Source organism: Paraburkholderia sp. WS6 (assembly GCF_030464835.1).
Lineage (GTDB): Bacteria > Pseudomonadota > Gammaproteobacteria > Burkholderiales > Burkholderiaceae > Paraburkholderia > Paraburkholderia madseniana.
The window spans coordinates 114,399-229,741 of record NZ_JALQCK010000005.1; the positions used below are offsets into that span (position 1 = coordinate 114,399).

98 protein-coding genes, 4 tRNA genes and 2 pseudogenes (2 of these 104 cut by a window edge) are annotated in these 115,343 nt (G+C 62.8%); 71 read left to right on the top strand and 33 right to left on the bottom strand.

Annotated elements, in window-relative coordinates; translation table 11 throughout:
- The 4 genes from lysS to M0D64_RS08360 form a co-directional block, all read right to left on the bottom strand.
- On the bottom strand, positions 1–1,413 hold the 5' portion of the coding sequence (lysS, locus tag M0D64_RS08345) for a lysine--tRNA ligase (protein ID WP_154565481.1). The gene continues 129 nt to the left of window position 1, outside the view; 1,413 of the gene's 1,542 nt are visible here — the first part of the coding sequence; it begins with the start codon at positions 1,411–1,413; the stop codon falls past the left edge of the window.
- Between the two features lie 132 nt (positions 1,414–1,545).
- Positions 1,546–2,650 (bottom strand): peptide chain release factor 2 gene (gene prfB / locus M0D64_RS08350; protein WP_154565459.1). Its coding sequence is split into 2 segments (ribosomal slippage): positions 1,546–2,568 and positions 2,570–2,650, totalling 1,104 coding nucleotides; the frame shifts between segments, so codons are not numbered across the junction.
- Between the two features lie 228 nt (positions 2,651–2,878).
- The gene (recJ, locus tag M0D64_RS08355; RefSeq protein ID WP_266257296.1) at positions 2,879–4,585 is read right to left on the bottom strand and encodes a single-stranded-DNA-specific exonuclease RecJ; all 1,707 of its coding nucleotides are present in this window, start codon (positions 4,583–4,585) and stop codon (positions 2,879–2,881) included.
- Positions 4,586–4,613: 28 nt separating this feature from the next.
- Entirely contained in the window at positions 4,614–5,771 is a 1,158-nt protein-coding gene (locus tag M0D64_RS08360) for a regulator (protein WP_266257297.1), read from the bottom strand.
- Positions 5,772–5,890: 119 nt separating this feature from the next.
- On the opposite strand from M0D64_RS08360, the gene M0D64_RS08365 reads away from it, so the two are divergent.
- The 10 genes from M0D64_RS08365 (at position 5,891) to ftsB (ending at position 18,074) form a co-directional block, all read left to right on the top strand.
- Positions 5,891–6,136 carry a hypothetical protein gene (locus tag M0D64_RS08365; protein WP_266257298.1) on the top strand — a complete coding sequence of 82 codons (246 nt, stop codon included), beginning with the start codon at positions 5,891–5,893 and terminating at the stop codon, positions 6,134–6,136.
- 415 nt (positions 6,137–6,551) lie between these two features.
- Positions 6,552–7,805 carry a lipoprotein-releasing ABC transporter permease subunit gene (locus M0D64_RS08370; RefSeq protein WP_266257299.1) on the top strand — a complete coding sequence of 418 codons (1,254 nt, stop codon included), beginning with the start codon at positions 6,552–6,554 and terminating at the stop codon, positions 7,803–7,805.
- A complete protein-coding gene (gene lolD, locus M0D64_RS08375) occupies positions 7,798–8,541 on the top strand; it encodes a lipoprotein-releasing ABC transporter ATP-binding protein LolD (RefSeq protein ID WP_154565464.1) in 744 nt (247 codons plus the stop codon). Before M0D64_RS08370 ends, lolD begins: the two co-directional genes overlap by 8 nt.
- Positions 8,542–8,597: 56 nt before the next feature.
- A complete protein-coding gene (locus tag M0D64_RS08380) occupies positions 8,598–9,386 on the top strand; it encodes a TatD family hydrolase (protein ID WP_171925472.1) in 789 nt (262 codons plus the stop codon).
- Positions 9,387–9,507: 121 nt separating this feature from the next.
- Positions 9,508–12,408: a DNA internalization-related competence protein ComEC/Rec2 gene (locus M0D64_RS08385; RefSeq protein WP_266257300.1), complete on the top strand. Its 2,901-nt coding sequence runs from the start codon at positions 9,508–9,510 to the stop codon at positions 12,406–12,408.
- A 107-nt stretch (positions 12,409–12,515) separates the two neighbouring features.
- Positions 12,516–13,319: an alpha/beta fold hydrolase gene (locus M0D64_RS08390; protein WP_266257301.1), complete on the top strand. Its 804-nt coding sequence runs from the start codon at positions 12,516–12,518 to the stop codon at positions 13,317–13,319.
- A gap of 152 nt (positions 13,320–13,471) precedes the next feature.
- Positions 13,472–15,145: a CTP synthase gene (locus M0D64_RS08395; protein WP_266257302.1), complete on the top strand. Its 1,674-nt coding sequence runs from the start codon at positions 13,472–13,474 to the stop codon at positions 15,143–15,145.
- Positions 15,142–15,996 (top strand): 3-deoxy-8-phosphooctulonate synthase, encoded by an 855-nt coding sequence (kdsA, locus tag M0D64_RS08400; RefSeq protein ID WP_097389693.1) that lies wholly within the window; start codon positions 15,142–15,144, stop codon positions 15,994–15,996. The genes M0D64_RS08395 and kdsA overlap by 4 nt, the downstream gene beginning before the upstream one ends.
- A gap of 254 nt (positions 15,997–16,250) precedes the next feature.
- Positions 16,251–17,534 carry a phosphopyruvate hydratase gene (gene eno, locus M0D64_RS08405; protein WP_054038196.1) on the top strand — a complete coding sequence of 428 codons (1,284 nt, stop codon included), beginning with the start codon at positions 16,251–16,253 and terminating at the stop codon, positions 17,532–17,534.
- Between the two features lie 108 nt (positions 17,535–17,642).
- Positions 17,643–18,074: a cell division protein FtsB gene (ftsB, locus tag M0D64_RS08410; protein WP_154565471.1), complete on the top strand. Its 432-nt coding sequence runs from the start codon at positions 17,643–17,645 to the stop codon at positions 18,072–18,074.
- Positions 18,075–18,270: 196 nt separating this feature from the next.
- Here the strand turns inward: ftsB and M0D64_RS08415 are convergent, their stop codons facing one another.
- From M0D64_RS08415 to M0D64_RS08425, 3 genes are all read right to left on the bottom strand, one after another.
- Entirely contained in the window at positions 18,271–18,651 is a 381-nt protein-coding gene (locus M0D64_RS08415) for a hypothetical protein (RefSeq protein WP_266257303.1), read from the bottom strand.
- Positions 18,652–18,819: 168 nt separating this feature from the next.
- Positions 18,820–19,770 carry an Hsp33 family molecular chaperone HslO gene (hslO, locus tag M0D64_RS08420; protein ID WP_266237060.1) on the bottom strand — a complete coding sequence of 317 codons (951 nt, stop codon included), beginning with the start codon at positions 19,768–19,770 and terminating at the stop codon, positions 18,820–18,822.
- 63 nt (positions 19,771–19,833) lie between these two features.
- Positions 19,834–20,358 carry a gamma carbonic anhydrase family protein gene (locus tag M0D64_RS08425; RefSeq protein WP_168435912.1) on the bottom strand — a complete coding sequence of 175 codons (525 nt, stop codon included), beginning with the start codon at positions 20,356–20,358 and terminating at the stop codon, positions 19,834–19,836.
- 350 nt (positions 20,359–20,708) lie between these two features.
- On the opposite strand from M0D64_RS08425, the gene M0D64_RS08430 reads away from it, so the two are divergent.
- From M0D64_RS08430 to M0D64_RS08475, 10 genes are all read left to right on the top strand, one after another.
- Entirely contained in the window at positions 20,709–21,593 is an 885-nt protein-coding gene (locus tag M0D64_RS08430; protein ID WP_233468712.1) for a ferritin-like domain-containing protein, read from the top strand.
- Between the two features lie 85 nt (positions 21,594–21,678).
- Positions 21,679–22,563 carry an alpha/beta fold hydrolase gene (locus M0D64_RS08435; RefSeq protein ID WP_266257304.1) on the top strand — a complete coding sequence of 295 codons (885 nt, stop codon included), beginning with the start codon at positions 21,679–21,681 and terminating at the stop codon, positions 22,561–22,563.
- A gap of 103 nt (positions 22,564–22,666) precedes the next feature.
- Positions 22,667–23,497, top strand: a complete 831-nt coding sequence (locus M0D64_RS08440) for a 3',5'-nucleoside bisphosphate phosphatase (protein WP_266257305.1) — start codon at positions 22,667–22,669, stop codon at positions 23,495–23,497.
- Between the two features lie 142 nt (positions 23,498–23,639).
- Entirely contained in the window at positions 23,640–24,275 is a 636-nt protein-coding gene (locus M0D64_RS08445) for an L-threonylcarbamoyladenylate synthase (RefSeq protein WP_266237056.1), read from the top strand.
- A gap of 47 nt (positions 24,276–24,322) precedes the next feature.
- Positions 24,323–24,985 (top strand): site-2 protease family protein, encoded by a 663-nt coding sequence (locus M0D64_RS08450; protein WP_093633535.1) that lies wholly within the window; start codon positions 24,323–24,325, stop codon positions 24,983–24,985.
- A gap of 6 nt (positions 24,986–24,991) precedes the next feature.
- Positions 24,992–26,194 (top strand): tryptophan--tRNA ligase, encoded by a 1,203-nt coding sequence (locus tag M0D64_RS08455; protein ID WP_154565476.1) that lies wholly within the window; start codon positions 24,992–24,994, stop codon positions 26,192–26,194.
- Positions 26,195–26,210: 16 nt separating this feature from the next.
- On the top strand, positions 26,211–26,822 hold the full coding sequence (locus tag M0D64_RS08460) for a bifunctional 2-polyprenyl-6-hydroxyphenol methylase/3-demethylubiquinol 3-O-methyltransferase UbiG (RefSeq protein WP_266257306.1): 612 nt from the start codon (positions 26,211–26,213) through the stop codon (positions 26,820–26,822).
- Between the two features lie 43 nt (positions 26,823–26,865).
- Complete coding sequence (gene dapA / locus M0D64_RS08465) at positions 26,866–27,780, top strand: 4-hydroxy-tetrahydrodipicolinate synthase (RefSeq protein WP_171925479.1); 915 nt, start codon at positions 26,866–26,868, stop codon at positions 27,778–27,780.
- A 129-nt stretch (positions 27,781–27,909) separates the two neighbouring features.
- Complete coding sequence (gene bamC / locus M0D64_RS08470; RefSeq protein WP_266257307.1) at positions 27,910–29,049, top strand: outer membrane protein assembly factor BamC; 1,140 nt, start codon at positions 27,910–27,912, stop codon at positions 29,047–29,049.
- A 7-nt stretch (positions 29,050–29,056) separates the two neighbouring features.
- The gene (locus tag M0D64_RS08475; protein ID WP_266257308.1) at positions 29,057–29,830 is read left to right on the top strand and encodes an MBL fold metallo-hydrolase; all 774 of its coding nucleotides are present in this window, start codon (positions 29,057–29,059) and stop codon (positions 29,828–29,830) included.
- A gap of 151 nt (positions 29,831–29,981) precedes the next feature.
- Here M0D64_RS08475 and M0D64_RS08480 read toward each other — a convergent pair whose 3' ends face one another.
- Positions 29,982–30,680 carry a Bax inhibitor-1/YccA family protein gene (locus M0D64_RS08480; protein WP_054038214.1) on the bottom strand — a complete coding sequence of 233 codons (699 nt, stop codon included), beginning with the start codon at positions 30,678–30,680 and terminating at the stop codon, positions 29,982–29,984.
- A 311-nt stretch (positions 30,681–30,991) separates the two neighbouring features.
- Here M0D64_RS08480 and ndk point away from each other — a divergent pair, with 311 nt between their 5' ends.
- The 17 genes from ndk (at position 30,992) to M0D64_RS08565 (ending at position 50,528) form a co-directional block, all read left to right on the top strand.
- A complete protein-coding gene (gene ndk, locus M0D64_RS08485) occupies positions 30,992–31,417 on the top strand; it encodes a nucleoside-diphosphate kinase (protein WP_012433533.1) in 426 nt (141 codons plus the stop codon).
- A gap of 214 nt (positions 31,418–31,631) precedes the next feature.
- Complete coding sequence (gene rlmN / locus M0D64_RS08490) at positions 31,632–32,783, top strand: 23S rRNA (adenine(2503)-C(2))-methyltransferase RlmN (protein ID WP_266257309.1); 1,152 nt, start codon at positions 31,632–31,634, stop codon at positions 32,781–32,783.
- A 217-nt stretch (positions 32,784–33,000) separates the two neighbouring features.
- On the top strand, positions 33,001–34,140 hold the full coding sequence (locus M0D64_RS08495) for a helix-turn-helix domain-containing protein (RefSeq protein ID WP_266257310.1): 1,140 nt from the start codon (positions 33,001–33,003) through the stop codon (positions 34,138–34,140).
- Between the two features lie 86 nt (positions 34,141–34,226).
- Positions 34,227–35,543 (top strand): flavodoxin-dependent (E)-4-hydroxy-3-methylbut-2-enyl-diphosphate synthase, encoded by a 1,317-nt coding sequence (gene ispG / locus M0D64_RS08500; RefSeq protein WP_097389675.1) that lies wholly within the window; start codon positions 34,227–34,229, stop codon positions 35,541–35,543.
- Between the two features lie 20 nt (positions 35,544–35,563).
- A complete protein-coding gene (gene hisS / locus M0D64_RS08505; RefSeq protein WP_266257311.1) occupies positions 35,564–36,904 on the top strand; it encodes a histidine--tRNA ligase in 1,341 nt (446 codons plus the stop codon).
- A gap of 66 nt (positions 36,905–36,970) precedes the next feature.
- Positions 36,971–37,600 (top strand): tetratricopeptide repeat protein, encoded by a 630-nt coding sequence (locus M0D64_RS08510; RefSeq protein ID WP_171925483.1) that lies wholly within the window; start codon positions 36,971–36,973, stop codon positions 37,598–37,600.
- A gap of 75 nt (positions 37,601–37,675) precedes the next feature.
- On the top strand, positions 37,676–38,821 hold the full coding sequence (bamB, locus tag M0D64_RS08515) for an outer membrane protein assembly factor BamB (RefSeq protein ID WP_171925484.1): 1,146 nt from the start codon (positions 37,676–37,678) through the stop codon (positions 38,819–38,821).
- Between the two features lie 436 nt (positions 38,822–39,257).
- Positions 39,258–40,595 (top strand): ribosome biogenesis GTPase Der, encoded by a 1,338-nt coding sequence (der, locus tag M0D64_RS08520; protein WP_093633525.1) that lies wholly within the window; start codon positions 39,258–39,260, stop codon positions 40,593–40,595.
- A 153-nt stretch (positions 40,596–40,748) separates the two neighbouring features.
- Entirely contained in the window at positions 40,749–40,985 is a 237-nt protein-coding gene (gene hfq, locus M0D64_RS08525; RefSeq protein WP_006051315.1) for an RNA chaperone Hfq, read from the top strand.
- Positions 40,986–41,043: 58 nt separating this feature from the next.
- The gene (gene hflX, locus M0D64_RS08530; RefSeq protein ID WP_128576780.1) at positions 41,044–42,231 is read left to right on the top strand and encodes a GTPase HflX; all 1,188 of its coding nucleotides are present in this window, start codon (positions 41,044–41,046) and stop codon (positions 42,229–42,231) included.
- A gap of 49 nt (positions 42,232–42,280) precedes the next feature.
- Complete coding sequence (gene hflK, locus M0D64_RS08535; protein ID WP_168435890.1) at positions 42,281–43,651, top strand: FtsH protease activity modulator HflK; 1,371 nt, start codon at positions 42,281–42,283, stop codon at positions 43,649–43,651.
- Positions 43,652–43,663: 12 nt separating this feature from the next.
- Positions 43,664–44,566 (top strand): protease modulator HflC, encoded by a 903-nt coding sequence (hflC, locus tag M0D64_RS08540; protein ID WP_266257312.1) that lies wholly within the window; start codon positions 43,664–43,666, stop codon positions 44,564–44,566.
- 44 nt (positions 44,567–44,610) lie between these two features.
- A complete protein-coding gene (locus M0D64_RS08545) occupies positions 44,611–44,802 on the top strand; it encodes a DUF2065 domain-containing protein (protein ID WP_054041860.1) in 192 nt (63 codons plus the stop codon).
- Between the two features lie 241 nt (positions 44,803–45,043).
- Entirely contained in the window at positions 45,044–46,195 is a 1,152-nt protein-coding gene (locus tag M0D64_RS08550) for an ATP phosphoribosyltransferase regulatory subunit (protein WP_266257313.1), read from the top strand.
- 202 nt (positions 46,196–46,397) lie between these two features.
- Positions 46,398–47,744: an adenylosuccinate synthase gene (locus M0D64_RS08555; protein ID WP_054041858.1), complete on the top strand. Its 1,347-nt coding sequence runs from the start codon at positions 46,398–46,400 to the stop codon at positions 47,742–47,744.
- Positions 47,745–47,747: 3 nt separating this feature from the next.
- Positions 47,748–48,338, top strand: a complete 591-nt coding sequence (locus tag M0D64_RS08560; RefSeq protein ID WP_054041857.1) for a phosphoribosyltransferase — start codon at positions 47,748–47,750, stop codon at positions 48,336–48,338.
- Between the two features lie 303 nt (positions 48,339–48,641).
- Complete coding sequence (locus M0D64_RS08565; RefSeq protein ID WP_266257314.1) at positions 48,642–50,528, top strand: potassium transporter Kup; 1,887 nt, start codon at positions 48,642–48,644, stop codon at positions 50,526–50,528.
- A gap of 151 nt (positions 50,529–50,679) precedes the next feature.
- Here M0D64_RS08565 and M0D64_RS08570 read toward each other — a convergent pair whose 3' ends face one another.
- A complete protein-coding gene (locus M0D64_RS08570) occupies positions 50,680–53,034 on the bottom strand; it encodes a Tex family protein (RefSeq protein WP_266257315.1) in 2,355 nt (784 codons plus the stop codon).
- A 379-nt stretch (positions 53,035–53,413) separates the two neighbouring features.
- Here M0D64_RS08570 and M0D64_RS08575 point away from each other — a divergent pair, with 379 nt between their 5' ends.
- The 3 genes from M0D64_RS08575 to M0D64_RS08585 all read left to right on the top strand — a co-directional run bounded on the left by M0D64_RS08575 (position 53,414) and on the right by M0D64_RS08585 (position 56,982).
- Positions 53,414–54,316, top strand: a complete 903-nt coding sequence (locus M0D64_RS08575) for a hypothetical protein (protein ID WP_266257379.1) — start codon at positions 53,414–53,416, stop codon at positions 54,314–54,316.
- Positions 54,317–54,444: 128 nt separating this feature from the next.
- Positions 54,445–54,663, top strand: a complete 219-nt coding sequence (locus M0D64_RS08580; protein ID WP_093633515.1) for a DUF465 domain-containing protein — start codon at positions 54,445–54,447, stop codon at positions 54,661–54,663.
- Between the two features lie 63 nt (positions 54,664–54,726).
- Positions 54,727–56,982: an ATP-dependent DNA helicase gene (locus M0D64_RS08585; protein WP_266257316.1), complete on the top strand. Its 2,256-nt coding sequence runs from the start codon at positions 54,727–54,729 to the stop codon at positions 56,980–56,982.
- 151 nt (positions 56,983–57,133) lie between these two features.
- On the opposite strand, the gene M0D64_RS08590 is transcribed toward M0D64_RS08585, so the two are convergent.
- A complete protein-coding gene (locus M0D64_RS08590; protein WP_054041874.1) occupies positions 57,134–57,397 on the bottom strand; it encodes a hypothetical protein in 264 nt (87 codons plus the stop codon).
- A gap of 231 nt (positions 57,398–57,628) precedes the next feature.
- Positions 57,629–58,879 (bottom strand): cupin domain-containing protein, encoded by a 1,251-nt coding sequence (locus M0D64_RS08595; protein ID WP_266257317.1) that lies wholly within the window; start codon positions 58,877–58,879, stop codon positions 57,629–57,631.
- Between the two features lie 32 nt (positions 58,880–58,911).
- Here M0D64_RS08595 and M0D64_RS08600 point away from each other — a divergent pair, with 32 nt between their 5' ends.
- Positions 58,912–59,454, top strand: a complete 543-nt coding sequence (locus M0D64_RS08600) for a peptidylprolyl isomerase (RefSeq protein ID WP_154565123.1) — start codon at positions 58,912–58,914, stop codon at positions 59,452–59,454.
- On the opposite strand, the gene M0D64_RS08605 is transcribed toward M0D64_RS08600, so the two are convergent.
- From M0D64_RS08605 to M0D64_RS08620, 4 genes are all read right to left on the bottom strand, one after another.
- Positions 59,434–60,789, bottom strand: coding sequence for a hypothetical protein (locus M0D64_RS08605; RefSeq protein WP_266257318.1), 1,356 nt, complete (start codon positions 60,787–60,789; stop codon positions 59,434–59,436). The genes M0D64_RS08600 and M0D64_RS08605 overlap by 21 nt on opposite strands.
- Complete coding sequence (gene mutS / locus M0D64_RS08610; RefSeq protein ID WP_266257319.1) at positions 60,776–63,463, bottom strand: DNA mismatch repair protein MutS; 2,688 nt, start codon at positions 63,461–63,463, stop codon at positions 60,776–60,778. Before mutS ends, M0D64_RS08605 begins: the two co-directional genes overlap by 14 nt.
- A gap of 154 nt (positions 63,464–63,617) precedes the next feature.
- On the bottom strand, positions 63,618–64,916 hold the full coding sequence (lplT, locus tag M0D64_RS08615) for a lysophospholipid transporter LplT (protein ID WP_266257320.1): 1,299 nt from the start codon (positions 64,914–64,916) through the stop codon (positions 63,618–63,620).
- Positions 64,917–65,155: 239 nt separating this feature from the next.
- Positions 65,156–65,959 carry an inositol monophosphatase family protein gene (locus M0D64_RS08620; RefSeq protein ID WP_154565115.1) on the bottom strand — a complete coding sequence of 268 codons (804 nt, stop codon included), beginning with the start codon at positions 65,957–65,959 and terminating at the stop codon, positions 65,156–65,158.
- A 67-nt stretch (positions 65,960–66,026) separates the two neighbouring features.
- Here M0D64_RS08620 and M0D64_RS08625 point away from each other — a divergent pair, with 67 nt between their 5' ends.
- From M0D64_RS08625 to cysE, 3 genes are all read left to right on the top strand, one after another.
- Positions 66,027–66,179, top strand: coding sequence for a hypothetical protein (locus M0D64_RS08625; protein ID WP_167378324.1), 153 nt, complete (start codon positions 66,027–66,029; stop codon positions 66,177–66,179).
- Between the two features lie 144 nt (positions 66,180–66,323).
- Complete coding sequence (locus tag M0D64_RS08630; RefSeq protein WP_168435889.1) at positions 66,324–67,160, top strand: RNA methyltransferase; 837 nt, start codon at positions 66,324–66,326, stop codon at positions 67,158–67,160.
- Positions 67,161–67,342: 182 nt separating this feature from the next.
- On the top strand, positions 67,343–68,185 hold the full coding sequence (gene cysE, locus M0D64_RS08635) for a serine O-acetyltransferase (protein WP_266257321.1): 843 nt from the start codon (positions 67,343–67,345) through the stop codon (positions 68,183–68,185).
- Here cysE and M0D64_RS08640 read toward each other — a convergent pair whose 3' ends face one another.
- The 4 genes from M0D64_RS08640 to M0D64_RS08655 form a co-directional block, all read right to left on the bottom strand.
- Positions 68,186–68,983, bottom strand: a complete 798-nt coding sequence (locus tag M0D64_RS08640; protein WP_154565109.1) for a UDP-2,3-diacylglucosamine diphosphatase — start codon at positions 68,981–68,983, stop codon at positions 68,186–68,188.
- Positions 68,984–69,030: 47 nt separating this feature from the next.
- Positions 69,031–69,525: a peptidylprolyl isomerase gene (locus M0D64_RS08645; protein ID WP_054041841.1), complete on the bottom strand. Its 495-nt coding sequence runs from the start codon at positions 69,523–69,525 to the stop codon at positions 69,031–69,033.
- 139 nt (positions 69,526–69,664) lie between these two features.
- On the bottom strand, positions 69,665–70,246 hold the full coding sequence (locus M0D64_RS08650) for a peptidylprolyl isomerase (protein ID WP_097389655.1): 582 nt from the start codon (positions 70,244–70,246) through the stop codon (positions 69,665–69,667).
- Between the two features lie 49 nt (positions 70,247–70,295).
- Positions 70,296–71,027 (bottom strand): tetratricopeptide repeat protein, encoded by a 732-nt coding sequence (locus M0D64_RS08655; protein ID WP_266257322.1) that lies wholly within the window; start codon positions 71,025–71,027, stop codon positions 70,296–70,298.
- Positions 71,028–71,274: 247 nt separating this feature from the next.
- Here M0D64_RS08655 and cysS point away from each other — a divergent pair, with 247 nt between their 5' ends.
- From cysS to M0D64_RS08685, 6 genes are all read left to right on the top strand, one after another.
- Positions 71,275–72,672, top strand: a complete 1,398-nt coding sequence (gene cysS, locus M0D64_RS08660; protein ID WP_266257323.1) for a cysteine--tRNA ligase — start codon at positions 71,275–71,277, stop codon at positions 72,670–72,672.
- Between the two features lie 47 nt (positions 72,673–72,719).
- The gene (locus M0D64_RS08665; protein WP_266257324.1) at positions 72,720–73,796 is read left to right on the top strand and encodes a DNA-3-methyladenine glycosylase; all 1,077 of its coding nucleotides are present in this window, start codon (positions 72,720–72,722) and stop codon (positions 73,794–73,796) included.
- Between the two features lie 124 nt (positions 73,797–73,920).
- The gene (locus M0D64_RS08670) at positions 73,921–74,892 is read left to right on the top strand and encodes an acetyl-CoA carboxylase carboxyltransferase subunit alpha (protein WP_007181378.1); all 972 of its coding nucleotides are present in this window, start codon (positions 73,921–73,923) and stop codon (positions 74,890–74,892) included.
- A gap of 48 nt (positions 74,893–74,940) precedes the next feature.
- Positions 74,941–76,437 (top strand): tRNA lysidine(34) synthetase TilS, encoded by a 1,497-nt coding sequence (gene tilS, locus M0D64_RS08675; protein WP_266257325.1) that lies wholly within the window; start codon positions 74,941–74,943, stop codon positions 76,435–76,437.
- Between the two features lie 375 nt (positions 76,438–76,812).
- Entirely contained in the window at positions 76,813–78,063 is a 1,251-nt protein-coding gene (locus M0D64_RS08680) for an aspartate kinase (RefSeq protein WP_097389650.1), read from the top strand.
- Between the two features lie 208 nt (positions 78,064–78,271).
- A tRNA-Ser gene (locus M0D64_RS08685) sits at positions 78,272–78,365 on the top strand.
- Between the two features lie 220 nt (positions 78,366–78,585).
- Here M0D64_RS08685 and M0D64_RS08690 read toward each other — a convergent pair.
- Positions 78,586–79,026, bottom strand: a complete 441-nt coding sequence (locus M0D64_RS08690) for a TolC family protein (protein WP_266257326.1) — start codon at positions 79,024–79,026, stop codon at positions 78,586–78,588.
- 13 nt (positions 79,027–79,039) lie between these two features.
- Between M0D64_RS08690 and M0D64_RS08695 the strand changes: the two genes are divergently transcribed.
- Positions 79,040–79,645: an IclR family transcriptional regulator gene (locus M0D64_RS08695; protein ID WP_266257327.1), complete on the top strand. Its 606-nt coding sequence runs from the start codon at positions 79,040–79,042 to the stop codon at positions 79,643–79,645.
- Positions 79,646–79,740: 95 nt separating this feature from the next.
- Here M0D64_RS08695 and M0D64_RS08700 read toward each other — a convergent pair whose 3' ends face one another.
- The 6 genes from M0D64_RS08700 to M0D64_RS08725 form a co-directional block, all read right to left on the bottom strand.
- Positions 79,741–80,577, bottom strand: coding sequence for an Nramp family divalent metal transporter (locus M0D64_RS08700; protein WP_266257328.1), 837 nt, complete (start codon positions 80,575–80,577; stop codon positions 79,741–79,743).
- A gap of 80 nt (positions 80,578–80,657) precedes the next feature.
- Complete coding sequence (locus M0D64_RS08705; protein WP_266257329.1) at positions 80,658–81,746, bottom strand: porin; 1,089 nt, start codon at positions 81,744–81,746, stop codon at positions 80,658–80,660.
- A 71-nt stretch (positions 81,747–81,817) separates the two neighbouring features.
- Positions 81,818–83,161: an MFS transporter gene (locus tag M0D64_RS08710; RefSeq protein ID WP_266257330.1), complete on the bottom strand. Its 1,344-nt coding sequence runs from the start codon at positions 83,159–83,161 to the stop codon at positions 81,818–81,820.
- Positions 83,162–83,357: 196 nt separating this feature from the next.
- The gene (locus M0D64_RS08715) at positions 83,358–84,350 is read right to left on the bottom strand and encodes an amidohydrolase family protein (RefSeq protein WP_266257331.1); all 993 of its coding nucleotides are present in this window, start codon (positions 84,348–84,350) and stop codon (positions 83,358–83,360) included.
- A gap of 33 nt (positions 84,351–84,383) precedes the next feature.
- Positions 84,384–85,313 carry an MBL fold metallo-hydrolase gene (locus M0D64_RS08720; protein WP_266257332.1) on the bottom strand — a complete coding sequence of 310 codons (930 nt, stop codon included), beginning with the start codon at positions 85,311–85,313 and terminating at the stop codon, positions 84,384–84,386.
- A 70-nt stretch (positions 85,314–85,383) separates the two neighbouring features.
- Entirely contained in the window at positions 85,384–86,832 is a 1,449-nt protein-coding gene (locus tag M0D64_RS08725; protein WP_266257333.1) for an aldehyde dehydrogenase, read from the bottom strand.
- Between the two features lie 213 nt (positions 86,833–87,045).
- Here M0D64_RS08725 and M0D64_RS08730 point away from each other — a divergent pair, with 213 nt between their 5' ends.
- A complete protein-coding gene (locus M0D64_RS08730; protein WP_266257334.1) occupies positions 87,046–87,831 on the top strand; it encodes a coniferyl-alcohol dehydrogenase in 786 nt (261 codons plus the stop codon).
- On the opposite strand, the gene M0D64_RS08735 is transcribed toward M0D64_RS08730, so the two are convergent.
- Positions 87,810–88,796 carry an AraC family transcriptional regulator gene (locus M0D64_RS08735; RefSeq protein WP_266257335.1) on the bottom strand — a complete coding sequence of 329 codons (987 nt, stop codon included), beginning with the start codon at positions 88,794–88,796 and terminating at the stop codon, positions 87,810–87,812. The genes M0D64_RS08730 and M0D64_RS08735 overlap by 22 nt on opposite strands.
- A 208-nt stretch (positions 88,797–89,004) precedes the next feature.
- Between M0D64_RS08735 and M0D64_RS08740 the strand changes: the two genes are divergently transcribed.
- The 6 genes and pseudogenes from M0D64_RS08740 to M0D64_RS08765 all read left to right on the top strand — a co-directional run bounded on the left by M0D64_RS08740 (position 89,005) and on the right by M0D64_RS08765 (position 95,456).
- A complete protein-coding gene (locus M0D64_RS08740; RefSeq protein WP_266257336.1) occupies positions 89,005–89,748 on the top strand; it encodes an SDR family oxidoreductase in 744 nt (247 codons plus the stop codon).
- A 30-nt stretch (positions 89,749–89,778) separates the two neighbouring features.
- Positions 89,779–90,393 (top strand): hypothetical protein, encoded by a 615-nt coding sequence (locus M0D64_RS08745; RefSeq protein WP_266257337.1) that lies wholly within the window; start codon positions 89,779–89,781, stop codon positions 90,391–90,393.
- A 16-nt stretch (positions 90,394–90,409) separates the two neighbouring features.
- A pseudogene (locus M0D64_RS08750) lies at positions 90,410–91,257 on the top strand (SDR family NAD(P)-dependent oxidoreductase).
- A 196-nt stretch (positions 91,258–91,453) separates the two neighbouring features.
- Positions 91,454–91,909, top strand: a complete 456-nt coding sequence (locus M0D64_RS08755) for a (2Fe-2S)-binding protein (RefSeq protein WP_266257338.1) — start codon at positions 91,454–91,456, stop codon at positions 91,907–91,909.
- A gap of 1 nt (position 91,910) precedes the next feature.
- Complete coding sequence (locus tag M0D64_RS08760) at positions 91,911–94,145, top strand: xanthine dehydrogenase family protein molybdopterin-binding subunit (protein WP_266257339.1); 2,235 nt, start codon at positions 91,911–91,913, stop codon at positions 94,143–94,145.
- 5 nt (positions 94,146–94,150) lie between these two features.
- A pseudogene (locus M0D64_RS08765) lies at positions 94,151–95,456 on the top strand (cytochrome c).
- Between the two features lie 5 nt (positions 95,457–95,461).
- On the opposite strand, the gene M0D64_RS08770 reads toward M0D64_RS08765, so the two are convergent.
- The 3 genes from M0D64_RS08770 to M0D64_RS08780 all read right to left on the bottom strand — a co-directional run bounded on the left by M0D64_RS08770 (position 95,462) and on the right by M0D64_RS08780 (position 100,442).
- Positions 95,462–96,649, bottom strand: coding sequence for a porin (locus M0D64_RS08770; protein WP_266257341.1), 1,188 nt, complete (start codon positions 96,647–96,649; stop codon positions 95,462–95,464).
- Positions 96,650–96,712: 63 nt separating this feature from the next.
- A complete protein-coding gene (locus tag M0D64_RS08775) occupies positions 96,713–99,136 on the bottom strand; it encodes a glycoside hydrolase family 31 protein (RefSeq protein ID WP_266257342.1) in 2,424 nt (807 codons plus the stop codon).
- Between the two features lie 19 nt (positions 99,137–99,155).
- The gene (locus tag M0D64_RS08780) at positions 99,156–100,442 is read right to left on the bottom strand and encodes an MFS transporter (protein ID WP_171925498.1); all 1,287 of its coding nucleotides are present in this window, start codon (positions 100,440–100,442) and stop codon (positions 99,156–99,158) included.
- A gap of 846 nt (positions 100,443–101,288) precedes the next feature.
- Here M0D64_RS08780 and M0D64_RS08785 point away from each other — a divergent pair.
- The 6 genes from M0D64_RS08785 to M0D64_RS08810 all read left to right on the top strand — a co-directional run bounded on the left by M0D64_RS08785 (position 101,289) and on the right by M0D64_RS08810 (position 108,509).
- Entirely contained in the window at positions 101,289–101,636 is a 348-nt protein-coding gene (locus tag M0D64_RS08785) for a hypothetical protein (protein ID WP_171925499.1), read from the top strand.
- A 288-nt stretch (positions 101,637–101,924) separates the two neighbouring features.
- Positions 101,925–103,889: an extracellular solute-binding protein gene (locus M0D64_RS08790; protein WP_266257343.1), complete on the top strand. Its 1,965-nt coding sequence runs from the start codon at positions 101,925–101,927 to the stop codon at positions 103,887–103,889.
- Between the two features lie 42 nt (positions 103,890–103,931).
- Entirely contained in the window at positions 103,932–104,969 is a 1,038-nt protein-coding gene (locus M0D64_RS08795; protein WP_266257344.1) for a microcin C ABC transporter permease YejB, read from the top strand.
- Complete coding sequence (locus M0D64_RS08800) at positions 104,969–106,075, top strand: ABC transporter permease (protein ID WP_266257345.1); 1,107 nt, start codon at positions 104,969–104,971, stop codon at positions 106,073–106,075. The genes M0D64_RS08795 and M0D64_RS08800 overlap by 1 nt, the downstream gene beginning before the upstream one ends.
- A 5-nt stretch (positions 106,076–106,080) precedes the next feature.
- The gene (locus M0D64_RS08805) at positions 106,081–107,706 is read left to right on the top strand and encodes an ABC transporter ATP-binding protein (RefSeq protein WP_266257380.1); all 1,626 of its coding nucleotides are present in this window, start codon (positions 106,081–106,083) and stop codon (positions 107,704–107,706) included.
- A gap of 137 nt (positions 107,707–107,843) precedes the next feature.
- Positions 107,844–108,509, top strand: a complete 666-nt coding sequence (locus M0D64_RS08810) for a C40 family peptidase (protein WP_266257346.1) — start codon at positions 107,844–107,846, stop codon at positions 108,507–108,509.
- Positions 108,510–108,705: 196 nt separating this feature from the next.
- Here M0D64_RS08810 and M0D64_RS08815 read toward each other — a convergent pair whose 3' ends face one another.
- Positions 108,706–109,656, bottom strand: a complete 951-nt coding sequence (locus M0D64_RS08815; RefSeq protein WP_171925500.1) for a patatin-like phospholipase family protein — start codon at positions 109,654–109,656, stop codon at positions 108,706–108,708.
- 415 nt (positions 109,657–110,071) lie between these two features.
- Between M0D64_RS08815 and gltX the strand changes: the two genes are divergently transcribed.
- From gltX to M0D64_RS08840, 5 genes are all read left to right on the top strand, one after another.
- Entirely contained in the window at positions 110,072–111,481 is a 1,410-nt protein-coding gene (gene gltX / locus M0D64_RS08820; RefSeq protein WP_266257347.1) for a glutamate--tRNA ligase, read from the top strand.
- 122 nt (positions 111,482–111,603) lie between these two features.
- Positions 111,604–111,679, top strand: a tRNA-Ala gene (locus tag M0D64_RS08825).
- A gap of 154 nt (positions 111,680–111,833) precedes the next feature.
- Positions 111,834–111,909 (top strand) — tRNA-Glu (locus M0D64_RS08830).
- Positions 111,910–111,991: 82 nt separating this feature from the next.
- A tRNA-Asp gene (locus M0D64_RS08835) sits at positions 111,992–112,068 on the top strand.
- Between the two features lie 153 nt (positions 112,069–112,221).
- Complete coding sequence (locus M0D64_RS08840) at positions 112,222–112,686, top strand: GNAT family N-acetyltransferase (RefSeq protein WP_054041032.1); 465 nt, start codon at positions 112,222–112,224, stop codon at positions 112,684–112,686.
- A gap of 39 nt (positions 112,687–112,725) precedes the next feature.
- Here M0D64_RS08840 and M0D64_RS08845 read toward each other — a convergent pair whose 3' ends face one another.
- On the bottom strand, positions 112,726–113,595 hold the full coding sequence (locus tag M0D64_RS08845; protein ID WP_171925502.1) for a helix-turn-helix domain-containing protein: 870 nt from the start codon (positions 113,593–113,595) through the stop codon (positions 112,726–112,728).
- A 418-nt stretch (positions 113,596–114,013) separates the two neighbouring features.
- On the opposite strand from M0D64_RS08845, the gene rraA reads away from it, so the two are divergent.
- Together rraA and M0D64_RS08855 are read left to right on the top strand one after the other, a co-directional pair.
- Complete coding sequence (gene rraA / locus M0D64_RS08850; RefSeq protein WP_154565824.1) at positions 114,014–114,508, top strand: ribonuclease E activity regulator RraA; 495 nt, start codon at positions 114,014–114,016, stop codon at positions 114,506–114,508.
- Between the two features lie 54 nt (positions 114,509–114,562).
- A complete protein-coding gene (locus M0D64_RS08855) occupies positions 114,563–114,964 on the top strand; it encodes a gamma-glutamylcyclotransferase (RefSeq protein ID WP_154565825.1) in 402 nt (133 codons plus the stop codon).
- A 246-nt stretch (positions 114,965–115,210) separates the two neighbouring features.
- Here M0D64_RS08855 and aceB read toward each other — a convergent pair whose 3' ends face one another.
- On the bottom strand, positions 115,211–115,343 hold the 3' end of the coding sequence (aceB, locus tag M0D64_RS08860) for a malate synthase A (protein WP_266257348.1). The gene runs 1,478 nt beyond the window's last position; only the last 133 of its 1,611 coding nucleotides appear in the window; the start codon falls outside the window, past its right edge — the gene reads right to left on this strand; the stop codon is at positions 115,211–115,213.

Consider the following 115,343-nt stretch of genomic DNA (forward strand, 5'->3'; position numbering starts at 1 on the left):
GCGGATGTAGTCGGCGTCGTAGAACATCGCTTCTTCGTCGCCGGCGTCTTTCTGGTCAACCTGCTTCTTGAAGCGGGCGGCCTGGTCTTCCGGATCGTTCAGCTCCGAGAAACCGTTGGCGATTTCACGGCCCGTGATGAACAGCTCGAAACGCTCGGTGATGCCGTTGAACTTGTCCGACGCGCGCGCCAACGGCGACACTTCGATCGGGTAGTCGATGATGAAAGTCGGCTCCCACAATTGCGCTTCAGCGGTCTCTTCGAACAGCGCCAGTTGCAAGGCGCCGACGCCGGCGTTCAGGAACTGCGGCTGCGACGCATCCACGCCGAACTTCTTCAGTTCCGTGCGCAGGAATGCGTCGTCGCCGAGTTGTGCGTCCGTGTACTGCGGCGCGTACTTCTGGATCGCCTGGCTGATCGTCAAACGATGGAAAGGCTTGGCCAGATCCAGTTCACGACCCTGGTAGCTGATCGTCGCGCTACCGAGCGCATCGACCGCCGCCTGGCGGATCAGCTGCTCGGTGAAGTCCATGATCCACTTGTAATCGGTGTACGCCGCGTAGAACTCGATCATCGTGAATTCCGGATTGTGGCGGACCGACACGCCCTCATTGCGGAAGTTACGGTTGATCTCGAACACACGCTCGAAGCCGCCGACCACGAGGCGCTTCAGATACAGTTCCGGCGCGATGCGCAGGAACATTTGCATATCGAGCGCGTTGTGGTGCGTTTTGAACGGCTTGGCCGCCGCGCCGCCTGGAATCGGGTGCAGCATCGGCGTTTCGACTTCCATGAAGTCGGCGTCCGACATGAACTTGCGGATCGACGAAATTGCCTTGGTGCGCGCGACGAAGGTCTTGCGCGTTTCCGGCGTGACGATCAGGTCGACGTAGCGCTGGCGGTACTTCATTTCCTGGTCGGCGAGACCATGGAACTTGTCCGGCAGCGGACGCAGCGACTTCGACAGCAAACGTAGTTCGGTGCAACGCACCGAGAGTTCGCCCTTGTTGGTGCGGAACAGCACGCCGCGTGCCGCGACGATGTCACCCATGTCCCACTTCTTGAAGGCGTCGTACGTTTCCTGACCGACGTCGGCGGGCGTAATGAAGAACTGGATCTGACCCGAACCGTCGCGCACGGTTGCAAAGCTCGCCTTGCCCATCACGCGCTTGAGCATCATGCGGCCGGCGATCGCGACTTCGAGCGGATTGACTTCGAGCGCTTCCTTGTCGGTTTCGGCGTATTTCGATTGCAGATCTTCGGCGTGATGCGTGGGGCGGAAATCGTTCGGATAGGCGACGCCTTGCTCACGCAGTTCGCGCAGCTTTTCGCGGCGTTCGGCCATGATCTTGTTGTCGTCTACCTCGGGCGTGACATTAGGCTGGGCCGCATTCGGCTGGGTCGGTTCGGTCATGATGGTTTGGTATTCGGTGGCCCGCACCAGGATGGTCCGCATGCGGGTGGCCAGTCAGTAAAAACCTCAGGCGCTATAACAAAGGTGCAAAGATACGGCGCGACGATGTCAGGCATGCCGCGCCGGTTGCGCTTAGACGCCCTGTTTCAGGCTGGCGCTGATGAACGGATCGAGGTCGCCGTCGAGCACGCTCTTGGTATTGCTGATTTCGACGTTGGTACGCAGATCCTTGATACGGCTGTTGTCCAGCACGTACGAGCGGATCTGGTGACCCCAGCCCACATCGGTCTTGCCGGCTTCGAGCTTGTCCTGCTCGGCCTGACGCTTGCGGATTTCCGCTTCGTACAGGCGCGATTTCAGCATGGCCATGGCTTCGGCGCGGTTGCGGTGCTGTGAACGATCGTTCTGGCACTGCACGACGATGCCCGACGGCATGTGCGTAATCCGCACGGCCGAATCGGTCTTGTTGATGTGCTGACCGCCCGCACCGGACGCGCGGTACGTGTCGATGCGCAGATCGGCCGGATTGATGTCGACTTCGATCGAATCGTCGATTTCCGGATACACGAACACCGACGAGAACGATGTATGGCGGCCACCCGACGAATCGAACGGCGACTTGCGCACGAGGCGGTGCACGCCGGTTTCGGTGCGCAAAAAGCCATAGGCGTATTCGCCTTCGATCTTGATCGTGGCGTTCTTGATGCCCGCGACGTCGCCTTCGGTCTGTTCCAGCACTTCGGTCTTGAAGCCCTTGCGCTCGCAGTAGCGCAGGTACTGGCGCAGCAGCATGGACGCCCAGTCGCACGCTTCGGTACCGCCGGCGCCGGCTTGAATGTCGAGGAAGGCGTTGTTCGGGTCGGCCGGATTCGCGAACATCCGGCGGAATTCCATGTCGGCGACGCGCTGCTCGAGCCCTTGGGCATCCGTTTCGCACGAGATGAGGGTTTCCTCGTCGTCTTCTTCGCGGGCCATTTCGAACAGGTCCTGCGCGTCGCGCAGGTCGTTGTCGAGCGACGTAAGCTTGCCGACGACGTCGTCGAGCAGTTTCTTTTCCCGGCCGAGGGCCTGGGCGTGCTTCGAGTCGTTCCAGACGTCCGGGTCTTCGAGTTCCCGGTTGACTTCGATCAGACGCAGTGCTTTGTCGTCGTAGTCAAAGATACCCCCGTAGCGAGTCTGCGCGCGTGCGCAGGTCCGCCAGAGAGGCTTCGATCGCGTTGAGACGTTCCGCTTCCATGTCGATCTTTTATAGCTTCGTAAAAAGGGGAAATTATAGCCGATCGGCGCCCCGCGCCGGAGGCTTGTGAGCGATCCGGCGCGGGTTTGGGGTTGATTTTGCGGTGATTTTCGGTGCTTTCGAGCGATGCCGGGCAAGCTGCGGTACACGCGGCCATGGGTAGCCGGCGCAAGCATTGCGCGCAAATTTCGCGGCGTGGACCCGAGGCGGCGACGGCCCGTGCGCGCTTCAGCTCGCCGCGTGCTCGACGATCAATTGCACCCGCGATACGCCATTCCACGTGTCGCTGGCGAGCCGGTAGGCGACGGTGGTGCGCGCGGGCAGCGTGTCCGTATGGTTGAACCAGATCGCGTTGAAACGCTGGCGGCCGCGCACCAACTGCAGTTTCAGATGCTTGTCTTTCACCAGCGCCTGCGAGGCGATGTCGAACTCGCCGGAAAACACTGGCGCCGGGAAGCCTTGGCCCCATACGGCGGCGTCGAGCATTTCGACGAATTGCGGCGTGAAATAGGCGTCTTCGAGTTCGCCGTCGGTTTCGACCGTGCGCGAAAGCGCCTCTTCGGAGAGCCATTCGCGGCCCACTGCCTCGAACGCGGCGGTGAAGCGCGGCACGTCGGCGGCGGCCATCGTCAGACCCGCTGCCATCGCGTGGCCGCCGAATTTGACGATCAGGCCCGGCTCGCGCTTCGAGATCAGATCGAGCGCGTCACGCAGATGGAAACCCGAGATCGAACGGCCCGAGCCTTTGACGAGCTGGCCGCTGTCGTCGGCGAGCGCGAACGTGAACGACGGCCGGTGGAATTTCTCCTTCAACCGTCCGGCGACGATGCCGATCACGCCCTGGTGCCAACTCGGATTGAACAGCGTGATGGTGGTCGCGCCCTCAGGATTGATCGCCGAGAGGTCTTCGAGCGCCTGCTGCTGCATGCCGGCTTCGATTTCGCGGCGCTCGCGGTTCATCGTGTCGAGCTGCTGCGCGAGATCCCATGCGCGGCCGATGTCGTCGGTGGTCAGGCATTCGATGCCGAGCGACATGTCCGACAGGCGGCCGGCCGCGTTCAGGCGCGGCCCGAGCGCGAAACCGAGGTCGAAGCCCGACGCACTGCGGGCGTCGCGCGCGGCGGCTCGAAAGAGGGCGGCGATGCCCGGTTGCATCTTGCCTTTGCGAATCCGCTGCAGGCCTTGCGCGACCAGCACGCGGTTATTGCCGTCGAGCCTGACCACGTCGGCCACCGTGCCGAGCGCGACCAGATCGAGCAGGCCGTCCAGCCGCGGCTCGGGGAAATCGTCGTTGAAGGCGCCGCGGCGGCGCAATTCCGCGCGCAATGCCAGCAGCACATAAAACATCACGCCGACGCCCGCGATGCACTTGCTCGGGAACGTGCAGCCCGGCTGGTTCGGATTGACGATCGCGCGGGCCGCCGGCAGTTCGTCGCCGGGAAGGTGGTGATCGGTGACCAGCACGTCGATGCCGAGCGCGTTCGCCGCTTCCACACCATCGACGCTGGCGATGCCGTTATCGACCGTAATCAGCAGTTCCGGCTTGCCCGACGCGCTGCGGGCGGCCAGTGCGACGATCTCGGGCGTGAGGCCATAGCCGTATTCGAAGCGGTTCGGCACCAGATATTCGATCTGGCCACCGAACATGCGCAGGCCGCGTACCGCGACCGCGCAGGCGGTGGCGCCGTCGCAGTCGTAGTCGGCGACCACCAGCATGCGGCGTTTGTTCTGGATCGCGTCGGCGAGCAGCACGGCGGCGTCTTCGCAGCCTTTGAGCCCGGCGGGCGGCACGAGCCGCGCGAGACCGGTTTCGATTTCATCGGGCATGCACACGCCACGCGCGGCGTACAGGCGCGCGAGCACCGGATGCAGGCCGTGGCGGGTGAGGACTTCGGCGTCGACGGGTGACGAGGCGCGCGTAACGATTCGAGTCATTCGGAAAGGCCGTGGATCATTCGATAGGTCATTCGATAAACAGCGACGCGAACACGCGCCGTCGCCAGAATTTGCGCAGATCGCCGCGCGTGACCGTGAGCGTCACCGAACCGGTGTCGCCGCACAGCGTCAGGGCGAGTTCGTTTAACTGGCCGGATTGCAGCGCCTGGAGTGCAGGCTCGAACCAGTCGGTTTGCAATGCGGCGAACGCGTCGTTCCAGCGCGCCCAGTCCTGCTCGATGTAGGGCGCGGAGAAAGGATCGAGTTCGACCAGCGTGGCGGCGTTGGCATTTGCGTTAGCGGACGCGCCACCCGACGTGTCACTCGACGAGTTGCCCGAGGTGCCGTTCGCCGCAGTAGCGGCCTGGAACGCCGCAAACGACGCCGGCGGCGCCGCGGTCTGGACGCCCGAAGTCATGGCAAGGCCACGCGTCGCCGCCGCGTCGGAGAACACTCGCGCGAACGGGCTCCTGACCGGCTGCGCCGCGCCTTGTGCGTGAAACCAGATCGAGTTGACAGCCGGCAGGCCGCGCGCCTCGCGCGCTTCATTGACGGGATGTTCGAACCACGCCATCTGCACTTCGTTCTGCAGCTTCATCCAGGCGCGTGAACGGTCGCCGGAATGGGCCTCGTGCGGCAGCCAGATTTCGATGTTGCGGCCGCTCGCGCGCAACGGCGACGCCCCGGCCAGCGTGCCGAAGCCGTCGCCTGACAGGTACCAGCGTGCGGGCTTCGGCGCTTCGATACGCACGCCGAGTTCCTCGATCAACGGCCGGGCGACCGCCAGCAGCACGCTGGCTTCGTCGTCGGACAGTTCGAGCGAGGCCGGATCGATCAGCACCAGATGGTCGTGCGCGATGCGCACGTGCACCGGTTGTACGCAGGCCCACGTCGCAGTGCCGGGCTCGCCACCGTCGGCGCGCAGCATGTACGGGGCAAGCGGCGCTTCGTCCGCGGCCGCCGCGCCGCTCGGCAGCGCGCCGAACTGGCGCGCCACCCAGCGCTCGTGCGGCAGCGTGCGCTGAAAATCTTCACCGATCACCCGTTCGACCAGCGTCGCGCGGGCGATCAGCCGGTCGAGAGCCGGACTCTGGATGTCGTGCAGGGCGGTGGAGGCGTCCGCTGCGGCGGGCAGCGCGAAGGGCAGGAGAAGATGAAGACGGTTGGCGTGCATGATGCTGCGCATTGTAGGGCAAAGAGTGCGAGTATTCAGACCATATCGGCGGATTCGGGCACCCCATCCGAGCCTTGCCGAAGGCAGCAGCCGCGCGCGGCGGCACCGCGCCCATGACGAGGGAGACCGACATGTCGCGTGAACTGAAAACCGAGCAGGAACTGCTTGCATTGGTCGTGCAGGCGCTCGACGCCAATCCGGCCACGGCCGGCTGGATCCCGACCGGTTTCCACGAGACCGTCGAGGACGAGGACGGCTGCAACTGGGATATCACCCATCTGCATCGCGACCGTAAGGATGCGGAAGTGCGCGACGTTGCAGCCAGCGAGGCGGCCGGGATCATCAACGATCTGCGCCGCCGCTACAACCTGAGTTAGGGCGAGTGTCTGCGCAAGACGGCGGGCGGGCAGCGTTGCGCCGTGAGGCCGCCGCTCAAGGCCGTTGGCAGGTGGTTTGCCTCCGTCACGCGTCCGGCGCCCAAAGGCGCCGGCAGGCCGCTGCGTCTGCCGTGAGCCCAGCGTGCAAGGCCTTTGCGCGGGTTCGCGGCATTGTATGGCAAACTTCGCGCTTGATTGACGGTAGTGGCGGCAGGGACGGAGCGATGGCTTCGGTGGCGGGGGAGGACCTGGCGCACAGGAGCGCACCGGAACGTCATACCGGAACCATCCGGGTTGCCGCGACACCAATGATCACGACGCTCGGGCCGCATGACAGGCGCGACAGCCGCAAGCTGCCGCCGCCATGCGCGGCACAAGGCCCGCGAGCAGACGAAGAACGCAGAAAAGGATTCGCTTGAAATTTCCCTACGAATGGCAGATTGGCTGGCGCTACACCCGCGCCGGCAAACGCACGACCGGTAACGGCTTCATTTCCTTCATCGCGCTCGTGTCGATGTCGGGCATCGCGCTCGGCGTCGCGGCGCTGATCGTCGTGTTGTCCGTGATGAACGGTTTCCAGAAAGAGGTGCGGGACCGGATGCTGTCGGTGCTGGCGCACGTCGAAATCTTTTCGCCGACTGGTTCGATGCCCAACTGGCAATTGACCGCCCAGGAAGCGCGCCAGAACAAGGAAGTGATCGGCGCCGCGCCGTATGTCGAAGCACAGGCGCTGCTCACGCGTCAGGACGCGGTGAGCGGCGTGGCGCTGCGCGGCGTCGAGCCGACGCTCGAACCTGAAGTGTCCGACATCGGCAAGGAGATGAAGGGCGGCAAGCTGACCGACCTCGTGCCGGGCGACTTCGGCATCGTGCTGGGCGCGGACCTCGCCACCAATCTCGGCGTGACGGTCAACGACAAGATCACGCTGGTCGCGCCCGAAGGCACCATCACGCCCGCCGGCATGCTGCCACGGCTGAAACAGTTCACGGTGGTGGGCATCTTCGAGTCGGGACATTACGAGTACGACAGCACGCTCGCGCTGATCAACATCAAGGACGCGCAGGCGCTGTTCCGGCTATCCGCGCCGACCGGCGTGCGGCTGCGCCTGACCGACATGCAGCGGGCGCCGGAGGTCGCGCATCAACTGGCGCGCAGCCTGTCCGGCGATTTGTATATTCGCGACTGGACCCAGCAGAACAAGACCTGGTTCTCGGCGGTGCAGATCGAAAAACGCATGATGTTCATCATCCTCACGCTGATCATCGCGGTCGCGGCGTTCAATCTGGTGTCGTCGCTGGTGATGACGGTGACCAACAAGCAGGCCGACATCGCGATTCTGCGCACGCTCGGGGCGCAGCCTGGCTCGATCATGAAGATTTTCGTGGTGCAGGGCGTGACGATCGGCTTTATCGGCACGGCGACCGGGGTCGCGCTCGGCTGCCTGATTGCGTGGAGCATTCCGTGGCTCGTGCCGATGATCGAGCATCTGCTCGGCGTGCAGTTCCTGCCGCCGTCCGTGTATTTCATCAGCGAACTGCCGTCTGAACTGATTCCCGCCGACGTGGCGCGGATCGGCATCATCGCATTCGTGATGTCGGCGCTGGCGACCCTTTATCCGAGCTGGCGTGGTGCGAAAGTCCGTCCTGCGGAGGCACTGCGCTATGAATGACCGTTCCACTAGCGTATCCATGGCCCCTGAAGACACCGCGCTGCATCCCTATGTGCTCGAAGCGACCGGCATTTCGAAGTCGTTCGTGCAGGGCGGCCTCAATGTGCAGGTCCTCAACAACGCGCAACTGAATGTCCGGCGCGGCGAAAAGCTGGCGATTGTCGGCGCGTCGGGATCCGGCAAGAGCACGCTGCTGCATGTGCTCGGCGGCCTCGACGATCCGAGTGCCGGTCATGTTTCGGTAATGGGCAAGCCCTTTACGAAGCTCTCCGAGCGCGAACGCAACGATCTGCGTAATCGCGCGCTCGGTTTCGTGTATCAGTTCCACCATCTGCTGCCCGAATTCACCGCGCTCGACAACGTCGCCATGCCGCTGCGGATTCGCCGCATGACGACCGAGGCCGCGCGGCGCGAAGCGCTCGCGGTGCTGGAGCGCGTCGGCATGGGGCATCGGGCGAAGCATCGTCCGGGTGAACTGTCGGGCGGCGAGCGTCAACGTGTCGCGATCGCGCGGGCGCTGGTGACGAAGCCCGCTTGCGTACTCGCCGACGAACCCACCGGCAATCTGGACGGCGGCACCGCCGACACCGTGTTCAACCTGATGCTCGAACTGTCGCAAACGCTCGACACCAGCTTCGTGATCGTCACGCATGATCCGGAACTGGCCGGACGTTGCGACCGGATCATGCGATTGCGCGACGGCGTGTTGCACGAAGAGCCGCCGGTGCCGGTTTAAGCACCGCGCGGAACGTGAGCGATGCTCCGCCACCTCTGTCACTAGCGAGGCGCGCCATGTGGATCGATACGCACTGCCATCTCGACGCTTCGGAATTCAACGCCGACCGCGCCGAAGTCGCCGATGCGGCGCGTCAAGCCGGCGTAGGGCGTATCGTGATTCCCGCGATCGGCCGCGAGAACTTCACGACGGTGCGTGAACTCGCGCACCGCATCGACGGTGGCGCGTATGCGCTGGGCATCCATCCGCTCTTCACGCCGGGTGCTGAGGAGCGCGATCTCGACCTGCTGCGCATGGAAATCGAGGCGAGTCTCGACGATCCGCTGTTCGTTGGCATCGGCGAGATTGGCCTCGATTATTTCGTCGAAGGTCTCGACGATGCGCGCCAGCAGTTCTTCTACAACGGTCAACTTCAACTGGCGCGCGAATTCGATCTGCCGGTGATTTGCCACGTGCGCAAATCGCAGGATCAGGTGATCAAAGGGCTGCGGCGGCATCAGATTCATCGCGGCATCGCACACGCTTTCAACGGTAGTTTCCAGCAGGCTCAGGCGTATATCGACCAGGGCATGCACCTCGGTTTCGGTGGCAATCTGACCTTCGAGCGGGCGCGGCAAATCCGCCGTCTTGCTGAGCAATTGCCGTTCGACGCGCTGGTCGTCGAGACCGACGCGCCGGACATCGCCCCTTCCTGGATGTACAAACAGCGCAACTCGCCGGATCAGATTCCGGCCATCGGCGCGGGGCTCGCGCAACTGCGCGGCATGACCGCCGACGAAGCCGCCCTAGGCACAACGGCTAACGCGCTCGCCGCGCTGCCGCGGCTCGCACTTTCCTCTGCATAATTGAACGCGATGGTTTGAGTGATTCGCGCCGGGCGGAACACATGCCTGGCGGGCTTGCTGACGTCTGCTCGCTGTGCGTTGCGCCGTCCGGCGATGGCTGGGCGGAAGGGGCGGAGGGTGGATGCGGGCATGGTGGTGCGGGTTTGCGTTGGGCGTGATCTGGCTGCAGCGGCAGGCGGTGTTGCCGGATGGGGGTGGATGGTGCGCGCTGGTGCTGTTGGCGAGCGTTGCGATACTTATAGCGGCGTGGGGATTGCGCCGCGGCTCTTCGGGCGAAGGGAGCAGTGGTTCTTCGGAGGAGGTGTGCGGCGGTTCCTCAGAGGAAGTGCGCGGCTACTCTCCCTACAGTGTTTGTGGCAACTCGCCGGGCGGGGTGTGCTGCGCCTCCTCGAGCGAAGTGTGCAGCGGTCCTTCGGGCGGATTGCGCTGCGGTGCTTCTGTGATTGCGGACACGCGTGCGGCGGTTGCAAATTCGCGCGTGAGACGCGTCTTGTTCAGCGCACGCTTTCGTTCGGGCGTCGGCTGGGGCGCGGTGTGGATTGCGGCTTTATGTGTGGGCTTCGGCTACGCCGCCTGGCGCGCTGAGACCCGGCTCGCGGTGAGCTTGCCGAGCGCCTGGGAAGGGCGCGATATCGATGTCGTCGGCAGTATCAAGGGTCTGCCGTCACGCGATGAAAAGGGCGCGCGTTTCCTCTTCGAAGTCGAGTCGGTTGATGTGCCGATCGCCGCTTTTCCTCGCGTGATTCAACTTTCGTGGATTGCCGAAGATGCGCCTGCGCCGTCGCTCGAACCGGGCGCTCGCTGGCGTCTGACCGTGCGGCTCAAACGCCCGCATGGCAATGCGAACTTCGGCGTGCGCGATGCCGAAGCCAGCTTGCTGGCGCGCAATGTACGCGCCACCGGCTATGTGAGCGCACCGGCTCACGCCGTGCGTTTGCCGGGCAACGCGCGTGGCGTAGGCGTGACGGTCGATCGCTGGCGCGCCGCGCTGCGGGCGCGCATCGGCACGGTGCTCGCCGACGCGCCACATCGTGGGATCGTGGTGGCGCTCGCCATCGGCGCACAGGACGAAGTCAGCGCGGCCGACTGGCTGTTGATGCGCGGCACGGGCACCAGTCATCTGGTGGCGATTTCTGGCTTGCATATTGGCTTTGTCGCGGGCCTGGCGGCGTGGCTCGCCGGTGCGGTGTGGCGGCGCTCGGGGTTCATCGGCCGCAACTGGCCGTTGCTGGTGCCCGCGCAGGTCGTCGCGGTGACGGGCGGCGCGTTGTTCGCCGGGCTGCATGCGGCGTTGGCCGGTTTCAATGTGCCGGCCCAGCGAGCATTGTGGATGGCTGGCGTGGTGGCGCTCGCGTTTATCAGCGGGCGCAACGTCGCGCGATCGGTGGTGTTGGCGTGGGCGTTGGGGTTGGTGCTGCTGATCGATCCGTGGGCGGTGGTGTCGGCGGGATTCTGGCTGTCGTTCTGCGCGGTGGCGGCAATTTTGTTCGCGATGTCGGGACGGCCCCGTGTGCAGGATCATGAGCAGCGCCGTGACGAAGAGGAGGAAGGGGCCGTGACGCCGACAAGGCTCTCGCGCCTTTGGTCCGGTCTGTGTCGTCGCGTTCGCGCTTTCGGTGAGCGCCTGCGCAGCGCGGCGCATGTGCAGTTCGCGGTGACCATCGCGCTTGCACCTCTTACCGTTTACTGGTTTTCGCAGATTCCGCTGATCGGCCCGCTCGCGAATGCCTTCGCGATTCCGTGGGTGAGTCTGCTGGTGACGCCGGCGGTATTGGCGGGCGTCGCGTTGCCCGCCCCATTCGATGCTTACGCGTTTCGCGCCGCGCACACTTTGCTCGACCTGCTCGCTGCGGGTCTGCAGATGCTGTCCGGTCCGGCATGGACGCTCTGGCGGTTGCCACAGCCGGACGGGTGGACCCTTGCCGTGGCCGCGGTCGGCGTTCTCTGGTGTCTGGCGCCGCGGGGCTGGCCGCTGCGCTGGGCCGCACCGCTGACGTGGTTGCCATTGCTGCTGCCGGCACCGCCCGGTCCGCCGCATGGCACCTTCCGTCTGACGGCGCTCGACGTCGGTCAAGGCACCTCGGTGCTGGTTGAAACGGCGCACCATGCGCTGCTGTTCGACGCCGGACCGGGACCGGAATCGACGCATGCGGGAGAACGGGTTGTCGTGCCGTTTTTGCAGGCGCATGGCGTCGCGGTGCTCGATACGCTGCTCATCAGCCACGCCGACTCCGACCATTCCGGCGGCGCGCCGGCTGTACTGGACGCGATCGAGGTGCGCCAAATGGTGGCGGCGTTGGCGCCGGCGAATCCGTTGTGGTCGAACGCAAGGCAACACGGCACTGATACGTTGCCCTGTGCGGCGGGGCAGCGCTGGCAGTGGGACGGTGTCGAGTTCGCAATGCTCTGGCCGGATGCCGGGCCGCTGCAGGGTAAGCCGAATGCGCATTGCTGCGTGTTGCGGGTGAGCACGGTGCCTGCTGCGGAGAGGGCGCCGGCCGGAAATGTTAAACCGACGCCATTACGCATAACCGCCTTGCTGACGGCCGACATCGAAGCGCCGGTCGAACGCATCCTGCTCGCGCGCGATCGCGACGCGTTGCGCGCCCAGGTGCTGGTCGTGCCGCATCACGGGAGCAAGACTTCGTCGACCGAGCCGTTCCTCGACTCTATCGACCCGCTCGTCGCGCTATTTCAGGTAGGCTATCGCAACCGATTTCATCATCCGAACGCGGGTGTGTTCGAGCGTTACAAGGCACGGCACATCGAGCTTGGACGCAGCGATGCGGACGGCGCGGTGCGCGTTGATGTCAGCCCGGATTTCGACTCGGGTCTCAACCCGGGCATCGGACCCGAGGGACGCATGGGGATCAGTGCGGGCATCGGGCCCGAGGAAAACGCGGGAGCCAGTGCGGGTGTCGGCCCGGGAAGCAACCCAAGAGGCGGCCGAGGTCTGAACGGCGCCGCACTGACGCTCGAACGCTATCGCGACACGCAGCGCCGCTACTGGATGGATCGCTGATGGATTGCCTGCCGTACAGATAGAACAAGCGCGCCGCGGGGTCTGGAGCCTGCACGAAAAGTCAGGAGCCAATCCGGCGCGCCAAAACAGAACGGAGATCGCCGCAGTTGAAAAACATCATCCACTTCTCGCACGCGAACGGTTTTCCGGCGTCGACCTACCGGACGATCTTCGCCGAACTCGCCGACGACTATGAACTGCGCTCGATCGAGCGTATCGGTCACGACGCGCGATATCCCGTCACGCAGGATTGGCCGCATCTGGTCGAGCAACTGCTCGACGACGTCGGCCGGTCGTACGAGCAGCCGGTGTGGCTGGTCGGCCATTCGTTGGGCGGCTATCTGTCGCTGATGGCCGCACTGAAAAAGCCACAGTGGGTGAGGGGCGTGGTGATGCTCGATTCGCCGGTAATCGCGGGCTGGCGCAGCAGCATGCTGCGCGTGTCGCAATGGACCGGACTCGACGAGCGCCTGTCGCCTGCGGCGGCCACCCGTACGCGCCGCACGCAGTGGGCGAGCCGCGACGAAGCATGGCGGCATTTCCACTCAAAGCCGGCGTTCGCGCGCTGGGACGAGCGCATGCTGTCCGACTACATCGATTTCGGCATCCCGCAGAGTTCGCTCGACGGCGGCCGTTCGCTCGCTTTCGACCGGCGCACCGAGTATCAGATCTACAAGACCTTGCCGCATACACTCGGCCCTCGCCTCGCGCGCGGCGCCCCGGTGCCGGTGGGATTCATCGCCGGCACGCGTTCAAAGGAGGTGCGCCAGGCGGGACTGGACGCCACGCGCCGCGCGACCGGCGGTCATGTGGAATGGATCGAAGGCAGCCATCTGTATCCGATGGAAAAACCACTCGAAACCGCGCGCGCGGTGCAGCGGATGCTGCGCGAACTGGAGCGGCGCGCCTGACTGCACGCCTTGCCGGGGCAAATAAACGGTGCATGATCGGCGCGCGGCAATCGCTGCCGCCGTAGCATCGGCACGTATAGATGTCGCTCGGATTTTGCTGGGTTGAGACCCTGCTTTACGGTATAATCCGTTTTTCCCGCGAGCATCCAGCGATGACCAAATATGTTTTCGTCACCGGCGGCGTAGTATCTTCCCTCGGCAAGGGTATTGCCGCCGCTTCCCTCGCCGCGATCCTCGAATCGCGCGGTCTTAAAGTCACCCTCCTCAAGCTCGATCCCTACATCAACGTCGACCCCGGCACGATGAGCCCGTTTCAACACGGCGAAGTGTTCGTGACGGAAGATGGAGCGGAGACTGACCTCGACCTTGGCCACTATGAGCGCTTCATCAGCACGAAGATGCGCAAGGCCAACAACTTCACCACGGGCCAGATTTACGAATCGGTGATCCGCAAGGAGCGCCGCGGCGATTATCTTGGCAAGACGGTGCAGGTCATTCCGCATATCACGAACGAAATCCAGGCGTTCATCGAACGCGGCGCGGCTTACGCGACGTGCGGTGAGCCGGACGTCGCCATCGTCGAAGTGGGCGGCACCGTGGGCGACATCGAATCGCTGCCGTTCCTCGAGGCCGCACGTCAGATGAGCCTGCGCATGGGCCGCAACAGCGCGTGCTTCGTGCACCTCACGCTGGTGCCCTGGGTCGCCACCGCAGGCGAGCTGAAAACCAAGCCTACCCAACATAGCGTGCAGAAGCTGCGTGAAATTGGCATCTCGCCGCACGTGCTGCTGTGCCGCGCCGACCGCCGCATTCCGGACGACGAGCGCGCGAAGATTTCGATGTTCTCGAACGTGCCGGAAGATGCGGTGATTTCCGTGTGGGACGCCGACAGCATCTACAAGATTCCGCAGATGCTGCACGACCAGGGTCTGGACGCGATCATCTGCGAAGAGCTCAAGCTCACGCCGAAGCCGGCCGATCTGACGATGTGGTCCGACCTCGTCGAAAAGCTCGAGAACCCGAAGCACGAAGTCACGATCGGCATGGTCGGCAAGTATGTCGATCTGACCGAATCGTACAAATCGCTGATCGAAGCGTTGCGCCATGCGTCGATGCATACGTCGACCAAGGTCAACATCGAGTACATCGATTCGGAAGAGATCGAGACGCAAGGCGTCGAGAGCCTCAAGCATCTGGATGCGGTGCTCGTGCCGGGTGGCTTCGGCCGTCGCGGCACCGAAGGCAAGATGGCCGCGATCCGCTATGCACGCGAAGCGAAGGTGCCGTATCTCGGCATCTGCCTTGGCATGCAACTGGCCGTGATCGAATTCGCCCGCGACGTGGTCGGTCTGAAAGATGCGAACAGCACCGAGTTCGATCAGGACACCGAGAACCGCGTGGTCGCACTGATCACCGAATGGTACGACCGTGAAGGCAAGGTCGAGAAGCGCACCGAAGAATCGGATCTGGGCGGCACGATGCGCCTCGGTTCGCAACGTTGCCCGATCAAACCCGGCACGATGGCCGAAGAGATCTATGGCAAGGATGTGAACGAACGCCATCGTCACCGTTATGAAGTCAATAACCGCTTCGTGCCCCAGCTCGAAGCCGGCGGCCTTATCATCAGCGCCCGTACCCCGAGTGAAGATCTGCCGGAAATGATGGAATTGCCGCGCAGCATGCACCCGTGGTTCGTCGGCGTGCAGTTCCACCCGGAATTCACGTCCACGCCGCGTGACGGCCATCCGCTGTTCAAGTCGTTCGTCGAAGCGGCGCTCGCGCATCAGCAGCCGCGCGTGGCGGCGGAAGTTGGGGAGAAAGCATGAAACTGGGCGATTTCGAAATCGGGCTCGACAAGCCGTTTTTCCTGATCGCGGGCACCTGTGTCGTCGAATCCGAACAGATGACGATCGACACGGCGGGCCGGCTGAAGGAAATCTGCGCGAAGCTGAACATTCCGTTCATCTACAAATCGTCGTACGACAAGGCCAACCGCAGCAGCGGCAAGTCGTTCCGCGGTCTGGGCATGGACGAAGGTTTGCGCATTCTGTCGGAAGTGAAGCGTCAGCTCGGTTTGCCGGTGCTGACCGACGTGCACGCCGAGCACGAGATCGAGCAGGTTGCGTCGGTGGTCGACGTCCTGCAAACGCCTGCTTTCCTGTGCCGTCAAACGGACTTCATCCACGCTTGCGCGCGTTCGGGCAAACCGGTCAACATCAAGAAAGGCCAGTTTCTCGCACCGCACGACATGAAGAACGTGATCGACAAGGCGCGTGATGCGGCGCGTGAAGCCGGTCTCTCGGAAGACCGCTTCATGGCTTGCGAACGCGGCGTGTCGTTCGGCTATAACAACCTCGTGTCGGACATGCGATCGCTTGCGATCATGCGCGAAACCAACGCGCCGGTCGTGTTCGACGCTACCCACTCGGTGCAGTTGCCGGGCGGGCAGGGCACGAGTTCGGGCGGTCAGCGCGAATTCGTGCCGGTGCTGGCGCGTGCCGCCGTGGCGACGGGCGTGGCGGGTCTCTTCATGGAAACCCATCCGAAGCCTTCGGAAGCCAAGTCGGACGGCCCGAACGCGGTGCCGTTGCATCGCATGGCTGATCTGCTCGAAACGCTGGTTACGCTCGATCAGGCCGTCAAGCGCGCGCCGTTCCTCGAAAGCGATTTCAACTGATTCAGGCGTTCGCGGGGTGTCACGATTGGTGCGCATAATTGGCCCGGTCGGCTCAGTCGGCACGCGGCGAATGCACGCAATGGTCGTCGAAAGCATCGGGGTGCGTGTAGTTTGCTGGGGAGTGCTCTGCATGGGACCAGAGTAGCGCGCTAAAGCGCTAACTCTGGTCGACAGCTAAAGCGCTAACTCCGGATCGGCACAGCGCCCGGCGCAGTTTCACAGTAAAGAATTCAACGTCATTTCTTGAGGAAACCATGAGTGCTATCGTAGATATCATCGGTCGAGAGATTCTCGATTCGCGAGGCAACCCCACCGTCGAATGCGACGTGCTGCTCGAGTCGGGCACGATGGGCCGCGCTGCGGTGCCGTCGGGTGCATCGACGGGCTCGCGCGAAGCGATCGAGTTGCGCGACGGCGAAGCCGGCCGTTACGGCGGCAAGGGCGTGCTGAAGGCTGTCGAGCACATCAACACCGAAATCTCCGAAGCGATCATGGGCCTCGACGCTTCCGAGCAGGCCTTCCTCGACAAGACCCTGCTGGAACTCGACGGCACGGACAACAAGTCGCGCCTCGGCGCGAACGCGATGCTGGCTGTGTCGATGGCTGTCGCGAAGGCCGCTGCTGAAGAAGCCGGCCTGCCGCTGTACCGCTACTTCGGTGGCTCAGGCGCGATGCAACTGCCGGTGCCGATGATGAACATCGTCAACGGCGGCGCGCACGCGAACAACAGCCTGGACATCCAGGAATTCATGATCGTACCGGTCAGCCAGCCGACGTTCCGCGAAGCACTGCGCTGCGGCGCTGAAGTGTTCCACGCGCTGAAGAAGATCCTGAGCGACCGTGGCATGAGCACGGCCGTGGGCGACGAAGGCGGTTTCGCGCCGAATTTCGGCAGCAACGACGAATGCCTGTCGACCATCCTGCAAGCCATCGAAAAGGCTGGCTACCGCGCCGGTGAAGACGTGCTGCTCGCGCTCGACTGCGCAGCGAGCGAGTTCTACCACGACGGCAAGTACCAGTTGGCTGGCGAAGGCCTGCAACTGTCGTCGACGGAATTTGCTGACTACCTGGCGAACCTCGCCGACAAGTTCCCGATCGTTTCGATCGAAGACGGCATGCACGAAAGCGATTGGGCCGGCTGGAAGATCCTGACCGACAAGCTCGGCAAGAAGGTGCAACTGGTGGGTGACGACCTGTTCGTCACCAACACGCGCATCCTGAAGGAAGGCATCGAGAAGGGCATCGCCAACTCTATCCTGATCAAGATCAACCAGATCGGTACGCTGACGGAAACCTTCGCGGCTATCGAAATGGCGAAGCGCGCCGGCTACACGGCCGTGATCTCGCACCGCTCGGGTGAAACCGAAGATTCGACGATTGCGGACATCGCAGTCGGCCTGAATGCCGGTCAGATCAAGACGGGTTCGCTGTCGCGTTCGGACCGCATCTCGAAGTACAACCAGTTGCTGCGCATCGAAGAAGACCTTGGTGATATCGCCAGCTACCCGGGCAAGTCGGCGTTCTACAATCTGCGCTAAATGGATTGTTCGCTAGCGCCGACCGATGAACCGGTTACCTTTCGTTTCTGATTGACCCCGCCGCCCTGCGTATAGCGCAGGGCGGCGTGTATTTATTGTGCTTACTTCATGCGGCTTGTCACTGCTGTCCTGATCGTTCTGCTGGCGCTCATCCAGTACCCGCTCTGGTGGGGGCACGGCGGCTGGTTGCGCGTGCACGAGTTGCAGCAGCAACTGGCGCAGCAACTGCAGAAGAACACCGACTCGAAGCTGCGCAACGAGCGTATCCAGGGCGAGGTCCAGGATTTGCAGAGCGGTACGGCCGCGGTGGAAGAGCGGGCGCGTTACGAAATGGGCATGGTGAAAGACAGCGAAGTGTTCGTGCAGTTCGTCGCGCCGAACGCGCCGTTGCCGGCTGCGAACACGCCTTCGGTTACCACGTCTACGCGTGGTGTGGTGTCGGCGGCGCCGCTGCATATGGTGCCGAATCCGGAGTCGCGTGCGAAGCCGGATCGCAAGCATGGCGGCAAGGTGGCGACAGAGAAGAAGCCAGCACACTGAGTTTATTCGGGCTGGTTGGACTCGCAGGCCGACGCGAAACTGAACGCAGAAACGAACGGAAAAGCGAACGCAAAAGCGCGTAGAAAGACAAAAAAGCCGCCCGTGGGGCGGCTTTTTTATCGGCGCTGCAATAAGAACGGCATCCCTCTCAATCGCCGTATCGTTGAGCCTCTCCTTGGGGCGTGCCCGTTTCGGCTTACCAGCCCCAATACGGCGAGTAGCCTACGCCGACACCCGTACCCCAGCCGTGCCCCCAACCCCCGCCGTAATAGCTGCCGTAGACGCTGACAGGCGGCGAGTAATAACGTGAGTACGCCTGAGCCGCGTTCTCGGCAGCAATGGCCTGATTCTGATCGGAGAGCACCTGACGGTCGATCGCATCATAGCGCTCGCGTTCTTCAGGGGTGAGCGGCCGGGCGGTGTTGGCCATGCCCGACTGGTCGGCCGGCAGGCGGCTATAAATCGGCGATGGCCCCGGCGGGTCCATCACGCAACCCGTAAGCGCGACGCTACCGGCGATGACCGTCAGCACGGCGAACGAGCGCATGCAATGCTTTAGCGAAGTAGGGGTGTTCATTTTTGATCTCCATCGGTCGGATGCCTAAGCAAAACATGCGCAACGCGCACCGCCCGAGATCCAACACAACGATCGACGATAACGCGCCGCCCAAGCCCCAGAAAAGCAGCAGGCGACGCGTCATTTTACTGCTGTAACGCAGGTGTAATGCGCCGCCGCCTGGCCGCTTCAGTGCCGCTGGTCGGCCGCCGGCGTCACGCCTTGTGAGAGCGCATTCGCGACAAAAAGTTGCGTTATATCGACCGGATCGAATTCGTACCGTTGATTACAGAATTCGCAATGAATCTCGACGTGACCGCGCTCTTCGATCACGCCGTCCACTTCTTCGCGGCCCAGCATCTTCAGCATCGCGCCGACTTTTTCGCGCGAACAGCTGCATTCGAAGCGCGTTGTTGCCGGTTCGAAATGCTGCACATTTTCCTGCCAGAACAGACGGCGGAAAATCGTCGCCGGTTCTTCTTTCAGCAGCTCGTCTTGCGACATCGTGCCGCCGAGCGTGCAGACGCGCTCCCACGTGTCCGCATCCAGATCGCCCGGATGCGGGACGATGCCGCCGTCGCCCGGCAGCTTTTGCAGCAGCATGCCAACGGCGCGCTCGGTGTTCGCCGCGAGCCACAGGCGTGTGTCGAGCTGCTCCGAGTGATGCATGTAGTGCTCGAGCACTTCGGACATCGACTTGAGCGGGCCGTCCACGCCCGACAGCGGCACGATACTTTGATACGGCTGCTGGCCGGGCTGCTTGTCGCGTGGGTCGAGCGTGATCACGCAACGGCCATGGCCGCTCGCGTTGACCAGTTCGATCATCGAGGTGGTGTCGTCGATCGTATTGCCCGCTTCGCCGGAGAGCTTGGCGGTGGCGCGCATCGACAGGTCGGAGCTGCACTGCACCACCAGCATCTTGGCCGGGCCGTCGCCGAAAATCTGCATGACGAGCGTGCCGTCGAACTTGAGGTTCGCCGACAGCAGCGCGCACGCGGCCATCATTTCGCCCAGAATCGTCCGCACGGGCGCCGGATAGTCCCGGCGCGTCAGCACTTCCTGCCACGTATTGCGCAGCGAAACGATCTCGCCGCGCACCGGCGCCGCGCTGAACATGAATTTTTGCAACTGGTCGCTCACAACTTTTCCTCGGTCGAATGACGCAGCCTGATGCTGCGCCGTGCGCGCCGCGCGCCCGGCTGACTAGCCGATACGCACGAGCTGCGCCTTGAAATATTCGCGGCGCTCGGCATAACTTGCCGCGCCGCGCTGCATATTGGCGATATCCGTCTCGGTCAGTTCGCGCACCACTTTGGCGGGCGCGCCGAGAATCAGCGAATTGTCGGGAAACACTTTGCCTTCGGTGACGATGGCGCCCGCTCCGACCAGACAGTTGCGGCCGATTACCGCTCCATTCAAGACCACGGCCTGAATTCCGATCAAAGAGCCTTCCTTGATCGTGCAGCCGTGCAGCATGACCTGGTGGCCGATCGTCACATTCGGCTCGATCGTCAGCGGGAAGCCCGGGTCGGTGTGCAGCACCGCGTTTTCCTGGACGTTGCTGCCGGCGCCAAGGGTGATTGGCTCGTTGTCGCCGCGAAGCGTCGCTCCGAACCAGACGCTCGAATTTTCCTCGAGCGTCACATTGCCGATAATGTTCGCCGAATCCGCGACGAACACGCTTTCATGGATGGTCGGGGCTGCTTCGCCAAGCTTGTAAATTGTCACGCTGTCTCCTCTTGATCGGTCGCTACACGCTGTGCGGGCGGGCCGGGGCTGCGAAACCGGTTACGAAATGGGGCAGCTAATTGAGGGCGCTAAAGCCAAACGCCAAAGAAGCGCCCGAAAAAGCCCTGGTGAACCGGGTTGTCCTGCCGGCCCCGCGCCATAGGCGCGCGAGATGGTCGAATCGAGTATTGTAAACGGTTGTGTGCTTGGGCCGCTCGGCGGTGCGGTAAGCCGTCCGGCGCCCAGCTTCGGCAACCATCGCTCCTTCCGTCCTGCCTGTTGCCGTTCCCTTCTTTGCCAACCTGGTTGCCATGATTTCCGCTGCTCCGTCTGTTCTGCCCGCTCTGCCGATGTCGACGAATCCTGAGCATTGCCCAAATCGTGCGAACTGCGCGCGCACCGCGGCGCTGGCCGCATTGCGCGAAGTCGACCCGGCAACCAAGGCAGCCGCGGCACGCGCGTTATACGCCGCGGTGTTCGAAGGCAGCCTCGCATGCTCCGCAGACCTCGAACTCGCCGAGCCGACCGACCTGCCGGGTCGTCCCGCCCGTCCCGAACTGGTCGATCCGCGCAAACTGAAGCGCCGCAGCATGCAATCGCCCGAAGGGCGGGCTGTCTTACTGCACGCGCTGGCGCACATCGAATTCAACGCCATCAACCTCGCGCTCGACGCCGTCTGGCGCTTTGCCGGCATGCCCGCCGCGTTCTACACCGACTGGCTCAAAGTCGCCGCCGAAGAGGCCCATCACTTCTCGCTACTGGTCGCGCGGCTTGCGGAATTCGGCCACGTCTACGGCGATTTTCCCGCGCACGACGGCCTCTGGGACATGTGCGAGCGCACCCGTGCCGACGTGCTGGCGCGCATGGCACTGGTGCCGCGCACCCTCGAAGCACGCGGCCTCGATGCCTCGCCGCCGATCCGCGCCCGCCTGCAGCAAGCGGGCGACCAGGCGTCCGCAGCGATTCTCGACGTGATCCTGCGCGACGAAATCGGTCATGTGCTGATCGGCAACCGCTGGTTCCGCCATCTGTGCGACGCGGGCGGCCTCGATCCGCACGCCACCTACACGCGCCTTGCCGACCAGTATCACGCACCGAAATTACGCGGTCCGTTCAATTTCGAGGCGCGTCGCGACGCCGGTTTTGACGAAACCGAACTGGCCGCGCTGGTTGCTCTGGCTGGCCTCGACGCTGAGCAGCCGGCCCCGCCGACCACCCAAGCCTCGGGTAACTGAAGCCTTTTTCCATAGCCGGACGCCACGCATCGTCCGGCTATCTCGTTATAATCGAACGACCATTCTTTTTTCGGGCGCGCAGTTCATGAATACATCCAGGTCTGAATTCGTCGCCGTGCGCGGCATCCGTCTGCACGTGCGGCGCTGGGGCAATCCGGATGCGCCGTTGCTCTTCATGCTGCACGGCTGGATGGACGTGGCGGCATCGTTCCAGTTCGTCGTCGACGCGTTGGGCGGCGACTGGCAGGTGATTGCGCCGGATATGCGCGGCTTCGGCCTGTCGGACTGGCCGGTCGCCGAGCGCGGCGGCGGCAACTACTGGATCCAGGATTACCTCGGCGACCTGGACGCGTTGCTCGACCACTATGCACCGGCCGGCCAAGTCAATCTGGTCGGCCACAGCATGGGCGCGAACATCGCCTGCCTGTATGCGGGCGTGCGACCGGAACGGGTTCGGCGCGTGGTCGATCTGGAAGGCTTTGGGCTCGCGCCGTCGCACTCGGCGCAAGCGCCCAAGCGTCTGCGCAACTGGCTCGATGAGTTGCGCGATCCGCCGCAGTTGAAGCGTTACGCGTCGCTGGGCGATGTTGCCGGCCGTCTGATCAAGACCAACCCGCGCCTCGCTCCGCCGCGCGCGGAGTTCCTCGCTCAGCATTGGTCCAAGCCGGACGGAGAAGGGCGCTTCATGCTGCTCGCCGATCCGGCGCACAAACTGCGCGGGCCGACGCTGTATCGCCTCGACGAAGTGATGGCCGTATGGCGCAAGGTCACCGCGAAAGTGCTGCACGTCGAGGCCGCCAACTCGCCCACGCTCGCACAGATTGCCGGCGAGATTCCGCTCGACGAGTTCAAGGCGCGCTTTGAGGCTTTTCCGAACTGGCGCGAGAAGATCATCGACGAAGCGGGGCATATGGTGCATCACGATCAGCCCGAGCAGGTAGCCGCGCTGATCGAGGGCTTCTGCGCCTGAACCTTGCAAAAGGGTTTCGGCGAGCGGGTCACTATCTCGAGATAGCGCTGCGGCCATTTACTGCGTTGCAGTAAAATGAGTGCAGAACCTTCTCAAGACAAAGATGAACGCTGACCTCCACTGCCACTCCACCGTTTCCGACGGCCAGTTCGCGCCGGCCGATGTCGCGCGTCGCGCGCACGCGGGCGGCGTGACACTGTGGGCGTTGACCGACCACGACGAACTGGGCGGCCAGCACGAAGCGCGCAGCGCCGCTGAGGCGCTTGGCATGGGCTACCTGAACGGCGTGGAGATTTCGGTCACGTGGGCGTCGCGCACCGTGCACATCGTCGGGCTCGGCGTCGATCCGACCAGCTCGATCCTGATCGACGGCCTCGCGCGAACCCGCAACGGCCGCGCCGCGCGAGCCGAAGCCATTGGCGAGCAGTTGGCCACGCTCGGCATCCCCGACGCCTATCGAGGCGCGCTCAAATACGTCTCGAACCCGGACATGATTTCGCGCACGCACTTCGCGCGCTTCATGGTCGAAAGCGGCTACGCCAGTTCGACACAGGACGTGTTCACCCGCTATCTCGGCGACGGCAAGCCCGGCTACGTGTCGCATCGCTGGGCGAAACTGGCGGACGCGGTTGGCTGGATTCAGGCCGCCGGCGGCGAGGCGATCATCGCGCACCCGGGGCGCTATGCGTACTCGCCGGTCGAATTCGACGCGTTCTTCGCCGAATTCATCGACCTCGGCGGTAAAGCGATCGAAGTCGTGACGGGCAGCCACACGCCGGATCAGTACCGCGAATACGCGGACGTCGCGCGCCGCTTCGGCTTCGAAGCCTCGCGCGGTTCCGACTTCCATGCACCCGGCGAAGGCCGTGTCGATCTCGGCACGCTGCCGCCGCTGCCTTCCGATCTCAAGCCCGTCTGGGAACGCTGGCTGTGATCGCGCGCCGTGCCGCGGCGGCACGATATGCGCGACGGTCCCCGTCCGAGGGACGTGCTTTCGCCCGATCTTCCGCCTGGTCTTCCGTCCGATGTTCGTCTGCTTTTTCGTCCGTCATCACCCGTAGCCACCGTTAGTCAAAATGTCCCAATACTTTCGGCTTCATCCGGATAACCCGCAGCCGCGTCTCGTCAAACAGGCTGTGCAGATCATCAACGACGGCGGCGTCGTCGCGTTGCCGACGGATTCGAGCTACGCACTCGCCTGCCACCTCGACGACAAGGACGCGGTCGAGCGCCTGCGGCGCATTCGGGGACTCGACGAGAAGGCCTTGTTGTCGCTGCTGGTGCGCGATCTCTCGGAGCTGTCGAACTTCGCGATGGTCGACAACCGGCAGTACCGCCTGATCAAATCGGTCACGCCAGGCCCTTACGTCTTTGTGCTGCAGGCCACCAAAGAGGTGCCGCGCCGCCTGTCGCACCCGTCGCGCAAGACCATCGGCCTGCGGGTGCCGGAGCACGCGATCACGCTGGCCATTCTCGAAGAACTCGGCCAGCCGCTGCTCGGCTCCACCCTGATCATGCCGGGCGAAACCCAGCCGCTGAACGACCCGGAAGAAATCCGCGAACGGCTCGAGAAACAGGTGGACCTGGTGATCGACGGCGGCCCGTGTGTGTGCGAGCCGTCCACCGTGATCGATCTGACCGGCGCCGAACCGGTGCTGGTGCGGCCAGGGCGCGGTTCTCTCGCGCCCTTCGGTCTCGAAGAGACGGCATGAGTGAAAGCGGACAGACGCACGCAATCGCGTTGTTACAATAGCGAGTTATGGATTCTTCCCTGATACAGACCATTGCGGTTTACGCGTTGCCGGTGATTTTCGCAATCACGCTGCATGAAGCTGCGCATGGCTACGTCGCGCGCTGGCTCGGCGACAATACCGCGTATGTGCTCGGCCGCGTTTCCGTTAATCCGATGCGGCACATCGATCCGCTCGGCACGATCGCGATTCCCTTGCTGTTGTACTTCGCCACCAGCGGCGCGTTCATGTTCGGTTACGCGAAGCCCGTGCCGGTCGCCTTCGGCAATCTGCGCAATCCGCGTTGGGGCAGCCTGTGGGTCGCGGCCGCCGGACCGGGCTGCAATTTCGTGCAGGCGCTGGTGTGGGGCCTGATCGGCGTTGCACTTGCTGTGGGTGGGGTTGACGAGCCTTTCTTCACGCGCATGGCGGCAGCCGGCGTCGGCGTGAATCTCGTGCTCGGCGTGCTCAACCTGTTTCCGCTGCCCCCGCTCGACGGTGGCCGCGTGCTGATGGCGCTGTTGCCGCCGCGGCAATCGATCGCGCTGTCGCGCCTCGAACCGTACGGCTTTTTCATCGTGATGGCGCTCGTCATGACGGGCACGCTCACGCGCTATTGGCTCAGCCCGCTCGTGACGCTCGGCTACGGTGCGATTACCGCAATTCTGACTCCACTTGTTTCGCTTTTCTAAATAACCATGTTCCCAGACCGTATCTTCTCCGGCATGCGGCCCACCGGGTCGCTGCACCTCGGCCACTATCACGGCGTGCTGAAAAACTGGGTGCGGCTGCAGTCCGAATACCCGTGTTTCTTCTGTGTGGTCGATTGGCACGCGCTGACGACGCACTACGAAACGCCCGAAGTGATCGAAAAGAACGTGTGGGACGTGCTGATCGACTGGCTCGCGTCGGGCATCGATCCGGCGCAGGCTACGCTCTTCATCCAGAGCAAGGTGCCCGAACATGCGGAACTGGCGCTGCTGCTCGGCATGAGCACGCCGCTCGGCTGGCTCGAACGCGTGCCGACCTACAAGGAGCAGCAGGAAAAGCTGAAGGACAAGGACCTGTCCACCTACGGCTTCCTCGGCTATCCGGTGCTGATGGCGGCGGACATTCTGCTGTACCGCGGCTCGCTCGTGCCGGTCGGCGAAGACCAGGTGCCGCACGTCGAAATGACGCGTGAAATCGCACGCCGCTTCAACTATCTGTACGGCCGCGAACCGGGCTTCGAAGAGAAGGCGAATGAAGCGGCCAAGAAGCTGGGCGGCAAGCGGGCCAAGCTTTATCACGAGCTGCGCAACGCCTATCAGCAGGAAGGCGACGACGAAGCACTCGAACAGGCGCGGGCGATGTTGCAGGAATCGCAGAGCCTGTCGATGAGCGACCGCGAGCGTCTGTTCGGCTACCTCGAAGGATCGCGCAAGATCATTCTGGTCGAACCGCAGGCCATGCTGACCGAAGCGTCGCGCATGCCGGGTCTGGACGGCCAGAAGATGTCGAAGTCCTACGGCAACACGATCGGCCTGCGTGAAGACGCGGAAACGATCACCAAGAAGGTCCGCACCATGCCGACCGATCCGGCCCGCGTGCGCCGTACCGATCCGGGTGATCCGGACAAGTGCCCGGTGTGGCAACTGCATCAGGTCTACACGGACGAAGCCACCCACGAGTGGGTGCAGAAGGGCTGCCGAACAGCAGGAATCGGTTGCCTCGAGTGCAAGCAGCCGGTGATCGAAGGCATTCTGCGCGAGCAGCAGCCGATGCTCGAGCGCGCGCAGAAGTACATGGACGATCCGTCGCTGTTGCGCGCGATCGTCGCCGACGGCTGCGACAAGGCCCGCAAGTTCGCCACGGAAACGATGCGCGACGTGCGCGAGGCGATGGGCCTGTCGTACAACTGAGCGCGGCACTGAAGTGATGAGCACGCCCGTTGTCATGTCGGACGGTCCCTCGCACGGAAACGGCGAACCGTCGCGCTGGGTGCGCCATTGGGCGCATCTGGTCGCGCCGGGCGGCGCGGTGCTCGACGTGGCGTCGGGGGCAGGGCGGCATGCGCGGTTCTTTGCATCGCTGGGCCATCCGGTGACCGCGCTCGACCGCGATGCGGCTGCGCTGGACCTGATGCGCGACGAGCCGCGCATTACCACGCTCGCGGCCGATATCGAAGGTGCCGCATGGCCCTTGCCTGCCGAGGCGAAATTCGCCGCGATCGTGGTCACGAACTACTTGCACCGGCCGCTGTTTCCGCAGCTATTGCGCTCGCTCGCGTCCGGCGGCGTACTGGTTTACGAGACCTTCGCGCAAGGCAACGAAAGGGTCGGCAAACCGTCTAACCCGGCGTTTTTGCTTGCACCCGGCGAGCTGCTCGAGGTGGTGCGCGGCCACCTCCGTGTGGTCGCATTTCAAGACGGATTTCTCGCGCAGCCGCGCCCGGCTTACGTCCAGCGGATATGCGCAATTATGGAGGCGGATCGCTCGGCCGAGCGTGCAGATGCGGCACCCCCGCGTTGTTACGAGCTGGCTGGCTAATCCGCTACAATCGCGGTTTACCTGATCAAATTCATGGCGTTTCATGACTAACGGCAATCAAAGCAGCACTGGCGGTGTTCAGATTCGCGGCAGCATCCCTGCCATCATTACTCCGATGCTCGAAGACGGCGGCCTCGATCTGCCGGCGTTTCGCAAACTGATCGACTGGCATATCGCAGAGGGCACGAACGCACTGGTCGTGGTCGGCACGAGCGGCGAGTCGGCCACGCTGTCGGTCGAAGAACACGTGCTGATGGTCAAAACCGCAGTCGAGCACACAGCGGGCCGGATTCCGGTGATCGCGGGCTCGGGCGGCAATTCCACCACCGAAGCCATCGAGCTCACGCAGCAGGCGAAAGACGTCGGCGCGGACGCGACGCTGCAGGTCGTGCCGTACTACAACAAGCCGACCCAGGAAGGCATCTATCGCCACTTCGCGAAGATCGCCGAAACTGTCGATCTGCCGGTGATCCTGTACAACGTGCCGGGCCGTACGGTCGCGGACATGAGCAACGAAACGATTCTGCGTTGCGCGCAGGTGCCGGGCATCATCGGTGTGAAGGAAGCAACCGGCAATATCGATCGCGCCGCGCACCTGATCAAGTCGGCGCCGGCCTATTTCGGCATCTACAGCGGTGACGATCCCACGGCGATCGCGCTGATGCTGCTTGGCGGGCACGGTAATATTTCGGTCACCGCGAACGTCGCGCCGCGCGCCATGAGCGATCTGTGCAAAGCTGCGCTTGCCGCGGACGCGAAGACCGCCCGCGAGATCCATCTGAAACTCCTGTCGCTGCATAAGAACCTGTTCATCGAGTCGAATCCGATTCCGGCGAAATGGGCGTTGCAGCAACTGGGTCGTGTGCAGGGCGGAATCCGCCTGCCGCTCACGCCGCTCGACGCGCAATACCACGAAGTGGTGCGCGGCGCGCTGCGCGAAGCGGGTCTGCTGGGCTAAGCGGGCTCAAACCCGCACCCCCAGCGCTCAAGAAAGCCTGCCACCGGCATTCCCTTAACCGACGTCGATCCAGCCCACGTTCCCGGCACACAGAACCAGGCACCGCGTTCCAGCATCACGAAGGACCTCATGAAACGTTCCGCACTTTCCCTCCACGCAACCCGCATGGCGGCGCTGGCGCTTGCCCTGGTAACGCTCGCCGGCTGTGACACGCTGAACGACTGGTTCGCCTCCGACCGCGTCAACTACAAGGGCGCGGGCAGCGCACCGCCGCTCGCCGTTCCGGGCGATCTGAGCACCACGCCGACCGATCAGCGCTACGTGGCGCCGCCGGCCAACCTGGCGCTGGGCGGCGCGCAGCAACGCGCGGTCACCGCCGCAGGCAATTCCACCGAAGGCCAGCCGAATGCGCAAGACCCGCTGGGCATGCATATCGAGCGTGACGGCGACCGTCGCTGGCTGGTAGTCGATGGCCGCACGCCGGAGCAACTGTGGCCGCAGCTGCAGGAGTTCTGGCAGGAAAACGGCTTCGCGCTGAAAACCGATGCGCCGGCCACTGGCATCATGACCACCGACTGGGCTGAAAACCGCGCCAATATTCCGGACGACTGGTTCCGTCGCACGGTCGGCAAGGTGATCGACTTCGCTTACTCGTCGGGTACTCGTGACAGCTTCCGCACGCTCGTGTCGCGCGGGCCGGCTGACACGACGGACATCTCGATCACGCATAGCGCGATGGAAGAAATGCTGACGGGCCAGGACAAGACGTCGTCGCGCTGGGAAGAGCGTCCGCGCGATCCGGCGCTGGAAGCGCTGTTCCTGACCAAGCTGATGCAGAAGTTCGGCCTGACCGAAGCACAATCGAAGCAGCTCCTGACCGATGCGCGTTCGGCTACCGCGCCGGCCACGATCGACCAGAGCGCGGGCGCATCGACGCTCGACCTGCAGGAATCGTTCGACCGGGCATGGCTGCGCGTGGGTCTCGCGCTTGACCGTACCAACTTCACGGTCGACAACCGCGACCGCGCGAAAGGCATCTACTACGTGCGTTACGCGGACTCGATGCAGGAGCTGAAGAAGGAAGGGCTCTTCGGCAAGCTGTTCTACAGCGGCAATTCGTCGAAGAAGCCGGGTCAGGAATTCCTCGTCAATGTGCGCTCGAAGGGCGACACCGTGACGCAGGTGGCGGTGCTGGACGCGAACGGGCAGGTGGATAACTCGTCCGACGCGCAGCGCATCGTGACGTTGCTGCACGCGCAACTGAACTAAGCGGGCTGTGCGCTTCGCCAGTCTCGGCAGCGGCAGTGAAGGCAATGCCTTGCTGGTGGAAGCGCAAAGCGGCGCGACCACCACGCGCGTTCTGCTTGATTGCGGCTTTTCGGCCAAGGAAGTCGAGCGGCGTCTGACGCGGCTCGGCGCGAGCGTCGAGGGTCTCGACGCCATTCTGATTACCCATGAACACAGCGACCACATTGGCAGCGCGCTGACGCTGGCGCGCAAGTGGTCAATTCCGTTGTACATGAGCTGGGGCACCGCTCGCGCGGTGGGTGCCGACGAAGCCGACGTCGACCTGCAGGTGCTGTGGGGCGACGAAGCGGTGGCGATCGGCGACCTCAGCATCCTCCCTTACACCGTTCCTCACGACGCCCGCGAGCCGCTGCAGTACGTGCTCTCCAACGGCGCGAGCCGGCTTGGCGTGCTGACGGACGTCGGCACTTCCACGCCGCACATCAGCGCGGTGCTGAGCGGCTGCGACGCGCTTGTGCTCGAATGCAATCACGATGTCCGAATGCTGGCGGGTAGCCGGTATCCTCAATCGCTGAAGGCGCGTATCGGCGGTAATCACGGGCATCTGAACAACGAAGCCGCGGCTGAAATCCTGGCCTCGCTCGACCGTTCGCGCTTGCGCCATCTGGTGGCCGCGCATCTGAGCCAGCAGAACAACACGCCGGAACTGGCGCAGGCCGCCATGGCGGGTGTGCTGGGCGCCGCGCCGACCGAAGTGGTGGTCGCTTCTCAGGATGACGGCTTCGCCTGGCTGAGCTTGTGATCCGTCTCTGATTGTCTGGCATCTGACATCGCCATGTCCGGCGATTCACCGCTGACATGCCGGCAGTGCAATGAAAAAAGCCCATGACGATCGCTCGCCATGGGCTTTTTCTTCAAGGCCGGCGTTGCAGGCGCCGCGCCTTGCGTCAAACTTAGTTGCGGTTGCCGCCGAAGATGCCGAGCAGCGCGAGCAGGTTGACGAACACGTTGTACAGATCCAGGTAGATCGCGAGGGTAGCGGTGATGTAGTTCGTTTCACCGCCGTTCACGACGCGCTGGACGTCGAACAGCATGTAGGCCGAGAAGATCACGATCGCCAGCACCGACACCGTCAGCATCAACGCCGGCAGGTGCAGGAACACGTTCGCGACCGAAGCCAGCAGCAGCACGATGACGCCCATGAACAGCCACTTGCCGAGACCTGAGAAGTCACGCTTGCTGACGGTGGCGATCGTTGCCATGGAGGCGAAGATCACACCAGTGCCACCAAAGGCGAGCATGATCAGCGACGGGCCGTTCGAAAAACCGAGCACGAAGCTCAGGATGCGCGACAGCATCAGGCCCATGAAGAACGTGAAGCCGAGCAGCACGAACACGCCGATGGCGCTGTCTTTGGTTTTCTGGATGGCGAACATGAAGCCGAAGGCGATCGCGAAGAACGCCAGCATGCTCATGCCGGGGCTGGTGGCGGCGAACAGCGAGAAGCCGGTTGCCACGCCCACCCATGCGCCGAGCACGGTCGGAATCATGGACAGCGCGAGCAGCCAGTAGGTGTTCCGTAGTACGCGGTTGCGCGTTTCGACCGTGCTGACTGCGCCATTGCGGCCAAAGCTATACGGATGATCGTTCATGGTCTCTCCTTACCTCAGAAGCGTGTTGCGTAATGGTTGTGCCGCGGGTTGCGCAGCAGGTGGTGCGTCAGGTAGTGCAGCGCCGGCCGGAATGCTTGCCGCCAGTCGCAGGGTGTTCATCCCTAAGATTGGCGCGGTGGCAGGGAGTTTCAATACCCGGAAAATGTCCACACGACCTACGCTACCAGTATTCAGAAACTCCTGCTTGGAGTCTTTCAATGTTGTAAGGGTTCAATCGCAATCATACACGGGAACATGCTACAATAGCGGATTCATTTGAATCTGTAACCTCTTAATTTTTTGGAGTTTTTATGGCGATCGAACGCACCCTGTCGATTATCAAGCCGGACGCAGTGGCCAAGAACGTGATCGGTCAGATCTACAGCCGTTTCGAAAACGCTGGCCTGAAGATCGTGGCTTCGCGCATGGTCCACCTGTCGCGAGCTGACGCAGAGAAGTTCTACGCTGTGCACGCTGCACGCCCGTTCTTCAAGGACCTGGTCGATTTCATGATCTCGGGCCCGGTGGTCGTGCAAGCGCTGGAAGGCGAAAACGCGATCCTGAAGCACCGCGATCTGATGGGCGCAACGGACCCGAAGAAGGCAGAAAAGGGCACGATCCGCGCTGACTTCGCTGACAGCATCGACGCTAACGCGGTGCATGGTTCGGACGCCGCTGAAACGGCTGCAGTTGAAATCGCGTTCTTCTTCCCGCAAGTGAACGTCTACTCGCGTTAAGCGGGTATGGGCAGGTTTGAGCGCGTCTGAGCGCGCTTGACCTGTAAGGCGCGATCCGCGCGATTCGTGCGCTGCCGTTGGATTTGTCGCACGAATCCGCACGAACAGCCCGGCAAAGTAGTAAGGTAAAGCAGCAGGAATGGGCGCGAACGGCATTGCGTTCATGCAGCTTGTTGCATGAACGTAGTCTCGCACTGAAATGGCAGGATTCGATATGACGAGCAGTCCCACCGTCAACCTTCTCGACCTTGACGCCCAAGGGCTTGTCGCCTACTGCGACAGCCTGGGCGAGAAGCCGTTTCGCGCCAAGCAATTGCAGCGCTGGATCCACCAGTACAACGCTGCCGATTTCGATGGCATGACCGATCTGGCGAAGTCCTTGCGCGAAAAGCTCAAAGGGCGCGCAACGATCACGATGCCTGGTATCGTCAGCGACAATATTTCGACCGACGGCACGCGCAAGTGGCTGATCGACGTCGGCAACAGCAACGCGGTTGAAACCGTATACATTCCCGAAGAAACGCGTGGCACGCTGTGCGTGTCGTCGCAGGCCGGGTGTGCGGTCAACTGCCGTTTCTGTTCGACCGGCAAACAGGGTTTCTCCCGCAATCTCACCACCGGCGAAATCATCGGCCAGTTGCGTATGGCCGAGTTCGCGCTGCGCGCGACGCGCGGCACGGACGGTGGGCGCGCCACGGGCGGTGACGGCAAAGGCGAGCGCGTCGTCACGAACGTGGTGATGATGGGTATGGGCGAGCCGCTGCTCAATTACGACGCGGTGGTGCCGGCCATGCGCCTGATGCTGGACGATAACGCGTACGGCCTGTCGCGCCGCCGCGTCACGCTGTCCACCTCGGGCGTCGTGCCAATGATGGACCGGCTTGGCGCCGATCTGCCGGTGGCGCTGGCGGTATCGCTGCATGCCCCGAGCGACCCGCTGCGCGACATGCTGGTGCCGCTGAACAAGAAGTATCCGCTGCGCGAATTGATGGCCGCTTGCCAGCGCTATCTGAAAGTCGCGCCACGCGATTTCATTACGTTCGAATATTGCATGCTCGACGGCGTGAACGACAGCGAAGCGCAAGCGCGCGAATTGCTGGCGGTTACGCGCGACGTGCCGTGCAAGTTCAACCTGATTCCGTTCAATCCGTTCCCTGAATCGGGCCTCATCCGCTCGAAGCCGGAACAGATCAAGCGGTTTGCACAAGTGTTGATGGACGCGGGCATCGTCACCACAGTGCGTAAAACACGCGGCGATGATATCGACGCTGCCTGCGGTCAGTTGGCCGGTGCGGTGAAAGACCGCACGCGCCTCGCTGAGCGCACCGGGAAGGCGGCGAAGATTATCGAGGTGCGCGCCGTGTAATCGCGCGAGATAGTGGGGCGCGAGCGTTCGGAGGAAAGCGATCCGGGCGCGCGAAAATGCTCCACGCCATCCGCGATTGAAAAGAAAGTTTGCAGAAGCGATCGGAAGCGGCACACAAGGCCGCGCATTTTGTTATAAACGGTCTGCGATTCGGGCGTGAGGCTTTGGCCCGTCCGGGTTGCACGAGTGAAAAAGAATCGACGCGAAAGGATTTGGGATGAGTGAGCCGCAGCACCCGCAGCCGCAACCGCAGGACACAGACACAAACGAAGGCCATCCGGCGCCAGTCGCCCGGGCGGTGGTGCAGCCTGTTGTGCAGCCGGGCCCGGCGAGTTTTGATTCCCTGGCGGCAGTTGGCGCGCGCTTGACCCAATTGCGTGAATTGAAGGGCTGGACGATCGAAGACGTGTCAGCGCGCCTGAAGGTCTCTGTCACCAAGCTGCGTGCGCTCGAATCGGGCGACATCAGCCATTTGCCGGACACGACTTTTGCGCTCGGCGTGGTGCGCAGCTACGCGAAGATGCTCGGCGCCGATCCCACGCCGTTCACGCAGGCTTTGCGCCGCGAGAAGGGTGTGCCCGCGCCGGATCTGTCGATGCCGGCGTCGTCGGGCAAGGATTTGCCGCGCGGCCGCGTATCGCTGTCGCTCGGCGGCAGTGGGCAAAAGAGCCGCTCGTGGCTGTGGGGCGTTGCAGCGGTGATCGTCGCGGTGATCGCGCTCGGCATGTGGCATACCAATGGCGGAGATTCGTCGGCGTGGCTCGCACGATTGAAGGCGAGCGCTAACGGCACCGCGGGTGGCGCGACCGGCGCATCGGGCGCGGTGGCGCAGGGTCAGCCGGCAGGTTCCGAGGCAACCGCGGAAGACGCTGCTTCGGCCCCGGAAACTCAGGCTGCAGCGGATAACGCAGCGTCGGCTACGCCGATGCCCGCGCCGCTGGCGACCGGTGCGGCGCCATCTTCCGCTCCGGCGGTCACGGCAGCAGCAGTCGCGCCGAAGGCCGGTTCGCAGGTCCAGGCGGCGGCGCAAAGCGCGAGCGCGCCGGTGGTCGCCGCGATAGGCGCATCGGCCGCAGCGAATACGGCGGATACGGCGGCGCCGGCCGCGGGTGAGGCGATCATCGCGTTGCGCGTGACGCAGGACAGTTGGTTCAGCGTGCGTGGCAAGGACGGCAAGGAAGTGTTCTCCGGCCTCGTGCACGCAGGAGATACGAAGGAAGTAACGGGCGCGGCCCCTTTCAAGGTCACGGTCGGCAACAAGGCGGGTCTCGAGTCGCTTACGCTCGATGGTCAGCCAGTCGATCCGTCGAAATATTCGGCAGCCAAGGGTAATGTGGCGCGCTTCGCGTTGCCTTGATAGATACGGTATGCGTCGCGGCCAACCGGTTCGCGGCGCTTTTTCAATTCAGGCGCTACGTCTTTTGTGTGGCGCATGCGGCGTAAATGGGTTTTTCGATGCAATCCGAAGCTCAATCCCAATCCAGTAGCAAGATCGTTTCAAACGAGCCGGTGTTCGGCGGCCATGCTGCGCGGCGCAAGTCGCACGCGGTCGATGTCCGTTGGGGCGGCCAGCTCGTCACCATCGGCGGCGATGCGCCCGTGCGCGTCCAGTCGATGACCAACACCGACACCGCGGACGCGATCGGCACGGCGATCCAGATCAAGGAACTGGCGCAAGCCGGTTCGGAGCTGGTGCGTATCACGGTCAACACGCCTGAAGCGGCGGCGGCCGTGCCGGCGGTTCGCGAGCAGCTCGACCGCATGGGCGTGTCGGTGCCGCTGGTCGGCGATTTTCATTACAACGGCCATTTGCTGCTGCGCGATTACCCCGCGTGCGCGGAGTCGTTGTCGAAGTACCGGATAAACCCGGGCAATGTCGGCCACGGCGCGAAGCGCGACACGCAGTTCGCGCAAATGATCGAAGCGGCGGTGAAGTACGACAAGCCGGTGCGGATCGGCGTCAACTGGGGCAGCCTCGACCAGGACCTGCTCGCGAAGATGATGGACGAAAACGCCGCGCGTTCCACGCCGTGGGAAGCGCAGAGCGTGATGTACGAAGCGCTGATCCAGTCGGCCATTGGCTCGGCGGAGCGCGCGGTCGAAATCGGCCTGCCGCGCAACAAGATTATTCTGTCGTGCAAGGTCAGCGGCGTGCAGGATCTGATCGCGGTGTATCGTGAGCTCGCGCGCCGTTGCGACTTCGCGCTGCATCTGGGTCTGACCGAAGCGGGCATGGGGTCGAAGGGCATTGTGGCGTCGACCGCTGCGTTGTCGGTGTTGCTGCAGCAAGGCATCGGCGACACGATCCGTATCTCGCTGACGCCGGAGCCGGGTGGCCCGCGCACCGGTGAAGTGATCGTCGGCCAGGAAATTCTGCAGACCATGGGCCTGCGTTCGTTCACGCCGATGGTGATCGCGTGCCCGGGTTGCGGCCGTACCACCAGCACGCTGTTCCAGGAACTGGCGTCGCAAATCCAGACCTATCTGCGCACGCAGATGCCGGTGTGGCGCGATCAATATCCTGGCGTCGAGAAGATGCACGTCGCGGTGATGGGCTGCATCGTCAACGGTCCGGGCGAATCGAAACAGGCGAATATCGGCATCAGCTTGCCGGGTTCGGGCGAAAATCCGGCCGCGCCAGTGTTCATCGACGGCGAGAAGGTCAAGACGCTGCGCGGCGACAACATCGCGCAAGAATTCCAGCAAATCGTGAGTGACTACGTCGAGCGCCGCTATGGTCGCGCCGAAGCACTCAACTAAATACCGCCGATCGAAGACAGATGACTGAACAGAAGAAAAAGCTCGAAAAATTGTCCGGTGTGAAGGGCATGAATGACATCCTTCCGCAGGACGCCGGGCTGTGGGAGTTTTTTGAAGCGACCGTCAAGTCGATGCTGCGCTCGTACGGATACCAGAATATTCGTACGCCGATCATCGAGCACACGCAGTTGTTCAAGCGCGGTATCGGTGAGGTGACCGATATCGTCGAGAAAGAGATGTACAGCTTTACCGACGCATTGAACGGCGAAAATCTGACGATGCGCCCGGAAAACACGGCGGCTGTCGTGCGCGCGACGATCGAGCACAACATGCTGTACGACGGTCCGAAGCGCCTGTGGTACATCGGTCCGATGTTCCGTCACGAGCGTCCGCAGCGCGGCCGTTATCGGCAGTTCCATCAGGTCGGTGTGGAAGCGCTGGGCTTTGCAGGTCCGGATGCCGACGCTGAAATCATCATGATGTGCCAGCGTCTGTGGGACGACCTCGGCTTGATGGGCATCAAGCTCGAGCTCAATTCGCTGGGTCTCGTGGAAGAGCGCGCGGCGCATCGCGTCGAGTTGATCGCATACCTCGAAAAGCACATGGACGTGCTCGACGAAGAGGCGAAGCGTCGCCTGTACACGAACCCGCTGCGCGTGCTCGACACGAAGAACCCGGCCATGCAGGAAGTCGCGCAGAACGCGCCCAAGCTGATCGATTTTCTCGGCGAAGAATCGCGCGCGCACTTCGAAGGCCTGCAGCGCATTCTGAAGGCGAACAACATTCCGTTCACGATCAATCCGCGTCTCGTGCGCGGCCTCGATTATTACAGTCTGACCGTGTTCGAGTGGGTGACCGACAAGCTTGGCGCGCAAGGCACGGTCGCGGCTGGCGGCCGTTACGATCCGCTGATCGAACAGCTTGGCGGTAAGCCGACGGGCGCATGCGGCTGGGCCATGGGTGTCGAGCGTATCCTCGAGTTGCTGAAAGACGAGCAGCTCGTGCCGGAAGACGAGGGCTGCGACGTGTACGTGGTCCATCAGGGCGACGCAGCGCGCGAGCAGGCCTTTATCATCGCCGAGCGTTTGCGGGATACCGGTCTCGACGTGATTCTGCATTGCAGCGCGGACGGTCAGACGGCGAGCTTCAAGTCGCAAATGAAGCGTGCCGACGCGAGCGGCGCGGCATTCGCCGTGGTCCTCGGCGAAGACGAGATTGCGAACGGCACGGTCGGCGTCAAACCGCTCCGTGATACAAGTTCTAACGGCGGTAAAAACGAGCAACATAACGTGCCCGCCGAAGACTTGACCGAATTTCTAATCAATGCGATGGTTGCAACCGCCGAAGACGGCGACGACTGATCGCGATGTCGTCGAGCCCCTTGGCTCGACACGCACACGTATCAAGAAAGAGGAAATCGCCGGGCGATGAGTTACCACGACGAACAAGAATCGATTGAAAGTCTGAAGGCATGGTGGACGCAGTGGGGCAATGCAACCACGTGGATCGTGCTGGTGGCGTTGGTTGCCGCAGCGGGCTGGAACGGCTGGAATTTCTGGCAACGGCGCCAGGCCGCGGAAGCCGCGGTGCTGTATGACCAGGTGCAGCAAGCCGTGGCATCGGGCGACAAGGCGAAGATCACACGCGTTGCCACCGATATGGAAGACAAGTTCAGCCGCACCGCGTATGCGCAGATGACCGCGCTGGGCGCCGCCAAGGCGCTGTACGCCGCGGGTGACGAAGCCGCCGCGAAGACCCAGTTGCAATGGACCATCGATCACGCAAAAGACGACGAGTTCAAGCAGATCGCCAAGCTCCGTCTGGCTTCGCTGCTGCTCGACGACAAGGCTTACGACCAGGGTCTCGCGCTGCTCGCCGAACCGCAGTCCGATGCGTTCAAGGGCATTGTGGCGGACGGCCGCGGTGATCTGCTCGCCGCTCAAGGCAAGCGTGACGATGCGCGCGCGGCCTACAAGCTCGCCCTCGACTCGCTGTCGAAAAACGATAGCTCGGCTCGCCAGTTGATTCAGTTCAAGCTGGACGCGCTGGGCGGCTAATCGCCGCATGCAGCGCGCCGCATGACACGACCAACCGGTCTCCTTTAACTCATTTCCTGAATGCTTCGTCCACCGATGAATCTGCTGAAACGTTACGCTGTGCCCGTTGCCTGTGCGATGACCGTGCTCACCATGGCGGCTTGCTCATCCACGAAAGACGAGCGCCGCGAGCCCACGCCGCTCACCGAGTTCAAACCCGTGCTCGATGTGCAGCAGGCGTGGAAGACGAGCGTCGGCAAGGCGGGCCGTTACCTGTTCTCGCCGGTCGCGGTCGGCAACGCGGTGTACGCGGCGGGCGCGAACGGCTCGGTTGCGAAGATCGACGCGCAAACCGGCAAGGACATCTGGCGCGTCAAGCTGCATGACGATCTGTCGGCCGGTGTCGGCAGCGATGGCACGCTCACGGCGGTCGGCGGCCTGAAGGGCGATGTCTACGTGCTCGGCGCGGACGGCAAACAATTGTGGACCGCCAAGGCGCCTGGCGAAATCATCTCGCCGCCGCTGGTCGGCAACGGCCTCGTGGTAGTGCGCACGGTCGACGGTCAGATCGTCGCGTTCAATGCGCAAACTGGCGAGCAGAAGTGGAATTATCGCAACCGCGCGGTGCCGCTCAACCTGCGCGTTTCCTCGGGCATGACGTTCGCGGGCGACGCGGCGGTGCTGGCCGGCTTCCCGGGCGGCGCGTTCGCCGCGATCAACCTGCAGACCGGCGACAACTACTGGCAGACCCCGGTGTCGTATCCGAAGGGCGTGACGGAAGTGGAGCGCATCAATGACGTGACAGGCCCGCCCACGCTGCTTGGTTCGGAAACCTGCGCGGTGACGTTCCAGGGTCAGATTGGCTGCTTCGATGCGAACTCGGGCCGCGCGGTGTGGGAAAAGGCGTTTTCGAGCACGAGCGGTCTCGCCCAGGATGACCGCGCTGTGGTTGCGGCTGACGACTGGTCAGTGGTGTCGGCGTTCGATGTCAGTAACGGCGCGCCGCTGTGGAAGAACGACAAGCTGAAGAATCGCGAGCTGGGCGTCCCGTTCATCCTCGGTCATGCCGCCGTGCTGGGCGACTATCAGGGCTACGTGCACTTCCTGTCGCGCGACGACGGTACGCTCGTGGCTCGTGTGAAAACCGATGGCAGCCCGATTACCGCAGCGCCGGTGCTGGCCGGCGAAACGCTGGTCGTGCTGACGCACGACGGCGACCTGTACGGCTACCGCCCGCGCTGATCGCGCAGGCTATTGACAGTCCAGCGTCGTCAAGCGTGCAGGCCGGCTTCGCCGGCCGCACGCGTTTTTGTTGTATAGCTGGGCAACCAGAAATATTCCGCCGGACTGGCTGGTCCGGCAAGTCGGATCAGAAACGGCCCATGTGGCCATCGGTGGCTGCTTGCGGCGCCACCTTCGACGGCATCCTGGTCGATACCGCAGAGAATCGTATCGAACCGGCGTGTGAGCCGTTGAGCAAGAAAGACTGAAGCTGGCGGCCCACTGGCGCCGCCCCATACAGCCAAACCCCCGTCCGCCCGGGTGCGCATATTGACAGCACATCCGGGGCTGGCCGAATTCGTGATAATTTTCGTCAAAGGCTGCCGTGTAGCGGCCGCATGGCGTCGCTACGCGGGCCGTCGATTTCGATCCCGCGTTTCACCGTGAACAACATCTGATGAAACCCGTTATTGCCCTGGTTGGGCGCCCCAATGTGGGGAAATCCACGCTATTCAACCGTCTCACGCGCACGCGTGATGCGCTGGTTGCCGACCTGCCCGGTCTCACCCGCGATCGCCATTACGGCGAGGGGCGCGCCGGCGACCGGCCGTATCTGGTCGTCGATACCGGCGGCTTCGAGCCGGTCGCGAAAGACGGCATCCTGCACGAGATGGCGCGTCAAACCCGCCAGGCGGTCGAGGAATCGGACGTCGTCGTGTTCATCGTCGATGGCCGCAACGGTCTCGCGCCGCAGGACAAGACGATTGCCGACTACCTGCGCAAGACCGGCCGGCCGATCTTCCTCGTCGTCAACAAGGCGGAGGGGATGAAGTACAGCACGGTGGCCGCCGACTTCTACGAACTCGGTCTCGGCGACCCGCGCGCGATTTCGTCGGCACACGGTGACGGCGTCACCGAAATGATCAATGACGCGCTGGGTGTCGCGTACGCCGGACAGCCGGAAGAAAGCGACGAGGAAAAACAGGCGCACGGCGTGAAGATCGCGATCGTCGGCCGGCCGAACGTCGGCAAGTCGACCTTGATCAATGCGCTGGTGGGCGAAGAGCGCGTGATCGCGTTCGACATGCCGGGCACGACGCGCGATTCGATCTACGTCGACTTCGAGCGTCAAGGCAAGCCATACACGCTGATCGACACGGCTGGTTTGCGTCGCCGCGGCAAGGTGTTCGAAGCGATCGAGAAGTTCTCGGTGGTGAAAACGCTGCAATCGATTTCGGACGCGAATGTCGTGATCCTGCTGCTTGACGCACAGCAGGATATTTCCGAACAGGACGCGCACATTGCCGGTTTCGTGGTGGAGCAGGGCCGCGCGCTGGTGGTGGGCGTGAACAAATGGGACGGGCTCGATTCGCATGTGCGCGAGCGCACTAAGGCAGACATCGAGCGCAAACTAAAATTTCTCGACTTCGCCAAATTCCACTTCATTTCCGCCGCGGAAAAAACCGGAATCGGCCCGCTGATGCGCTCGGTCGACGACGCCTACGCCGCCGCCATGGCCAAGCTGCCGACGCCGAAGTTGACGCGCGCGCTGATCGAGGCAGTGGAATTCCAGCAGCCGCGCCGACGCGGTCCGGTGCGCCCGAAACTGCGTTACGCGCACCAGGGCGGACAGAATCCGCCGATCATCGTGATTCACGGCAATGCGCTCGATGCGATCACCGAAACGTACAAACGCTACCTAGAAAACCGCTTCAGGGAAACTTTCAAGCTGACTGGGACTCCATTGCGCATAGAGTTCAGATCGTCGACGAACCCTTACGCGGATAAAGGCTAAATCCAGGCTGAAACCCGCGTGTGTGTTGGGTTTGGCCGCGAGGCCGGCCCGCTCGCGCAAAAATGAAAATCGGCTATAGTGTAGCGGTTGACGGCGGATCTCTTTTTCTTCGTCGTCAATTCAGTCAACCTGCAAAAAAATACGGAGTTTGCTATGAGCAACAAAGGGCAATTGTTACAAGACCCGTTTTTGAACGCACTGCGTAAAGAGCACGTGCCGGTGTCGATCTACTTGGTCAACGGCATCAAGCTTCAAGGGAACATCGAATCGTTCGACCAGTACGTCGTGTTGCTCCGGAATACGGTCACCCAGATGGTCTACAAGCACGCAATTTCTACTGTCGTGCCTGCCCGTCCGGTGAATTTCCACCCGGATTCCGAACAGTCCTAATCCCCGTCCGCGGCCGGCGTAGCGTCGCCCGTTGGCGATTACTCCCGGCCGCCTTATTTTGATACCCTCCAATTTGATCAATGCAGCGCTTGTCGGCATCGACTTCGGTAAGATCGATTTCGAAGCCAGTCTGGAAGAACTCAGCCTGCTCGCGCAAAGCGCGGGCGCCAATCCCTTAGTCACCCTCACGGGGCGCCGGTCCAGTCCCGATGCCAAGATGTTTGTCGGCAGTGGCAAGGCCGAAGAATTGCGTCTTGCCTGTGAGGCGAACGACATCGAACTCGTCATTTTCAATCACGCTCTGGCGCCTGCGCAGCAGCGCAATCTGGAGCAGGCGCTTAACCGCCGCGTGATTGATCGCACAAGCCTCATTCTCGATATTTTTGCGCAACGCGCCCGCAGCCATGAAGGCAAGCTGCAGGTGGAGCTCGCGCAGTTGCAGTATCTATCGACGCGGCTAATCCGCGCGTGGACCCACCTTGAGCGCCAGAAGGGCGGTATCGGTTTGCGCGGCCCTGGCGAAACGCAGCTCGAAACCGACCGCCGTTTGATCGGCGAGCGCATCAAGGCGCTCAAGACCCGCCTCGAAAAACTGCGCCGTCAGCACGGCACGCAGCGCCGCGCGCGCAGCCGCAATCAGACGATGTCCGTGTCGCTTGTCGGCTACACCAACGCGGGCAAATCCACGCTCTTCAATGCGCTGACGAAGGCCCAGGCGTACGCCGCCGACCAGCTGTTCGCCACGCTGGATACCACGTCCCGCCGTGTCTATCTCGGCGACGAAGCCGGCCAGGTGGTGGTATCCGACACGGTCGGATTCATTCGCGAATTGCCTCACCAACTGGTGGCGGCTTTCCGCGCCACGCTCGAGGAAACCATCCACGCCGACCTGCTGCTGCATGTGGTCGACGCGTCGAGCGCCGTGCGCCTCGATCAGATCGATCAGGTGAACGAGGTGTTGCACGCAATTGGTGCGGATACGATCCGTCAGGTGCTGGTGTTCAACAAGATCGACGCCGTGCCGGAGTTGGCGGCCCGTGGCGACGCGGTCGAGCGGGATGAGTATGGTAATATTTCGCGCGTCTTTTTGAGCGCGCGCACGGGGCAAGGGCTGGATACATTGCGCGCTGCCATCGCTGAAATCGCTACTGCCGAACCTCTCTCCGAAACGCTGGTCGATCTTTCGGAAGAAGACCGGTCGGCAGCACCACGCGAGGACCGCAAGGTCTCAGAACTCGGGCACTGACCCGCTCCAATTGCACTGACCCGCTGTCTACTCTGGTGAACGAACACAGGTGAACGATTACAACGAGCGGAGTATCTGGCTGCGCATGCGCGCCATGCTTTCACTGAACGATCCGCGCTGGGGCCGGGGCGACGGCAATGGCGAACGCCAACGACCCAACGAACCCAAGCGGCCGCCGGCCAAGGACGGTGAAGGCCCGCCCGATCTCGACGAGATGTGGCGCGATTTCAACCGCCGTTTGAGCCGGGTGTTCGGCCGCAAGGGTGGCGGCACAGGCGGTGGCCGTCCGGACAACGGTCGCGGCGCGCGCATTGGTGTGGGCATCGTGATCGGCGTATTGATCGCGATCTATCTCGGCAGCGGCGTGTTTGTCGTGCAGGATGGCCAGGCCGGCGTCGTGATGCAGTTCGGCAAGTATCGCTACACCGCGGGGCAGGGTGTGCATTGGCGCCTGCCGTATCCGTTCGAAGCGCACGAGCTCGTCAACATCGGCCAGATTCGCCAGGTGGAGATCGGCCGTAACAACGTGGTGCACCTCGCCAACGTGAAGGACGCGTCGATGCTCACGCACGACGCCGATATCGTCGACGTGCGCTTTGCCGTGCAGTACCAGGTGAGCAAGCCGACCGACTATCTCTTCCGCAGCATCGATCCCGATCAGAGCGTGATGCAGGCCGCACAGGCGGCGGTGCGCAGCATCGTCGGTGCGCGCAGCACCAGTGACATCCTCTATCAGGATCGCGAAACAATTCGCCAGCAACTGATGGCGTCGATTCAGCAATCCCTGGATGAATACCAGTCCGGCCTCGCCGTGACCGGTGTGACGATCCAGGGTGTGCAGGTGCCCGACCAGGTGCAGGCCGCTTTCGACGATGCCGCCAAAGTGCGTCAGGACAACGAACGCGCCAAACGCGACGCGCAGGCCTATGCCGCCGAGCTGCTGCCGCGCGCGCAAGCAGATGTGGCGCATCAGGTCGACGAAGCGAAAACGTATAGCGACAAGACGGTGACCCAGGCGCAAGGCGATGCCGAGCGCTTCAAGCAGGTCTACGCGCAGTACTCGAAAGCGCCCGCTGTGATTCGCGAGCGCATGTACCTGGAAACCATGCAGCAGATCTATTCGAATACGACCAAGGTGTTTGTGGACAGCAAGAGCGGCAACAACGTGTTGTATCTGCCGCTCGACAAGCTGGTCGAGCAGACCCGGCAGCACGTTGCCGACGCTGCTGCGGCCGCTTCCGGCGCTGCCGTTACGTCGGGCGCTGCCGTGCCGCAAGCCGCGAGCAGCACCACCGCACCGGCCGCTGCTTCCGCTCCCGCCGCGGTTGCGACGCCTGCCAGCCAGGCCGCCGCCAGCAGCGATGCACTGCGTTCACGCGACTCCTTCCGCAGCCGTATGCGCGAAGACGACGTTCAATAAGGAGCGCACATCATGAACAAGATCATTGCGCTCGTCGTTGCCGTCGTCATCGTGCTGTTTGCCGCATCGTCGATGGTATTCGTGGTCGACCAGCGGCATATGGCTGTGCTGTCCTCGCATGGCGACACCGCGCCCGAATTGCTCGGCCCGGGCCTGCACGTGAAGCTGCCGCCGCCGTTGCAAACGGTCACGCTGGTCGATAACCGGATCCAGTCGCTCGACGCGCCAGATGAAGACCGTTATGTCACGTCGGACAAAACCGACCTGCTGGCCAACCCGGTCATCAAATACCGCGTAACCGATCCGCTGAAGCTGCTCGCCGAAACCCGGGGCGACGTGCAAAGTCTGGCGGACCGCCTGGCGCTGCTGTCGCGCAGCGCGCTCGGCGACGCGTTCGGCAAGGTCACGCTGACCGATGCGCTGGCGAAGCAACAAGCCGTCGCGGACGAAGCGCGCGGCACGATGAGCAAAGCCGCGGCATCGCTGGGCGTTTCGGTGCTCGACGTGCAACTGACGCGCGTCGATTTCCCGGCCGCGATGGCCGACTCCGTCTACAAGCGGATGATCGCCGCACGCCAGCAGGCCGCGGCCGACGAACGTGCGAAGGGCACGGCCGAGGCCGACCAGATCAAGGCGGATGCCGTCAGCCAGCAACAGGCGATTCTCGCGGACGGCTATCGTCAGGCGCAGACCATCAAGGGCGAGGGCGATGCCAAGGCAGCGGAAATCGCGGCCGAGGCATATGGCAGCGACCCGCAGTTCTACCAGTTTTATCAAAGCATGCAGGCGTACAAGAACACCTTCAAGCCAGGCGACGTGATTGTGGTCGACCCGAGCAACGAGTTCTTCCGCTTCATGCGTAGCCCGACCGGCGGCGCCGCCCCGGACGCTCCCGCGGCACCGCGCAAACACTGATAACCGGAACGCCGCGGCATCCGCATCGCGGCCCCTTCATTCGCATGGACATAGCCGGCTCGTTACTGCTCGCGATCGCATTGATGCTGATTATCGAAGGGATGTTTCCCTTCGTTTTTCCGAGCGCCTGGCGCGACACGTTCCGTAAAATAGCGGAACGGCCCCCGCATCAGATTCGCGTCGGCGGGCTGGTCGTGATGGTGCTCGGGTTGATCCTGCTGTTTATCGTGACCTGAAGGCGCTGCATGGCGCCGCCGCTGCGCGCCGTTGCGTTGGCCCGCCATATGCGCGGCATCAGTGGCGGGCAACGGCGAGCGTTCAGCAGCGCGGGCCAGGAAGCTGGCAAAAGGGTCACGAAGGGCCGCGAAGGGCCGTTCCGATACCCGCGACAGCCGCCAGAATAGAGCCGTCGCCCGCCATTCACACACACTTACCGGCGCACCCAGCCGCCGTGTTCAACGTCGTAGGACTGTATCGATGTCGACCTGGTTACTTCCCGAGAATATCGCCGACGTGCTGCCGTCGGAAGCCCGCAAGATCGAAGAGTTGCGGCGCCATTTGCTGGACCGTTTCCGCTCGTACGGCTACGAGATGGTGATGCCGCCGCTGCTCGAGTACCTCGAGTCGCTGCTCAGCGGCGGCGGGCACGATCTGAATCTGCGCACGTTCAAGCTCGTCGATCAGATGTCCGGGCGCACGCTTGGTCTGCGCGCCGACATCACGCCGCAGGTCGCGCGTATCGACGCGCACCTGCTGAATCGCCAGGGCGTGACGCGGCTCTGCTATGCCGGCAATGTGGCGCATACGCGTCCGCGCGGCCTGCACGCCACGCGTGAGCAGATCCAGATCGGCGCGGAAATCTACGGTCACGCCGGTCTCGAAGCAGATCTGGAAATCCAGCAGTTGATGCTCGACGCGCTGCGTCTGGCCGGCCTCGCGAAAGTGCGGCTCGATTTGTGTCATGCCGGCGTGCTCGCCGCGTTGATCGAAGCGGAGCCTGCTGCTGCGGAGTTGGGCCAATCGCTCTACGATGCATTGGCCGGCAAGGATGTGCCGCGTCTCGTCGAGTTGACGGCCAATCTCACGCCGGTCACGCGCGACGCATTGCGCTCGCTCCCCACGCTCTACGGCGACGCCTCGGTACTCGACGAAGCCCGTGCACGCTTGCCGAACGCACCGGCTATCGCCCGCGCGCTCGACGACCTCGCATTCCTCGCGAGCCAGGTAGACGGCGCCGAAGTGATGATCGACCTGGCCGATTTGCGCGGCTACGCGTACCACAGCGGCGTGATGTTCTCGGCGTATGTGGACGGCGTGCCGAACGCGGTTGCGCGCGGCGGCCGTTATGACCACGTCGGCCAGGCCTACGGCCGTGCGCGTGCGGCAACCGGCTTCTCGCTCGATCTGCGTGAAGTTGCTCGCATTTCGCCCGTTGAGGCCCGCAGCAGCGCGATTCTCGCGCCGTGGCAGCATGACGACGCGCTGCGCGTGAGCGTCGCCGCATTGCGCGATGCCGGTGAAGTGGTGATCCAGGCGCTTCCTGGTCACGAGCACGATCTGGACGAATTTGCCTGCGACCGCGTGTTGGTCGAGCGCAACGGCGCGTGGGTCGTCGAACCCCGTTCCTGAGCGCGAATCGATAGACCGCCCGAGGGGCATCCCAAGGGCATTTCAGAAGGCGTCCAAAGCGTCGCCGGACCCGGCGCGGCCACTCGCCGCGCTATTTTCCCTATACCCACCATAACGTGCATACCGTTGAGCGGAAACGGAAAAATTCGGAAGGTTCCGCGAACATAGGTAGAATACGTTTTTAACCAGCTTACGAAACAACATGTCTGCCAGCGCAGTGAATGTGAACCCCGGGCGCAACGTCGTCGTCGTGGGGACCCAGTGGGGTGATGAAGGCAAGGGCAAGATCGTCGACTGGCTGACGGACCACGCTCAAGGCGTCGTTCGCTTCCAGGGCGGTCACAATGCCGGTCACACGCTTATCATCGGCGGCAAGAAAACCATCTTGCGTCTGATTCCGTCGGGCATCATGCATCCCGGCGTCGCGTGCTACATCGGCAATGGCGTCGTGTTGTCGCCGGAAGCGCTGTTCAAGGAAATTGGCGAGCTCGAAGCCGCCGGGGTCGATGTTCAGAATCGCCTCTTCATTTCCGAAGCCACCACCCTGATCCTGCCGTACCACATTGCCATCGACCAGGGCCGCGAAGCGCGCCGCGGCGCGAGCAAGATCGGCACCACCGGCCGCGGCATCGGCCCGGCCTACGAAGACAAGGTGGCGCGCCGCGGTTTGCGCGTGCAGGACCTGTTCGAGCCGGAAAGCTTCGCCGAACGTCTGCGTGAAAATCTCGATTATCACAACTTCGTGCTGACGCAATACCTGGGCGTCGCCGCGGTCGACTTCCAGCAAACGCTCGACACGATGCTGAGCTATGCCGACCGTCTGAAGCCGATGGTGACCGACGTGTCGCGTCGTCTGTACGACGAAAATGCCGCAGGCAACAACCTGCTGTTCGAAGGTGCGCAAGGCACGCTGCTCGACATCGACCACGGTACCTATCCGTACGTCACGTCGAGCAACTGCGTGGCCGGTGCGGCTACCGCGGGTGCCGGCGTCGGTCCGCAAAAGCTGAACTACATTCTCGGTATCACCAAGGCGTATTGCACGCGTGTCGGTTCGGGTCCGTTCCCGAGCGAACTGTACGACGCGGATAACGCAGCGCGTCAGGAGCCGATCGGCCTGGAACTCGCCAAGGTCGGCAAGGAATTCGGCTCGGTCACCGGCCGTCCGCGCCGCACCGGCTGGCTCGACGCCGCCGCGCTGCGCCGCTCGATCCAGATCAACGGCGTGTCGGGTCTGTGCATGACCAAGCTCGACGTGCTCGACGGTCTCGACGAAGTGAAGCTGTGTGTCGGCTACACGGTCGACGGCAAGAACGTCGACCTGCTGCCGCGTGGCGCATCGGAAGTCGCGCGTTGCGTACCGGTGTACGAAACCTTCGCGGGCTGGAAGGAAAGCACCGTCGGCATCACGGAATGGGACAAGCTGCCGGCCACCGCGCGTGCGTATCTGACGCGTGTGCAGGAAGTCGCAGGCATTCCGATCGACATGGTGTCGACCGGTCCGGATCGCGACGAAACGATTCTGCTTCGTCATCCGTTCAAGGTTTAAGCCATGGTGCAAGGTGTACCCATGATTGCGATGAAAGATCCGCGCAACGACGACAAGAACCTGTGGGTCGGCTGGGACGAGTATCACCGGCTGATCGAACTGCTGGCGTTGCAGGTGCATGAGTCGGGCTGGAAGTTCGACAAGATTCTGTGTCTCGCGCGCGGCGGTTTGCGCGTCGGCGACCAGCTCTCGCGTATTTACGATCTGCCGCTGGCGATTCTCGCCACCAGTTCGTATCGCGAGGCGGCAGGCACGGAGCAGGGCGAACTCGACATCGCGCAATACATCACGATGACGCGCGGCGAGTTGCACGGCAACGTGCTGCTGGTCGACGATCTGGTCGATTCGGGTGTGACGCTGGCACGCGTGCAGCAGCATCTGAAAGAACGCTATCCGGCGATCACCGCGGTGCGCTCGGCGGTACTCTGGTACAAGGGCTGCTCGAAAGTGAAGCCTGATTACCATGTGCAGTATTTGCCTACCAATCCGTGGATTCACCAGCCGTTCGAGGAGTGGGACACGGTTCGTCCGCATAACCTCGGCGCGTGGATCAAGCGCGGCATGCAGCAGGACCAGGAGTCGTCGGGCACGTGATGCACGCTACGACGTCTTGTGTATCGCGTCGTATCCCGTGCAGTGCCTGCAAAACGGAGCCCGATTGGGCTCCGTTTTTTTATGGCGCGTTATATGTCCGCCGTATGTGCTCTGCGAACGGTGCCTTGCAAAACGCCCATGCTGTGCCGACGAAACGCCTGACGCAGCAGACGCGCCCAAATCGCAGTGCTACACTGCGCGGACCATCCACGTGGTGTATCCACAACAAGCCGGGCGGCGCTAGGCGGGCAGTTTAGAATAGCGGTCGTTTTTTCCGCTCAGGGAACGGATTTCCTCGCGTCTATGACAGATAACAATCACGTGCACAAACAGCCTCTGCCTTCCCTCGCGATTGCTGCGATCGGAGTGGTGTTCGGCGATATCGGCACGAGCCCGCTGTACTCGCTGAAAGAGGCGTTCAGCCCGTCACATGGTATTCCGCTGACCGATCAATCGATTCTGGGCGTGATCTCGCTGCTGTTCTGGGCGATCGTGATCGTGGTCAGCATCAAGTACGTATTGTTCGTGATGCGTGCCGACAACAACGGCGAAGGCGGTGTTCTCGCGCTGATGGCGCTGGCGCTGCGCTCTGTCGACCAGAAGGCGAAAGCGGCCGGCTTGCTGATGATGCTCGGCATCTTCGGCGCCTGCATGTTCTATGGCGACGCGGTGATTACGCCCGCTATTTCGGTGATCTCGGCGGTCGAGGGTCTGGAGATCGCGGCGCCCAATATGTCTCATCTGGTATTGCCGCTCACCATGGTGATTCTCGTGCTGTTGTTCTGGATTCAGCGGCACGGCACGGCCACCGTCGGCCGCCTGTTCGGTCCGATCATGGTGCTGTGGTTCGTGGTGCTCGCCGCGCTGGGTCTGTGGCACATCATTCAGTCGCCGAACGTGATCAGCGCACTGAACCCGTATTACGCCTACACCTTTATGGCAGCGCATGTGTTGCAGGCCTACGTGGTGCTCGGCTCGGTCGTGCTGGTGCTGACCGGCGCCGAAGCGCTCTATGCCGACATGGGTCACTTCGGCGCCAAACCGATCCGGATGGCGTGGTACTGCCTCGTGATGCCCTCGCTGGTGCTCAACTACTTCGGCCAGGGCGCGCTGCTGATGCACGACCCGAAGGCGATCGAAAACCCGTTCTTCCTGCTCGCGCCGGATTGGGCGTTGCTGCCGCTCGTGGTGCTGTCGACGGTGGCGACCGTGATTGCGTCACAGGCAGTGATTTCCGGTGCCTATTCGCTGACGAGCCAGGCGATCCAGCTCGGCTACGTGCCGCGCATGAAGATCCTGCACACGTCGGACCTGGCGATCGGTCAGATCTATGTGCCGGTGGTGAACTGGATGCTGCTGTTCATCATTCTGTGCATCGTGATCGCGTTCAAGAGTTCGGATAATCTCGCCGCCGCCTACGGTATCGCGGTGACGGCCACCATGGTGATCACTACGGTCCTTGCCTGCGTCGTGATGGTCAAGGTGTGGAAGTGGAACAAGCTTCTCGTGGCGATGATCATCGGCGTATTCATGGTGGTCGACTTAGGCTTTTTCGGCGCCAATCTGCTGAAGGTCGAAGAGGGCGGCTGGTTGCCGCTCGGCATCGGCGCGTTGCTGTTCTTCCTGCTGATGACGTGGTTCAAGGGCAGGATGATCGTCAAGGAGCGCACGGCCGCTGACGGCATTCCGCTCATGCCGTTCCTGCAGGGCTTGCTCGCGCATCCGCCGCATCGCGTGTCGGGTACGGCGATCTATCTGACGGGCAGCGATTCGCTCGTGCCGGTGAGCTTGCTGCACAACCTTAAGCACAACAAGGTGCTGCACGAGCGCACCATTTTCCTGACCTTCGTGACGCTCGATATTCCGTATGTAAATGACGCGGATCGCGTGACGGTCAGGGATCTCAATGGTGGCCTGTACCTCGTCAAGGCGGCGTACGGTTTCAACGAAACGCCTGACGTGAAGGCGGTGCTGCTTGAGGTCGGCCGCACGCACGACATGACCTTCGAGATGATGGACACGTCCTTCTTCCTCGCGCGCGAAACGGTCGTGCCGACGCAGTTGCCGGGCATGTCCGTGTGGCGCGAACGTGTGTTCGCATGGATGCACCAGAACGCCGCCAAGCCGACCGACTTCTTCAGCATTCCCGCCAACCGGGTGGTGGAGTTGGGGACAAAGATCGAGATCTGACGCGATGGATCGAGGTTCGGACGCGCCTTGCATGCGAAGGCGCGGCAAGCGATAAGAGATAAAAAAAGCCCACGCAATTGCGTGGGTTTTTTTTTGCCGCTCAGTCTCGTGAACGTCAGTGCGTGAGCGAATCACGCACTGACGAACCCGCTTACTTCTGCTTGAGCTTGGCGAACGCAGCGGCCATTGCGCCGCCTGCTTCCGGCTCACGCGAGCGTTGTTGCTGCGCGCCGCGGCCACCGCCGCCACCCGAGCGGCCGGAACCGCCACGATCCTGTTGGGCGCCCCCACCGCTGCGCTGCGCGGCTGCCGCGCCGAACTCGTCGTCCAGACGCATGGTCAGCGCGATACGCTGGCGCTTCACGTCGACTTCCAGCACCTTCACCTTGACGATCTGGCCGGCCTTGACTACTTCGTGCGGGTCTTTGATGAACTTCGTCGACATGGCCGACACGTGCACCAGGCCGTCCTGATGCACGCCGATGTCGACGAACGCACCGAAGGCCGCCACGTTCGTCACGACGCCTTCGAGCACCATGCCCGGCGTCAGATCGCTGACCTTCTCGACGCCTTCGCGGAAGGTCGCGGTCTTGAACTCGGGGCGCGGGTCGCGGCCAGGCTTTTCGAGTTCCAGCAGAATGTCGCGCACGGTCGGCAGGCCGAAACGTTCGTCGACGAATTCTGCCGGCGACAAGCCACGCAGCGCGTCGCGATTGCCGAGCACTTCGCCGACGTGCTTGCTGATCTTCGCGAGCATGCGTTCCACGACCGGATACGCTTCCGGGTGAACCGACGAGCGGTCGAGCGGGTTTTCGCCGTTGTTGATGCGCAGGAAACCGGCGGCCTGTTCGAAGGTTTTGTCGCCCAGACGCGGCACCTTGCGCAGATGTTCGCGCGACGGGAACGGGCCGTTTGCATCGCGATAGTCGACGATGTTGCGTGCCAGCGTCGCGTTCAAACCCGACACGCGCGCGAGCAACGCGACCGACGCCGTATTGGCATCCACGCCGACCGCGTTCACGCAATCCTCGACCACCGCGTCGAGCGAGCGGGCCAGTTCGCGCTGATTCACGTCATGCTGGTACTGGCCGACGCCGATTGCCTTTGGCTCGATCTTCACCAATTCCGCGAGCGGATCCTGCAGGCGACGCGCAATCGACACCGCACCGCGCAGCGACACGTCCATGTCCGGAAATTCCTTCGCCGCGAGTTCGGAGGCCGAATACACCGACGCGCCGGCTTCCGAGACGACGATCTTCTGCAGCTTGAACTCCGGATGACGCGCGATCAGTTCGCTCGCAAGCTTGTCCGTTTCCCGCGACGCCGTGCCGTTGCCGATACTGATCAGCTCAGCTTGCGTCTGTGCGCAGATGCGCGCCAGTTTCGCAATCGAGCCATCCCAGTCGCGGCGCGGCTCGTGGGGATAAATCACGTCGGTGGCGAGCACCTTGCCGGTCCGATCGACCACCGCAACTTTCACGCCGGTGCGCATGCCCGGATCGAGCCCGATCACGGCCTTCGGTCCTGCGGGTGCTGCCAGCAGCAAGTCCTTCAGGTTGCGCGCGAACACGCGAATCGCTTCATGTTCGGCTTCGTCGCGCAGATTGGTCAGCAGTTCGTTTTCGATATGCGGCTGCACCTTCACGCGCCAGCACCAGCGGCACACGTCGGCGAGCCACTTGTCGCCCGGGCGGTTCTGATTGGCGATGCCGAAGTGGCGGGCGATCAACGCTTCGCCCGGGTGCGGCACCTGCGCGTCGAGTTCTTCACCGAGCCCCAGCTTGACCATCAGCACGCCCGCATTGCGGCCGCGGAACAGGGCCAGCGCGCGATGCGACGGCACGGTCCGGATGGTTTCCGCATAATCGTAGTAATCGCGGAATTTTTCTTCTTCCGCGTTTTCCTTGCCTTCGACCACTTTCGACGACACCACGCCCTGGTTGAACAGGTAATCACGCAGCTTGCCGAGCAGATCCGCGGTTTCGCCGAACTGTTCGGACAGGATGTCGCGCGCGCCGTCGAGCGCGGCCTTGATGTCGGCGACGCCTTTCTCGGCGTCCACGTAGGCGGCGGCTTCGGTTTGCGGGTCGAGCAGGGGATTGGCCAGCAGCGCGTCGGCGAGCGGCTGCAGACCGGCTTCGCGGGCGATCTGCGCGCGCGTGCGGCGCTTCGGCTTGTAGGGGAGATACAGGTCTTCCAGCACCTGCTTGCTGTCGGCGCCTTCGATCGCGGCGCGCAGTTCGTCGGTGAGCTTGCCCTGTTCGTCGATGCTCGCAATGATCGTGGCGCGCCGGTCTTCCAGCTCGCGCAGGTACAGCAGGCGCTCCTCGAGATTACGCAGTTGCGTGTCGTCGAGATTGTCGGTCACTTCCTTCCGGTAGCGGGCGATGAACGGAACAGTCGCTCCTTCGTCGAGAAGTTGCACCGCGGCCGCGACCTGGCGCGGCTGGACGGACAGTTCGGCGGCGATGCGCTGTACGATCTTGAGTGCTACGGTTTCCGTCATAAGGTCTTGGTGTTCCTGCTGCTCAATCAAAGGTCGCGCGGTAGCGGCACATGCCAAGTACATGCCAGACGCGCGCCGGGCCCACGTCGGGCACGCCGGTGCACGCTGGGCGTGCGCGCTGCGACCAGGTTGCTGGAGCGGGGCATTTTGCCATAAATGCAAAAGGGCTCAACCGCAGGGTGATAGAATTTCGGGCATGTTCCGTTGACCAATTACGACGTTGCCAACCTCCTTGTCCCTCAACCGCCTGGACTCCCGCTTGGTCCCTCGCTTGTCACAATTACCGCTTTTTCTGACGCCGCGTTTGTCGCGCTCGCCGCTTACGTCGCTCATGTCGGCGTTGCGGTCGCTGTTCAGGTCTGCGCTTCCGTCCAATGGGATGTTTTTCGCTTCGTGCGCGTCGTGCGTCATGGCAGCTTCGCTGGCGGCGTCCGCGCCGGCCGTAGCGCAATCCGCAGCGCCGCTTGTGGCCGCCAGCAGCCTGGCGCCGGCAGCCGCTTCGGGCACAACGAGCACCCTGAACGCCACGGGCGCGGACAATGCCGATAACGCGGCATCGTCTAACAGCGCATTCGAAGCGCGGCAGAAAGTTCTCGATCAGCGCACTGAGGAAAACAACTATCGTTACGCGGTCGCCGAACACGATTGCTACAGTAAGTTCTTTGTCAACCACTGTCTGAACAAGGCGCGCGACAGCATGCGTTCGGTGCAGGCCGATATTCGCAAGGAACAGCTCGCGCTAGACGGCGAACAGCGTGTCCAGCGCGCCCGCCAGCGTGACGAGCAGGCAGCGCTCAAACGCGCTCAAGACGAAGCCAGCGCGCCGCAGCGTGCCGCTGACGACGCGCGTAACGCCCAAGCCTACGAAGACAAGCAGCGCCAACACCAGCTCGACCAGGCGCAGCGCGCGGCCGAGGCGCCGCAACGCAGCGCCAACGCGCAAGCCTATCAGCAGAAGCAACAACAGCACGCGCTGGATCAGGCGCAGCGCGGCATCAGTCCGTCGCAAGCCGCAGCCAACAGCCAGGCATACGATCAGAAGCAGGGCGACTTCCAGCGCAAGCTCGACCAGGCGCGTCAGCAGGGCGCGCAAAAGGCGCAGGAGCGGGTGGAGAAGCAGCAGACCTTCGAGAAGAAGCAGGCCGACGCGGCGCAACACAAAGCCGACGTCGAGGCTCGTCAGAAGCAGGCGGCCGAGAAAGCCGAGCAGAAACGTCAGGACCAGTTGAAAGAGCAACAGCAACTTGAAGAACAGCGAAAGCAGCAACAGGAACAACAGTAGGTGTGCTGTAGCGGGTTCTGGTAGGGTAGTAGCCAGGCAGTAGTCGCCGTAACGCGTTTTAAGCCGGACAGCAACCTCAGGCATCGGGCTGCACACGCAGCCCGTGCCGCTTACGAGCGGAGGCGAGCATGCGCGATCAACATCACGTCATCACCGCGGACACATTGCGCGACCGTATTCTGCAACTGGAATCGGAGCATAGTGGGCTCGATCGCTTGATCGACCGAATGTCGGAAGAGCCCGGCATCGACGACTTCGAGTTGCAGCGCCTGAAAAAGCGCAAACTTAAAGTCAAGGACACCATCATCTTGCTGCAATTGCAGCTCGAACCGGACGCACGCGCCTGAGTTCGCGCCCTGGCAGGTGCCGGGTCGCGCCGCGCGCGCCGGACTTTGCAGGAAACGCTTGCCTTGAATTCACCGCTTGAAACTTCACCACGCGCCACGGCGGGCGACGACGCTCCGGCCGGCGGCACGCCGGCGCCGCGTCCTCCGGCGTCTGCGCTCTCCGCGTCGTTGAATCCACGCCGCGTCGCCGAACTGGACGATATCTTCGCCGACAACGGCCTGCTCGCCCGTCAGATTGACGGCTATCGTTCGCGCGCGTCGCAGATCGAGATGTCGCGTGCCGTCGCGGCGGCCATGGAAGCGTCGGGCCGCGCGATGCCCGAGCCCGCGATGTTCGAGGCGCAAAAGCGTCCGGCGCGGCGTCTGCAATCGCCAGGCGCGGAGGCTGCAACTGTTGCCCCTGAAAACGACGAATCGAACGGTCTCGACGGCAGCGAAAACACGCTGATCGTGGAAGCGGGCACCGGCACCGGCAAGACCTATGCGTATCTCGTGCCGGCCATGTTGTGGGGCGGCAAGGTGATCGTCTCCACCGGCACCAAGCATTTGCAGGATCAGCTCTTTCAGCGCGACATTCCAACCGTGCGCGACGCGCTCGCTGTGCCGGTATCGGTGGCGATGCTCAAGGGCCGCGCGAACTACCTGTGCCATTACTACCTGCAGCGCACAGCGGACAACGGCCGTCTGCCGTCGCGCCAGGAAACCTCGTATCTGCAGGACATCATTCGCTTTGCCAAGATCACGCGCACCGGCGACAAGGCCGAACTCGCGAGCGTGCCGGAAACGGCGGCAGTGTGGTCGATGGTCACGTCCACGCGTGAGAACTGCCTTGGCCAGGAGTGCCCGCATTACAAGGAGTGCTTCGTGATGCAGGCGCGCCGCGAGGCGCAGCAGGCCGACATCGTGGTGGTCAATCACCATCTGTTTTTCGCCGACATCATGTTGCGCGATACCGGCATGGCTGAATTGCTGCCTACGGCGAACACCGTCATCTTCGACGAAGCGCATCAACTGCCGGAAACCGCGACGCTGTTTTTCGGCGAGACGCTTTCCACCACGCAATTTCTCGAGCTCGCGCGCGATTCCGTGGCGGAGGGCCTGGGTCATGCGCGTGAATCGGTCGACTGGGTGAAGCTCGGCTCGACACTCGAACGCGCGGCGCGTGACGTGCGGCTCGCTTTCAAGGAAGACTCGGTGCGCTTGTCGATCGGTCAGTTGCCCGACGATCATCCTCTATTCCCCGCGCTCGAAACGCTGGAAGCCGAGCTCGACGCACTGACGTCCGCGTTGTCCAGTCAGGCCGAGCGAGCCGAATCGATCGGGGCGTGTTTGCGCCGCGCACGTGAGTTGCAAGGCGTGCTCGCGGGCTGGACCACGCCGCCCACCGAGACCGAACGCGCAGCCGCTGACGCCGCCGCGGACGACGCCAAGTCCGAACGTGCCGATCCGAATGAAAAGGTGCGCTGGATCGAAGTGTTCGCGCATACGGTGCAACTGCACGAAACACCGCTGTCAGTCGCACCGATCTTCGCAAAGCAGCGCGCCGGTGTGCCGCGCGCATGGATCTTCACATCGGCGACGTTGTCGGTGCGCGGCGACTTCACGCACTACGCGGCGCAGATGGGCCTGAACGCAAAACGCTCGATGACGCTGCCGAGCCCCTTCGACTATCCGACGCAAGGGCTTCTGTACGTGCCGCGCAATTTGCCGCAGCCTTCGTCGCCGATGTTCACCGACGCCGTGTTCGACGCTGCATTGCCCGCGATCGAAGCATCGGGCGGCGGCGTATTCATGTTGTGCACGACGTTGCGCGCGGTGGACCGCATCTCGGCCAAACTGCGCGACACCATTGAGGCACGCGGCTGGGACTATCCATTGCTCGTGCAGGGTGACGCGAGCCGCACCGAGTTGCTCGATCGCTTCCGTACGTACGGCAATGCGATTCTGGTGGGCAGCCAGAGCTTCTGGGAGGGCGTGGATGTGCGTGGCGATGCACTCTCGCTGGTCGTGATCGACAAGCTGCCGTTTGCGCCGCCTGATGACCCAGTGCTGTCGGCGCGTCTCGATGCGCTGACGAAGAAGGGTTTGAGCCCGTTCGCCGTCCATCAGTTGCCGCAGGCTGTGATTACCCTCAAGCAGGGCGCAGGCCGTCTGATTCGTGCTGAGACCGATCGCGGCGTGCTGATGATCTGCGACACGCGCCTCGTCGACAAACCGTATGGGCGCCGTATATGGCAGAGCCTGCCGCCGTTCAAACGCACACGTGAGATCGAAGTCGTGCGCGAATTCTTCGAAGAGAACGCAACGCCGGCTGAATAGCAGGCGATTAAGTGAATGCCGTTGTAAAAAACGGCGCTTAAATGACAAAACGCCACGGATTTGAATCCGTGGCGTTTTGCTTTACTGCTCCAGGAAATCGAGGTGATTTCCTGGAGCAGTTTTCGCCCAGAGGCGAACCCTATGCGACAGCTTACTGGCTTGCGCCCGAAGCCGGAGCAGCAGCCGAAGCAGCAGCGCCTGCGTCCGAAGCAGCGGCCGTAGCCGAAGCAGCAGCATCGCTCGCAGCAGCAGCCGCACCCGAAGCAGCAGCAGCCGAATCCGAAGCTGCAGCAGCCGGTGCCGAAGCGGCAGCAGCGTCGCTAGCAGCCGGTGCAGCGGCTTGATCGTTGCTCTTGTTGCATGCAGCCAGTGCCACAGCTGCCAACAGGGATGCTACGAGGAGGGATTTCTTCATGATCACGTCCTTTTATGGTTAAAGGTAAGCAACAGCGCAAAATAATACCGGTAATGTGCTCCAACACCGACCTGGGCCGCTGGTGGAGACGCTCTTTTGACGAGCTAGAATCTTCCCTACGGCTTGGGCGGAAATTATATGCACTTTCGTACTGACAATCCATAAATCCGGGGTCAATACGTTGTCTTTCTCATACAAAATTTCACAGTACGGTATAACAGGCGGGCAGAGTTACGCAAGCTCGCCCACTTGTATCCAGCCCGCACAATACCACTCGTGAAGCAGTGCTGTCACCGACGAATCGTCTGAGAGTGTTACAAAGCGTTTCGCACTCAAACACCGGTGGTCAGCGAGGTCAAACAACCACTTTTTGGCCCCATTAAATGGCGTTTCCTCTCCATTTACGAAGAAAAAACGGCGGTTGTACAACAAATTAGTCTTGCGGTCCAGTCGAATGCCAGACTTGGATGCCTGACTGATGAAACGGGCTTCATTGAGCGGTCGTTGCGGCGGATCAAACACGACGCTCGGCTTCGGTTCGCTGAGGTACGTGCCAAGGAACGACGCAATGTCCTGCTCACTCCACTTGACGCCAGCAAGGATCGAACCAACCCGCTCAATCAATGCGGCGGGCAACTCTGCCGGACGGTCGACAGCGGGTTGCTGCGGGTCACGATAAAGCGCATCGGGCCGCACAGCCGCGTCGCCGCGTTCGGCCAGATGGTAGAGGAACTGCGCGGTCAACTCGCCCGCGGATGGGGCGCGAAAACCGATTGAGCAGGTCATGCATTCGCCTTCGGCGACACCGTCATGCGCGATATGCGGCGGCAGGTACAGCATGTCACCTGGCTCCAGCAGCCATTCCTCTTCCGCCTCGAAATGCTGTAAAACTTTCAACGGCAAACCCGGTTGGAGTGTCAGATCTTTCTGCGCACTGATTCGCCACCGGCGCTTGCCTTTTACTTGCAAAAGAAACACATCGTAGGAATCGAAGTGGGGGCCGACGCCACCGCCATCGCTCGCATACGAAATCATCAGGTCGTCCAGACGCGCGTCCGGCACGAAGCGGAAGCGGTCGAGCAAGGCACGCGCGCGATCGTCGTAAAGGTCCACGCCTTGCACGAGCAGCGTCCAGGCGCGCTGCTTGACCGACGGCAGTTCATCCGGCGCGAACGGGCCGTGCTCCAGTTGCCATTTGTTGCGAAAGTGCGTGATCAGACGCGCTTCGACTTCGTCCTGATCGGCCAGCTCGAAAAACTCCTCGCGCGACAGCGGCGCCTCTACGTTCGGGATCGCCTGGCGGATCAGCAGTGGCTTCTTTTGCCAGTACCGGCGCATGAATTGCGACGGTGTCAGATTGCCGAGCAAGGGCGTGGGCGTGTCGGGCGAGGGCGGGAGAATAGGGCGAGCCGGCGTTGAAGCCGGTGAGGAATTCCGTGCCGACGCTGCGTCGGCCGGGTGGTCAGTGGGCCGCTTGGGCATCGTATAATGTGAGTTGTATTCTGGAGAATCGAATGAAAATCGCAAAGAACACCGTCGTGTCGGTCGCTTACAAGCTATCGGATGCGCAGGGCAATCTGATTGAAGAAAGCGACGAGCCGATGGTCTATCTGCACGGCGGCTATGATGGCACGTTCCCCAAGATCGAGGAAGAGCTCGACGGCCACGAGGCCGGCTTCGAGACTCAGATCCAGCTCGAGCCGCAAGACGCGTTCGGCGAGTACGATCCCGATCTCGTGAAGATCGAGCCGCGCGATCGCTTCCCGGAACCGCTCGAAGTCGGCATGCAATTCGAAGGCACGCCGGAGGAAGGCGATGATGACCTCGATTCGCTCGTCTACGTGGTGACCGACGTGGCGGAAGACAAAGTCGTGCTCGACGGCAACCATCCGCTCGCCGGCATGGCGCTGCGTTTCGCGCTGACCGTCAAGGACGTGCGTCCGGCTACGGAAGACGAAATCCAGCACGAACACGCACATGGCGCCGACGGCCTCGAAGTCCTCGATGACGATGACGACGAAGCCGAAGACGACAAATCAGGGCCCACGCTGCACTGAGCTTGCGGGCGTGCCGGGAGCGCCTGATGGCGCACCCGGTGCGTGTGGCAAAACGGTCGAGGCGGGCGGGCCGGACATGGCAGGCCCATACTCACCGTTGCCGTCATCCGTAGGTCTGTGTTGCTGTTGGTCGGGTTGCTGCTGCCCGGGTGTCTGCAACAACGGTGGCAACTCGGAAGCGGGGCCTAAGGCCGGCACGGCCGGCATCGAAGCGGCTGGCTCTTCGCGCTGCGGCACCGGTGCCGCTGTCGGCATTGGCATTTGCCTCGGCACGTCGCGCACGCTCACGCGGAACGGCGGTTTCTTGCCGAGATCCGCTTCAATCTGAATCCACTGGTTAAGACGATCATGCGGCGCAAGCTCGACACGTGTGAGGTTCGTCACCAGCATTCCCTTGTCATTGCGTAGCGGCTGATCGATCACGAAGCCGGCGCTCGCGCGTTCGTCGTCGCAATGAATCACCAGCACCGGTCCGCGGAAAATCTGCGCGAGTTTGACGAGGCTGCGTTTGAATTCCAGAAAACCGTCGCGGCGCGTGTTACGCGCAAAGCGCAGCCACGCGAAACGGTCGGGCCGTTCGTAGCGCTCCGGATCGGGGTCGCCCTGAATGAACACGACAATCGCGCGCGCGTCGCGGCGTTTCGCGTATTCGCCGGCATGTTCGAGCCAGAATGCATTGGCAATCACGCGATCTTCGAACTCGCCATTGCGGCCACCCGCAGTCAGATAATGATTGTTCGGGCTCGGCGCGTTGAGACCGACAAACACGGTATCGCCGACTTGCCAGCGCACGTTCTCCCGGAACGGGCGAAAGCGCGACACTTCGCTCTCGCGCGTCAATGCGATCGGGTTCTGACCCATCGACGTGGAGTCGATGAACAGGGTTTGGCGGAGCTGATCGAGCCGCTCGACCGGGTCGAAGCCGCCGGCCTCAGCCGTGCCGCAGTCGGCCCAGTCGTGCTGGCCTGGAATGAAGAAGAGGGCGGGCCGCGACGTTTCGAGCAGCGCGTGGCGCCGTTCGTATAGCGCATCGCGGCAAGCTTCTTTCGCGCCTTTCAGATTGCCGTCGTAGACGACGAACGATACGTCGCGGTCACGGCCGATTGCATCGATCAGACGTTGCGTGGGCGCTTCGTCGGCGGGGCTTTGCATCGTGCTGGCGATGACCGCGAAGGCAAAGCGCGGTGCTTCGGCGTACGCGAGCGGGGCAGTCACCACGAGCATCATAAGCGACGCTATCGACACGAGGCCGCCCGTGACCGTGAGGGCGTTGGTCAGCGCCGCGCAAAGTTTGCGCGGGCGCTGCGAGGGCCTGTGTGCGTCAATGATCTGCATCCGGCGCGGCGGCCAGGTCGTGCAGTTCGTACAGCAGATCGAGCGCTTCGCGTGGCCGCAGATCGTTCGGATCGATTGCGCGCAGACGCTCGACAAGTGCCTGCATGGCCGGCGACGCCGCCGCTGCTGCTTGCTTGCGACCGGGTTCGTCGTCGGCGTCTTCAAGCAGCATGGGCATGGGCGCGGCGAACAGATCGAGTTGCGGAGCGGGTTGCGCCGCCGATTGCTGTTCGAGATGCGCAAGATGCTTGCGGGCCGCGCGAATCACCGCGTTCGGCACACCGGCCAGTTGCGCGACCTGCAAACCATAGCTCTGATTCGCCGGCCCTTCGCTGACCGCATGCAGGAACACGATGCCGTGCCCATGCTCGACTGCCGACAGGTGCACATTGGCCGCGTGTGGAAACTCGGCGGGCAACTGCGTCAATTCGAAGTAGTGCGTGGCGAATAGCGTATGACAGCCGTTGTGCGAGAGCAGGTGCCGCGCGATGGCCCACGCCAGCGCGAGGCCGTCGAACGTCGACGTGCCGCGCCCGATCTCGTCCATCAACACGAGACTTTGCGGTGTTGCGTCGTTCAGGATCGCTGCAGCTTCGGTCATCTCCACCATGAAGGTCGAGCGGCCGCCGGCCAGATCGTCCGCTGCCCCGATTCGCGTGAAGATGCGATCGATCGGACCGAATGCCGCGCGGCGTGCGGGCACATAGCTGCCGACGTAGGCCAGCAACGCGATCAGCGCGGTCTGCCGCATGAAGGTCGATTTACCGCCCATGTTCGGGCCGGTGATCAGCAACAGTTTGCGCTCGGGTGTGAGCGTGCAGTCGTTAGCGATGAATTGCTCGACCTGCGCCTCGACAACCGGATGCCGGCCCTGTTCGATTTCGATGCCGGTATCCGGCGAAAACGTCGGCGCGACCCAATCGAGTGCGCGGGCGCGTTCGGCGAAAGCAGCCAGCAGATCGAGTTCGGCGAGTGCCGCCGCGACGCGCTGGCAGTCCGGGATAAAAGGCAGCAGCGCTTGCAGCAACGCGTCGTAAAGCGCGCGTTCGCGGGCCAGCGCGCGTTCCTGCGCGGACAGCGCTTTATCTTCGAACGTCTTCAGCTCTGGCGTGATGTAACGCTCGGCGTTTTTCAGCGTCTGACGGCGGCGGTAGTCGTCCGGCACCTTGTCAGTCTGGCCGCGCGTGACTTCGATATAGAAGCCATGCACCTTGTTGTACTCGACGCGCAGATTGCCGATGCCGGTGCGTGCGCGTTCGCGCGTTTCGAGGTCGATCAGGAACTGCCCGCAGTTCTCCGAAATATCTCGCAACTCGTCGAGTTCCGCATCGTAGCCGCGGGCGATCACGCCGCCGTCGCGCACCATCGCGGCTGGCTCCTGCGCGACCGCGCGCTTGAGCAGTTCGACGCAGGCTTGCGGCGGTTCCAGCGACGCGTCGATACGCGCCAGCGAATCCGCATTGGACGAAACGGCCGCGAGTTGCGTGCGCAACTCCGGCAAGGCGATGAACGTATCGCGCAGGCTCGACAGATCGCGGGGCCGCGCCGACAGCAGCGCGAGACGCCCGGTGATCCGCTCGATGTCGGAGATTTGCCGCAACGCGCCGCGCAGCGTGTCGACGCCTGCGCCCAGCGGTGCGTCGAGCAATGCGCCGATGGCCTGCTGACGTGCTTGCGCCACAGCGGCTTCGCGCGGGGGATGATGCAGCCAGTGACGCAACAGGCGGCTGCCCATCGTCGTGCAGCAGGTGTCGAGCAGTGAACACAGCGTGGGCGATTCGGTGCCGCGCAGCGTTTCCGTGAGTTCAAGATTGCGGCGCGTGGCGGGGTCGAGCCCGATATATTCGGACTCGTACTCGACCTTCAGGCTGCGCACGTGACGCAATTGCTGGCCTTGCGTGGCCGCGGCATACAGCAGCAGCGCGCCGGCCGCGCCGCATGCCGCTGTCAGCGAGTGCGCGCCGAAGCCGTCGAGGCCGGCCACTTCCAGTTGATCGCACAGACGCTGCGTGCCCGAGGCGATATCGAAGTGCCAGACCGGCACGCGGGTGAGGGCGCCGGCGTTGACCGGCGGCGTCCAGCTCGCGGAGTCGGAGGGTGCATCGGCCACCAGAATTTCCGCGGGACGAATCCGTTCGAGCGCGGCGGCCACCTGATCGGGCGCCACTTCGGCAAGGCGCAGTGCGCCGCTCGCCAGATTCAACCACGCGAGCCCGACGCTCGTTGCGACGCCGCGACGGTTATGCGCGACACACAGCGCCATCAGGTAGACGTCGCTCTTGTCGGACAGGAGGGCTGCATCAGTCAAGGTGCCCGGCGTGACCACGCGCATCACTTTGCGCTCGACGGGCCCTTTCGACGTGGCCGGGTCGCCGATCTGTTCGCAAATCGCGACGGATTCGCCGAGCTTCACCAGCTTGGCCAGATACTGTTCGACCGCGTGATGCGGCACGCCCGCCATCTTGATCGGATTGCCCGCCGACGCGCCGCGCTGCGTAAGTGTTAAATCGAGCAGACGCGCGGCCTTTTCCGCGTCTTCGAAAAAGAGCTCGTAGAAGTCGCCCATCCGGTAGAACACCAGCGTGCCCGGATGATCCGCCTTGATGCGGAGATACTGCTGCATCATCGGCGTGTGTTGTGCGACGTCATTGGCCGCTGCGGTTTGAATGCCCATCCTCGGTGTCTTTTTGCGTTAGCTGTTCAGGGCGTGAGTTTAACCCGCCGACGCGGCGAGCGGACCCTGGCCGGATGGCCAATCCACAAAGCAGCTTACGTGTCGCAATGCGGATTCTCACGCCACCCGTGCGATTCTGATTCTCGCCATGCCATCATTCTTCAACGAGCGCCCGCATATCCACCGTGCGCTCATTCACAGCGCTGCGCCGCTTTGCGAGCCACATCATGAACGTGATGAAGCTGCCGAATACGACAATGATCCATTGCGCGGGCATCTTCGCGGTGAGCAGTATCGCGTAGGCCCCGAGCATCAGCAGCACGGCCAGATTCTGGTTGAAATTCTGCACCGCGATTGAATGCCCCGCGGAGAGCAAGGTCGCGCCGCGATGCTGGAGGATCGCGTTCATCGGCACGATAAAAAAGCCGGAGAGCGCGCCGAGCAGGATCATCAGCGGATAGGCGAGCAGGATGTAGGTCGGCAGCACGTATGAGCCGATACGGATGCCGGCGCCCGCCGGAAACAGGTCCCGGTTGTAGAACGCCACAGCGATCGCGACCGCGCCGGTGAGGATGCCGATCGGCAGCACGCGCAGCGAATTGCGCAATGGAATCAGCGCCGCCGCGGCCGCCGCGCCGACGGCGATGCCGAGCCCCGTCACGCCTTGCATCACCGCCGCCTTCGACAGCGACAGGCCAAGGTTCACGTTCGCCCACTTGAGCACCAGCAATTGCAGCGTGACCGCGCCACCCCACATCAGCGTCGTGACCCACAGCGCGATCTGCGCGAGCTTGTCGGCCCACAACACGTTGAAGCAATGATAGAAGTCGCCGACCAGTTTCTTCGGCTCGTTCAAACGGTTCGGATAACGCGCGCCGGTGTCGGGAATGAAGATGTTGACCGCCGCCGCGATGGCATACGTGACCATCACCGCGAACATCGCCAGATCGGCGGAAGAGCGGATCAGCGGCAGATGCGCATGCGCGACGAACCGGTCGGCGAGGGTGCTGATCAATGCGCCGCCGACCATCGTGCCGACAATGGTCGACAGGACGGTGGCCGATTCGAGCCACGCGTTCGCCTTGACGAGTTTGTCCGCGGGCAGGAGCTCGGTGAGAATGCCGTACTTGGCCGGCGAATACGCGGCCGCGCCAAAGCCGACCACGCCGTACGCAATCATCGGATGGACGCCGGCGATCATCATCAGGCAACCGCTCGCCTTGAGCGCGTTGGAGACGAACATGACGTGCCGCTTTTGCAACGCGTCGGCGAATGCGCCGACGAAGGGGGCGAGCAACACGTAGGAGATAGTGAAGAACATCTGCAGCAGCGGCGTGACCCAGGCGGCCGAACGGATCACCGATAGCAGGGCGATGGCGGCAATCAGCAGGGCATTGTCCGCGAGCGACGAAATGAACTGCGCCGCGATGATCGTGTAGAAGCCTTTTTTCATGAAGCGGATCGGAAGCTGCGCGGAAATCTGACGCGAAGCACGGCGCTGCAAGAAGCGCGCAAAACGCAGCCGGCGATCGTGCGTGCCGGCGCGGCCTTCCGCTTTGTAGCACGAACGCCCGCCGGGTGCAGGCGGGCCAACGAAAAAGCGGCCGAAGCCGCTTTAGGTATTACCGATGCTGTATTACCGATGCCGGCACCGAGCCGGCCAGTCCAGACCTGAGACCTGAGACCTGAACCTTAAGCCGATTGCTGGCGCGTGCGGCTGTAGCGCGACAGGATCGGGATCATCTGCGCGTAGACCTTCGGATTGCCCGCGACGATTTCGCCGACGTGCAGGAAGTCCGAGTCGCCCGTGTAATTGCCGACCAGACCGCCGGCTTCCGTGATCAGCAGGCTGCCTGCGGCGACGTCCCACGGATTCAGGCCTTGCTCGAAGAAGCCGTCCATACGGCCCGCGGCAACATTCGCCAGATCGAGCGCGGCAGCGCCCGGACGGCGCAGGCCGGCGCAGGCTTCGGTCATTTCAGCGAACTGGCGGCCATACGCTTCGAGGCCATCCTTTTCACGGAACGGGAAGCCGGTGCCGATCAGGCCGTCAGCCAGGCGGTCGCGCTTGGCGACGCGGATGCGGCGGTCGTTCAGGAACGCGCCGCGGCCGCGCGAGGCGGTGAACAGGTCGTTGCGGGTCGGATCGTAGACCACCGACTGCGTCACGATGCCCTTGTGCGCAAGTGCGATCGACACGCAGTAGTACGGGAAGCCGTGGATGAAATTGGTGGTGCCGTCGAGCGGATCGATGATCCACTGATATTCGGAGTCGTTGTCCGACTTGCCGGATTCTTCGGCGAGGATGGCGTGATCGGGGTAGGCTGTCTTGAGCGTATCGATGATCGCCGCTTCAGACGCTTTGTCGACCTCCGTGACGAAATCGTTGTGCTGTTTCTTGCTGACCTGGAGGAGATCGAGGTCGAGCGACGCGCGGTTGATGATCTGGGCTGCGCGGCGCGCGGCCTTCACAGCAATATTGAGCATGGGATGCATGAGACTGGATCCTTGTGCCGGGGCAGCACGGCTGCTTACCGGTAAATGAGCGCGGGATGAGCGCTAATTGAGCGCCATCAAAGGGCGCGGAAACAGCACGGAACGCACGTCCGGCAAAGGACCGGGTGCGCATTCCGCCGACGGAGACGAATTGGATAAGAACGAAGCGCCGGAGCTCTCACAAGAGAAAACCGGGCGCGAATATTGGTATTTTACCTGAGTCCGGGCGCCGCGGCAGCGCTTGCTGCCAGGCATGGCGTGCGACGGTCCAACGGCGCGGCTTTAGCGCGGCGGACACGCGCATTTCGGAGCCGATGCACTGTTGGCGCTACCATACGCGTTCTTTAGCTTGCCGAGTTTCATCGTGGACCACACCCACCATTCTTCCGATCCCGCCGTGGCGGACCTGCGCGGCGGTTTTACGTCGACGCGCTTTGTGCTCGTCGAGCCCAGCCATCCCGGCAACGTCGGCGCCGCGGCGCGCGCGCTGAAAACCATGGGTTTCTCGCGCCTCGTGCTGGTGTCGCCACGTGTGCCGCACGTGCAAAGCGATCCGGAAGCCATCGCCATGGCGAGCGGCGCTGACGACGTGCTGGCGTCCGCGCACGTCGTACCGACGCTTGCCGATGCGTTGAGCGGCGTGCATTGGTCGATTGCACTGACCGCCCGGCTGCGCGAATACGGGCCGCCGCAATGGACGCCGCGTGCCGCGGCGGGCGCCGCGCGCGAGCAGGCAATACATGGCGAGATCGCGCTGGTGTTCGGCAACGAGCGCACGGGCCTGTCGAACGAGGATGTCGAGCGCTGCAGCGCGCTCGCGCATATTCCGGCCAATCCCGCCTACAGTTCGCTCAATCTTGCGCAGGCCGTGCAGGTGTTGGCGTATGAATTGCGCACGGCGTATCTGTCCGCGGGCGAGGCAACGGCTGCAGCATCCGCGGTGGCTCAAGCGGTCGCCGGGCAGGGCGAGCCGGTCGGCACGCGGGCGGCAAGCGACGAAATCGAAAGCATGTACGCTCATCTGGAAAGCGCGCTGGTCGCGCTCGAGTTTCTCGATCCGGCCAATCCGAAGAAATTGATGTCCCGCTTGCGGCGCCTGTTCGCACGTTCCGGTCTGGAGCGCGAGGAAGTGAATATCGTGCGCGGCATCGCCAAGCATATTCTGCTGAAGACCAAACCGCCGGGCGACGACGCGTCCTAAGGGCTGCGTGCCCATCAATCTACGACCTTGCCGGCAGCGTGGGCTTCCGGCAGGTTTCGCGCAATCGCCCTACAATCGCTCGAAACGTTCTAAGCAAAGCTGCCGATCTGCTATGCGGCAAGCATCCGTCGTGCGTGGTGTTTCACGCAGGCGGTCTTTTCCCCCACAACCTAGTCCCTGCCATGTTCACGAGACTCCGCGAAGACATCGCCACGATCCGCGAGCGCGATCCCGCCGCCCGCAGCGCCTGGGAAGTCATCACGTGTTATCCGGGTCTGCACGCGCTCGTGCTGCACCGGCTCGCGCACGCATGCTGGCAGGCTAAACGCCGCTGGCTCGCGCGTTTCATCTCGCAGATGGCGCGTTTCATGACCGGCATCGAAATCCATCCGGGCGCTACGCTGGGCCGCCGTGTGTTCATCGATCACGGCATGGGCGTCGTGATTGGCGAGACGGCGCAAGTCGGCGACGACTGCACGATCTATCAGGGCGTGACGCTTGGCGGCACGTCGCTCACGCGGGGGGCGAAACGGCATCCCACGCTTGAACGCGGCGTGATCGTCGGCGCGGGGGCGAAGGTGCTCGGCGGTTTTACGATCGGCGCGGACGCGAAGATCGGCTCGAATGCAGTGGTCACGAAGCCGGTGCCGGCACGCGGCACGGCGGTGGGGAATCCCGCGCGGATCATCGTCCCGGCAGCGGCTGCCGTGGTTGCTGCGGCAGCGGGTTCGGCGAGCGCATCGGCAAATAGCGCAGTGCGTGAGTCGAAGGCGGTGTCGGAAAAGAGCGCATTCTGCGCCTACGGCATCACGCCGAATGCGGACGATCCGGTATCGCTGGCGATTCACGGTCTGATCGACCACGCTGCCACGCAATCGAAGCGTATCGACGAAATCGTCGACGCGCTGGAGCGGCTGGGAACCAGTCTGGAAGGCTTGCAAGGCGCCGACGCGGCGCTGCTCGATCTGCGGCGCCTGTCGGCCGCGATTGCAGGAAAGGTGGAAGGGGCGGTGGCGGAGCGCTAGTCAATTCAGCGGCAACGCCCGAATCCCTTCCGCATCGATTCGTAGATAACCGCCACGGCGCTCGCCGTGGTCGAGATCCCAATCCGGCAACACCCAGCGCGTGCCGCCCGGCTCGCGATGCCGCGCCGGACGATGCGTATGCCCATGAATGATCGTGGCCGTTTTCGACGACTTGAATAACGCAGCGACGGCCTTCGGCGTCACGTCATACTTCGGCGAAACCGGACGCGAACGGCCTTGCTCGCTTTTCGAGCGCATGTTTTCCGCAAGCGCCTGACGCCAGCGAAACGGCCACGCGAGAAACAGCATCTGCGCGAAACGGATGCGCGCAAAGCGCCGGAAAAATTGATAGCCGCGATCCGCGGTGCAGAGGCCATCACCATGCGCGAGCACGATCCGCGTGCCGAACGCGGTGATCACGAACGGATCGGGCAACCAGATCGCGCCGGCCGCTTTCATGAAGCGCTTGCCGAGCAGAAAATCGCGATTGCCGTGCATGATGTAGAGCGCGATACCGCGTTCCGACAGCGTATGCAGCAACGCCGCCATCCGCGCGACGAACGGCTCGACGAGCATGTCGTCGCCGATCCAGTACTCGAACAGATCGCCGAGAATGAAAACCGAATCCGCCTGCTCGGCCGTGACGCGGACGAAGTGTTCGAACGCGGCGACCGTGTGCGGAATCGCCTCGCTCAGATGAATATCGGAGAGGAGAAAAAACGGACGTGCGGCGTGCGGGCGTTTGCCCTCGCCAGGCACGCCCGCGGCGACGCTTCGCAGCGGTGTTTCTTGCAGCATTGAAGGTGCCTGATGTCAGTTCAAACGCGTTGGCCCTTATCGGACGCTTAGTCGACGATCACTGCTTTTTCGATCACAACGTCGTCGGCCGGCACGTCCTGATGGAAGCCCTTCGAACCCGTCTTGACCTTCTTGATCTTCTCGACGATGTCCATGCCGTCGACCACCTTGCCGAACACCGCATAGCCCCAGCCCTGCGGCGTCGGCGACGAGTGGTTCAGGAAGTCGTTGTCGTTCACGTTGATGAAGAATTGCGCGGTTGCCGAGTGGGGGTCGTTCGTGCGAGCCATCGCGATCGAGCCGTTGACATTCTTCAGGCCGTTGTTCGCTTCGTTGGTGATCGGTTCAGCCGTCGGCTTCTGCTTCATGCCGGGTTCGAAACCGCCGCCCTGGATCATGAAGCCGTCGATCACGCGGTGGAACACCGTGTTGTCGTAGTGACCGGCCTTCACGTAGTTGAGGAAGTTCTCAACCGACTTCGGCGCCTTTTCAGCGTCCAGTTCGAGTTTGATGACGCCGTGGTTTGTATGCAGTTCAACCATGATGGAATCCTTTGATGAACGGGGTGGGTAAAAGGCGCGGCCGTTCGTCATGAAGTGAGATGACGACGGGCCGCGCCGGGGGCGTAGATTGGGTTGATTTCCTGTGCAGCGTGCCTGGTGCTGCTTCCTGCTCTATTGCTTACTTGCCGACCACCGTGGCCGATTCGATCACGATCGGTTTTTGCGGCACGTCGCTCATCGGGCCGCGTGTGGTGGTGGCCGTGCCTTCGATCTTCTTCACGACGTCCATGCCGCTCGTGACCTTGCCGAACACCGCGTAGCCGTTGCCGTCCGGATTCGGATAGTCGAGCCCGGCGTTATCCACCGTGTTGATGAAGAACTGCGCCGTGGCCGAATTCGGATCGCTGGTGCGCGCCATGGCGAGCGTGCCGGCGGCGTTCTTCAGACCGTTGCGGCTTTCGAGCGGAATCGGCGCGCGCGTGGGCTTCTCAGCGAAGCTCTGCGTATAACCGCCGCCCTGAATCATGAAGCCGCGAATCACGCGATGGAAAATCGTGCCGCTGTACTGGCCGGATTTCACGTAGTCGAGGAAGTTGGCGACCGTTTTCGGCGCTTTCTCAGGATACAACTCGACGCGGATGTCGCCTTCCGTGGTCTTGAAGAGGACGGACGGATGCGCGGCCTGCGAACCGGACTGGGCAAAGGCGGGGGCGTTTGCGATCAGGGCGGCGCTGCCGAGCGCCAACATCAACCATTTCATGAAGATCCTCAGGGTTGGAAAAAACGTGTTGCCGAAAACGGTGACGGTGTTACTGCGACGGCGCCATGTAGGGCGGCATGGCGAGCGAGCCGTTTGCGCCGCCGTACTGGAAGCTCGGTGTTTGTGTCATGTCCGCGGTGGGGCGCGCGGCGCTGGCCTCGGCAGGCGCCGCGGCTTTTTTCGCCGGCGCGCTGCCCTTGGGCGGCGAAACGATCTTCTGGATGTCGGTGAGGCGCTGCGTGGTCGTGGCGCTTGCTTTGCCGAGGCCCTGGGCGCGACGGTAGGCTTCGTTCGCCATGCGCAGATACAGATCGCCGAGATTCTCGTACGCGAGACCGTAGCCAGGATTCACCTTGGTCGCGGTTTCGAGCGCGGCGCGTGCCTCGGCATAACGGCCGTGCTTCGCATAGAGCGCGGCCAGGTTGTTATACGGTTCGGGCAGTTCCGGATACAGCTGCGTGAGTTCGGTGAACGCGGTGATGGCTTCGTCGTCGCGATTCAGGTGGGCCAGCACCGTGGCGCGCTTGAACCTGGCTTGCGCGTCGTGCGGATTCGAGGCGATGCGCGCGTCGAGCTGGGTGAGCGAGGCTTCCCAGTTCTTCTGCGCAATCGACGCGTCGATTTCCGGCGTGTTGTCACGCACGGCGGGGCCCTGCGGCATGGTCGCGGCGCCTTTCTGCGCGTACGCGGCAGCACCCGGCAAGACCGTGAGGGCGACGGCGCAGAATGCCGTCGCGGCGAGGGTCGCAGCGCTGCGCGCGCGGCCGCTGGAAGGTTTCATAGGCTCGGGTCTGGATGTTATACTCCGACCCATTCTAACAAAAGGTCTGCGCGTTCCGTCGAACCGCAAACTGTCTTTTCGCCACTCGTGGTCGTCTCCGCCTTGAACGCAGCCTGACCGCCGCACCAGGTGCACCGGTTTGCTGCTGTGCGTGTTGCAGTACACAGAACGCACCCGCCGTCTTCTCGCGGGGCGCCTCATGCACGAAACACATTGCGGATTTCTTTCGGCCCACGCACCGTTCTCTATGGAATCACTGCGCATCTACAACACGCTCGCGCGTGACAAGCAAACTTTCGTGCCGCTGCAGGATGGCGTCGTGCGGATGTACGTCTGCGGGATGACCGTGTACGACTATTGTCACGTCGGTCATGCACGGGTGATGGTCGTGTTCGACATCGTGCAGCGGTGGTTGCGCACGCTCGGCTACGACGTTACCTACGTGCGCAACATCACGGATATCGACGACAAGATCATCCGGCGCGCAGTGGAGAACGGCGAAACGATCAAATCGTTGACCGATCGCTTCATCAAAGCCTTGCATGAAGATGCGGACGCGCTCGGTATCGAGCGGCCCGATCTGGAACCGCGCGCCACCGATTTCATCTCGCAGATGCTCGGCATGATCGAGAAGCTCGAGGCGAACGGTTACGCCTATCAGGCGGCCGACGGCGACGTGAACTATGCGGTGCGCAAGTTCGCGGGCTACGGCAAGCTGTCGGGCAAGTCGCTCGAAGATCTGCGCGCCGGCGAACGGGTCGCCGCGAACGAGGCGAAGCAGGACCCGCTCGACTTCGTGCTGTGGAAGCAGGCGAAGCCGGACGAACCGGCCGACACCGGCTGGGAGTCGAAGTACGGGCGCGGCCGCCCCGGCTGGCATATCGAATGCTCGGCGATGGGTTGCACGTTGCTCGGCGAGCATTTCGACATTCACGGCGGCGGTCAGGACCTGCAGTTTCCGCACCACGAGAACGAGATTGCGCAAAGCGAAGCTGCGACCGGACAAACCTTCGTCAATTACTGGATGCACAACGGCTACGTACAGATCGACAATGAGAAGATGTCGAAGTCGTTGAACAACTTCTTTACGATTCGCGAAGTATTGGCGCAGTACGATGCCGAAGTCGTGCGCTTTTTTATCGCGCGCGCGCATTACCGTTCGCCGTTAAATTACAGCGACGTGCATATCGACGACGCCCGCAGTGCGCTGACGCGTTTGTACACCGCGCTGAAAGACGTCACGCCGGACGGTGCGGAACTCGACTGGAACGAAGCGCATGCGCAGCGTTTCCAGGCAGCAATGAACGACGACTTCAACACGCCGGTTGCAGTGTCGGTGTTGTTCGAGTTGGCAACTGAAGTGAACCGCACGCGCGATCCCGCGCTGGCCCGTCAATTGCGCTCGCTGAGCGCTGTGATCGGCTTGCTCGGCCGGGAGCCGCGTGCATACCTGCAGCGGGCTGCGGGCGCCGCCGCGGAAGGCGCGCTCGACGCCGCCGCGATCGAAGCGAAGATCGCCGCGCGCGTGGCCGCCAAGCAGGCGAAAGACTATGCAGCAGCAGACCGGATCCGGGCAGAATTGCTCGAGGCCGGCGTTGCACTTGAAGACAAACCCGGCGGGTTGACCGAGTGGCGGCGCGTGTGAGCGCACCTCGTACTTCCCTCTGATCGACTCGCCAGGCAGGAGGCAGGATGGCAACGGCCACGAAGACGCCGGCTAAACGAGCCACGTCTCAAACAAACGCGGCAACCGCGGTAAAGTCGACACGAACGTCGGCTCGCGCGGGCGGCAGCGCGGTAAAGAATGCAGCATCGAAAGCCGCCGGGGCGGCGGCGAAGGCAGGCGCGCGTGCCGCGGCGGGTGCAGCAGCAACGGCAACGACCGGGGCTGCGAAGAAGGCCACCGTCAAGCGCGCGCTGAACGGCTCGTCGGCGCACGCGCCTGTTTCGACGCGCGCCAAAACCTCGCGTGCAAAAAGCAATGGCGCGTTGCCTGCCGAACTCGCAGGCGACGTGCGAGAACTCGCGCGGGATACTCGCGAAGGCGAAGTCGTACGCAAGACGCGCGCGTCATCGAGTGCGGGCGGGGAAGCCGCGGATGTTGCTGAACTCGCGGTGCCGGTGGAGATCGGCGGCCTCACGCCTGAAGTCACCCGTCCGGCGTATTGGGACAAGGCGTGCGCGGACCTCGTCAAGCGCGACCGTATCCTGAAGAAACTGATTCCGAAGTTCGGCCCGGTGCATCTGCTAAGCCGTGGCGATCCGTTCGTCACGCTCGCGCGTTCGGTGGTCGGGCAGCAGATTTCGGTAGCGTCCGCGCAGGCGGTCTGGGCGAAAGTCGAGGCGGCGTGTCCGAAGCTCGTGCCGCAGCAGTTCATCAAGCTCGGTCAGGACAAGCTGACCGCGTGCGGGTTGTCCAGGCGCAAGGCCGAATACGTCCTCGATCTCGCGCAGCACTTCGTGTCGGGCGCGTTGCACGTCGGCAAGTGGACCTCGATGGACGACGAGGCGGTGATCGCCGAACTCACGCAGATCCGCGGCATTGGCCGCTGGACCGCGGAAATGTTCCTGATCTTCAATCTGTCGCGCCCGGACGTGCTGCCGCTGGACGATCTCGGCCTGATCCGCGCGATCAGCGTCAATTACTTCAGCGGCGAACCGGTTACGCGCAGTGAAGCGCGTGAGGTCGCGGCAAACTGGGAGCCGTGGCGCACTGTCGCCACTTGGTATATGTGGCGTAGTCTCGATCCGTTGCCGGTCGACTACTAAAGCAAGAGAAGCGATGCCGTTTGAAAAGCTATCAATTGTTAAAAATCGATAGTTGAGAAATGGTTTTGACATCGGCGAGCGCGGTTAGAATACGCGCTGCCGGTAAGTCCAAGGATTACAACCAATGAAGACCACCTTTCTGGATTTCGAACAGCCGATCGCTGAACTCGAAGCGAAGATCGAAGAATTGCGCTTCGTGCAGGACGATTCGGCCGTCGATATTTCGGAAGAGATCGAGCGGCTGTCCAAGAAGAGTCAACAGCTCACCAAAGATCTGTACGCGAACCTCACCCCGTGGCAGGTTTCGCAAATTGCCCGACATCCCCAACGCCCGTACACGTTCGATTACGTGAACGAGCTGTTCACCGATTTCCACGAGCTGCACGGCGACCGCAACTATGCGGACGACCTGTCGATCGTCGGCGGCCTCGCGCGGTTCAACGGCCAGGCTTGCATGGTGATCGGCCATCAGAAGGGGCGTGACACGAAGGAGCGCGCGCTGCGCAACTTCGGCATGCCGCGTCCGGAAGGCTACCGCAAGGCCGAACGCCTGATGCGTCTCGCCGAGAAGTTCGGCTTGCCGATCTTCACGTTCATCGACACGCCGGGCGCCTACCCGGGCATCGGCGCGGAAGAGCGCGGCCAGTCGGAAGCGATCGGCCGCAATCTGTACGTGATGGCTGAACTCAAGACGCCGCTGATCGCCACGATCATCGGTGAAGGCGGTTCGGGCGGCGCGCTTGCGATTGCCGTCGGCGACAGCGTGCTGATGCTGCAGTTCTCGACCTATTCGGTGATTTCGCCGGAAGGGTGCGCGTCGATCCTGTGGAAGAGCGCCGCGAAAGCGCCGGAAGCCGCGGAAGCGCTCGGCCTGACCGCGCATCGTCTCAAGGCGCTCGGCCTGATCGACAAGATCGTCAACGAGCCGCTCGGTGGCGCGCATCGCGATCCGAAGGGCATGGCCGCGATGCTGCGCCGTGCGCTCGCCGACTCGCTGCGCCAGTTCCAGGGCATGAGCATCAACGACCTGCGTCAACGCCGTTTCGAACGGTTGATGTCGTACGGCAAGTTCAAGGAAACGACGCCGGGTGCCTAAGCCCGCGCGCGTTCTCTTTCGTCCTTTAGCGCGTAACGCGCTAGCGACGTGACTCCCACCGCCAAATCGCCCGCCGACCGCCTCGTTCTCGATGCGGTCGGCGTTGCGCTGTCCGCGTTGCCTGCGAATGCGCGCATTGCGGTGGCGTTCAGCGGTGGCGTCGATTCGAGTGTGCTGCTGGATGCGGTGGTGCGCGTCGCGGGGGCGTCGCGTTGTGTCGCGCTGCATGTGCACCATGGACTCAGCGCGCATGCCGACGAGTGGCTCGCGCATTGCGAAGCATTTGCGCAGGAACGTGGCGTTGAATTCGCGGCACAGCGTGTCGAGGTGCCGCGTGACGCGGGTGTGAGTGTCGAGGCCGCGGCGCGCGATGCGCGTTACCGTGCGCTGGACGCCATGTGCGCAACACGCGGCGTTCGCGCGCTATGGCTCGCGCAACATGCGGACGACCAGGCGGAGACGGTGCTATTGCAGCTGCTGCGCGGCGCAGGCCTCGCGGGACTTGCGGCGATGGCGCCCGAGTACTTGCCGGCAGGCGCCTCCTCGGTGCGCGTGAGGCCTTTGCTGCATCTGCTGCGAGTGCAACTCGAGCAGTATGCGAGCGCCCGGAATCTGCGCTGGATCGACGACGAATCGAACGCGGACACCCGTTACGCGCGCAACGCATTGCGTCACGAGGTGACACCGGCGCTGGCCGTCCACTTTCCTGGTTTTCGCGACGCACTCGCGCGCACCGCCGCGCATGCGGCATCGGCGCAGCGTCTGCTCGACGATCTCGCGCGCATCGATCTGGACGAAGCCGTGCGCGATGATGGCCGCGCGCTATCGCATGATGTGCTGCTCGCCCTCGACGACGATCGCGCGCTCAACCTGCTGCGCTACTGGATGCGCACACTGGGTCTGGCTGCTGCATCGACCGCGCGTCTGACCGACGTTTTGCGGCAGTTGCGCGAAGTCGGGGAAGCCGGCGAGGGCCATAGCCTGCGTATCGATCATGCAGGGCAAGCGTTGCGCAGTTATCGCGGCTTGATCTACTGGGAAGCGGGCGATAGCAGTGAGCCCGCCGATGAAACCGCGCTCGCTGAGCGCGCAGTGAGCGAACTCGCATGGCAGGGTGAAGCGATCTGGCGTTTGCCGCAATGGCGGGGCACCTTTGTGTTTGTCGCAGTCGCTGTCGCCGCCGCTTCTGATGTCGATTCCGCTGTCGACGGCGATGCCTCCGGCATTGTCGATACAGCGTCAGACGATCCCGATACGCTTCCCGTCAGCGTGCTGCGCCGGGCATTGCTAAGCGCACGTTCGCGCAGCGGCGGTGAACGGATGCGTACGAGCGCTGCACCAGGCAGCCCGAGCCGCACGCTGAAGAACCTGTTCCAGGAGCGCGGCATTCCGGCATGGAAGCGTGACGTGCCGCTGCTTTACGTCGGCGACGATTTGCTGTTCGTGCCCTTGCTCGGCCTGAACCGCACAGCGTTGCCCGAGCAGGTCAATGCGGCCGAGCCGCGTGTCAGGATCATCTGGCGCGACGACCTGCTGATCGCCTGACCGACCAGTCGGACAGGCGGGTTATCTATCCGGTGAATCTCCGGAATAGGGCGCAAAACCGCGCCGGATACGCCTTTTCAGCCGGTAATATGGACCATTCGACGGCCATTTCGGCTTGTCTTTTTGCGCTCGATCGGGTAATTTAACTTGTTTGCCCGACCCGATTTCGCCGTCGCTTTTGCGGTTTCCGTGCGTGATCCGTCGTTTCCGGTAAGCCACTAGCGATCATTCCCGGGCAAATCCGCGCGTGTTACACGCGCGCTGCATCTACGCCGCCACACACTTTGCCGTCGTTCACAAGACGTTGCGCTCCTGTGCTTTTGTGCGGTCGTCTCCAGCGCGCCAGCGCGTTTTCTCCTCCAGTTCAGAACGACAATGGCACTCATCGTACATAAATACGGCGGCACCTCGATGGGCTCGGTCGAGCGCATCAAGAACGTCGCCAAGCGCGTCGCGAAATGGCATAAGGCCGGCCACAAGATGGTCGTCGTGCCGTCGGCAATGTCCGGCGAAACCAACCGCTTGCTCGGCCTCGCGAAAGAAATCACGAGCCAGCCGAGCCCGCGCGAACTCGACATGATTGCCGCTACCGGCGAGCAGGTCAGCTCGGGACTGCTGGCCATCGCGCTGCAGGAAGCCGGCGTCGACGCGGTCAGCTATGCCGGCTGGCAAGTGCCGGTCAAAACGGATAGCGCGTTCACGAAAGCGCGCATCAGCGAAATCGACGGCGAGCGCGTGCTGCGCGATCTCGACGCGGGCAAAGTAGTGGTGATCACCGGCTTCCAGGGTATCGACCCTGACGGCCACATCACCACGCTCGGCCGCGGCGGTTCGGATACGTCGGCTGTTGCAGTCGCTGCCGCATTGAAGGCCGACGAGTGCCTGATTTACACGGACGTCGACGGCGTCTACACGACCGACCCGCGCGTGGTGGAAGAAGCACGCCGCCTCGATCGCGTGACGTTTGAAGAAATGCTGGAAATGGCAAGCCTGGGTTCCAAGGTGCTGCAGATCCGCTCGGTGGAATTCGCCGGCAAATATCAGGTGAAGACGCGCGTGCTGTCGAGCCTGACCGATCCGCTGATCCCGCTCGACACTGAAATGAAGTCGGGCACCCTGATTACTTTTGAAGAAGACGAGACCATGGAAAAAGCAGTCATCTCGGGCATCGCGTTCCAGCGCGACGAAGCTCGTATCGCCGTGATGGGTGTGCCCGACAAGCCGGGCATCGCATATCAGATTCTCGGCCCGGTGGCGGACGCGAATATCGACGTCGACATGATCATCCAGAACCAGAGCGTCGAAGGCAAAACGGCCTTTACGTTCACGGTCGGCCGCGGCGATTATCAGCGCGCCATGGACATCCTCACCGGCCAGGTGAAGGGCCATGTGCAGGCTGAGCAGGTGCTGGGCGATCCGAAGGTGTCGAAGGTATCGGTGGTCGGCGTCGGCATGCGTTCGCACGTGGGTATCGCGAGCACGATGTTCCGCACGTTGTCGGAAGAGGGCATCAACATCCAGATGATCTCGACCTCCGAAATCAAGATTTCGGTGCTGATCGACGAGAAGTACATGGAGCTCGCCGTGCGCGCGCTGCATAAGGCGTTCGAACTGGATCAAGCGTAATTTGCTGTGCGGGGTGGGGTGTACAAGAGCACCTCATCTCTGAATGTGTGCGGTACGCCCGGCTAATGTGACGCAAGTTAATGTCAATTAATTGCGTCGTCAGTGACAAAGCTGGCACAAAAAATGTGCGGCAGACATTGACCTTCGCGGTTCGGCCCGCTATTATCTTGGCTTCGTTGCGCTGACTCCCTGCGCAACCGAAAGTTTGGGAGACGTGGCCGAGAGGTCGAAGGCACTCCCCTGCTAAGGGAGCATCTGGGCCAAAACCTGGATCGAGGGTTCGAATCCCTCCGTCTCCGCCAAAAGCGGTGACAAGGCCCCGTAAGTTCAACGACTTACGGGGCTTTTTCTTTTTCAGCCCATCAGCTAGCCCATCGCGGATTTCCTGGTAAGTCCGTCTCCCATGGCAGACCCATCCCTGTTCTGGTCGGGAAAATTAGAGCAGCAATCGTGCGATAGCCCTCGGTCGATCAAGGAAAGGCGAGCTGTTGCATCGGTGATGTGACGCAACAGCGTGATTCGTCAGCGCGCGGCGAGCGGGGTTTCGCCCGCGCCTTCCCAGCCGCCGCCAAGCGCCTTGTACAGACGTATTGCGTTCAGCGATACGTCCGCATCGCTGCGTATCCATTCGAGCTTTGCCGCGAGCAGGGTTCGATGCGCTGCGAGCGCATCGAGCCGGGTGCCGGCGCCGGCCTGGTAGCGCGACGTCGAGAGCTGCAAGGCATGGTCGCTTTGCGCAACATTCGCCGCGAGACTCGTGCGTCGCTGCTGCTCCGTCGAGAGCGCGGAGAGCGTGTTGTCGATCTCGTTCCAGGCGCCAAGCACCGTACGCTGATACGCGAGCGCGGCCTCCTGCTGCTGTGCCTCACGCAGCTTCAGTTGGGCACGCAGTCGTCCGCCTTCGAAGACCGGCAGGCTGAGCGTCGGGCCGATCGCGAAGGCGGTTGATCTACCCCGTTCCACGATCCAGCGCATCGTGAAGGCGCTGGCTGACGAGGAGCTCGTTCGTACCGGGCGCGCTGATGGCGTGCGGCTCGGGCCGGCGTTCCTGCGGCTGGTCGGCAAACTGCATACCGACGTGGTAGCCGTGGCGGCCCCGCACCTGCAGTCGCTGAGCGACGATATTGGTGAAACGGTGGCGCTCGGCCGGATCAGCGGCCGCGAGCTGGCGTTCATTCACGTGGTGGTAGCCGAGCAGGAACTGCGTGTGGTGCCGCGTGTCGGGGCGAACCTGCCGCTCGCGACCACGGCGGGCGGGAGGGCGTTACTGGCGCTCTGTGCGGACGAGGAGGCGTTGATGCTGCTTCAACTGCCAGACGCCAAGGGGACGGACAGCGGCGAACTACTGAAGGAACTGAAGCGTGTGAGGCGCATCGGCTATGCGGTCGACGACAACGAAACGACGCCCGGTGTTGTGTCCCTTGCTGTCGGCGTTGATACCATCCTCGGGCGCTTTGCGGTATCCGTTCCGGCTCCGGCAGTCCGTGTCGCGGCAGCCGGACGACCACGAATCGTGGAGAGGTTGCTGGCGTGCCGGGATGTCTTGCTGGGTGAGATAGGGCGCAATCGCCCCGATGAATGAAATGAGGTGGAAATGAGGTGGAAATGAGGGATATGAACACAGTCTTTGCTGCCGCACCCCAGCGAGGTGCGGCAGCACAAGCCTAGCGTGACACACTACCGGGCCTTGCCGGTCCTTACTGGGTCAAGGCGGCCAATTCGCCCGTGCAACTGGTACATGTGAGCTATAACGACTATCTCGGCCGGTGGCAGGTTGAATCGTTCGGCGACAGCATTGCACTTAACCTGGATCCTGTATTCAAGGGAGCCCTGTGGCACGGGCCGTTGTCTGGCCCCGACGATGCCGACCGCAGGGTTGAGCGCGCCGTGATCGGCGAAGCGCGAAGGCAAGGAGTGCCGCCAGACGGACGACCAGTTCACCGGCATGATCGACAGTTCGGCCAGGTATGCCATCCCTATGACGCCGACGAAACCGGCGATCACGAGTTCTAACGGGCGGAATCCGCGCTTTTCGAGTTGCAGGAGGGCATAGGTCGCGATGATCGTGATCACCATCCCGTCGAACAGCGTTATGTGCAAAAGCAGCGATATGCCGATGGCGCCACCGAGTACCTCGGCGAGATCCGTGGCCATGGCGGCCGCTTCGCAGAACAACCACAGGGCAATGGCGTAGCGGCGCGGCAGCGCATCGCGACAGATCTCGGCAAGATTGCGTCCTGGGGCGATTCCGAGCCTGGCTGACATGGACTGGAACAGCATTGCAACGATACTGGCAAGGAGGACGACCCACAGGAGGGTGTCGCCGTATCGTGCGCCTGCCTGCAGGTTGGTGATGATGTTGCCTGGGTCCAGGTAGGCCACGGAGGCGATGACGGCAGGCCCCGAGGCGGCGAGGAGGGTGCGCAGACCTCGCCCCCCGCTGCGCGTGAGGGTGTGCTGCCCGTTCAGGCACGCCTGGGTAAGGTCTGGATCGGCGACGGTCGTTCTGTTCATGGGGGACGCGTGATGGTCGTGTGTCGGTGCGCAGCGGCCCGCAGACTGCGGGCTTGGCGCTAGCGCATGGCCCCGGGTGGCTAGAAAGTGGTCGCCATTCCGATTCGCGCCAGGATCTGTGAACCGGTGCTGGAGGGTGCGAGCAATCCGTTGATCCACGCTGTTGCCGGACCGTTGCCGCCGATCGCGCGCTGGTAGATGCCCTCCGCGTACAGGGTTGTCCGCTTCGACAGCCAGTACATCACCGATGCTGTGACTTCATGGGCCTTGTTGCTGGAGAGTTCGGCGTTTCCCTTCATGTATTGGTAATCCCCACCGAGTGACCATTCCGGGGTGATACGCCAGTTTGCGCCGAGCTGTATCGCATTGATCTCCGCACCCGTGAGGGTGTTTCGGGTATTGGTGTAGAGGACATTGGCGAGGACTTTGCCGGTGTCGTACTTTGTGCCGACTCCCCAGTTGCGAATCCCCTCATGGCCGTTATCCATTTGCGGGTATTTGACGTCGGTGTAGGCCGCGGCGATGCCGAACCCGCCACGCTTATACTCCAGCGCCGCACTGACCGTGTTATCGGTCGATACGGCGCCGGCTACGTTGCCGAAGCCGTACATCAGGCCAAATGAAAATCCGCCATAGTCGATAGACCGGTACCTGACGGAGTTGGACACGCGCGACGATCCGCCGACGCGATCGAAATCCCATGATCCGGTCGCGTTGTCGGGGATCTTCAGCGCCTGAAACGGGCCGTCGCGAAAATTGTAGAAACCGCCTGTATAGAGCGAAGCGTCGTACTCGAGCAATTGGTCCTTCATGAAGTCGTACTGGGTACCGAACGTCAATCGTCCGAGCGTGCCGCTGTCGAGGCCAACGTAGGCTGTCCGGTTGAAGAGCCCGTCTGCGTCAGGAATGGTCGAGCCGTTGGCGAGTGAAAACTGGTTCACGAGTTCGAACACGGCTTTGGTTCCACCACCAAGATCTTCCTGCCCGAGGAAGCCCAGCATGTTGGGATAATAGTTGCCGTCGTCGAAGAAGAACTTGTTCTTTCCGCCTGAATTGTTCACGTATGTGATGCCGGCATCCATCATGCCGAAGATGGTCATGCTGCCCTGTGCCGATGCCTGGTCGCATGCGAGCAGCGCGGTGCAGATGAGTAGCGTTCGCTTGAACATGTTTGTCTCCTGGATATCGCTTGTTTTTGTTTGATCGGTGCTGGCCAGGGGCTTCGTCCCCTGGCCTTGATTCAATGCGCGGCGAATTCGGCGCGATCCGTTGCATGCACGGTGTTGAGGCGTCCCATCATCAGCATCACCAGTGCTGCGCCGAGCACAGGAGCCGAGATCACGATGAAGGTCTGGGCGACCGGGAATCCGGCGGCGACGAGAGCTCCGACCACGACCGGGCCGGATGCGCCACCGAAACGTCCGGCCGCGAGTCCCCAGCCCACACCGGTCGAGCGGATCGCTGTCGGATAGGCGATCGTCGCGATCGCGATCAGACCTGAGGTGGCGCCGCCCACGAACAGGCCGGTCAGACCCGAGCACAGCGCGACCGAAGCAGTGTGCGGCGCGCAGATGCCGGTCAAGGCCAGCGCGATCGCGCCGACGGTGTAGATCAGTGCAAGGAAGCGATAGGTGCCGAGCCGTTCCATCACAGCGCCGGCTATCGCAACGCCTATGGTTCCGCCCACGTTGTTCCAGCCAATCACCGTCGCTGCGTCTGCCACCGGCATGGCAGCGCTGCGCAGCAGCGTGCTGGTCCAGGCCAGGGTCGCGATCAAGGCGAGGAAGTTGAGGAAGAAGGCGAGCCAGAGCAATGCGGTGAACGGCGCGCGGCCGTCCATGAAGAGATGTTTGACCGGCAGCCCCTTTTCCTGATGCTCGTGCGTGGCGTAACGCACCGCGTCTCCGAACGAACGCGACGGAGCGAGCCGCCTGATGATGCGCTCGATGCGCTGCTGCGGCGCGTTGGACAGGATCAGCAGCCGCACCGATTCGGGAACGAAGAGCAGCACCAGGATCGCGGCGACGATGGGCACGATGCCGCTCAGGTAGAACATCGACTTCCAGCCGTACTGAGGAATCACGACGCTTGCCGCGAAGCCGGCAATGACGCCGCCGGCCGGCATCGCGGCCCAGAGCAGCGATGCTACCCGTCCGCGGTAGCGCTGCGACACGTATTCGGTTGCGAGGCTCACGAGGCATGGCGCCGCGCCACCGAGTCCGATGCCGGTCACGACGCGCAGCGTGAGCAGCGCCGCGAAGCCGGGTGCGGCAACGGTGCCGAGCGAGGCCAGCCCGAACAGCCAGGCACACGCAACCAGTACGGTCTTGCGGCCGATCCGATCTGCGAGCGGACCGAGCAGCAGCGCGCCCATCATGAAGCCGAATTCGGAGCCGGCGAAGAGCGGGCCGAGCTGGGCCGGCGTGAGTTTCAGATCGACGGCCATGAGGGGCGCGCTCAGACCCATGACCTGGACGTTGGCGCCGTCCATCAGGGCGATCAGGAAGCAGATGGCGAAGATGCCAGCCTGGAACAGGCCGAAGGGCCGCTCGTCAATGAGATCGTCTACCAGTACGGTATTCATGTTTGTCTCCTATGTGTCTGGGTCGGCTATCGGTGCCGCTTTTTTCTGTTGTGCGAATGGCGCGCCGAGGGACGTCATTCGTACGGTGCCGGGCTGCCGCGGGCGCGACAAACCCTCCGCTACGCCAGGAGCGATCCAGGCGCCGCGGATACGTCAACTTCAAGGAACGACGGATATGGCTTAAGAACGCAACGCGTCAGCTCGCCGGGCGCGCGGCGAAATGCGGAAACAGGCGCAGTGCGTTATTGCGCGCGATCGCCTCGTGCTCGTCTGCATCGATGCCTTCGAGGCGGCGGAAGTTGTCAATATTCCGTGCCACGTTGGCGGCCGGCTGGAACGGGAAATCCGTGCCGACGAGAATCTGCGAGATCGGCGCGAGCGTGCGCAGCACGTCGAAACCCGGCTGATTCGCGGACATCGCGAGGTCGTAATACAGACCCTTGAATTCGGCAATCACTTCTTCCGATGCCTTGGGCTGCGGTTTCATCACGGGCATGGGTGACAGCAGTGCGATCCGGTGCGCGATCGCAGGCAGGACGCCGCCCGCGTGCGGCAGGATCAGCTTGATGTCGGGACAGCGCTTGAAGGTGTTCGAGAACACCAGGTCGATCACCGTACGTGCCGTGTCGCACGGGAATTCGAAGAGCGGCGCAGGTCGTCCGAGGCCGACCGCCGAGAAGCAGGCCGGCGCGGTTGGATGCAGGAAGATGGTGGCCTGCCGTTCGTTGAGCCGGTCGAAGATCGGCGCGAGCGACGGGTCGCCGAGATATTTGCCGTCGCTATTGGTTTCGATGACGATGCCGTCGAGATCGAGCTCGTCGAAGGCGTAGTCGATCTCGGCCAGCGATTCGGCGACGTACGGCAGCGGCAAGGTCATGAAGCCGCCAAAGCTGCCGGGATGATCGCGCCGCAACTGCGCGATATCTTCGTTGATGGTGCGCGCGAGACGCACGCGCGCTTCCCGCGTGGGCAGGAAACTGACGCTCGGCGAGGACACCGACAGCATCATGGTATCGATGCCGTTTTCCGCCATCACTGCGGTGGCTTTTTCAGGCGTCCATTCGGGAACCGGATAACCACCGTCGAGCGTGGCGAGGCCGGCTGCGTCGAGCGCCTTGCGGTAGGCGGGCGGCAGGCAGTGGGCGTGTACGTCGATCAGGTCGCAGGTGCAACGGTAGGGTGTGTTCATGATGCGATGACCGTAATGTGGATGAGGGTGCGCTCAGGCGCGTTCGAGCTGGATTGGCGAGGGCAACCAGTCGTAGCCACCGCCGTTGCGCCGCAGATGGCCGCGTCCCGGGAAAGGAAAGTGATACGACAGCACCTGGTATTCACTCTTCTCGATCCAGTCGAGCACCTTCACGCGGGTTGCCGCGGCGGCGGAACTGTCGTAGTCGAACAGGAACGCCCAGTCGGGGCGCTGCAGCAGCAGCACCTGGTGATGGCACAGATCGCCCCAGCAAACGAGCGTCTGGCCTTCGCTGGAAATTTCATAGATCGTATGGCCGGGGCTGTGGCCCGGCGTGGCATGCGCGCGGATGCCCGGCACGATTTCCTGGCCATCCTCAATGAAGCTGATTACATCGCGGTAGGGCGCGAGGTTCTTGTGCGCGCCGTAGAAGTGATCCTTCATGTGGTCGGACATCGACGGTCGGATATTGTCGAGATTGGTCCAGTAGTCGACGTCGGCACGGCTCACCACGATGCGCGCGTTCGGAAACAGCTTGCGGTCGTCGTCATCGACGAGTCCCCAGCAATGGTCCGGGTGCGTATGGGTGAGCGCCACTATGTCGATTGCCTCGGGTTCGATTCCGGCGGCGCGCATGTTGGCGATCGCCTGGCCGGTCAGCGGCCCGAAGGTCTTGACGCCGAGATCGGCATTGATGCCGACGCCGGTGTCGAACAGGATCAGTTGTTCGCCGGTGTTGACGAGCAGGACGTTCTGATCGAGCGCAATCGATTCGGTGGGCAGGAAGGCACGGATCAGCAGATCGTCGAGTTCCTCGACGTCGGCCTCCGGAAACGTGGTGCGTGGCGGCCCGAGATGCAGGAGACCATCGGTGACGACCGTGCATTCGAAGGCGCCGTGATCGAAGCGGGTCCATCCCGCCTGCAGCGTGTGCGCCCGTGCGTCGGTTGCGTGAATACTCATGTTTATCTCCTTGCTTGATTTTTGTATCGGGCGAACGCTTGATGGCGCTCGCCCGCTGGCGATTCGCTGATCAGATCGGGAAGTGCGGCGCATCGGATGCCACCGTGATCCAGCGCAGCTCGGTGAACTCCGCGATCCCGGCCTTGCCGCCAAAGCGGCCGTAACCGCTGCGGCCGGTGCCGCCAAACGGCATCTGCGGTTCGTCGCTGACGGTCGCGCCATTGATGTGGCAGATACCCGAGCGGATGCGCTTCGTGACCGAGAACGCGCGCTCGATGTTCTGGCTGAAGACGGCGGCGGACAGGCCGAATTCCGTGTCGTTGGCTAGCGTCACCGCATGGTCGTCGTGGTCGGCGTGCAGCACGCAGACGATCGGGCCGAAGGTCTCTTCACGGTAGATATGCATGTCCGCGGTGACGCCGTCGAGCACCGTTGCCGGCATAAACACGCCTTCGGCCTTGCCGCCGGCCACCAGGGCGGCACCCTTGCTCAGTGCATCGTCGATCAGTTCGTTGATGCGCGCGCCGGCCGCGGCGCTGGCCAGTGCGCCGAGCGGCGCGTCGCTCACGAGCGGATCACCGACGGCGATGCTATTGGCCTTGTCGCCGAGGCGCCGTACGAACGCGGCGGCGATGCCGGGCGTAACGACAATCCGCTCGGTCGACATGCAGATCTGCCCTTGATTGAAGAACGCACCGAATGCCGCGGCTTGAACGGCGCGTTCCAGGTCGGCATCGTCGAGCACGATCAGCGGGGACTTCCCGCCCAGTTCGAGCAGGACCGGCTTGAGCACGCGCGCGGCCTGCTCGGCGATCAACTGGCCGACGCGGGTGGAACCCGTGAAGTTGATGCGCCGCACGGCCGGATGCTCGATCAGCGCGCCGACCACTTCGCCTGCTGCGGCGGGAGCATGGGTGATCAGGTTGACCACGCCATTGCCGAGGCCGGCCTCGACCAGCACCTCGGCGATTTTCGCGTGGGTTGCCGGGCACAGTTCTGAGGCCTTCAGTACCACCGTGTTGCCGCAGGCGAGCGGCATCGCGATGGCTCGCGTGCCGAGCACGATCGGTGCGTTCCAGGGCGCGATGCCGAGCACCACGCCGGCGGGCTGGCGCACCGCGAACGACAGGCGGCCTTCATCGGAGGGAATGACTTCGCCGCTGATCTGGGTGGTCATGCTCGCGGCTTCTCGCAGGATCGCGGCCGCGGCGAACACGTTGTGCTCGGCCCAGACGCGCGTCGCGCCGGTTTCCGCCTGCATGATCTCGACGAACGGGTCTTTCTGCTGTTCCATCAGGTCTGCGGCACGCAAGAGCCTGGCGCGACGCTCGGACGGGCCGGTCTGGGACCATTGGGCAAAGGCGGCTTCTGCCGCATCCGCGGCAAGCCGGGCGTCTTCTGCGCTGGCTGCGGATGCTTCCGTGACGGCCTGATTCGATTGCGGGTTGATGCGCGCGAATGTGGCGCCGGACGCGGCCGGCTGCGCACGCCCCCCAATGAGCAACTGGACAGATCTCAAGTTAAATGTCTCCATTGGAAATACACTGTGGCGCCGAATGTACGGGAACGGCAGAGAGATCTCTTGCCTGACAGTGCAATTTCGCCGGGGAGATTTGCTGCCGGGTCAACACTGCACTTTCAGGCAAGACGTGAGCGTTGTTCTGCGAATAGAGTTGGGCCATCCGGTGCCGCAGAGTCGGTGCCAGGGAGACAACTCAAGGAGATGACGAGCATGTCGTTGCAAGGTAAAACCATAGTGATAACTGGGGCAGCTTCGGGAATTGGCGCAGCGTGCGCCGCAGAAGCGAAGTCGTTGGGTGCGAAAGTGATCGCGGTCGATCGCAACGAACCGACGGCAGGTTTGTGTGATCAGTTCATCCGCGCCGATCTCTCGCGCGCGGATTCGATCGATGCGGTCGCGGGAGAAATTCAGGGCGGCGTGGACGCACTGTGCAATATCGCGGGTCTGCCGCCGACCAGGGGCGGCGCGCTGGTGTTGCAGGTGAATTTCGTCGGCCTGCGTCGTTTGACGCTGTCGCTGCTGCCGAAGCTCAACGACGGCGCGTCGATCGTCAATCTGGGCTCACTGGCCGGTTTCGGCTGGGCCGAGCAGGTCGACCAGGTGCGCGCCTTGCTCGACGTCGACAGCCTCGACGATGTCGCGACGTTCTGCACGCAGCACGGGGGCGACGATGCGCGCGCATATTTCCTGTCGAAGGAAGCCTTGATCGCGTGGACGCTGCAGAGGCGCTGGCAGTGGCGCGCGCGTGGGATCCGCATGAATGCCGTCAGCCCCGGGCCGGTGGAAACGCCGATTCATCAGGATTTCCTGCAGACGCTCGGCGAGCGTGCCGAGGAGGATATGCGGCTCCTGGAGCGCGCAGGACAAGCGGAGGATATTGCTCCTCTCGTGGCGTTTCTTTGCGGCGAGGGTAGTCGCTGGATACGCGGGGTGAACATCCCGTGCGACGGCGGGATGGCGGCACATATCCTGTGTCAGCAGGCAGGTATCGACTGAGCCACGCTCGCCCTGTAGTCGCGGGGCGTGATACCGAACGTTTCCTTGAAGGTTCGGCTGAAATGGCCGGGGCTGACGAAGCCCCACTTCATCGCAAGCTCGGTGATCGAGCACTGTTGCAGCGATGGATTGCTGAAGGCACGACAGACGTTCGTGAGTCGCAGTTGCAGAATGTAGCGCCCGAGCGTGTTGTCCGCGGTATCGAACACCGTGTGCAGATAACGTTTCGAACAGTGCAGGTCGTGTGCGATCCGGTCAACGGTGAGTTCCGGATCGGACAGGTTCTGTTCGATGTATTCCACGATGCGAGCCCGTAGCATCCTCGGGTGCAGGTTCCTTCTCGTTTCGGCAATCTGGTCCTGCAGGGCAACCTTGATCTGGCTCGCCAGTTCCCATTCAATTGACGGGGCGGTTTCGACCGCGTCGCATCCCGCTGAGATTTCGAGTTCGTCCAGGCGATCAACGATGTACTGTCGAAGTTGACGGCCTGCGCCGCTAAGGGAAGTCAGGGGCTGCACAAGCGCACAACGCTCGGCGAGCGTGAGGCGAACGAGTTCCTTCGGAATGGTTGCGATGGCCACGTGAATGGAATGTGGCGCGCTCATCAGATACGGTCTCGCCGTATCGTAGATGACCCACTGGCCGGGGGACAGTCTCGCCCTCAATCCATCCTGCTCAAAGTCAGAGTGACCCTCAAGCTGGAGGGTGATCTTGTAGTGGCTGGCGTGAATACTGCTGCTTCGCGGCGCGTTTTCTACCTGATGTCCTTGCGCGGCAAGTCGGCATAACTGGATCTGTCCAATGCGGGCGTAACCGATCCTGCCGGTAAAGGGTTCGCCGCTGGCGGTACGGCGACGCTGTTTATCGAAGCATTCGCTGAAGCGCTCACTAATTGTGCGAGCCCATTCGGCTGCCTGCCCTTCGGGTGGGATCGTCGCCGTGGAGACGGTAACGAAGTGCGTCATTCTATATTTCTCGAATTGTGCTAAACGGACAATCGCATACTGTCAATTATTATCAAAATACGGGTTTTTTGTATAGGTGTTTACCGGTACGATTCCTTGGTCAATAGTTAAAGCAAATGAAACAGTGATGGCAAAACATTGCTAATTATCTTTGTCGCGATGTCGGTCAATATCCTGCTCAGGTTTCAACCTGAATAGGAGATTTTCGATGAGTGCAGCAAATCAATCCGGCGTCGCGATCGTGACCGGCGCTTCCCGTGGCATCGGCGCAACCATCGCGCGTCGTCTCGTCCGTGACGGTTTCGCGGTCGCGGTCAACTATGCGTCGAGTTCCGCAGAGGCGGACAAGCTCGTCGCCGAGCTGGCACAGGCCGGTGGCAAGGCGCTGGCGGTTCAGGGCGACGTCTCGAAGGTCGAAGACGTGCGCCGTCTGTTCGAAACGGTCGAGCAGCAACTCGGCAAGATCGACGTGGTGGTGAACAACGCCGGCATCCTGAAGACGGTGCCGCTCGCGCAGACCACCGACGAGGTGTTCGCGCAGACGTTTGCGATCAACGTTGGCGGCGTGTTCAACATGCTGCGCGAGGCAGCGACGCGCCTGAACGATGGTGGTCGGATCATCAATCTGTCGAGCACGACGCTCGCGCTGAACCTACCGGGCTACTCGATTTACAACGGCACGAAGGCGGCGGTGGAAGCGTTCTCGCGCGTGTTCGCGAAGGAACTGCGCGGCCGTCGCATTACGGTGAACTGCGTGGCGCCGGGTCCGGTGGCAACGGACCTGTTCCTGAACGGCAAGACCGACGAGCAGATCGCACAGTTCTCGAAGATGCCGCCGCTCGAACGTCTGGGCCAACCGGAAGACATCGCAAACGCGGTGGCGTTCCTTGCCGGCCCGGACGGTGCATGGGTGAACGGCCAGGTGCTGCGTGCCAACGGCGGCATTGCCTGACGTACCGGCGAGCCGATAGTGGAACCTGACATGGTGACCCTTCAGGCTCCGGGAGGCGCGGCGCGTTGGCGCCTGCGTCTCTCGACCTCCATCCTGACGCTGATCGCAGTATTGGGATTGGCATCATGCGGCGGAAAGCGGGAGCCGGACGCTGCACAGAAGATGACGATGAGACCCTCTGTTACGTATTTGCACCTTCTGCGGCATACGCCGTTTTTCACTGCACTGTCCACGGCGCAGCTCCGCTGGGTGATCGACCACTCACGCGAGTGGGAAGCGGACGCCGGTGCCGTGATCGCAACGTGCGATCACGGTGTCGAGCCGGATGCGCCGTACTGGATCCTGCTCGACGGTGGTTGGCAGGTCGAGCATGCCGGACGCACCGTAAGAAGTGGCCATGCGGACCCGGGCAAGTGGTTCAGTGCTGCTGAGGCGCACGGCGAATCGTGTGTGCTTGTGACGAACGAGCACAGCTATGTGATGCGCATTGAGCGTGCCGACATGCTGGCAATGCTGGATCAGCAGTTCGGATTCCGCACACATCTGGATAGCGGGATCGACCTCTACCGGTCGATTTTCGGCGATCGCACCGGAACAGGCCGGGTCCAGGTGGTCCAGCCTTCGCAACCCGTAGTCGGGCATTGAATCCAGGAGATAACTCATGACGTACACCATTCTCGTGACTGGCGCATCATCCGGTTTCGGTTTAATGACGGCCCGTGCGCTGGCCGAAGCGGGCCATACCGTCTACGCGTCGATGCGCGAAACGCAGGGCCGCAACGCGCCTCGCGTCGCGGAAATCGCACAGTGGTCGAAGGAAAAATCGCTCGATTTGCGCACATCCTGAAGGACTCCGGCCGTCTCGATGTGATCGTGCACAACGCCGGTCACATGGTGTTCGGCCCGGCCGAGGCGTTTACGCCCGAGCAAATGATCCAGCAGTACGACGTCAACGTGCTCGGCGCGCAGCGGGTGAACCGTGCGGCGCTGCCGTATCTGCGCAAGCAGGGCAAGGGGCTGCTGGTGTGGGTCGGCTCGTCGTCCACGCGCGGCGGCACGCCGCCGTTCCTCGCACCGTATTTCGCGGCGAAGGCGGCGATGGACGCGCTTGCAGTGTCGTACTCGACGGAGCTGGCACGCTGGGGCATCGAGACGACGATCATGGTGCCGGGCGCGTTCACCAAGGGCACGAACCACTTCGCGCACTCGGGCAAGCCGGCCGATGCGCATGTCGCAGCCGAATACGAAAACGGCCCGTATGCGGGCGTGACGGATCAGGCGCTGAAGGGGCTGGCAAGCCTGGAGCCGGCGGATGCGGATCCGGCGGAGGTCGCCGCGGAGATCGTTCGCGTAGTGGATTTGCCGTTCGGCAAGCGGCCGTTCCGCGTGCACGTGGATCCGTCGCAGGACGGCGCGGAGATCGTCAATGGCGTGGCGGACCGGATGCGCCGCGAGATGTATTACGCGATCGGTCTGCAGGACCTGCTTTCGCCGAAGCTCAACGGTTGATCGTTTGAGGATGGCCCGTCGGTAGAACCGGCGGGTCGTCTGGCTCAGGACTGCGAATGGTGTTTCAGTCCTGATGAACGCCCGGCTTTACACGCCGCGGCCGGCTGGTTTGCAGCCCCTGTTTTGGCTCGTTTGCCCGTACCGCTGCTCCCCGCAGCGAATTCCCCACACCTGATTTTCCAACAAGAATCGACAGATGATCACGCTCAATATCAATGGACAGGATCACATGGTCGACGCTCCCCCGGCCATGCCACTGCTGTGGGTGCTACGGGATACCGTCGGCTTGACTGGAACGAAGTTTGGCTGCGGGATCGCGCAGTGCGGCGCATGCACGGTGCATCTCGACGGTGAGCCGGCGCGCGCGTGTGTGACGCCGGTGGCCCAGGTGGGCACCCGCCGCGTCACGACGATCGAGGCGATCGGCGCAACGTCGGCGGGCCGGAAGGTCCAGCAGGCATGGGTGGATCTCGACGTCGTGCAGTGCGGCTACTGCCAGTCGGGCCAGGTGATGGCCGCGGCGGCGCTGATCGCGGCGAACCCGAATCCGACCGATGGCGACATCGACGCTGCGATGGCGGGTAACGTCTGTCGCTGTGGCACCTACGTGCGGGTTCGTGCAGCAATCCATCGCGCGGCGCGGGAGGTATGAGATGACGCGTCAATCATTGGACGAGCGCCTGCAACCGGCGCTACGGGACAGGGATCCGCTGGCACGCCGCCAGTTCCTGAAGCTGGGCCTTGCCGTGAGTGCGGTTGCCGGGGGCGGGCTGCTGCTCGGCTTCAGCGTGAGCGGGCATGGCGAGGAGCGGCGAGCGGGCAAGGCCGTGCAACGGGTGCCGCACGACAGCGGATTCACGCCGAACGCCTTCGTGCGTATCGACCATGCGGGCCAGGTCCGGCTCGTGATGATGAAGGTGGAGATGGGGCAGGGCATCTACACCGCGTTTCCGATGCTGATCGCGGAAGAGCTGGAGGTGCCGCTGTCACAGGTCACGCTCGAACATGCGCCTGCCAATCCCGATCTCTATACCGATCCGCTGATGCACGAACAGACCACCGGTCTGTCGATGTCGGTGCGCTCAAGTTCGGAGCGCATGCGCCGGGCTGGCGCGGTCGCGCGCACGCTGCTGGTCAACGCGGCGGCGCGGCAATGGAGCGTGGACCCGGCGTCGTGTCGTGCCGAAGCGGGTATGGTCATCCACCCTGCAAGCGGTCGCCGGCTCGCCTATGGTGCGCTCGTCGACGCGGCAGCGAGGGAGCCGGTGACCGACGCACTGGTGTCGGGTGTCACGCTGAAAAAACCTCAGGATTTCAGGCTCATCGGGACGAGGGCGCATCGGCTGGATTCTGTTGAGAAGACCAACGGTACGGCGAAGTTCGGCATTGACGTCCAGGTGCCGGGGATGCTGTATGCCGCAGTCGTGAACTGTCCAGTTGTTGGCGGCAAGGTCGCTCATGTCGATGACGCGGCCACCCGTCGCATGTCCGGTGTGCGCCAGGTGGTGCAACTCGACAATGCGGTAGCGGTAATTGGCGATCGTACGTGGGCGGCGATGCGCGGTGCGGCCGCGCTTGAGATTGAATGGAACGAGGGCGCAAATGCAGACCTGTCGTCGCAAATGCTGTTCGATGACCTTGAGCGCGCGTCGCATCGCGACGGCGCGGTTGCGCGCCATCAGGGTGACGTCGAACAGGCGTTTCGTGGCGCGGCAAAGAAGCTGGATGCCGTCTACCGGCAACCGTTCCTTGCGCATGCGCCGATGGAGCCGATGAACTGCACGGTTCACGTGCGCGCTGACGCATGCGATATCTGGGTCGGCACCCAGAGCCCGACGCGGGCGATGGGTGCGGCGATGGCCGTCACCGGCCTGCCGGCGGAGAAGATCACGCTGCACAACCATCTGCTCGGAGGTGGCTTCGGGCGCCGGCTTGAACCGGATACGATCGCACAGGCACTGCTCATCGGCCGGCACGTCGACGCACCGGTCAAGATGACGTGGACACGCGAACAGGACATTCAGCACGACCTGTACCGGCCGTGCTACTACGACCGGATCTCGGCCGGCCTGGACGGTCATGGGAAACCCGTGGCATGGACGCATCGTGTGGTCGGCTCGTCGGTCGTTGCGCGCTTCGCTCCGCCGCTCTTCAGGAACAACCTGGATTTCGACGCGATTGAAGTCGCGTCGGACCTTCCGTACGACCTGCCGAATCAGAAGGTGGACTACGTACGGCAGGAGCCGCGCGGTGTACAGACCGGTTTCTGGCGTGGTGTCGGCCCGATGCGCAGCACGTTCGTGACCGAAAGTTTCATCGACGAACTGGCGGGGCTGGCGAAGGTGGACCCTGTCGCCTATCGGCTCGCGCTGCTCGGCAAGTCTCCACGAACGAAGAACGTGCTGGAGGTGGCGCAACGGGTGTCGGGCTGGGGTCGGCCTCTGGGCACTCACGCGGGGCGGGGCGTGTCGGTGATGAGCGCATTCGGCAGCTTTTTCTGCGCGGTGGCGGAGGTCACGGTGATCGACGGCAAGGTCGGCGTCGATCGTGTGGTCTGCGTGGTCGACTGCGGACAGGTGATCAACCCCGACACAATCGAGGCGCAGATGCAGGGCGGTCTGATCTTCGGGATCACCGCGGCGCTGCATGGTGAGATCACCCTCAAGGACGGGCGGGTCGAGCAGGGGAACTTCAACGACTACCGGATGCTGCGGATACACGAGGCACCGAAGATCGAAGTGCACATCGTGAAAAGTACCGAAGCGTCGGGCGGTATCGGCGAGCCGGGTACCGCGGTGGTGGCGCCGGCGGTGACCAATGCGATTTTCGCGGCGACCGGCAAGCGTCTGCGCACGCTGCCGGTCGGCAACCAGCTCAACGCGGCATGAGGGGCATGATCTTGAAGCGTTCGATTCCTGCTGCGGGTGTGTCCCGTCTTGCCTCCATCGCGGTAGGGGCCGCGCTGCTGGCGCTATCCGTTTCGGCCAGTGCGGCTCCAGCCGCCGACGCCGATCTGATCGCGCGCGGTGCGTATCTCGCGAAGGCCGGCGACTGCATTGCCTGCCACACCGCGACACGCGGCAAGCCGTTCTCGGGCGGCCTGCCGATGAACACGCCGATGGGGCGGATCTATTCGACCAACATCACACCGGACGCCGAGACCGGCATCGCCCGTTATTCGGAAGCGGATTTTGCCGCTGCGATGCGCAAGGGTGTCGCAAAGGACGGCCACAACCTCTATCCGGCGATGCCGTACCCGTCGTACGCGAGGACGAGCGACGCCGACATCCATGCGCTGTACGCGTATTTCATGCGCGGCGTGCAGCCGGTGAGTCAACCGAACCGCAAGCCGGATATTCCGTGGCGCGCTGAATGCGCGCTGGCCGCTGAAGTTCTGGAATCTGCTGTTCGTCGACGATGCGCCCTATCAGGATGTCCCCGGCAAGGATGCGCAGTGGAATCGTGGGGCTTATCTCGTCCAGACGCTCGGCCACTGCGGTGCATGCCATACCGCGCGTGGGATCGCGTTCCAGGAGAAGGCGCTCAATGAGCGCGGTACGGCATTCCTTGGCGGTGCTGCGCTCGACGGGTGGTTCGCGTCGAACCTGACGGGCGATAGCAACACCGGGCTTGGCCGCTGGAGCGAGGAAGACGTGGCCTTGTTCCTCGGGACCGGTGCCAACCGGCATGCGACTGCATTTGGTCCGATGACCGATGTGATCAATCACAGCACGCAGTATCTGAGCGATGCGGATCGGGCTGCGATGGCGCGCTATCTGAAGTCGCTTGGGCCAACGCGCGGCTCTGGTGATGGCGCACCTTACGACGGCAGTACGACGGGAGCAATGGCGCATGCGATGGCCGGAGGCCAGCTTGGGGCGGCGACGTACGCGACCTACTGCCTGCACTGTCACGGAGTGACGGGACGAGGCTATGCTCCGCTGCTGGCGCCGCTGGCTGGCAATCCGAACGCACTGGAGAAGGATCCGTCTTCGCTGATCAACGTCGTCCTGAACGGAACCGGTGCGTTGAAGATTCAGGGGGTGCCGGCGCCGTATCCGATGCCTGCCTATCGTGGGACACTCAGTGACCAGGAAGTCGCTGACGTCGTTACGTACATCCGGCATAGCTGGGGGAACGGGCAGACTGAGCCGGTTTCCGCCTACCGTGTGCGTGGTTTGCGTGAGGCAACACGCTGACCGCATCAAAACGCGTGCCTCAACCCCACCATGCCGACGAATTGTGACGGCCCCGACGACGGCGTCGTATTCTGCGAGTCGCCGACCACAGCCACTGCGTCAGTGATACTCGTGCCAGCGCTGCCCGACGCGACCAGCGTCTTGCCTCTCGCATGCTGATAGGCCTCCAGTGCGTATAGCGTCGTGCGGGCGGAGAGGTTGTACGTCTGCTCGAGCGAGACCTGCTGATAGCGCGCTGCATCGCTGATGCCATTCGCTTTGCTCGCTTGCGTGTAGCTGTAGCCGGCGCCGACCGTCACGGCCGGCGTGATCCGGTATGTGGAAATCACGCCGTACGTATTGAACACGCCTTCGCCGGTGAACGGCGAACCGGAGCCAGGCGCGTACTGTACGTTCGAATAGTTCACGCCGACCATCAGGCCCTGGTGGGTGTAGCGAGCCGCTGCGGCGAACAACTGCGCGCTGCGTGCCGTCGCATAGCCGCTGTTCACCGGCGAATTGACCGCGTAGGTGCCGAGCGCCTGGCTCGTCGCGATGTCTTTCAGTTTCACGTAGCCCACCGCGATCGCAAACGGCTGGTAGTCGTAGCGGGCCGTCGCGCTGAATTGGCTGCCGTTGGCCACGCTGCCCGGCACACCGCCCAGGCCGTACTGCGCGCTGAATTGCAAACCGGCGAGGTTCGGCGAAAGATAGGTAACCGAATTGTTGAGGCGTAACGTGGTGTCGAGCGCGTCGAGGTCGCCCGGATGCGCACCTGTCGCGCCCGTCAATACGCCTGTCGGCCCTAGTGCGCCGACCATCTGGAAGTAGGGCGTGTACTGGCGGCCGAGTGTCACCGTTCCGTATCGGTCGTTGTTGAGCCCGACGTACGCTTGCCGATTGAAAATGAAGCCTGCGCTACTCTGTGCGCCGGTCAGCGAGTTAAAGCCGCTTTCAAGCCTGAAAATCACCTTCGTGCCGCCGCCAATGTCTTCAGCACCGAGCAGGCCGAACTTGCTCGCCTGCAGGTTGCCCTGGCTCATGTAGAAGTTGGAATGTCCCTTCTGGTTGCTGACGTAGGCGAACGCGTTGTCGACGACGCCGTACAGCGTCACGCTGCTTTGGGCCGACGCGCCGCTTGACAGCACGATGCCCGCAAACGGCAGGCACGAGAGGACGAGTGCGCGTGTACGCGCGCGCTTCAATGAGTTCATGGCTAGCGGGTCTCCGGATTGGATGGGGAATCGTTGGTCTTCAGGTCGGTGATGCATGCTGGGTTAGGGGGCGATGGCAATCGTCAGGCATCGCCAGCCGTCGGCGGTGTGGTCGGCCACCAGCGCGCCGTCGATGCAAATGGCCGTGCGCGCTTCGTCCTTTGGCACGAGCAGTCGAATTTCCTGCTGCGGCTGCTGGACCCAGCCTTCCCGCACGATCGAAATGCGCAGCGTGCTCGCATCGCTTGTAATCGTGACCTGCCAGTGGCCTTGCGCGCCTGTGCGCCAGGCTTCGCTTTCGCCGTCGTCTTCGACGCAGCCGCCGCGAGCGATGCCTGTGCCGACGTGTGGCACGGCAATGAACGCACGTTCGTCGGCGGGACGGCCGAAGTGTTGTTCAGCGATGTTCAGCGGAATTACGCTGCCCTCGCGAAGCAAGGTCACGGGCTGCTCGAATGGGGCAGGCAGCGTCACCGTCTGGCCGCCTTCGAACACCTCGCCGCTCCAGTACGACGCCCAACGTGCACCGGTCGGCAGATAGACGTCGCGCGTCGACTGGCCCGCTTCGACCACCGGTGCAACCAGCATCGACGGGCCCAGCATCATGTCGTCGCCATCCGCGAGACAGCGCGGATCGTGCGGAAACTCCGCGAACATCGGACGCAATACCGGTTCGTACGCGCTGTGCGATTGCCATAGCAACTCGTACAGGTAGGGAATCAGCCGGTAGCGCAGTTTGATCAGCGCCGCGACCTGCTGCGTGACTTCGGGATACATCCACGGCTCATTGACCGTGCCGTCGTCGTTCCAGGAATGAATGCTGAAGCGCGGCAGGAAGATGCCGAAGGCGACCCAGCGGACGAACAACTCCGGACCCGGCGCCGGACCCGAGAATCCGCCGATATCGTGGCCGCTGTTCGACACGCCGGACATCGCGAGTCCGAGGCCCATCTTCAGATTGAAACGCAGCGTTTCCCACGAGGTGTAGTTGTCGCCGGACCAGGTTTGCACATAGCGTTGCATACCGACGCCGCCTGAGCGGGACACGAGAAATGGCCGGCGGTCCGGCGCGTATTCGCGCTGTGCGTCGTGCGACGCGCGCATCATCAACTGCGTTTGCAGCACCTTCGCCTCGCGTGCGGGATACGGTTGGCCGAAGCCCTGGGCAATCGCGTCGGGCGACCAGATTTCGAATTCGTTGTTGTCGTTCCAGGTTGCGGCGATACCGTGTTTCAACAGGCTGTCTTTCACGCGCGCTTTCCACCAGTCGATGGTGGCGGGATTCGTGAAGTCCAGATATGCGCCGACTTCGTCCCAGAACTGTACCCACGCCGGATCGCCGTCACTCGACGCGATCAGCAAACCGGCGCGCGCCACTTCGTCGAAGGCCGGATGATCCTGCAACAGGCACGGTTTGATATTCGCGCACAGACGCACGCCAGGCTCGAGATAGCCACGCACGAAGCCGTCGATGTCCGGAAACTTCTCGTGGTTCCAGTTGAACACGTAGCGCTTCGGACCGATCGAGGTATAGCCCGACGACAGGTGGAACGAATCGCACAGCACGTCGTGCTCGCTGCATCGATCGATGAATTCGCCCATGCGCTGCTGCGCGTCGGGCGCGTCGGTGTAGCTCATCGTCGAGCCGGAGTAGCCGAGTCCCCATTTCGGCATCCAGGCCGGACGCCCGGTCAGCCACGTAAAGCGGCGCACTGCATGCAAGGGCGTGCCCGTCGATGCGATGAAGTAATAGTCGAGATCGCCATGCTCGGCGACAAAGTGCCGGTAGTGCCCGTGATAGTTGTCGAGCTCGCGGCCCATATCGAAGCGGCAGTCGGCGAGCGTGTCGTAGAACAGGCCGAATCCTGTGGCGCTTTCCGGCTGCCACGTCACGTAGAAGGGGATGTGCTTGTAGAGCGGATCGGTCGTGCGTGCGCTATAACCCATCGCGTCGATATTGCGCATTTCGTAGGACTGGTCCGCGCGATTCAGCGAACCGGCGCGCTCGCCCAGGCCCACATACATTTCGTCCTTGCGACGCTCGATGTAGTGGTACACGCGCTCGTCCCACCAGCCGAAGTTATACGCCTGCGTCTTCCGATCGCTCATCACGCGATGCCAGGCCGAGTCGTGCAGGATGTCCCACGCGCAGAATCCGCCATCCAGCGTGACCGTCAAACGGATGCGCGCTGTTTCGACCACGACGTGCCCAGCGTCGCTTGAAAGCGTGAACGGTGGTGGCGTAAAGCCGCTCATGTCACGGCGATCGCGGCCTTCGAGCGGAACGTCGTCAGCGCCCGGCGCGAGAGACCAGGTACGCGGACCGCGCGTTTCGCCGTCCGGCAGCACGAGTACGCGGATGATGTCGTCGGCGAGAACGAACAGTTCGATCCGGCAGTTTTCCTGCGCGGCAAGAACGACGTGGTTGCCGGCATGGGAAGACAGTGAAAAAAGCGGCGGGTGCTTCAGATTCGTCAGTGAACGCATGATGGGTCTTCGAGTGAGGTCACGCAGCAGGGCTGGCGTTGTTGTCGACTTGATGCGGACGTGCGTCGCGTTTGACGCCGCGCATCAGAATGATCAGCAGCGTGGCGCCGATGAGATCGAACGCGCCGAGGGCGCCGAAGAGCGGCGTGTAGCCGATCGTATCGGCCAGCGCGCCGACAAGCAGCGAAAAGCCCAGGCCGCCGATCCACGCGGACATCCCGGCAAATCCGGCGACGGTGCCGACTTCGCTGGGGTCGAATACGTCGGCCGCGAGCGTATTGACGAGCGCCGAGATCATCTGATGCGCGAAGCCGCCCACGCAAAAGAGCGCGATAGCCTGATACGGTGAGGCGACAAGGCCGATACACGCCGGTCCGAGCATCATGAAGGCGCCGAGCACGACACCGGCGATTCGCGAGCCGATCAGCGGGATGCGCAAATGCTTCATCAGGAACGGCGACAGGTAGCCGCCGAAGAGGCCGCCGAGGTCGGCGGCAAGAAACGGCAGCCACGCAAACAGCGCGATCTGCTTCAGATCCATGTGGCGTTGCGTCGCGAGGTAAAGGGGAATCCAGAAGCTGAACGTTTGCCACGCAGGCTCCGCGAAGAAGCGCGCTTGTGCGATCGCCCAGAAGCGGCGCGTGCGGAGGACTTCGCGGATGCTGCGCCGTTGCGGCGCGCCCGGAGTTTGTCCGCTGACGATCGTCTCGCGCTCGGCCGCGCTGATGCGCGCGTGATCGGCCGGCGAGCGATACAGCACATACCAGGCGGCAGCCCACACGAAACCGAGCGCACCGGTCACCGCAAACGCGCTTTGCCAGCCATATCTCAGCGACAGGAAGACGACGAGCGGCGGGGCGAGCAGCGAACCGAGCGACGTGCCCGCATTGAAGTAGCCCACGGCCACGGACTTCTCGCGATTGGGAAACCATTCGGCGACCACCTTCATGCCGGCTGGGATGGCGACGGCCTCAGTCAACCCCATGAGTCCGCGCAAGGCCGCGAGCGAAAGCCAGCCAGTCGCGAAACCGTGCAGCACGCCCGTCAGCGACCAGAGGCAGGCGAACAGCGCAAAGCCGAGCCTCAGGCCGATCAGGTCGATGATCAGGCCGCATACCGGCTGCATGATCGTGTAGCCGACCTGGAACGCACCGACTACGTACGAGTACTGCTTGGTGCTCATGTGCAGCAACTGCGTCAACTGAGGCGCCATCACACCGAGGGCGTTGCGCGACAGATAGTTGACGATCGTCCCGACGCATACGAGCGCGATGATCCACCAGCGCAAACCAATGATTGTTTTCAAAATCTGTCTCCGTACCCAATGTGTCCGCTGACTGGCCGCTGGACGGCAGGCATGCGCGAATTCGAACATTGATCTTCGTTTTAGTGTCAGTCATCGTATCACTGATAGTGAGGCCGGGTACTAGGGAAAACCATGAATTAAGTGGTTGAGTTTCTTGAATTATCTATTGAATTTGGCCTTTTGCGCCATGCTTTTAAGGTGATGAGGTCGGACGACTGGTGACTTCTGGATATTATTTAAATGTTCTTTCGAACATTCAATGTTCGTTTTGGCGGCCGATGCGAATGAGCGTGGTTGATCTGCGGTTATCGCGGCGGAGAGGTGGCGAGGTTGCTGAGATGAGAGGCGACGCTTGGCAGCGCTGCGTTGTCTTCTTGCGATCCGATATGAATCACCTACTGGGGCAGCGCGAACGCACGGGAAGGCAGTGGCGATTGAGGCGAATGGAGCGGACGGTTTTTGCAGTCAGGTTAGGCCCGCTACGTGCCGCAAGAATGCTTCGACATCCTACTGATTTGAGTGCGCCGCCATTGCCGCAGCCACAAGGCGGATCGTGAAGCCGGCGACCGGATTACCAGGTGCGTGCGAAAGCGGCGGCCAGAGTCGCCCTGCCGCGGCGAGGGCGGTGAAAGATGAGCAACTTGCCGACAGATGGGCGACTAACAACAACTCGGCTCAATTACACCGCCACTACTTTTTCACCCAACCTTCGTCCAATGTAACGAGACGTAACGAGGCGGCCACCCATGCGATCTTGTGCATCAGTTATTACAAAGTTGAAATACGCGGATGGCTGCCGTGCGCTATATTTCGGCCAACAACACACATTCTTCAAAAGGGTGATCAATGAAGTCCGCACGTCTTGTTCCACTTCTGATCGGGGTTCTCGGGTTGGCTGCGTCGGGTGCTGCAATGGCCGGCGGGCTCAACATTGGTGTCAACATCGGCATTCCCGCGCCGGTCTACGTGGCGCCGGCTCCGGTCTACGCACCGCCGCCGCCCCCGCCGCCGCCCGTCGTCTATCAACCGGCTCCCGTGTACTACGGCGGCCCGGCGATCGTGATCGGCTGGCACGGCGACCGCTACTGGGACGGCCGCCGCTACTGGGCGCGTGACGACTGGTATCGCCGTCATCCCCCTGGCCGCTACGATTACGGCCGTGACCACTACGACAATCGTCGTGGCTGGCACTAAGCCATCAAAAAGCCACAGTTGACGCAGTTACCGCGTTGAAAAAACCGCCCCAAAAAGGGCGGTTTTGTTATTGCGCTCGCGAAACCTGCGGGCTGAGCTGAAAACGCCGAGTCAACAGGGCAAGCCGGTCAGCAGGATGCGTTTGCCAGCGAGGACGCCCATGAATTCTCCCAATGAGGTTTGCGCACCACGCGCGTGAACGTCCCGCAGATGAGATGTGCGGATTGCGCGGGTTTATTGGGTAGAATTCCCTCACACCGCAATTGCCCACTGACCAACAAGGCCCCTATGACAACTGGCTCGCGATGGGTTCAAACGCCTCGTGCACTTTGGTGCAGCGTGATTCACAGGCTATCGCGTGTCGGTCTACCGGTTGTGCCGCGCTCCTCGCGCTCGGCGTGCGCTGTTGCACTGTGCGGCGTGTCACTTCTCGCCGGTTTGCTCGCGGCGCCCGAGGCCCAGGCGGTCTATGCGATCGCGCAATACGGCGAGCCGAAATATCCCGCGGATTTCAAGCACTTCGACTACGTCAACCCGGATGCGCCGAAGGGTGGCACGCTGGTGCTTGCCAATCCGAGCCGGCTCACCAGCTTCGATAAATTCAATCCGTTCACACTGCGCGGTAACACCGCACCGGGCGTCGACCTGATGTTCGAGAGCCTGACCATCGGCAGCAGCGACGAAGTGGCGTCCGCCTATGGCCTGCTCGCGGACGACATCAAGATCGCGCCCGACGGCCTGTCGACCACTTTTCACATCAACCCGCGCGCGCGCTTTTCGAACGGCGATCCGGTCACCGCGGACGACGTCAAGTTTTCGCTCGACACGCTGAAAAGCCCGAAGGCCGCGCCGCAATTCGCGTCGTTTTTTGGCGAGATCACACGCGCAGTCGTTGTTGATCCGCATACGATCCGCTTCGAGTTTCATCAACGCAATCGCGAGTTGCCGCTGCTCGCGGGCGGCATGCCGGTGTTTTCGCGCAAGTGGGGGATGAAGCCGGACGGCAGCCGCATCGCGTTCGACCAGTTGGCGTTCGAGAAGCCGATCGCCAGCGGGCCTTATCTGATCGATCAGTACGAGAACGGTCGCACGATTGCCTATCGACGCGATCCGAATTATTGGGGCGCGACGTTGCCGGTGCGGGTCGGCATGAACAATTTCGATCGGATCGTCTACAAGCTGTATTCGGATAGCACCGCGCGGCTCGAGGCGTTCAAGGCGGGTGAGTACGACGCATTGGTCGAATATATCGCGCGCAATTGGGTGCGGCGCGACGTCGGCAAGAAGTTCGATAGCGGCGAGTTGATCAAACGCGAATTCCCGCAACATAACGGCATTGGCATGCAAGGCTTCGTGCTCAATACACGGCGGCCATTGTTTCAGGACGTCCGCGTGCGCAAGGCGCTCGATCTCGCACTCGACTTTCAGTGGCTGAACCGGCAACTGTTCTTCAATCAGTACACGCGCATCGACAGTTTCTTCGCCAATACAGAATTGCAGGCGAAGGGTATGCCAACGCCTGGCGAGTTGGCGCTGCTCGACCCGTGGCGCGCCAAACTTGATCCGGCTGTGTTCGGTCTGCCGCCGAAGCAGCCCGACACCGATCCGCCAGGCTCGCTGCGCGCCAATCTGCTGCAAGCGCGCGCGTTGTTGCAGCAGGCGGGGTGGACCTATCGCGACAATGCACTGCGTAATGCCAAAGGTGAGCCATTCGAGTTCGAGATACTCGACGACTCCGGCTCGTCCGCGCAGTTTGAGCCGATCGTCGCGACCCTCGTCCGTAATCTGCAGAAGCTCGGCATCACCGCGAGGTTTCGAGCGTCCGACTTCGCGGTCTATCAGAAGCGACTCGACGCATTCGACTTCGATGCGACCACGATTCGTATGGGAGACGTGCAGGTGCCCGGTTCGGAGCAGATCGACCGTTTTGGTAGCAAGGCTGCGGACACCAACGGTTCGGACAATGTGATCGGGATAAAGTCGCCGGCCGTCGACGCGATCCTGAGCGCGCTCGTGCATGCGCAGACGCGCGCGCAGCTGATCGACGCTACGCACGCGCTCGACCGCGTGCTGATGCATGGCTACTATGTGATTCCGCAGTGGTACAGCGCTTCGCACCGGGTGGCGTTCAAGCGCGGTCTCGCCTGGCCGAAGACGCTGCCTCTGTACTATGGCGCGGAAGGCTGGATCACGTCGATGTGGTGGTATGCCCAGCCGCAACCGCCGCAATCGCCGCAAGCACAGTCGAACTGAACGCGTCCATTCATTCACCGCCTTCGCACCGGAAACGACGCCATGTGGAGCTACATCCTCAAACGCCTGCTGTTGATGATCCCGACCTTGCTCGGCGTGCTGACGCTGACCTTCGTCGTGATCCAGTTTGTCCCGGGCGGCCCGGTCGAGCAGATGCAGCACGAGCTGCGCAAAGGCGCTGAGAATGGCGCGCCGTTCGGTCTGCGCGCGCATACCGGTGTCGACGCGCAGCAGATCGCGCAACTGAAAGTGCTGTATGGCTTCGACAAACCGCCGCTCGAACGCTACGTCCTGATGCTCAAACGCTTCTCGACGTTCGACCTTGGCCAGAGCTATTTCCGCCACCAGAGCGTGTGGTCGCTGATCGTTTCGAAGTTGCCGGTGTCGATCAGCATCGGCTTATGGACGTTCTTTCTGACGTATCTGATATCGGTGCCCTTGGGCATCGCCAAAGCGGTGCGCAACGGTTCGCGCTTCGATATCGCGACGAGCCTCGTCGTGCTGGTCGGCTATGCGATTCCGGGCTTTGTATTGGGCGTGCTGTTGCTGGTGCTGTTCGGCGGCGGCAGTTTCCTGCAGTTGTTCCCGCTGCGCAATCTCACCTCAGACAACTGGGCGCAATTGAGTTTTGGCGGCAAGATCGTCGACTATCTGTGGCATATCACGTTGCCGATCACGGCCTCGGTGGTGGGCAGTTTCGCGGTCGTCACGATGCTGACGAAAAACGCCTTCCTCGACGAGATCCGCAAGCAATACGTGCTGACCGCGCGCGCCAAAGGTTTGTCGGAAAAGCGCGTGCTGTGGAAGCACGTGTTTCGTAACGCGTTGCTGCCGTTGATCGTCGGTTTCCCTGCGGCATTCATCGGTGCGTTTTTCACCGGCAGTCTGCTGATCGAGACACTGTTTTCGCTCGACGGACTCGGCCTGCTGTCGTACGAATCGGTGGTGCGGCGGGACTATCCGGTCGTGCTCGGCACGCTTTATCTGTTCACGCTGATCGGTCTTGCGACCAAGCTGATTTCCGATCTCTGCTATGTGTGGGTCGATCCCCGCATCCAATTCGAACAACTGGAGCGCTGATGAATCGAGCCCGTCGTTCAGCCGATGCGGCGGCGCGCACCGAACCGGCTCGCGCGTTCGTGTCACCCACGCCCGCGCGTCGCGTCTGGCAGCGTTTTCGCCAGCAGCGTCTTGGCTACTGGAGTCTGATCATCTTTGTCGTGGCGTTTGCAGCGAGCCTCGCCGGGCCGTTGTGGTCGAACGACAAGCCGCTCGTGGTGCGTTACGAAGGGCAGTTGTATTTTCCGATGTTCAAGACCTACGCGGAGACCACCTTCGGCGGCGACTTCCCGACGCCCGCCGATTATCTCGATCCGTATATCAAACATCGTTTCGACACGCCGGGTAACTTCGCCGTGTATCCGCCGAACCGGTACTACTACGACACGCTGAATTACTTCTCGAAGGCACCGAACCCGGCGCCGCCGTCGCGCGATAACTGGTTCGGCACCGACGACCGTGGTCGCGATCTCTTCGCGCGTCTTCTGTACGGTTTTCGCGTGTCGGTGGAATTCGCGCTGGTGCTCACCTTGATCGGCACCGTGCTCGGGATTGCAGCAGGCGCCGTGCAGGGTTACTTCGGAGGACGTATCGATATCATCGGGCAGCGCCTGATCGAAATCTGGAGTGCCATGCCGGAGCTTTACCTGTTGATCATTTTCTCGTCGATCTTCGAGCCGGGGTTCATTCTGCTGATCGTGCTGCTGTCCTTGTTCGGCTGGATCGGTTTATCGGATTACGTACGAGCGGAGTTTCTGCGCAACCGTCATCAGGACTATGTGCGTGCGGCTCGAGCGATGGGGCTCTCGAACTGGCAGATCATGTGGCGGCACGTCTTGCCCAACAGTCTGACGCCGGTGATCACGTTTCTGCCGTTCCGCATGAGCGGCGCGATTCTCGCGCTCACGAGCCTCGACTTTCTCGGCCTCGGCGTGCCGTCGCCGACCCCGAGTCTCGGCGAACTGCTCGCGCAAGGCAAAGCAAATCTCGACGCGTGGTGGATCTCGTTGTCCACGTTCGGCGTGCTGGTTGCGATGCTGTTGCTGCTGACGTTCATGGGCGATGCGCTGCGCAACGCGCTGGACACCCGCATCTCCGATGCCATGCGCGCAGGAGGCAACCAGTGAGCGCCATGGTGGAGAACGAGGCAAAACAGGCTATAACACCGCCGCTGCTGGAACTCGATCATCTGCATGTGACCTTCGGTGACACGGTCGCGGTGAACGACGTGACGCTCGCGATTCAACGCGGCGAGCGGGTCGCGCTGGTCGGCGAATCGGGCTCGGGCAAGAGCGTGACTGCGCTCTCGATCCTGCGTCTGTTGAGCGACGCGCAGGTGAGCGGGTCGATTCGTTTCGATGGGCAGGATCTGCTTGCGAAAAGCGAGCGTGAGATGCGCGGCATGCGCGGCTCGGACATCGCGATGATCTTCCAGGAGCCGATGACGGCCCTTAATCCGCTCTATACGGTCGGTGACCAGATTGCGGAGACGATCGTTGTACACGACGGCGTCACGGCGAACGAGGCGCGTAAGCGCGCAGTGGCGTTGCTGGGGCGCACGGGCATTGCCGAGCCCGGCAAGCGTGTGAACAGCTATCCGCATCAGCTCTCGGGCGGTCAGCGGCAGCGCGCGATGATCGCGATGGCGCTCGCGTGCCGTCCACGCCTGTTGCTGGCTGATGAGCCGACGACGGCGCTCGACGTCACGATCCGCGCGCAGATCGTCGAGCTGCTGTTGGAGCTGCAACGCGACGAAGCCGAGAAGCGCGGTATGGCCGTGCTGCTGATCACGCACGACCTGAATCTGGTGCGCCATTTCGCGCAACGCATCGCGGTGATGGAGCAGGGCGTACTCGTGGAAAGCGGGTCGGTCGAGCAGGTGTTCGAGTCGCCGCAGCATCCGTACACGCAGCGTCTGTTGGCGAGCCGCCCGCAACGCACGGTGGTCCCCGTGCTGCCGATCTCGCCCGTCCTGCTCGAAGCGCGGGATGTCTCGGTCGATTTCAAAACGAAACTTCCGGGCGTGAGCGGCTGGTTTCGCTCGGGACACTTCCGCGCGGTTGCCGATGCGAACGTGTCGGTGCGCCAGGGCGAGACACTGGGGATCGTCGGCGAATCGGGTTCGGGTAAATCGACGTTGGCAATGGCCCTGCTCGGTCTGCAACGCACGGTGCACGGCGAGATCGAGTTTCAGGGCAGGGCGCTCGGCAGCTATCGCGGCGCCGAACAAACCGCCTTACGCTCGAATATGCAAGTTGTCTTTCAGGACCCGTTCAGCTCGCTTTCGCCGCGGCAAACCATCGAGCGGATCGTCGGCGAAGGGCTTGCGCTGCACCGGCCGCAAATGAGCCAGGAGGCGCGGCGCGACAAGGTGGTGTCGGTCCTGCGCGAAGTCGGTTTGGACCGCACGGTGCTGTACCGCTATCCCCATGAGTTTTCCGGCGGCCAGCGTCAGCGGATTGCGATCGCGCGCGCTCTGGTGCTGGAACCACGCATCCTGATACTCGACGAACCGACCAGCGCGCTCGACGTGTCGATCCAGCAGCAGGTGCTGAAACTGCTCGCCGGGTTGCAACAGAAGTACAACCTCGGCTTCGTTTTCATCAGTCATGATCTGGCCGTAATCGGGGCGATGGCGCATCGTGTCGCAGTCATGCAAAACGGATCGATCGTCGAAAGCGGGGACGTTGAGCAGATTTTTGCGACACCGGCGCACCCTTACACCCGAAAGCTGCTGAAAGCGGCGCTTGACCACTGATTTTGCACTCTTTCACCAATTGGGTGCGTGTCTCGATTGTATTTTTCTATTTGTTTTGACACGTGAATACTTACTGGCTAGTATCGACCAAACTTTTTTCCGTAGCCCACTGATTTTTAGGCAAAAAATACCGACCAATGCAGCACAGAAACCTAACCCAGGCTTGCACGCGCGTCGTCGCCGGGATGTTCATTGGCGTCTTGATGGCAGCAGCTCCCGGCGCGTTCGCCGACGAAGTAAGCAGTTTTAATCAGAATGCCTCATATTCGACCCCCAGCGGGTCGAATTCTTTGTCCCCCCTCAATTCGCAATCGGCCGCTCCTGACAGCGACGGCAGCGCCAAATCGTTCCTGTCCGGCATGGCCGGCAAAGCGGGCGACGTGGTGGTCGGCGCGCTGAACATGATCGGCGTTCGCTACCGTTGGGGTGGTAATACGCCCGATTCGGGGCTCGATTGCAGCGGTTTCGTTCGCTACGTGTTCCAGGACACGCTCGGTATGGCGCTGCCGCGCCGCGCCGAGGAAATGAGCCGCGTCGGCGAAAAGATTCGCGTCAGCGACCTGAAGCCGGGCGATCTGGTGTTCTTCAATACGATGCGCCGCACGTTCTCGCACGTCGGCATCTACATCGGTGACAACAAGTTTGTGCATTCGCCTTCCACGGGCAGCACGATCCGCGTCGACGATATGGATAGCGGGTATTGGGAAAAGCGCTTTACTGGTGCACGCCGGATCGAGACGTCCTATCAGGAAGGCGAAGATCTGCGCAAGCGCGTGAATGCGTCGATTGGCGGCAATCAGTAACTGATTCAGCCCGCACCGGCGGTTTTGGTGCGACAAAAAAGCCTGCTTCGTTCGAAGCAGGCTTTTTGCGTTTGGGCGCTGACCGATATGGCACGGAATCTTCCGCGCGGTACGCCGGGTTGGGTAGGCGCTGCGTGCGTGACGACAACTGCAGCCCCCGCGCCCCGGCCGGTATAACTGGCTCGATCCTGCCGGGTTACACCGCGGCGCGGCTCGCGGCCATCTTGCGTTGCAACTCGGGCATCATCTTCGCCACGGCTTCCTCGCCGGCCAGGATCGCTGCGTTGCGCTGCGAGAAATCGCTGCCGCTCATCGCGGCCAGATTCGGCCGGATCACGACGTCGGCGTACTTGTCGAGCTCATAAGCCTTGATCGTCTGGCCCATGATCGTGAAAGTCTGCATCAGCACGTCGAACGAGCTGGCTGTGAGGCCGCTTTCCGGGCGCTGCGAGATGTCCACGGCGATCACAAAATCCGCGCCCATCTTGCGCGCGAATGAGGCGGGCACCGGACTCACCAGGCCGCCGTCCACATACTCGTGCCCACCGATCTTCACCGGCTCGAAAATCGACGGCACGCTGCATGACGCGCGCACCGCAATGCCGGTGTTGCCGCGCTGGAACAGGATCGGCTGGCCGGTCTTCAGATCGGTGGCGACCACGCCGAGCGGCTTGACCATCTTCTCGATCGGACGGTTGTTGAGCGTCGTATTCAGGTAGTTCTGCAGCGCGACGCCTTGCAGGAAGCCGCGCGTGCGAAACGGCATCGCCCAGTCGCTGATCGACGCTTCGTCCATGGTCAGCGCGAGCTTGTTCAGTGCAAAGCCGTTCATCCCCGAGGCGTATAGCGCACCCACCACCGAGCCCGCGCTGGTGCCGGCCACGAGATCGACCTGGATATTGCGCGCCTCGAGTGCCTTGATCACGCCGATGTGCGCGAAGCCGCGCGCGGCACCGCCGCCTAGTGCAAGGCCGACGCGGATCGGTCGCTGCGGTTTGTCGAGCGGTGGCGGGTTGGCGGTGGGCGTGGTGGCGACCGGCGTGCTATCGGTCTTGCTGCCGCCAGTCGTAGTGCACGCAGCGAGCACCGCGGAGGCGCATGCCAACGAGAAGTTGCGACGGGCGAGGCGAGGGGATGACGGTTTCAACGGGTTCTCCAGCAACGGCAGAGTCGGCGCGATCGGCGCAACCGGTGCCGCGATCAGGCGGATAGTCAAACGGACGGAATTGCCGCTGGCGATTCCATGCGCTGTGGTTCTATCCCCACCCGCAGCGCGCGCACATCATAAATCAAAGCTCCGGGCACGCGTCGGTCCGGTAATGAAACGTTGCAGAGGAAACGCTCAGGCCTGCCGAGGCGCGCTTCCCGCGCGTCTTGTGCGCTGCCAATGGCCATTCGGACGAGGGCAGGCATCGCGTGTTCGGAAGGTATAATTCGGCTCTCGCATTTATTTCCTTCGTGTCTGTGCAAGGCAGCTTTCTGCTGCATGGACGCGGTCCGCTGCCGCGCTTCACTGGCAATGTTCGCCACGGCGCCGGCGCCTGTCTTCCGAGTAACCGCTAATGACCACCTCCGTCCGTACCCGTTTCGCACCGAGTCCCACCGGCTTCATCCACCTCGGCAACATTCGCTCCGCGCTTTATCCGTGGGCGTTCGCGCGCAAGATGAAAGGGACCTTCGTGCTGCGGATCGAGGACACCGACGTGGAGCGTTCCAGTACCGAAGCGGTCGACGCCATTCTCGAAGGTATGGAATGGCTCGGCCTCGATATCGACGAAGGCCCGTTCTACCAGATGCAGCGCATGGACCGTTATCGCGAAGTGCTCAAGCAGATGCAAGGCGAGGGGCTCGTGTACCCGTGCTACATGTCGACGGAAGAGCTGGACGCACTGCGCGAACGCCAACGCGAGGCCGGCGAAAAGCCGCGCTATGACGGCACGTGGCGCCCGGAACCCGGCAAGGTCTTGCCGGAGCCGCCGGCCGGCGTGCAGCCCGTGCTGCGCTTCCGCAATCCGCTCTCTGGTGTAGTCGCATGGGACGACGCAGTGAAAGGCCGCATCGAGATCTCGAATGAAGAACTCGACGACCTCGTGATCGCGCGCCCGGACGGCACGCCGACTTACAACTTCTGTGTGGTGGTGGACGATCTGGACATGCGCATCACGCACGTGATTCGCGGCGACGATCACGTGAACAACACGCCGCGTCAGATCAACATTCTGCGTGCGCTCGGCGCCGAGCCGCCGGTTTACGCGCACTTGCCGACCGTGCTGAACGAGCAGGGCGAGAAGATGAGCAAGCGTCACGGCGCAATGAGCGTGATGGGTTATCGCGACGCGGGCTTTCTGCCGGAAGCGGTGGTCAACTATCTGGCGCGTCTGGGCTGGTCGCATGGCGACGCGGAGATCTTTACGCGTGAGCAGTTCGTCGAATGGTTCGATCTGGAGCATCTGGGCAAGTCGCCGGCTCAGTACGACCACGACAAGCTGAACTGGCTCAACGCGCACTACATCAAGGAAGCGGACAACGCGCGCCTTGCAGAGCTCGCAAAGCCTTTCTTCGCCGGGTTGGATATCGACGAAGCCGCCATTGCGCAGGGCGCCGATCTGACGTCGGTGGTGGGCTTGCTGAAGGACCGTGCGTCGACGGTGAAGGAAATCGCCGAGAACGCGGCGATGTTCTATCGCACGCCGGCGCCTGAAGCCGAGGCGCTCGCGCAGCACGTCACGGATGTCGTGCGTCCGGCGCTTGCCGATCTGGCCGCTTCGCTCAAAACGGTGGAGTGGACCAAGGAAGCGATCGCTGCGGCGTTGAAGGCAACGCTTGGCACACACAAGCTGAAGATGCCGCAACTGGCCATGCCGGTTCGTCTGCTGGTGGCAGGTACCACGCATACGCCGTCGATCGACAGCGTGCTGATGCTGTTTGGCCGCGACGTTGTCGTGAGCCGTATCGAAAAAGCGTTGGCTTAAGCGCGTTCGCATTTGCATTGAGAGGGTTTGCATGCGACTTGCGAAAAAAGTCGCATGCAATTGCGCAAAGGGTATTTACAAAGCGCAAATTGGCCTCTAAAATCTCGTTTCTGTTCTGCAAGGGGGGTATAGCTCAGCTGGGAGAGCGCTTGCATGGCATGCAAGAGGTCAGCGGTTCGATCCCGCTTACCTCCACCATCAGAGCAGAGTGAAGTCGTTCCGAAGTCTGGAGCTTGTAGCAAAAAAGACTTCACAAACCGGTGTAACGTAGTTAGAATATCGGTCTTTGCTGCTGACGAAACGAAATTAACGTCAATTAGCAGCAAGATAAAGACAGATCTGAAAAGATTATGTCCCCTTCGTCTAGAGGCCTAGGACATCACCCTTTCACGGTGAGTACAGGGGTTCGAATCCCCTAGGGGACGCCAAACATCAGCGTCGCTTGGTAGTAGTAAAGCAGCGCAGCTTGCAGAGAAAAAACCAACGCTCGCAAGTCATGATAGGCAAACTGGAGTGGTAGTTCAGTTGGTTAGAATACCGGCCTGTCACGCCGGGGGTCGCGGGTTCGAGTCCCGTCCGCTCCGCCAGATTTTAAGAAGCCCACTTCGAAAGAAGTGGGCTTTTTTTATTTCCGCAGCCGGTCCGCCTGGGTATCGTCCGGGTATGCTCGGGACAAACAGCCATTGCCAGCGCGCGCGGCCTGTTTTACCGTTGACCCGACTCATCTTCGTCGTTCCACCATGTTCGATCCAACCGAAGCTCCGTCACCGTTTCATCTGCGCCCGGCCAGCATGGACGATTTCGAGTTCGCCGAGGCGCTGACTCGCAATAACATGGGTGGCTACTATCGCCGGCACCATCTGGTCTGGCGTGGCGATCTGTTTCTCGGCAGTTGGCGCGAGTCGGAGAATTTCATTCTCGAAGTGGACGGCACGCCGATCGGTGTGCTGCGCATCACCCAGGAAGGCGATTCGCTGCATATCCGCGACGTGCAGATTGCCGAAGGGCATCGGCGTCTCGGCGCCGGCACGTATCTGCTCGATATGTCGCATCAATGGGCGCGCGAGCGCGGGCTGCGCGAGTTGCAGTTGCGCGTGTTTGTCGACAATCCTGCCGCGCGGCTGTACCAACGCAAGGGGTACAAGCTGGCCGGGCCGCGTCTGGCGCAACTCGGGGCGATCCGTCATCTGGCGCGGCGCGTTTGACGCACTGCGGCGAGTGGCTGCTGGTTACGCTTTACGCCGTCACTTTTGCGCGGTCTCTTCGTCCGCCTCATTGCCGCCCCGATCCCCGCTCTCTACACGATGTTCAGCGCCACGCTCGATGAACGCCCGCGGACTTTCGCCGAAGGCTCGCCGGAACATCGCCGAGAACGCACTCTGACTCTGATAGCCCAGCTCTTGCGCGACATGTGAAAGCGGCCGTCCCTGGCTTAACAGCGGAATCGCGCGCGCGAGAATGGCCTGCTGACGCCATTGCGAAAAGCTCACGCCCAACTCCTGACGAAACAGCCGCGCAATCGTGCGCGTACTCGCCCCCACGCTTAACGCCCATTGTTCGAGCGACTCGCCGTGCGTCGGGTCCGCGATCACAGCCTCGCACAACGCGCGCAAACGCTTCTCGTTGGGCATCGGCACGGACAGCGGCAGTGGCTCCGAACGCGTCAGTTCGTCTAACGCGAGCGCGCCTAGCAACTGTTCGCGCGTCGCCGAAATGCCTGGCGTATCGAGCGCTGCGATGACTTCGCGCAGCAGATCCGATACTTCGACCACGCGCGGCGTATCCAGTCCGGCCGGGACGGTGCTTTCGGTGATGTAGAGCGTGCGCAGAAAGGCTTCTTCGACTGCGACCACTTCGTGCGTCACGTGCGGCGGCACCCAGATCGCCCGGGATGGCGGCACCATCCACGTCGTGCCGGTCGTCGCGACCCGCAGCACGCCGCGTGATGCGTAGGCCACCTGCGCCCATGCATGCGTGTGTCGCGCAATGCGCCAGCCCGACGGCATCAGCCGCGAGCGCACGCGGATCGGGTGCGTTTGCGTGGGCTGGAATTCGGGTGGGATGTCGGCGAAGTGGACCTGGCTCGACAGGGCTGAGTCAGTGGACGAATTCATCTTGAAGATCGATCCAATGGATGGAACGCAAAAACTGCAGTGGGTGTAAACGCACAACGCGCAAGCAGGGAGCGCTCACGCACAGAGCCATCAAGCGCGGACCCCGAGAGCACAGACCCAAAGGCACAGACCCGAAGGCACAGACCCGAAGGCACAGACCCGAAGGCACAGACCCGAAGGCACAGACCCGAAGGCACAGACCCGAAGGCACAGACCCGAAGGCACAGACCCGAAGGCACAGACCCGAAGGCACAGACCCGAAGGCACAGACCCNGAAGGCACAGACCCGAAGGCACAGACCCGAAGGCACAGACCCGAAGGCACAGACCCAAAACCACCGGGGGCCTCTCATTGTAGGTGTTACGTCGGAGTCAACGTTGCATAATGTCCCGAGTACACGGATCCCGAGGAGAAGGTCATGAGTTTTGCAACCGCTGACTTGTGCGACGCACACGAGGACCAACTGGCCCTAGGCACACTGCGTGTGCTCGAACCGGTCTTTCATCTCTTCAGCCGTGCCGAGTGTTTCAGCGGCGAGGCGGTAACGCTAAAGGTGTTCGAAGACAACGCGCTCGTCCGCGCCACGCTCGAGGAGAAGGGCGCCGGCCGGGTGCTGGTCGTCGACGGCGGTGGCAGTCTTCGTTGCGCACTGGTGGGCGGCAACCTCGCGCAAATCGCCGAGCAGAATGGCTGGGCGGGCATCGTGTTGAACGGCTGCGTGCGCGACGCGCTGGAGCTCAATGAAGTCAATGTCGGCGTGGCGGCGCTGACGACCTGCCCACGGCGCGGCAAGAAGCTCGGCACCGGCGAGCGCGACGTGCCGGTGCAATTGCCGGGCGCACTGGTACGTCCTGGCGAGTGGATCTATGCGGATATCGACGGCGTGCTGGTGGCGAGCACGTCGTTGAACTGAACCCCGGCAACAGCCGAGGCAAGCCGAACCCATCATCAAGGAGAGCAAACGACGATGCAGACCGTTTTTGTATACGGCACATTGCGTGCCGGTGAAGTGAACGACCTCAGAGATGCTGCGGCGCGCAACGAAATCGCCGCGCCGAATTTTCTCGGCACGGCCACGGTGCGCGGCCATCTATTCGACTTCGGCTTGTATCCGGGCCTGGTGGTCGACGAAGCGGGTGTGGACGTCACGGGCGACGTCTACGAAATCGACGATGAACTGGTGGCGGTGCTCGACGAGATCGAAGCGGTGTATCCCGGCGTCGAAGATCGCTTCCTCGCGCGAGAAGTGATAGTGAAAGTAGACGGTAACGTCGTGAACTGCCGCTTCTATCCGGTCGCGCCCAATGTGGTGAAGGGGCACCCGGAAATCAGGTCAGGCGATTGGGTCGAGTATCGCAGCACGCGCTGAGGCGCGGCATAGGTAGCCCACGGCGAGCGCACCACGAGTACACGGCGCAAGCATAACGACCGCATAACGAGCACCTCGCGAGCACATAAAAAAACGGCCCGGCAGGCATACGCCTGTCGGGCCGCGCGGTCGGTCAGCCTTGCGACCCAAGCCGCTCTTTCATCTTGCGTGGCTGGTGAAAGCGGGCCTGGTACGACGTCGTTATTGCTCGTAAATGAGGCTCGTGCCTGAGGCCGTTCAGATAACTCAGATTTCCTCGTACAGCGGCAGCGTCAGGAAGTCGGTGAACTGCTCCGACGTCGACATCTCTTCGAAGATTTGTGCAGCGCGATCGTACGGCTTCGTATCCCCGCCGACTGCCTGCTTCACCTTGTCGAGT

Bases quoted from the DNA above. Each gene is read 5' to 3' on its own strand.
- dapA (WP_171925479.1), top strand. From the start codon at position 26,866: ATGACTAACGGCAATCAAAGCAGCACTGGCGGTGTTCAGATTCGCGGC.
- M0D64_RS08735 (WP_266257335.1), bottom strand. From the start codon at position 88,796: ATGACGCACTTCGTTACCGTCTCCACGGCGACGATCCCACCCGAAGGG.
- M0D64_RS08720 (WP_266257332.1), bottom strand. From the start codon at position 85,313: ATGAGTATTCACGCAACCGACGCACGGGCGCACACGCTGCAGGCGGGA.
- M0D64_RS08710 (WP_266257330.1), bottom strand. From the start codon at position 83,161: ATGAATACCGTACTGGTAGACGATCTCATTGACGAGCGGCCCTTCGGC.
- hflC (WP_266257312.1), top strand. From the start codon at position 43,664: ATGAACAAGATCATTGCGCTCGTCGTTGCCGTCGTCATCGTGCTGTTT.
- der (WP_093633525.1), top strand. From the start codon at position 39,258: ATGAAACCCGTTATTGCCCTGGTTGGGCGCCCCAATGTGGGGAAATCC.
- hfq (WP_006051315.1), top strand. From the start codon at position 40,749: ATGAGCAACAAAGGGCAATTGTTACAAGACCCGTTTTTGAACGCACTG.
- gltX (WP_266257347.1), top strand. From the start codon at position 110,072: ATGACCACCTCCGTCCGTACCCGTTTCGCACCGAGTCCCACCGGCTTC.
- M0D64_RS08845 (WP_171925502.1), bottom strand. From the start codon at position 113,595: ATGAATTCGTCCACTGACTCAGCCCTGTCGAGCCAGGTCCACTTCGCC.
- cysS (WP_266257323.1), top strand. From the start codon at position 71,275: ATGGAATCACTGCGCATCTACAACACGCTCGCGCGTGACAAGCAAACT.
- M0D64_RS08510 (WP_171925483.1), top strand. From the start codon at position 36,971: ATGAGTTACCACGACGAACAAGAATCGATTGAAAGTCTGAAGGCATGG.
- M0D64_RS08760 (WP_266257339.1), top strand. From the start codon at position 91,911: ATGACGCGTCAATCATTGGACGAGCGCCTGCAACCGGCGCTACGGGAC.
- M0D64_RS08430 (WP_233468712.1), top strand. From the start codon at position 20,709: ATGTCGACGAATCCTGAGCATTGCCCAAATCGTGCGAACTGCGCGCGC.
- ndk (WP_012433533.1), top strand. From the start codon at position 30,992: ATGGCGATCGAACGCACCCTGTCGATTATCAAGCCGGACGCAGTGGCC.
- M0D64_RS08740 (WP_266257336.1), top strand. From the start codon at position 89,005: ATGAGTGCAGCAAATCAATCCGGCGTCGCGATCGTGACCGGCGCTTCC.
- M0D64_RS08665 (WP_266257324.1), top strand. From the start codon at position 72,720: ATGGCAACGGCCACGAAGACGCCGGCTAAACGAGCCACGTCTCAAACA.
- M0D64_RS08640 (WP_154565109.1), bottom strand. From the start codon at position 68,983: ATGCTGCAAGAAACACCGCTGCGAAGCGTCGCCGCGGGCGTGCCTGGC.
- M0D64_RS08440 (WP_266257305.1), top strand. From the start codon at position 22,667: ATGAACGCTGACCTCCACTGCCACTCCACCGTTTCCGACGGCCAGTTC.
- M0D64_RS08480 (WP_054038214.1), bottom strand. From the start codon at position 30,680: ATGAACGATCATCCGTATAGCTTTGGCCGCAATGGCGCAGTCAGCACG.
- rraA (WP_154565824.1), top strand. From the start codon at position 114,014: ATGAGTTTTGCAACCGCTGACTTGTGCGACGCACACGAGGACCAACTG.
- bamB (WP_171925484.1), top strand. From the start codon at position 37,676: ATGAATCTGCTGAAACGTTACGCTGTGCCCGTTGCCTGTGCGATGACC.
- kdsA (WP_097389693.1), top strand. From the start codon at position 15,142: ATGAAACTGGGCGATTTCGAAATCGGGCTCGACAAGCCGTTTTTCCTG.
- M0D64_RS08565 (WP_266257314.1), top strand. From the start codon at position 48,642: ATGACAGATAACAATCACGTGCACAAACAGCCTCTGCCTTCCCTCGCG.
- M0D64_RS08700 (WP_266257328.1), bottom strand. From the start codon at position 80,577: ATGAACAGAACGACCGTCGCCGATCCAGACCTTACCCAGGCGTGCCTG.
- mutS (WP_266257319.1), bottom strand. From the start codon at position 63,463: ATGGGCATTCAAACCGCAGCGGCCAATGACGTCGCACAACACACGCCG.
- M0D64_RS08595 (WP_266257317.1), bottom strand. From the start codon at position 58,879: ATGCCCAAGCGGCCCACTGACCACCCGGCCGACGCAGCGTCGGCACGG.
- M0D64_RS08580 (WP_093633515.1), top strand. From the start codon at position 54,445: ATGCGCGATCAACATCACGTCATCACCGCGGACACATTGCGCGACCGT.
- M0D64_RS08380 (WP_171925472.1), top strand. From the start codon at position 8,598: ATGTGGATCGATACGCACTGCCATCTCGACGCTTCGGAATTCAACGCC.
- M0D64_RS08445 (WP_266237056.1), top strand. From the start codon at position 23,640: ATGTCCCAATACTTTCGGCTTCATCCGGATAACCCGCAGCCGCGTCTC.
- M0D64_RS08600 (WP_154565123.1), top strand. From the start codon at position 58,912: ATGAAAATCGCAAAGAACACCGTCGTGTCGGTCGCTTACAAGCTATCG.
- M0D64_RS08810 (WP_266257346.1), top strand. From the start codon at position 107,844: ATGCAGCACAGAAACCTAACCCAGGCTTGCACGCGCGTCGTCGCCGGG.
- ispG (WP_097389675.1), top strand. From the start codon at position 34,227: ATGGGTTTTTCGATGCAATCCGAAGCTCAATCCCAATCCAGTAGCAAG.
- M0D64_RS08650 (WP_097389655.1), bottom strand. From the start codon at position 70,246: ATGAAATGGTTGATGTTGGCGCTCGGCAGCGCCGCCCTGATCGCAAAC.
- M0D64_RS08645 (WP_054041841.1), bottom strand. From the start codon at position 69,525: ATGGTTGAACTGCATACAAACCACGGCGTCATCAAACTCGAACTGGAC.
- M0D64_RS08605 (WP_266257318.1), bottom strand. From the start codon at position 60,789: ATGCAGATCATTGACGCACACAGGCCCTCGCAGCGCCCGCGCAAACTT.
- M0D64_RS08570 (WP_266257315.1), bottom strand. From the start codon at position 53,034: ATGACGGAAACCGTAGCACTCAAGATCGTACAGCGCATCGCCGCCGAA.
- eno (WP_054038196.1), top strand. From the start codon at position 16,251: ATGAGTGCTATCGTAGATATCATCGGTCGAGAGATTCTCGATTCGCGA.
- M0D64_RS08360 (WP_266257297.1), bottom strand. From the start codon at position 5,771: ATGCGCAGCATCATGCACGCCAACCGTCTTCATCTTCTCCTGCCCTTC.
- M0D64_RS08455 (WP_154565476.1), top strand. From the start codon at position 24,992: ATGTTCCCAGACCGTATCTTCTCCGGCATGCGGCCCACCGGGTCGCTG.
- M0D64_RS08705 (WP_266257329.1), bottom strand. From the start codon at position 81,746: ATGTTCAAGCGAACGCTACTCATCTGCACCGCGCTGCTCGCATGCGAC.
- M0D64_RS08385 (WP_266257300.1), top strand. From the start codon at position 9,508: ATGCGGGCATGGTGGTGCGGGTTTGCGTTGGGCGTGATCTGGCTGCAG.
- hisS (WP_266257311.1), top strand. From the start codon at position 35,564: ATGACTGAACAGAAGAAAAAGCTCGAAAAATTGTCCGGTGTGAAGGGC.
- M0D64_RS08680 (WP_097389650.1), top strand. From the start codon at position 76,813: ATGGCACTCATCGTACATAAATACGGCGGCACCTCGATGGGCTCGGTC.
- M0D64_RS08855 (WP_154565825.1), top strand. From the start codon at position 114,563: ATGCAGACCGTTTTTGTATACGGCACATTGCGTGCCGGTGAAGTGAAC.
- M0D64_RS08460 (WP_266257306.1), top strand. From the start codon at position 26,211: ATGAGCACGCCCGTTGTCATGTCGGACGGTCCCTCGCACGGAAACGGC.
- M0D64_RS08395 (WP_266257302.1), top strand. From the start codon at position 13,472: ATGACCAAATATGTTTTCGTCACCGGCGGCGTAGTATCTTCCCTCGGC.
- lolD (WP_154565464.1), top strand. From the start codon at position 7,798: ATGAATGACCGTTCCACTAGCGTATCCATGGCCCCTGAAGACACCGCG.
- recJ (WP_266257296.1), bottom strand. From the start codon at position 4,585: ATGACTCGAATCGTTACGCGCGCCTCGTCACCCGTCGACGCCGAAGTC.
- rlmN (WP_266257309.1), top strand. From the start codon at position 31,632: ATGACGAGCAGTCCCACCGTCAACCTTCTCGACCTTGACGCCCAAGGG.
- M0D64_RS08800 (WP_266257345.1), top strand. From the start codon at position 104,969: ATGAATCGAGCCCGTCGTTCAGCCGATGCGGCGGCGCGCACCGAACCG.
- M0D64_RS08365 (WP_266257298.1), top strand. From the start codon at position 5,891: ATGTCGCGTGAACTGAAAACCGAGCAGGAACTGCTTGCATTGGTCGTG.
- M0D64_RS08755 (WP_266257338.1), top strand. From the start codon at position 91,454: ATGATCACGCTCAATATCAATGGACAGGATCACATGGTCGACGCTCCC.
- M0D64_RS08805 (WP_266257380.1), top strand. From the start codon at position 106,081: ATGGTGGAGAACGAGGCAAAACAGGCTATAACACCGCCGCTGCTGGAA.
- bamC (WP_266257307.1), top strand. From the start codon at position 27,910: ATGAAACGTTCCGCACTTTCCCTCCACGCAACCCGCATGGCGGCGCTG.
- M0D64_RS08575 (WP_266257379.1), top strand. From the start codon at position 53,414: ATGTTTTTCGCTTCGTGCGCGTCGTGCGTCATGGCAGCTTCGCTGGCG.
- M0D64_RS08730 (WP_266257334.1), top strand. From the start codon at position 87,046: ATGTCGTTGCAAGGTAAAACCATAGTGATAACTGGGGCAGCTTCGGGA.
- M0D64_RS08795 (WP_266257344.1), top strand. From the start codon at position 103,932: ATGTGGAGCTACATCCTCAAACGCCTGCTGTTGATGATCCCGACCTTG.
- M0D64_RS08495 (WP_266257310.1), top strand. From the start codon at position 33,001: ATGAGTGAGCCGCAGCACCCGCAGCCGCAACCGCAGGACACAGACACA.
- M0D64_RS08775 (WP_266257342.1), bottom strand. From the start codon at position 99,136: ATGCGTTCACTGACGAATCTGAAGCACCCGCCGCTTTTTTCACTGTCT.
- M0D64_RS08545 (WP_054041860.1), top strand. From the start codon at position 44,611: ATGGACATAGCCGGCTCGTTACTGCTCGCGATCGCATTGATGCTGATT.
- cysE (WP_266257321.1), top strand. From the start codon at position 67,343: ATGTTCACGAGACTCCGCGAAGACATCGCCACGATCCGCGAGCGCGAT.
- M0D64_RS08550 (WP_266257313.1), top strand. From the start codon at position 45,044: ATGTCGACCTGGTTACTTCCCGAGAATATCGCCGACGTGCTGCCGTCG.
- lplT (WP_266257320.1), bottom strand. From the start codon at position 64,916: ATGAAAAAAGGCTTCTACACGATCATCGCGGCGCAGTTCATTTCGTCG.
- M0D64_RS08415 (WP_266257303.1), bottom strand. From the start codon at position 18,651: ATGAACACCCCTACTTCGCTAAAGCATTGCATGCGCTCGTTCGCCGTG.
- ftsB (WP_154565471.1), top strand. From the start codon at position 17,643: ATGCGGCTTGTCACTGCTGTCCTGATCGTTCTGCTGGCGCTCATCCAG.
- M0D64_RS08590 (WP_054041874.1), bottom strand. From the start codon at position 57,397: ATGAAGAAATCCCTCCTCGTAGCATCCCTGTTGGCAGCTGTGGCACTG.
- M0D64_RS08790 (WP_266257343.1), top strand. From the start codon at position 101,925: ATGACAACTGGCTCGCGATGGGTTCAAACGCCTCGTGCACTTTGGTGC.
- M0D64_RS08785 (WP_171925499.1), top strand. From the start codon at position 101,289: ATGAAGTCCGCACGTCTTGTTCCACTTCTGATCGGGGTTCTCGGGTTG.
- M0D64_RS08655 (WP_266257322.1), bottom strand. From the start codon at position 71,027: ATGAAACCTTCCAGCGGCCGCGCGCGCAGCGCTGCGACCCTCGCCGCG.
- M0D64_RS08715 (WP_266257331.1), bottom strand. From the start codon at position 84,350: ATGAACACACCCTACCGTTGCACCTGCGACCTGATCGACGTACACGCC.
- M0D64_RS08560 (WP_054041857.1), top strand. From the start codon at position 47,748: ATGGTGCAAGGTGTACCCATGATTGCGATGAAAGATCCGCGCAACGAC.
- M0D64_RS08435 (WP_266257304.1), top strand. From the start codon at position 21,679: ATGAATACATCCAGGTCTGAATTCGTCGCCGTGCGCGGCATCCGTCTG.
- M0D64_RS08620 (WP_154565115.1), bottom strand. From the start codon at position 65,959: ATGCATCCCATGCTCAATATTGCTGTGAAGGCCGCGCGCCGCGCAGCC.
- M0D64_RS08770 (WP_266257341.1), bottom strand. From the start codon at position 96,649: ATGAACTCATTGAAGCGCGCGCGTACACGCGCACTCGTCCTCTCGTGC.
- M0D64_RS08745 (WP_266257337.1), top strand. From the start codon at position 89,779: ATGGTGACCCTTCAGGCTCCGGGAGGCGCGGCGCGTTGGCGCCTGCGT.
- M0D64_RS08840 (WP_054041032.1), top strand. From the start codon at position 112,222: ATGTTCGATCCAACCGAAGCTCCGTCACCGTTTCATCTGCGCCCGGCC.
- M0D64_RS08450 (WP_093633535.1), top strand. From the start codon at position 24,323: ATGGATTCTTCCCTGATACAGACCATTGCGGTTTACGCGTTGCCGGTG.
- M0D64_RS08670 (WP_007181378.1), top strand. From the start codon at position 73,921: ATGAAGACCACCTTTCTGGATTTCGAACAGCCGATCGCTGAACTCGAA.
- M0D64_RS08555 (WP_054041858.1), top strand. From the start codon at position 46,398: ATGTCTGCCAGCGCAGTGAATGTGAACCCCGGGCGCAACGTCGTCGTC.